A 112370-nucleotide genomic window follows, 5' to 3' on the forward strand; every position below is an offset into this window, starting at 1 on the left:
CGGCCATAGCGAAAGGGAAACACCCGGTCCCATACCGAACCCGGAAGTTAAGCCTTTCAGCGCCGATGGTACTGCAACCGAGAGGTTGTGGGAGAGTAGGACGCCGCCGGACAACAATTGGGCAGAGGCCACCTGGTGACAGGTGGCCTCTGCTGCATTTGGTGGCTGCATCTTGGCGCCATCACCAGTACCGTGTCATCGCACGCCCCATCTGACTTACATCTGCACAGTGAGCTAGCACCCCCGAAAGGTTTCTGTCGTGGCCGAGGAACGTCGTAGCCAGCGTCCACCCGCTCGAGGCGGCTCCAAGCCGCCGGCGCGCGGTGGCACCTCCTCCAGCCGGGGCGGAAAGCCGGACACCCGCGGCGGCAAGCCCGACTCCCGCGGCGGTCGTCCTGACGCGCGTGGCGGCAAGCCGACGTCGCGCGACACCCGTGGCGGTGCCGATCGCAAGCGCGAAGGCGACTGGAAGCGTCCCCGTGAGGAACAGCGTCCACGCACGGTCGACCAGGCTGAGTACGACGGTCCGCCGCTGCCCGAGGAGCTCACCGGGCAAGAGCTCGACCGCGCCGTGATCAACCAGCTGAAGGGCCTGCCCGAGAAGCTGGCCGCGCGCGTCGCGCGGCACCTGGCGGCTGCCGGGATGATGATCGACGACGACGCGGAGACGGCCTACCGGCACACCCTCGCTGCGAGGGCGCGCGCCTCACGCATTGCCATCGTGCGCGAAGCCGTGGGCGAGGCGGCCTACGCCGCCGGTCACTACTCCGTGGCGCTGGCTGAGCTGCGCGCTGCCAAGCGGATGAACGGTGCCACCGCCTACCTGCCGATGATGGCCGACTGCCACCGTGCACTCGGCAACCCCGAGCAGTCGCTCAAGCTCGCCAAGAGCCCCTCGGTCGCCAACTTCGCGCCCGACGCCAAGGCCGAGATGACGCTCGTCGAGGCGGGTGCCCGTCGTGACATGGGTCAGCTGGATGCCGCGCTGCGCACCCTGGAGCTGGCCCCGCTGATGTCGAAGAGCCGCTCGCCGTGGGTGGTGCGCCTTCGTTACGCCTATGCCGACACGCTCGAGGTGGCCGGCCGCGAGGCCGACGCGCTGGCCTGGTTCCACCGGACCAACGCCATCGACAGCGAGCAGCTGACGGACGCGGCCGAGCGGGCCGAGCTGTTGGAGAAGCGGAACGTCTGAGCGGGCGATCTGCCACGATTCGCCCATGCGCGTAGATCCACCCACCCTCGAGGGGACCGCTGCCGTGCGTGGCGGTCGCCAGCTCAGCTTCGCGGAGTACGGCCCGGCGGACGGGCGACCGATCGTGTGGATGCACGGCACACCGGGCGCCCGCCGCCAGATCCCGATCGAGGCCCGCGCGTTCGCGGCCGAGCTCGGAGTCCGCATCATCGGGATCGACCGGCCGGGCATCGGCGGGTCCTCGCCGTACCTCTACAAGGACGTCCTGGAGTGGACCGAGGACCTCCGGCTGCTGCTGGACGCCCTCGGCGTCGAGACGTTCCGTCTGGTCGGCCTGTCCGGCGGCGGTCCCTACGTGCTGGCGGCCGGCGCTGCCATGCCGGATCGGGTGCTCGCGGCCGCGGTGCTCGGCGGGGTCGCTCCGACGCGTGGTGTCGATGCGGCGCCGGGCGGGCTGATCCAGCTCGCGGTGCGCTGCGCGCCGCTGCTCGGTCCGATGCGCCTGCCCGCGGGGTTCGCCATCTCCCAGGGCATCCGCCTCGTGCGCCCCTTGGCGGGCCCCGTTCTCGACCTGTACGGCGCGGTGCAGCCCGCGGGGGACAGGAACCTGCTCGCACGCCCTGAGTTCAAGGCGATGTTCCTCGACGACCTGCTCAACGGCTCCCGCACCCAGATGAGCGCTCCGCTGGCCGACCTGATCCTGTTCACACGCGAGTGGGGCTTCGCCCTGGCCGACGTGCGGGTGCCGGTGCGCTGGTGGCACGGCGACGCCGACCACATCGTGCCCTTCGCCCACGGCCAGCACTGCGTGGGCCGGTTGCCCGATGCCACCATGACGGTGATCGACGGGGAGAGCCACCTCGGCGGGCTGGGCATCACCCGCGACGTGATCACCTCGATCCTGGACGCGTGAGCCGCGCGCGACACGCAGTCGTTCTGGCCTGTCCCATTGGCAAACTCATGCCCCATGGGTCACAATGGGGGTCTAATCACACACGTGTCACTCCCACTCCTTGAAACCGTCGCACAGACCGCTGGGGAAGGCGCATCTCAGCGTCGGAACTTCAAGGAGGTCACGGTGACCACAAGCACTCACGCCCGCCCGGATGTTGCCGGGACCCGGGGCATTCTTTACGTGCACTCAGCGCCCTCTGCTCTCTGCCCTCACATCGAGTGGGCCGTGGGCGGAGTGCTCGGCGTTGCCGTGAGCCTTGACTGGATCCCGCAGCCCGCACAGCCGGGCAGCTACCGCGCTGAGCTGTCGTGGGTGGGCTCGGTGGGCTCCGCGGCCTCCGTCGCCTCCGCGCTGCGTGGCTGGAACCACCTCCGCTTCGAGATCACCGAGGAGCCGAGCAGTGCCAGCGAGGGCACGCGCTTCTCCTACACGCCCGAGCTGGGTGTCTTCCACGCGGTGACCGGCCTGCACGGCGACATCATGATCCCCGAGGACCGGCTCAAGGCCGCGGTCGTGAAGGCCGCCCTCGGCGACACCACGCTGCTCAACGAGATCGACAAGCTGTTGGGCAAGCCGTGGGACGACGAGCTCGAGACCTTCCGGCACGCCGGCGACGGTGCCCCCGTCCGTTGGCTGCACCAGGTCGTCTGAGCATCCGTGGGTCACGGCCACTCGCACTCGCATCGCGCCGTCGACGTGCGCACGTCCGCGCCGGTCACGCGACTGCTGCTGATCCTGCTCGCCCTGACGGCGGTCGCGACGGTGATCGGCCTGGGCGTGCTGTGGCCGAGCGGCGAACGGCCGACCACGCCGTACTCCGCAGCAGGCGTGAGCTATCCCGACGGTGAGGTGCTCCGCGTGGGCGATCCCTGTCCCGTCGTCACCGAGGAGTCCACCGAGTTCCCCGACGTCTGCGACGACGTCGACGTACACCTCGACGACGCCGGTGAGGTGACCGGGCTGCGGGTGCCGCCCGGCGTCGCGGACGCCGTCCGTGTCGGAGACCGTGTCACGCTCGTCGCCATCCCGAAGGAGGGCGCTGACACGCCCGACTACGGCTGGGTGGGCGTGGACCGCAAGCCGCCGCTGGGCTGGCTGGCGCTGGCCTTCCTGCTCGTCGTCGCGGTGATCGCGCGGGTCCGTGGCCTGCTGGCGATCCTCGGCCTGGTCTTCGCCGGGCTGGTCATGGGCTACTTCATGCTCCCTGCGCTGCTGGCGGGGGAGTCCGGCCTGGCCGTCGCCCTCGTCGGCTCGACGGCGATCATGTTCGTCGTCCTCTACCTCGCCCACGGCCCGTCGGTGCGTACGTCGACGGCGCTGGCCGGCACCCTGGTCGGCCTGCTCATCACCGCCGGCATCGGACTGGTGGCCATCAGCACGGCGCGGCTGAGCGGGCTGGGCGACGAGTCGAGCCTGCTGCTGCGCAACCAGGCCGACCAGCTGGACTTCCGTGGGCTGCTCACCTGCGCCGTGATCGTCGCCGGTCTCGGTGTGCTCAACGACGTGACCATCACCCAGAGCTCGTCGGTGTGGGAGCTGCGCGAGGCCGCGCCGCAGCTCACCAGGCGTCAGCTCTTCACGTCCGGCATGCGCATCGGGCGCGACCACATCGCCTCGACGATCTACACGATCGTCTTCGCCTATGCAGGCACGGCCGTGGCCACGATGCTGCTCATCTCGCTCTACGACCGGCCGTTGATCGACATCCTCAGCGACGAGGCCATCGCGGAGGAGGTCGCGCGGACGCTTGCCTCGGCCATCGGCCTGGTGCTGGCCGTGCCGGTGACCACCGCGATCGCAGCCGCGACCGTGGCGCCAGCGGTCAGGGACGACTCAGCCGGAACCGCGTGACCGGGACGTCGACCTGGTTGGCCGTGGACGGGTCGTCGTACCAGTTGAGGACCGAGCGGATGCGGAACGTGCCGGGCACGGTGGCGCCCCGGCACAACCGGTAGGTCAACGTGTCGATGGCGTCGTCGTTGGGGCTGATGACCGCGAACGACGCGACGCTCTTGCCGCGCCGGTCGACGATGGACGACTCGAGGGTCCAGTCATCGGTCGGGACCTCGACGTCGTAGGTGATGGAGTAGGTGTGGCAGCCCCTGCGCAGCTTCTGGTCGCGGGCCGTGATGGTGGCGCGCTCGACGACCTCCCCTGACGCCGGCTGCTCCGCCTGCTCCGTGTCGCCGGTCAGGCCGTGGAGGAGGTCGCTGAGCGGGTCGCTCGTGAGCGCTTGGGCGGGAGTCGAGAACGTCAGCACGATCGCGGCGCTCGCCAGCAGCGAGACGACGTGGACGGCGGGACGGCGGGACATCAGGAGCTCCTTGTCGACGTGACCATGAACACAGGCACAACGCGTGGCTGGCGCCGGCGTTATGCCGCGGAGGACTTCCGCAGCCTCACAGGGGGATGTTGCCGTGCTGGCCGCGGCGCACGCCCGCGGTGTCGATCTCGTGACGGAAGGCCGCGGCGATGGCGCTGCGTGTGCGGGACGGGTCGACGACCTCGTCGACGACGCCGATCTCGACGGCCTTGTCGACGCCACCGGCGATGCGCTCGTGCTCGGCGGCCAGCTCGGCCTCGACGCGCGGGCGGATCTCGGGGGACACCTCGGCGAGCTTGCGCCGGTGCAGGATCCGGATGGCGGCCACCGAGCCCATCACCGCCACCTCCGCACCCGGCCACGCCAGGACGCGGGTGGCTCCGAGCGAGCGCGCGTTCATGGCGATGTAGGCGCCGCCGTACGTCTTGCGCGTCACCAGCGTCACGCGCGGGACCACGCACTCGCCGAACGCGTGCAGCAGCTTCGCGCCGCGGCGTACGACACCGTCCCACTCCTGGCCGACACCCGGGAGGTAGCCCGGGACGTCGACGAGCACGATGAGGGGGATGGCGAACGCGTCGCACATCCGCACGAAGCGGGACGCCTTCTCGGCGGACAGCGAGTCGAGGCAGCCACCCAGCCGGAGCGGGTTGTTGGCGACCACACCGACGGTGCGACCGCCGAACCGGCCCAGCGCCGTGACGATGTTGGGGGCCCAGCGGGCGTGCAGCTCCTGCATGGTGTCGTCGTCGAGCACCGCCTCGACGAGCGGGTGCACGTCGTAGGCGCGCTTCTTGGACTCCGGGAGGATGGCTTCGAGGTCGCGGTCCTCGACCGAGTCCTGGTCGAGGCTGCCCTGCGCGCCCAGCAGCGAGGCGACGATGCGCGCCCGGTCGAGCGCCTCGTGCTCGGACTCGGTGAGGATGTGGACGACGCCGGACCTGCGGCCGTGCGGCTCGGGACCACCGAGACGCAGCATGTCGACGTCCTCGCCGGTGACCGAGCGGACCACGTCGGGGCCGGTGACGAAGATCCGGCCCTCGGGCCCGAGGATCACCACGTCGGTGAGCGCGGGGCCGTAGGCGGCGCCACCGGCGGCCGGGCCGAGCACCACCGAGATCTGCGGGATCTTGCCGGACGCCTGGGTCATCACCTGGAAGATCCGGCCGACGGCGTGCAGGGACAGGACGCCCTCGGCGAGCCGTGCGCCACCGGAGTGCCACAGGCCGATGATGGGGACGCCGTCGGTGATGGCGCGGTGGTAGGCGTCGACCACGACCCGACAGCCGAGGTCACCCATGGCGCCGCCCATGACGGTGGCGTCGCTGCAGAAGGCGACCGCCGTGGTGCCGTGCACCCGGCCGATGGCGGCCAGCATGCCCGAGTCGTCGTCCTCGGTGAGCAGCTCGAGGCTGCCCTCGTCGAAGAGCGCGGTGAGGCGGTGGACCGGGTTGCGCGGGTCCTGGTCGCGGGGCAGCTTGGCGGGCTTGGCTGCGGTGGCGGTCATCAGGCGCTGCCGAACGCCACGGCGACGTTGGCGCCGCCGAAGCCGAAGGAGTTGTTGAGGGCCACGATGTCGCCGTCCGGCAGGGCACGAGCCGAGGTCGGGATGTCGAGGTCGACCTCCGGATCCTTGTCGTCCAGGTTGATGGTCGGCGGGCTCGTGCGGTTCGTGAGCGCGAGCACGGTGGCGACCGCCTCCAGTGCGCCGGCGCCACCGAGGAGGTGACCGGTCATCGACTTGGTGCTCGTGACGACGCACTGCTCGACGTGCTTGCCGAGGACGGTGTGCAGCATCAGGCCCTCGGCGATGTCTCCCTTGGGGGTGGAGGTCGCGTGGGCGTTGACGTGCACCACGGTGGCCGGGTCGACGTCACCCTCGCGCAGCGCCATCTGGATGGCGCGGGTGCCGCCGCGGCCCTCGGGGTCGGGCTGGGCGATGTCGTGGGCGTCGTTGCTGATGCCGGCACCGAGGGCGTAGGCGTAGATGTGGGCGCCGCGGGCGCGGGCGTGCTCCTCGGACTCGAGGACGAGGACGGCACCGCCCTCGCCGAGGACGAACCCGTCGCGGGCCGTGTCCCACGGGCGGGAGACGGTCGTCGGGTCGCCCTCGTTCTTGGAGAGCGCCATCATGTTGGCGAAGGCCGCCATGGGCAGCGGGTGGATCGCGGCCTCGGTGCCACCGGCCAGCACCACGTCGGCGCGGCCCAGGCGGATCAGGTCGATGGCCATCGCGATCGCCTCGTTGCCGGACGCGCAGGCCGAGGTCGGGGCGTGCACGGCGCCGCGTGCGCCGTACTTGAGGCTCACGTTGGCCGCCGGGGCGTTGGGCATGAGCATGGGTACGGCGAGGGGGGAGACGCGACGCGCACCCTTCTCGAGCAGGGTGTCGTAGTTGGTCAGCAGCGTGGTCACGCCACCGATGCCGGAGGCCAAGGACACGGCGAGACGTTCGGGCTCGAGTCCCGAGCCCTCCAGGCCGGCGTCGGCCCAGGCCTGGTCGGCGGCGACCATGGCGAACTGGCTGGCCCGGTCGAGACGGCGCGCCTTGACGCGCTCGAGGACCTCGGACGGCTCGACGGCAACACGGCCACCGATCTTGACCGGGAGCTGCTCGACCCACTCGTCGTCGAGGTGCCGGATGCCGGACCGACCCGCGAGCAGGGCGTCCCAGGTGGAGGTGACGTCACCGCCGACCGGGGAGGTGGCTCCGAGTCCGGTGACGACTACGCGAGTCGAGGTCATGTGGCTGTGTCCGTTCTGGTGGGAGTGCTGGCTGGGGGAAGCAGAGGGGCGGCCGGGCATCGGGTGGGTGCCCGGCCGCCGTGGGCTCAGTCCTGCGAGCGCTCGATGAAGGCGACGGCGTCGCCGACGGTCTTGAGGTTCTTGACCTCGTCGTCGGGGATGGTCACGCCGAACTTCTCCTCGGCGGCCACGACCACCTCGACCATGGAGAGCGAGTCGACGTCGAGGTCGTCCACGAAGGACTTGTCGAGCTGAACGTCGTCGGCATCGATGCCGGCGACCTCGTTGACGATCTCGGCGAGGTCGGCGCGGATCTCTTCAGTGGTGGCCATGGGCCTTCCTTTCAGGAGGGGTGGTGCTGTGGTGGGTGTGAAAAATCGGGGTGGTGCACGGGCTGGAGCGGGTCAGGGGACGGTGACGACCTGGGCGGCGTAGGACAGCCCGGCGCCGAAGGCGATGAGCAGGGCGGTGTCGCCCGACTTGGCGTCACCCTCGGCGATCATCCGGTCGAGCGCCAGCGGCACCGACGCCGCGGAGGTGTTGCCCTGGTCGGCGATGTCGCGGGCGATCCGCACCCGGTCGGGCAGCTTCATCGAGCGGGCCATCGTGTCGATGATGCGCATGTTGGCCTGGTGGGGCACGAAGACGTCGAGCTCGTCGAGAGTGATGCCGGCCTTGTCGAGGGCCTGCTGGCCGACCTTGGCCATGGCAAAGGCTGCCCAGCGGAAGACAGCGCTGCCCTGCATCGTCAGGTGCGGCATCATGCCGCTGCCGGGCTCGTCGACGGTGCCGACGACGTCGCGCCAGTCCTCGCGCTGTCGGATCAGGTCGAACTGCTCGCCGTCCGAGCCCCACACGACCGGCCCGATGCCCGGGGTGTCGCTGGGTCCGACGACCGCAGCTCCCGCACCGTCGGCGAAGATGAACGCCGTGCCGCGGTCGTTGAGGTCGAGGATGTCGGTGAGGCGCTCGACGCCGATGACCAGGACGTGACGGGCGCTGCCGGCGCGGACGAAGTCGGAGGCGAGCGAGATGCCGTGGCAGAAACCGGAGCACGCCGCGGAGATGTCGAAGGCCGCGGCCTGCTCGGTGCCGAGCTCGTGCGCGATCGCGGTGGCCACGGCCGGGGTCTGGAGCAGGTGGCTGACCGTCGCCACGACGACGCAGTCGATCTGCTTGGCATCGAGGCCGGCCCGCTCGATCGCGATCCGGGAGGCGGCGACGGACATCATCTGCACCGACTCCTCGGGCCCGGCCCATCGGCGCGACTTGATGCCGGAGCGCTGCTGGATCCACTCGTCGCTGGAGTCGATCGCCTCGACGACCTCGGCGTTGGGCACCGAGCGCACGGGGCGGTAGGCGCCGATCCCGAGGATCGCGGCGTGCGGAGCGCCGGTGACGGCGGAGAGCGTGCCGGTCATCAGGAGACTCCCTCGGGGTGCAGGCGCAGCAGCGGCTGACCGGGGGAGACGAGGTCGCCGTCCTCGACGAGCCACTCGACGACGCTGCCGCCGTGGCGGGCCGAGACGCGGGTGCTGTCGCGGGTGCTGGCGACCTCTCCGATGGTGCAGCCGGCGGGGAGCACGGCCAGGTCGGCCGCCTCCGCGGAACGGTGGAAGGTGCCCTTGCCCGGGGAGACGACCATCCGCCAGGTCGGCGAGGTCTCGATCATCGACGCCTCACCGTGCTTGTCGGCGAAGGCGCGGGCGTCGTCGAGCTGGTCGGGGGTCTTGAGGGCGAAGGTCTCGACACCCTTCATGGCGCGCTTGGCGATGCCGGTCAGGGTGCCCGCCGGCGGCATCTCCAAGATGCCGGTGACGCCGAGGTCGAGCATGGCCTCCATGCACAGGTCCCAGCGGACGGGGGAGGCGATCTGGCCGACGATGCGTGCCACGACGTCGCGACCGTCGTGCACGACCTGGCCGTCGCGGTTGGAGATCACCGGCGTGCGGGGGTCGTGCGTGGAGACCGAGCGGGCCAGCGCCGCCAGGTGACTGACGGCCGGCTGCATGTGGGAGGTGTGGAACGCACCGGCCACTGAGAGCGGCATCAGGCGAGCCTTCGCGGGCGGCTCGGCGGCGAAGGCCGCCAGCTGCTCGAGCGTGCCGGCTGCCACGATCTGACCCGGACCATTGTCGTTGGCGGCGGTGAGGCCGTGCTCCGCGAGTGCGGCCAGCACCTCCTCGCGGTCACCCCCGAGCACCGCCGTCATGCCGGTCGGGGTCGCGGCGGAGGCAGTCGCCATGGCGGCGCCGCGCTCGCGCACGAGCACCATGGCCTGCTCGGCGGTGATGGCGCGGGCACCGGCTGCGGCGGTCAGCTCGCCGACGCTGTGGCCTGCCACCGCGCCGATCCGGGCGAACGCGTCGGCCGGGTGCGGGAACAGGTCGAGCGCGGCGACCAGACCGGTCGCCACCAGCAACGGCTGGGCGATCCGGGTGTCGCGGATCGTCTCCGCGTCGGCGTTGGCGCCGTAGTCGGCCAGGTCGAGCCCGGCGACGGTCGAGAGCCACTGGAGCCGCGAGGCGAAGACGGGGTCCTCGAGCCACGGAACGAGGAAGCCGGGGGTCTGGGCCCCTTGGCCGGGAGCGACGATGACGAGCACACGCCCAGCCTGCCGCTTGACAGGCACTGTGTTCGCCTCGGACCCGCACGAATCTCGGTGGCAGTTCTTTGTAGGGTTCCTACAAAGAACTGTCGGGGGTGCCACGACCGGACTGCCGCCCCAGCACGAGCGCGATCTGCAAGGTGAAGGCGTCGCGTGCGGAGGTGGGCGCCAGGCCGGTCACCTCGGTGGCCTGGCGGAGGCGGTAGCGGACCGTGTTGGGGTGCACGAAGAGATGGCGAGCCGCGGCCTCGATCGCGCACCCGTGCTCGAAGTAGGCAGCCAGCGTCTCGATCAGGGTGCCGCGCGCACCCAGGAGCGGCAGGTAGACCTGGTCCACGAGGTGGCGGCGCGCGTGACCGTCGCCCGCGAGCGCTCGCTCGGGCAACAGCTCGTCGCTGCGGACCGGTCGCGGAGCCTCCGGCCAGCCCGGCGCCGAGCGGTAGGCCGACATCGCGGCGCGCGCCGAGGCGTGTGCGTGGCCGAGGTCGCCGGTCACCGGTCCCACCACGACCGGGCCGGGACCGAAGTGGTCGACGATGCGGCCCGCGGCCTTGTGCGGGTCGTTGACGCCGCCGAGGACCACGACGAGCCGGTCGCCCTGCGTGGCGCAGAGCGCATCCATCCCGGCTGCCTGCGACGCGCGGCGCACGTGCTCGAAGATGTCCGTCTCCGTGCGCTGGGCAGGCACAGCCCCCAGCACGACTGCCACATCGCCGCGTGCGCCCCAGCCGAGTGCGCTCGCGCGCGAGAGCACGGCCTCGTCGGCCTCCGACCTCAGCACCGCGTCCACGACGAGGGCCTCGAGGCGTGCGTCCCAGGCACCGCGGACCTCGGCGGCGCGGGCGTACACCTCGGCAGTGGCGAAGGCGACCTCGCGGCCGTAGCGCAGGATCGCCTGGTGCACCTCGAAGGCGTCGGCGGGATCGAGGAAGGCGTCGATGTTGGCCTCGACCACCGAGATGCTGAGCCGGACGAGGTCGACCGTCTGCTTGAGGTCGATGACGCCGGTGAGCTCACGTGGTGCGGCGCCGAAGACTGCGGCGGCGAGCGGGGGAGTGTCGCCGGGGTGCAGGCCATCCATCTCGGTGTCGTGACCGAACCAGTCGATGAAGCCCTTGATGCCGCCCTGCACGACGAGTCCGACCCAGGAGCGGTCCTGGGCGCTGAGCTCCTCGAACCACTCGAGGTCGCTGGCCATCCTGGCCATCGCGGCCGTGCTGAGCGCGCCGGTGGAGCGCTGCAGCGCCGCAGCGGCCCGGCGGCGGGAGGGCTCGGGCGTCGACACCCGTCGAATCTAGTCCCAAGGGTCACTTCCGTCACGCAGATGCTGTGCGGAGGTAACAAATCGGTCCAGAAGCGACACTCGACGTGGTCAAAGCTCCCGACATGGAACGTGTTCTGGTTGAATCGCGAAAATCATTCGACCCCCGGGAGTGCTTGTGAGCGACCTGCCTGAGCTTCAGTTCGTGGAGATCCACGGACATCGGCGTGCATTCGTCAAGACCGGCTCCGGCCCCGCCCTGCTCCTGCTCCACGGCCTCGGGTGCGACCACACCACCTGGGCCCCGGTGATCGAGTCGCTGGCCAAGCGCTACACGGTGATCACACCCGACCTCCTCGGTCACGGGGAGTCGGCCAAGCCGCGCGCCGACTACAGCGTCGGCGGCTACGCCAACGGCATGCGCGACCTGCTCACCGTGCTCGGCATCGAGTCGGTCACCGTGGTCGGCCACAGCTTCGGTGGCGGCGTCGCGATGCAGTTCGCCTACCAGTTCCCCGAGCGCTGCGACCGGCTGGTCCTGGTCTCCAGCGGCGGCCTCGGCCCGGAGGTGTCGCCGGCGATCCGGGCGATCACCACCCCGGGCTTCCACCAGGTCATGGGCCTGCTCACGCTGCCCGGCATCCGGCACATCGGCAGGACAGGCCTGCGGGCGCTCGCCGCGACCGGCAGCCGGTCCCTGCGCGACCTGGCCGAGGTGGCCGACATCTACGAGTCGTTCAAGGACCCCCACACCCGCACCGCCATCCGGCACGTCGTGCGGGCCGTCGTGGACTGGAAGGGCCAGATCGTCACCATGGCCGACCGGGCCTACCTCACCGAGAAGATGCCGATGTGCGTCATCTGGGGACGCAACGACCAGCTCATCCCGGTCCGGCACGCCAGCAACGCCGCCGCGCTCGCACCCTCGGCGCGCGTCGAAGTGCTCCCCAACTCGGCGCACTTCCCGCACAAGGATCACCCCCAGCGGTTCGTGCGGATCATCAACGACTTCATCCGCACGACCGAGCCGGCGACGTACGACCGGGAGAACTGGCGTGAGCTGCTGGAGGCCGGACCGCGCATCGTGCCGCTCCAGGCCGAGGCGGCCGAGGCGCCGGTCGCGCCGGTGCACGTCCTGAGCACCGGCGCCTGACCTCGGGCGTCGCAGCCTCAGGCGTCGCCGCCCTCCTGCTTGACGTCGCGGACGGCAGTGGGGTCGTCGATGCGGTACTTCGCGGCTGCCTCGACGGCCTTGTCCATCGGCAGCTCGCCGGCGTCGGCGAGGGCCTGCAGCGCCTGCACGACGACGCTGTGGGCATCGACGTTGAAGAAGCGTCGCGCGGCCGGTCGGGTGTCGGCGAAGCCGAAGCCGTCGGTGCCCAGCACGCGGAAGTCCGCAGGGACCCAGCGCGCGATCTGCAACGGCACCGCACACATGAAGTCGGACACGGCCACCACCGGACCCGCCACGTCGGCGAGCTTGTCGGAGACGTAGGCGGTGTGCTTGGGCTCCCCGGGGTGCAGGAGGTTCCACGACTCGGCGGAGACGGCGTCGCGGGCGAGCTCGTTCCACGAGGTGACCGACCAGGTGTCGGCACGTACGCCCCACTCGTCGGCGAGGATCTGCGCCGCCTCGGTCGCCCAGGGCATCGCCACGCCCGACGCCATCAGCTGCACGCGCGGGCCGTCGCCCTCGGCGACCCCGACCCGGTGGATGCCGCGCAGGATGCCGTCGACGTCGACGTCCTCGGGCTGCGCCGGCATCGAGACGGGCTCGTTGTAGACGGTGATGTAGTAGATGACGTCCTCGGCGTCGGCGCCGTACATCCGCTCGAGCCCCGCCTGCATGATGTGGCTGACCTCGTAGGCGTAGGCCGGGTCGTAGTGCACCACCGCGGGGTTGGTCGCGGCGATCAGCGGCGAGTGGCCGTCGGCGTGCTGCAGTCCCTCACCGGTCAGTGTCGTGCGGCCCGCGGTGGCGCCGATGAGGAAGCCCCGGGCGAGCTGGTCGGCCATCGCCCAGATCGAGTCGGCCGTGCGCTGGAAGCCGAACATCGAGTAGAAGATGTAGAACGGGATCATGTGCTCGCCGTGGGTGGAGTACGTCGATCCGGCGGCCGTGGCAGAGGCGACGGCACCCGCCTCGGAGATGCCCTCGTGCAGCATCTGGCCCTGGGCCGACTCCTTGTAGGCGAGCAGCAGCTTGCGGTCGACGGACTCGTACTGCTGACCGCCGGGGTTGTAGACCTTCGCGCTCGGGAACATCGAGTCCATGCCGAACGTGCGGTACTCGTCGGGCGCGATCGGGACGATGCGGTCGCCGATCTCGGGGTCCTTCATCCAGTCCTTGAGGAGCCGGACGAGGGCCATGGTGGTGGCGATCTTGTTCTTGCCCGAGCCCTGCTTGAGCTCGGCGTACATCTCGTTGCCGGGCAGCTTGAGGTCGGCGGCGCGCTTGACGCGCTTGGGCAGTGAACCGCCCAGGGCCTTGCGGCGCTCCAGCATGTACTCGATCTCGGGGGAGTCGGTGCCGGGGTGGAAGAACGGCGCGCCACCGGTCTTCTCGTAGGACTCCTCGAGCTCGCGGTCGCTGATCGGGAGGTAGAGCCGGTCGCGGTACTTCTTCAGGTCGGCCGGCGTCAGCTTCTTCATCTGGTGGGTCGCGTTCTTGCCCTCGAGGGCGTCGATCGTCCAGCCCTTGATGGTGTGGGCCAGGATCACCGTGGGCTGGCCGGCGTGCTTCGAGGCGGCGTCGAAGGCGGAGTAGACCTTGCGGTAGTCGTGGCCACCGCGCGGCAGCTTCTCGATCTGGCTGTCGGTCATGTGCTCGACCATGGCCTTGAGCCGGGTGTCCCCGCCGAAGAAGTGGTCGCGGACGTAGCCGCCGTCCTCGGTGGAGTAGGTCTGGAACTGGCCGTCGGGCGTGGTGTTCATCTGGTTGACCAGCACGCCGTCGACGTCCTTGGCGAGCAGGGCGTCCCACTCGCGACCCCAGATCACCTTGATGACGTTCCAGCCGGCGCCACGGAAGTTGGCCTCGAGCTCCTGGATGATCTTGCCGTTGCCGGTCACCGGTCCGTCGAGCTGCTGCAGGTTGCAGTTGATGACCCAGGTGAGGTTGTCGAGCTCCTCTCGGGCGGCGATGCGGATCGCGCCCAGCGACTCGGGCTCGGCCATCTCCCCGTCGCCGAGGAAGGCCCAGACGCGCTGGTCGCTGGTGTCCTTGATGCCACGGTTGGACAGGTAGCGGTTGAACCGCGCCTGGTAGATCGAGTTGATGCCGGTGAGGCCCATGGAGACGGTGGGGAACTCCCAGAAGTCCGGCATCAGGCGGGGGTGCGGGTAGGAGGGCAGGCCGGCACCGACGCCGTGCTGGACCTCCTGGCGGAAGCGGTAGAGCTGCTCCTGGGTCAGTCGGCCCTCGAGGAACGCGCGGGCGTAGATGCCCGGCGAGCCGTGGCCCTGGATGTAGATCTGGTCGCCGCCGCCGGGGTGGTCCTTGCCGCGGAAGAAGTGGTTGAAGCCGACCTCGTAGAGGCTCGCTGCGGACTGGTACGTCGCGATGTGCCCGCCGACCTCGAGGCCCTTGCGGTTGGCGCTGGAGACCATGACCGCGGCGTTCCAGCGGATGAAGGCGCGGATGCGCCGCTCGATGTCCTCGTCGCCGGGGAACCACGGCTCGCGCTCGGGCGGGATGGTGTTGATGTAGTCGGTGCTGCGCAGCGCCGGGACGCCGACCTGCTTCTCCCGCGCACGCTCCAGGAGCCGCAGCATGACGTAGCGAGCGCGCTCGCGGCCGCGTCCGTCCAGCATCGCGTCGAACGAGTCGAGCCACTCGAGTGTCTCGTCGGGATCGATGTCGGGCAGCTGGGTGGGCAGGCCCTCGTGGATCACGGCTCGCGCGGTCGGCGCCGGTGCCGGTGTGGGGGTCATTGTGTTGTTCGACTCATCACTCACCCGAGCATCGTGTCACGCCAAATGCCCTCATGAAATCTACTGACGAGTTGCACAAGTGGGGGCCACGTTGCGGGACAGGGTTGCGTCGCTGCGCCAACTCCGGTGGACTACCCCCACTCCGTCGGCCATTTGCCGGCGGAGAACCGAAAGCCGCCAGTACAGGCGGACCTCGACGAACGGAGGCGTGGCGTGAGCTCGACGATGGGTGGCGGAGCTGCCCAGGCAACAGGTGCCGCAGAGCGGCTGGGCATGACGCCCGGCATGGTCATCCAGGAACTCGGCTGGGACAACGACACCGACGACGAGCTCAGGGTCGCGATCGAGGACGCCATCGACGCGGACATGGTCGACGCCGACTACGGCAACGTCGTCGACGCGGTCCTGCTCTGGTGGCGCGAGGAGGACGGCGATCTCGTCGACGGTCTCGTCGACTCGCTGACCGACCTGGTCGGAGGTGGCGTCATCTGGCTGCTCACCCCCAAGGTCGGCCGTCCCAACTCGGTGGATGCCGCAGACATCGCGGAGGCGGCCCCGGTGGCCGGACTCGCGCAGACCACGACGGCCGCAGTCAGCAAGGACTGGCAGGCCACGCGACTGGTCACGCCGAAGACCCCTGCGTGACGCGCCCCCGCGACCGCCGACGACCCCAGGAACTGACTTGAGCAAGCTGACCGACCGCGCAGCCAACGTGTCCACGTCGTTGAAGGTGCTGGGGGGCGCGGGCATCATCCGGCCCTACGGCCCCCGCACCCTGGCGGGTCTGGGCCGGACCGTCATCCGCTGGGGGACCGGTCCCGCGGGTGGCTTCATGACGCTCGCCGTGCGCCACCCGGACCGCGTGGGACTCGTCGACGAGCTCGGTGAGCTCACGTTCGGCGAGATGCACGGGCGCAGCAACGCCCTGGCCCGTGGCCTCGCCGCCCTGGGGGTCAAGGAGGGCGACTCCGTCGCCGTCATGTGTCGCAACCACCGCGGGTTCGTGGACGCCACGATCGCCGTGGCCAAGCTCGGCGCCGACATCCTCTACCTCAACACCGCGTTCGCCGGCCCGCAGCTCGTCGACGTGATCGCACGCGAGAAGCCGGCCGTCGTGGTGCACGACGAGGAGTTCACCGACCTGCTCGCCGGCGCCGACGTCGCCACGCGCGTCGTGGGCTGGAGCGACGGGGCGACCGACTGCGTCGCCACCTTGGAGTCGCTGATCGCCGCCAACGACCACGGCGACCTCACGCCGCCCACCCGGCACGCCCGCATCGTGATCCTCACGTCGGGGACGACCGGCACGCCCAAGGGTGCGCCGCGCAAGGAGGCCGGGATCCCGGCCGCCGTGTCCCTGCTCTCGCGGATGCCGCTGCACTTCGGCTGGCGCACCCACATCGCGGCCCCGCTGTTCCACACGTGGGGCTTCGCCCACTTCGCGCTGTCGATGCTGCTCGGCTCGACCGTCGTGCTGCGCCGGCGCTTCGACCCCGAGGACGTCCTGCGCGTCGTCGAGGACAACGACTGCGAGTCGCTGGTCGTCATCCCCGTCATGCTCCAGCGCATCCTTGGCCTCGACGAGGACGTGCTGTCGCGCTACTCGCTGCCGACCCTGCAGGTCGTCGCGTCGTCGGGCTCCGCGCTGCCGGGCGAGCTCGCGCTGACGTGGATGGACCGCTTCGGCGACAACCTCTACAACATCTACGGTTCGACCGAGGTGGCGTGGGCGACCATCGCGACCCCCGAGGACCTGCGTGCGGCGCCCTCGTCGGCCGGCAAGCCGCCGCACAACACCGTCGTGCGTCTCTTCGACGACGCCGACCGGCCCGTGCCCACCGGCGCCACCGGTCGCATCTTCGTCGGCAACAGCCTCCTCTTCGAGGGCTACACCGGCGGCGGCTCGAAGGCCATGGTCGAGGGCCTGATGTCCAGCGGCGACGTCGGTCGCTTCGACGCCGACGGTCGGTTGTACGTCGAGGGGCGCGATGACGAGATGATCGTCTCGGGCGGCGAGAACGTCTTCCCCAAGGAGGTCGAGGACTGCCTGGTCGGCCACGCGTGCGTGGTGGAGGCGGCGGCCGTCGGCATCGACGACGCGGAGTTCGGAAAGCGCCTGCGCGCCTTCGTCGCGGTCAGCGGCGAGGTCACCGAGGACGAGCTCAAGGACCACGTCAAGGCCAACCTGGCGCGGTTCAAGGTGCCCAAGGAGATCGTGGTCATCCCCGAGCTGCCCCGCAACGCCACCGGCAAGATCCTCAAGCGTGAGCTCGTGTCCTGGGACGAGGAGGCATGACGGGTCTGCAACTGGGAGGCCCGGCGCCCGACTTCACCCTGCGCGACCAGTTCGGGCAGGACGTCACGCTGAGCAGCTATCGCGGCACCAAGGCCGTGGTGATCCTGTTCTACCCATACGCCTTCTCGGGTGTGTGCACCGGCGAGATGGCCGGCATCCGCGAGCGCCTCGACGAGTTCATGACCTTCGACACCGAGGTGCTCGCGATCTCGTGCGACCCGGTCTACTCGCTGCGTGCCTTCGCCGACGCCGAGGGTCTCAACTTCCCGCTGCTCTCCGACTTCTGGCCGCACGGCGAGATCGCGAAGGCCTTCGACGTGTTCGACGACGTCAAGGGCACCCCGCGGCGCTCCTCCTACGTCATCGACCGCGACGGCCAGCTGGCGTGGGCGGTCCACAACGCCAACCCGGAGGGCCGCGACCTCGACGAGCACCTGGCGCAGCTGCAGGCACTGGTCTGAACCAGTTGGAAGAAATTTCAGCCTGTTTTCCGCAAAACGGCTGACAGGTCTTGAACGGCCCCCGTAATCTTCCTCTTGTTGAACCGCTGGTGACCCGAGACGCCAGCGGTTCAGCTCATTTCATAGGGTGTTGCCCTGCGCGTCGGTAGCTCAGCGGTAGAGCACTCGGTTTACACCCGAGCGGTCGGCGGTTCGAAACCGTCCCGACGCACCCAGCTCCATGAGAGTCCTCTCATCGAGACCTCATCGCCTCCTCACGCCTCGCGTCCAAGGTGGATCCACCCACCGGAGCCGATGGCTCCCGACGAGAGGATCCACGATGAAGAACCTTCTCCCGACTGCCCTGCTCGGCGTCGCCGGCGCCACGGCGATCGGCCTGGTCGCCATGCAGGCCCCGGCCGTCAACGCCGACGAGGCCTTGAAGCGCGAGGACGGTGCCGTCGAGCTGGTGCTGGTCGCCGACGACGATGACGACGACACCGCCGACGGCGACACGGACGGCGGCGACGACACGCGCTCGCGGAGCCGTGAGACCAACGACAACACCAACAGCCGCTTCAGCGCGGTCAGCCGCGACCGCGACCTCAGCCGCGGCGACCTGACCCGCGACTGGACCACCGATGGTGCGGGCGACAAGAAGCGCGACTGGTCGGCGAACAGCACCAACGACCGCAGCCGCAACGACACGCGTCGTTGAGCGTCATGACGGAGCTCGCCGAGGCCGTCGGGTCGAGCTGGCGGCTCGCCGACGGGGACGCGATCACCCCCGAGCTGACGGCTGTCCGCAAGCTCGGGGGCGGAGCGGCCTACGAAGCGTGGCTCGCCTTCGACGAGGTGACCTACTCACCGGTCGTGGTCAAGCTGCTGCGCCCTGACCAGCTGGACAGCGCCTCCTCCCGTCGCGGGCTGCGTCGGGAGGTGGCGGCACTGGCCGCGGTCAACCACCCCGTCGTGGTGCGCGGTCTTCGCCACGACCTCGACGGACCCCGTCCGCACGTCGTCCTCGAGCACATCGACGGGCCACGCCTGTCCTCACTCGTACGCCGCTACGGGCCGCTGCAGGAGCAGCAGTACCTCCCGCTGGCGATCGACGTGGCCGCGGCCCTGCACTACCTGGGCCGCATCGGCTGGACCCACCTCGACATCAAGCCGAGCAACATCATCATGGGCGCTCCTGCTCGCCTGATCGACCTGTCGGTCGCCCGACCCCTGCAGGACGCGCGGGAGCTTCGGCACCTGATCGGGACCGACGCCTACATGGCGCCCGAGCAGTGCGACCCCGGCACGGTGCGACCCTGCGGCGCCAGTGACGTGTGGGGCCTGGGAGCGACCCTGTTCGAGGCCGTGGCCGGCCGTCGCGCGTTCGCCGACCCGCAGCCGCGGGCGGAGGCCCTGGAGGAGCGGTTCCCGCAGCTCGGGACGGAGCCCGGGGCGCTGCCGGACGGCGTGCCACGCGAGGTCGTGTCGGTGATCGGGGCCATGCTCGCGCGCGACCCGGAGGCCCGCCCAGCGCCGTACGAGATCGTCGACGCCCTGGCGCCGGTGCTGGCGCGGCTGCCGCGCGGCAACCTCGCCGGCTTCAAGGTCCGTCGCTGATCAGGACGGCTTGAACCGGTAGCCCACCCCGCGCACGGTCTCGACGGCGTCGCTGCCGACCTTCTTGCGCAGGTAGCCGACGTAGACGTCGACGACGTTGGAGCCCGGGTCGAAGTCATAGCCCCAGACGTGGTCGAGCAGCTGTTCGCGGGTCAGCACCTGGCCGGGGTTGAGCATGAAGATCTCGGCCAGGGCGAACTCGCGGGCCGACAGGTCGAGCACCTCCCCGTGCACCGACACCCGACGGGTCCGCCGGTCGAGCACGACGCCGGCCACCTGGAGGATCTCCTCGTGCGGGCGGGCCTCGGTGTTGTCGGCGGTGCGCAGCCGCAGTCGAACCCGGGCCATCAGCTCGGCGAAGCGGAAGGGCTTGGCCATGTAGTCGTCGGCGCCGCTGTCGAGCGCGGTGACCGTGTCGGTGACGGAGTCGCGCGCGGTCAGGATGATCACCGGCATCCGGCTGCCCTGGGAGCGCAGCCGGTCGAGCACCTCGAAGCCGTCGAGGTCGGGGAGCCCGATGTCGAGCACCATCAGGTCGTAGCGGCCGGACAGCGCCTCGTCGAGCCCCGCAGGACCGTCGCCGACCACCGTCGGCTGGTGTCCCTCGGACCGGAGGCCCTTGGCGACGAACGACGCGATGCGCTGCTCGTCCTCGACGATCAGGATCTGGGCCATGGCGTGACCTCCTCGGTCGGCAGGGTGATCTCGAACCGGGCGCCCGTGGGCCGATCCCCGGGCGAGGTGTCGGCGAGCGACACCGTGCCCTGGTGGGCCTCCGCGATCGCGCGGACGATGGAGAGCCCGAGGCCGAAGCCCTCGTCGCCGGGACGGACCTGGCCGCGTCCGAAGCGCTCGAAGATCCGCTCGCGGATCTCCTCGGGAACGGACGGGCCGGTGTCGCGCACCCAGATGGTCGCCGTGGTGTCGGTGAGCGCGGACCCGATGGCGACGGTGTCGCCCGGGTCGGTGTGCTTGACGGCGTTGTCGGTGAGCTGGAGCACCGCTTGGGTGATGCGCTGCTCGTCGACCACGACGCTGCCGTCGGCAGCCGCGTCGAGCACCCACTCGCGGTCGCCCAGGACGCGTGCCTTGGCGAGGAGGTCGGTGGTGAGCTGGCCGAGGTCGACGGGCGCCGTGGTGAGGAAGTCGGGTCGTCGGGTCTTGGCCAGGACGATCAGGTCGCCCACGAGCCGCGACATCCGGTCGACCTCGTCGAGCAGCAGGTCGCGTGTCTCTGCGACCTCCTGCGGGTCGCCGAGGTCGAGGAGCTCGAGGTGGCCGCGCATCACCGTCAAGGGCGTCTTCAGCTCATGGCCGGCGTCGTCGAGGAACCGGCGCTGGTCGGTGAACCCGGCATCGAGCCGTTCCAGCATGAGGTTGATCGTCCGGGTCAGGGCCGTGATGTCGTCGTTTCCCTGCTCCGGGATCCGCCGCGACAGGTCGGTGGTGGTGATGTCGCGCGCGGTCTCCTCCAGGGTGCGCAGGGGAGCGAGCAAGCGGCCCGACTGGAGTCCGGCGATGGCGGTGATCAGCCCCAGCGACATCAACGCGACCAGCGTGTAGGTGCGCAGGGTCCGGTCGAGCTCGGTGTGCTCGTCGGCGAGGAAGTTGACGAGCACCAGGGCGCCGTCGCCCCCGGCGTTGCTGACCGGGACCAGCGTCACCCACACCTCCCCGAACCGCTCGGAGTCGATGACGCTGGTGCCGCCGTCGCGCGACGTCCGGTCGACCGCGGCCTGGTAGGCCGGCTCGTCGAGGATCTCCTGGCCGTACCGGTTCTTGGTACGCAGCGGCTTGGTGCCCTCCACGTAGCCCACCAGCATCTCGTCGTCGTCGGGCACGTTGCGGGTCAGGAAGACGTGCAGCAACCGCCCGACGTCGTCGAAGCGCTCACCGGTGCGGGGGTCGATGCGCAGCTCGCGGAACTCCGCGATCTCCTGGTCGATCTGGTCGTTCACCGCACGCTCGATGCGTGACGACTCGAGCGTGTGCACCAGCAGCCCCGCACCCGACATCGCGAGGGCGGTGAGCAACGCGATGACGACGGTGATGCGGGTGCGGACCGAGACCTGCGCGAGCCGGCGCCCGCGATCAGTCGTCCCGGTCGTCAGCGTCGTCTCCGCCCCTCGAGTCGTCTCCGCCCCTCGAGTCGTCATCGCCCCCATCATCGCCGCTGCCGTCGTCCGCGTCGTCTGCGTCGTCCACGGCGGTCGGCTGCGGGGTGACCACGCGGGCGGTGGCGGGCGGCGGGCTCGTCGGCGCGGGTGACTCCGAGCCCGGTGCGGTCGGTCCGGGGGTACGGCGCGGCCGCCTGCTCGCAGGGGCCGTGGGGGAGGGCGGGTCGTGGATGATGACCGGCCCGCGGTCGGCGGGCTCGCCCGCGCCCGAGGAGGAGAGCGACACGGCGACGTACGCCGTCATCGGCACGACGAGCGCCAGGGCGATCAGCGCCTTCAGCCACGGGGTCATGCCGCGATGATGCACCGGCAGCGTGGCGACGAGGTGAGAAGAGGATGAGAACTCTCTCATCGAAGGGGGCGGACGAGTGGTGCTGCGTGTCACAGTATGCGCATGTTCGTGCCATTCTCCGTGACCGATTTCCTCGACCGCGCCCGCGTCGTCTACGCCGATCGAGTGGGGGTGATCGACGAACCCGACCAGCCTGCATCGCCGCTCGGCGACCTGACCTACGGCCAGGTGGCGGCGCTCGCTCGCCGCCAGGCGGCCAGGCTCGACGAGCTCGGCATCGCGGTCGGCGACCGCGTGGCCGTCGTCTCCCACAACAGCGCCCGCCTGCTGACGTCGTTCTTCGGGGTCTCCGGCTCCGGTCGCGTGCTGGTGCCGATCAACTTCCGCCTGCGCCCCGACGAGGTGTCCTACATCGTCGAGCACTCCGGGGCGCGGGTCCTGTACGTCGACCCCGAGCTCGACGAGGCCCTCGCGGGCGTCACCGCGGAGCACCGCTTCGTGCTCGGCGACGACGAGGCGCTCTACGCCGCCGAGGGCGTGGAGCCGCGCGAGTGGGAGCCTGACGAGTCGGCCACGGCCTGCATCAACTACACGTCCGGGACCACGGCACGGCCCAAGGGCGTGCAGATCACCCACCGCAACATCTGGACCAACGCGGTCACGTTCGGCATGCACGCCGGCGTCACCGATCGTGACGTCTACCTGCACACGCTGCCGATGTTCCACGCCAACGGCTGGGGGATGCCCTTCGCCATGACCGGGCTCGGTGTCCCGCAGGTGGTCATCCGCAAGATCGACGGAGCCGAGATCCTGCGCCGGGTCGAGAAGCACGGCGTCACGGTCATGTGCGCGGCCCCTGCCGTGGTCGCGGCCGTCCTCGAGGCGGCCGCCGACTGGGACGGCGAGATCCCCGGCCGCGACAAGGTGCGGATCATCGTGGCCGGTGCGCCGCCCCCGACGAAGACGATCGTGCGGGTGGAGGAGGAGCTCGGCTGGGAGTTCATCCAGATCTACGGCCTCACCGAGACCTCGCCACTGCTCACGATCAACCGCTCGCGCGCCGAATGGGACGACCTCGCGCCCGAGGAGCGGGCGAGCAGGCTCGTGCGCGCCGGCGCCCCGGCCATCGGCGTACGCCTCGCGACCGATGCGGAGGGCGAGGTGCTCGCGCGATCCAACGTGGTGCTCGAGGGCTACTGGGAGCAGCCCGAGGAGTCCGCGAAGGCGTTGGCCGACGGCTGGTTCCACACCGGCGACGGCGGCGTGATCGGCGACGACGGCTATCTCACGATCAGCGACCGGAAGAAGGACGTGATCATCACCGGTGGTGAGAACGTCTCCTCGATCGAGGTCGAGGACGTGCTGTTCTCCCACCCGGCCGTGGCCGAGGTGGCGGTGATCGGCGTCCCCAGCGAGAAGTGGGGCGAGACGATCAAGGCGCTCGTCGTGCTGGGGCCGGGGGAGCAGGCCGACGAGGCCGAGCTGATCGCGTGGTGCAAGGACAAGGCGGCGGGCTACAAGGCGCCGACCTCGATCGAGTTCCGCGACGAGCTGGCGCGTACGGCGACCGGCAAGCTGCAGAAGTTCAAGCTGCGCCAGCCCTACTGGGACGGGCAGGACCGCCAGGTCAACTGAGGTGGCTGGCTAGATTGACGCCATGCCACTCACCCCGCCCCGGCTCCGCGACGTCGTCGACCTGATCCACGGCTGGTACCCGCCGGCCACGGCCGACTCGTGGGACGCGGTCGGGCTGGTCGCGGGCGACCCCGCGGCCGAGGTCGCCAAGGTGATGTTCGCCGTCGACCCCACCCTGGAGGTCGCGCGGGAGGCGGTCGAGTGGGGTGCCGACCTGCTGGTCGTGCACCACCCGCTCTTCCTGAGCGGGGTGCACAGCGTCGCGGCGACCACGCCGAAGGGGCGCACCCTGCACACGCTGACGCAGGGCGGCTGCGCCCTGCTGACGGCCCACACCAACGCCGACCAGGCGCTCGACGGGGTCTCCGAGGCGCTCGCCAGCGCGCTGGGCCTCAGCGACCTGACCCCGATCCGCCCGGCTCCCGGTGTCGCGTTGGACAAGGTCGTCACGTTCGTCCCGCACGAGCACGCCGAGTCGGTGCGAGCTGCCCTGGCCGCTGCCGGTGCCGGCACGCTCGGCGACTACGACTCCTGCACCTTCTCCACACCGGGCGAGGGGCGCTTCCGCCCGCTCGACGGGGCGGCGCCGGTGATCGGTGAGGTCGGCTCCCTGGAGGTCGTGCCCGAGACGCGGGTGGAGTCGGTGCTGCCGCGCACCCACCGGGCCCGCGTCGTGCGCGCCCTCCTGGCGGCGCATCCCTACGAGGAGCCCGCCTTCGACGTCCTCGAGCTGGCCGACCCCCGCACCGCCGCCACCGGCACCGGCCGGATCGGCACGGTCCCCGAGATGTCGCTGCGCGACTTCGCCGCACAGGTCGCGGCTGCGCTGCCGGCCACCGCCCACGGGGTGCGGGTCGCGGGCGACCCCGACCGGGTCGTACGGCGGGTGGCGGTCTGCGGAGGCGCGGGGGACTTCCTCCTCGACGAGCTGTCCTCGGCCGACGTGGACGCCTACGTCACCAGCGACCTCAGGCACCACCGGGCCGGTGAGTTCCGCGAGCACGCGGGCCCGGCGCTGGTGGACGTCGCGCACTGGGCGGCCGAGTCGACGTGGCTGCCGGTGGTGGAGAGGAAGCTCCGCGCCGCGATGGGCGATACGGTGGGCACTCGCGTCAGCGCCCTGTCCACCGATCCGTGGCAGTTCCGCGTCTGAGCACCCCCATCTGAAGAAGTCCGACCCGAGGAGTCCCCCGTCTTGAAGGCCGACCCGTCCGCGCAGCAGCAGCTCCTCGCCGTACAGGAGCTGGACTCGCGTGCCGACCAGCTCCGTCACCAGCGGGCGAACCTGCCCGAGATCGTCCGCATCACCGAGCTGGAGACCGGCCGTGGTGACGTCGACGACCGCCTGCGCGACGCGCGCATCGTCGTCGACGACCTCACGGTGGAGCAGAAGAAGGCCGACGCCGACGTCGAGCAGGTCAAGACGCGGCGCACCCGCGACCGCGACCGCATGGACCAGGGGCTGATCACCAACCCCAAGGACCTGGAGCGGATGCAGCACGAGCTGGAGTCGCTCGAGCGGCGGATCAACTCGCTGGAGGACTCCGAGCTGGAGATCATGGAGCGGCTCGAGGAGGCGCAGCGCACGGCTGACACCCTCGCCGCGCAGCTGGCCGAGACCGACAGCCAGATCGCCGAGCTGAAGGTCGCCCGCGACGCCCGGTGGGTCGAGATCGACGCGTCGCTCGCGGAGTGCGAGACGGCTCGCGCAGCGACGGTCGAGGGCCTGCCCGAGGACCTGCTGGCGCTCTACGAACGACTGCGCGCCCAGAAGGGTGGCGTCGGCGCGGCTGCGCTGCGCGCGCGCCAGTGCGGCGGCTGCCAGCTCACGATCGACCCCGCCGAGCTCGGTGTGATCCGGGCGAAGGCGGCCGACGAGGTCGTGCGCTGCGAGGAGTGCACCCGGATCCTGGTCCGCACCTCTGAGTCCGGCATCTGACCCGAGGCTCAGACCTCGCGCACGACCACGTCGAGCTGGCTGCCACGCAGCGTCGGCTCGCCCAGCTCGACGTGCCAGCCCAGGTCGGCGATCGCGCTCGCGAGCGCCTTGGGGGTGCGCGGGTTGGCGCCGCTCTCCAGCAGGTCGTGGATGATCCGGCCCTTGGTGGCCTTGTTGAAGTGGCTGACCACCTTGCGGGTCCCGGCGACCTCGTGGAGCACCCGCACGGTCGCCACCCGGATCGGGCTCGTGGTCGGAGGTCGCCAGAACGCGGCGTACATCGTGGACCGCAGGTCCATCAGCAGGCCGGAGCCGACGGCGTCCTCGACGGCCGAGCCCAGCACGTCGCGCCACAGGCCGGCGACCGGGCCGAGGCCGGGGAGCGAGACGTCGCCGGAGAGGCGGTAGGCCGGGATCCGGTCGCCGGGTCGGACCAGGCCGAAGACGGAGCTGGTGATCGCGACCCGGCTGGTGGCGCGTCGCTTCGCGGCGCTGGAGAGGGTGTCGAAGCCGAGTGCGTCGTAGAGGACGCCGGTGTAGACGGCGTCCGCGCGAGCGGTCGGGGCGGTGCGCACCCGCGCGTTCAGCGCGACGAGGTCGGCCTGGGTGCCGCCGAGCCCGAGCACCTCGGCTGCGTCCGGTCGCTCGGCCAGGTCGACCAGGGCGTCGAGGACCTGCTCGCGGGTGGCGGTGAGCGTGGGCGAGGAGAGGGTGCCCGTGTCGAGCGGGCGACCCCGGCGTGGAGCGGACTTGCCCTCGCTGGGCGGCAGCAGGATCAGCACGCGCGCAAGAGTAGGGGGCCGACCCGGCGACCGATGTGGCTAGGGTCTTGGGCATGGCCAGCAACCGTGTGATCACCGTCCGCACCGCCGACTCCGTCGCCGGCGAGACCCTGCGCAGGGGCATCGAGGCGATCCAGGGCGAGATGAAGGTCTCCGCCGAGTTTCCGGCCGCCGTCGAGAAGGCGGCTGCCGAGGCAGCGGCCAACCCGCGGCTGCCCGAGCTCGACCTGACCGACCTGCCCTTCGTGACCATCGACCCGGAGACGGCGATGGACCTCGACCAGGCGATGTTCCTCGAGCGCGCCGGCGACGGCTTCGTCGTGCACTACGCCATCGCCGACCTCTCGGCGTTCATCACGCCCGGTGACCCCGTCGACGTGGAGGCCAACCGGCGCGGCGAGACGCTCTACGGCGCCGACTCGAAGGTGCCGCTGCACCCCAAGGTGATCTCCGAGGACGCCGGCTCGCTGCTGCCCGACCAGGTGCGTCCCGCCCTCGTCTGGCGGATCAACGTCGACGCGAGCGGCGAGGGCACCGACGTCACCGTCGAGCGGGCCCTGGTGAAGTCGCGGGCCAAGCTGTCGTACGCCGACGTGCAGGCCGACCTCGACGCCGGCAAGGCCGACGAGATGTTCACGATCCTGCGCGAGCTCGGCGAGCTGCGACTCGCGAGGGAGGCGGCCAGGGGCGGCATCTCGCTGCCGTTGCCCGAGCAGGAGATCGTCGACGAGGACGGCACCTGGCACCTCGAGTTCCGCCAGATGCTCCCGGTCGAGAACTGGAACGCGCAGATCTCGCTGCTCACCGGCTTCGCCGCTGCCTCGCTGATGGTCTACGCCCGCGTGGGACTGCTCCGCACGCTGCCGCCGGCCGACCCCCGCGACGTACAGCGTCTGCACCGCACGGCCCGCGCGCTGAAGATCGAGTGGCCGGCCGAGGTGCTCTACCCCGACTTCATCCGCTCGCTCGACGTGTCCTTGCCCAACCACGCGGCGATGGTGGTCGCGTGCACCCGGCTGCTCCGCGGCAGCGGCTACGTCGGCTTCAACGGTGAGCTGCCCGAGCAGGCCCAGCACTCGGCCCTGGCCTCGGAGTACGCCCACGTGACGGCGCCGCTGCGACGCCTCGTCGACCGCTACGCCCTCGAGATCTGCGTCGCGCTGTGCGCCGGTGAGGAGGTGCCCGACTGGGTGCTCACCAAGCTCGCGGACCTGCCCGACACCATGCGCGAGTCGGGTCGCCGGGCCAACCAGTACGAGAACTCGGTGCTCAACCTCGTCGAGGCCGCCGTCCTCGCGCCGCGTGTGGGGGAGTCGTTCCAGGGCGTCATCGTCGAGGCCGACGAGAAGGACGACCGCCGCGGAGAGGTCACCGTGCAGGACCCGGCCATCGAGGCCGTCGTCGCGGGATCGGCGTCGCTGCCCGTCGGGCAGGACGTCACCGTGAAGCTGACGACCGCCGACGTGACGACCCGCAAGGTCGAGTTCACCCTGGAGTGAGGCGCGGCCGTCCCGCCCCCGCCGAGCGGTGCTCACGCCCCCTCCGGACGGGCAGTTATCAGCACCGCATGCGCCGCCTAGCGTCGAACCGACGACACGAGGAGGCTTGCGATGGGTCAATGGTTCGAGACAGTCAACGAGGCGCAACGACGGGCGAAGAAGCGGCTGCCGCCGTCGGTCTACTCCGCCCTGCTCGCCGGGTCCGAGCGCGGGATCTCCTACGACGACAACACCCGGGCGTTCGGCCAGCTGGGCCTGGCGCCGCACGTGGCCGGCCTCTCGGCCAAGCGCGAGCTCGCCACCCGGGTGATGGGTCAGGACATCTCGATGCCGGTGATCATCTCGCCGACCGGGGTGCAGGCCGTGCACCCCGACGGTGAGGTGGCCGTGGCGCGTGCCGCCGCGGCGCGGGGTACGGCGATGGGCCTGAGCTCCTTCGCGAGCAAGCCGCTCACCGAGGTGATCGCGGCGAACTCGCAGACCTTCTTCCAGACCTACTGGATGGGCGACCGCGACGCGATGGTCCGCCGGATGGACCGGGCGCGCGAGGCGGGCGCGGTCGGGCTGATCGCCACCCTCGACTGGTCGTTCTCGCACGGCCGCGACTGGGGCAGCCCGCAGATCCCGGAGAAGCTCGATCTCAAGGCGATGGCGAAGTTCGCCCCCGAGGTGCTGCGTCGCCCATGGTGGCTCGCGGACTTCCTGCGCTCCGGAGCCCTGCCCGACCTGAGCGCACCCAACCTGGCCGAGCCGGGTGGGCAGGCGCCGACCTTCTTCGGGGCGTACGGCGAGTGGATGACCACGCCGCCGCCGTCGTGGGAGGACGTGGCCTGGCTCCGCGAGGAGTGGGGTGGCCCGTTCATGCTCAAGGGGATCTGCCGGGTCGACGACGCGCTCCGCGCCCGCGACGCGGGGGTCACCGCGATCTCCGTCTCCAACCACGGCGGCAACAACCTGGACGGCACCCCGGCCCCGATCAGGGTGCTGCCGTCGATCGCGGCCGCCGTCGGTGACGACGTCGAGGTGCTGCTCGACTCCGGCATCCGACGCGGCAGCGACGTCGTGAAGGCGGTGGCCCTCGGTGCCAAGGCCGTGATGATCGGTCGCGCCTACCTCTGGGGGCTCGCCGCCGGCGGCCAGCCGGGCGTCGAGAACGTCCTCGACATCCTGCGCGGCGGCATCGACTCCGCGCTGCTCGGGCTGGGCCACTCGTCGATCCACGACCTCACGCCCGACGACGTGATCGTCCCCGACGGGTTCACCCGCACCCTGGGCGTCCCGCGGTGGTGATTCGGTCATGACACAGCCCCGCGTCGCGCTCGTCACCGGTGCCGCGCGGGGGATCGGCGCCGCCACGGTCCGCGCCCTCGTCGACGACGGCTGCCGCGTCGTCGCTGTCGATGCCTGCCTGGGTGCGGACCACGGACTGCCCGGTGTCGACCACGCCCTGGCGACGCACGACGACCTGGACCGGCTCGGGTCGTACGGCGACGCGATCGTCACGCACGTCGCCGACGTCCGCGACCCGGCTGGACTGAGCGCTGCGGCCGACCTCGCGATCGAACGCTGGGGGAGGCTGGACGTGGCCGTGGCCGGCGCCGCCGTGATGGCCGGAGGTCGGCCCGCGTGGGAGACGACGGCCGCCGAGCTCAAGACGCTGTGGGCGATCGACGTGCTCGGCGTGTGGAACACCGCCTTCGTCGCCGTACCCCACATGCTGGCGGGCCCGGACCCGGCAGGCTGCCGGTTCGTCGCGATCGCCTCCGCCGCGGGCAGCCGGGGGCTGTTCCACCTCACGGGCTACACCGCGGCCAAGCACGCGGTGATCGGGCTGGTGCGAGGTCTGGCGGCCGACCTGGTCGGCACCGGAGCCACCGCGGTGGCCGTCTCACCCGGAGCCACCCGCACCGCCATGCTCGACGCGACGGCTCGGCTCTACGGGCTCGAGGATCCGGCCGAGCTCGCCGACGACCAGCTCACCCGTCGCCTGCACGAGCCGGCCGAGGTGGCCGCAACGATCGCGCACTGCTGCTCCGCGGCGGGCGGACTGCTCAACGGCTCGGTCGTCGACCTCGGCAACTGATCGCGCATCTGGTTGTGCCTGCCCGATCGGGCAGGTCGACCCCCGCACAGTGAGGGGCGGAACCCATCGGGTCGGCCCCTAGGGTGAGGGCGTCCCACGGGTTCCCGGCCTGCTTACGTGGGACTACCGTGGAGCCGAACCGGGTGAGGAGGTCGTGTGGTGTCCGCACTCACCCCCTCACGTCCCCCGGATCCTCCCGCCCTGGCGAAGTTCCATGCGCCGGAGGTGGTGTTCGGCGCCGACTCGCTGGGGGAGGCAGGCTTTGCGGCCATCCGGCTCGGCGCGCGCCGGCCGTTCCTGGTCACGGACCCCGGCATCGTGGAGGCGGGCTGGCTGGCGACGCTGCTCACCCTGCTCAGGGCGGAGGGGCTCACGCCGGTGCTGTGGACCGACGTCACGCCCAATCCCAAGGACCACGAGGTGCGCCGGGCCTACGAGCTGTATGCCGAGAGCGAGTGCGACGTCATCATCGCGCTGGGCGGCGGCTCGGTGATCGATGCGGCCAAGGGCGTAGCGATCCTCTCCGGCAACGGCGGCGACATCCGCGACTACGCCGGCGTCGACCAGGTGACGCGACCCATCCCGCCGCTGCTGATGATCCCCACGACCTCCGGCACCGGCGCCGACGTGTCGCAGTTCTGCATCGTCACCGACACCGACCGGCACGTGAAGCTGACCATCATGGGCCGGGCCCTGGTGCCGGACGTCTCGATCACCGATCCGCGGTTGCTCACGACCATGCCCGAGGACCTCAACGCCGCCACCGGCCTGGACGCCCTCACCCACGGCATCGAGGCCTTCGTGTCGCTGGCGCACAACCCGCTCGCCGACACTCATGCGCTGAACGCCGTCGGCCTCGTCTGCGGCAACCTGCGCACGACGATCACCCAGCCGGCCGAGATGGCGGCGCGGGCGAAGATGGCGCAGGCCAGCCTGCAGGCGGGCCTGGCCTTCACCAACGCGATCCTCGGCGCCACGCACGCCATGAGCCATCAGGTCGGTGGTCTGCTGGACGCGCCGCACGGCGTGGTCAACGGCGTCCTGCTGCCGCACGTGATCCGCTACAACGCCCGTGCCAGCCCCGACCGCTTCATCGACCTGGCCCGGTCGGCGGGCATCGCCGTCTACGGCATGCCCGGCGAGGAGGCCGCCGAGCTCCTCGCCCAGCACGTCCGCCGTCTGGCCGACGACGTGGGCGTCCCGCGCGGGCTGCGAGAGCTCGGGGTGTCCGACACCGACATCGACACGATGGCGCACACCACGCTCGACGACGCGTGCCTGACCACCAACCCGCGCACGGCGTCCGAGGCCGAGATCCAGCAGCTGTTCAGGGACGCCCTGTGATGAGGTGCGCACCGTGACGACGCGGCCGAAGCCGTCTCCACCGGACCTGACCACCCTCACGGGGGTCAGGTCCGGCAAGGGCTCCTACTACCGCGCCTACGTCAACTCCGACGAGCGGATGCAACGCGCCGTACGCGCGATGGACTCGATCTCGCGAGCGCTGGTGCGCACCCATGAGGGGCCTCGCGGGCTGCTGGAGGAAGTGGTGCGGGCCGCGGCCGAGCACCTGCACGCAGAGTGGACGTTGCTGGCCCTGTCCGACGGGCACCTCAGGGGCGCCCGGCCCCGCTTCCTCGTGCTGGGTCCGGCCGACGGGCCGCACGGGCAGCCGACCGCGGACGACTCCGGCCTGCCCCTGATGGTGCAGCGTGAGCTGGGTGCGATCCGGGCCGGTCATGCGGTTCGCAGCCACGACGACGACCGGTGGGTGCGCGTGCCGATGACGCTCGAGGGGCGGCCCATCGGCTGCCTCGTGGGCCTGCACCAGCTTGCTGTGGACCCCGAGCCCGGCGACCTCTCGGTGCTGCGCATCCTCGCCAACCAGGCGGCGGTCTCACTGCACACGTCGGAGCAGTACCAGGCCAGCATGGCCCTGCACCGACGAGCCCAGCTCCTGCACGACGAGGCGCGCGCACACGAGCGCGATCTCGAGGTGCGCACCTCCGAGCTCCGGCTGGCTGAGAACCGGTTGGTGCTGGCGCACCAGCGTGAGCTCATCGACACCGAACGGCAGCGGATCGCTCGTGAGCTGCACGACTCCGTGGCGCAGTACGTCCTCTCGGCCGGCATGGCCGTCGAGGTGGCCCGCGGTGAGGCGGAGTCCCTGGGTGAGTCCGGGGTCGGCATCTCCCATCGACTCGGCACGGCCAAGGACCTGTCCCAGCAGGCGGTCGACCAGCTGCGGCGCGCGATCTATGCCCTGCACCGCACCCCGAGCGACACCGTGGTCGAGCTCCCCGAGCTGCTGCGCGAGGTGGCCGCCCACCACCGGCCCCAGCTCGTCGTTCAGGTCAGGGTCGAGGGCGAGGCCGTCCTGCTCCCCGCCGAGGCGGGGCACGAGGTGGCCAGGGCCGTCGGCGAGGCGATGTTCAACGTCGCCGTACACGCACAGGCGGAGCGGGCCGTGGTGCGTCTGCGCTATCGGCCCGACCAGGTGCTCGTCTCGGTCGCGGACGACGGGCGGGGCGACCCGAAGGAGCTGAGCCGGCTGCTGCGCCTGGAGCGTGGTCGATCCGGCGACGGGTCGCACCGCGGCCTCGCCAACATCGAGAGCCGCGTGGTCGAGCTGGGCGGCAGTGTCGCCTTCCGTCGCGCCCGCATCGGTGGAGTGCGCGTCGAGATGCGCATCCCACTTCCCCTCAAAGCGCCCGACCGGCCGGGCATCATCGACCACCTGGTCGCGACCGGGACGCGGCAGCCGGCCGACCTGACCCACCGAACAGAGGACCTTTCGTGACGACGCTGACACCACCCCAGCACGGCAACGACGTGGAAACGGTGCGGATTATGCTCGTCGACGACCACGCCATCGTTCGCCAGGGCCTGCGCTCGATCCTCGAGCGGGAGCGTGACCTGATCGTGGTCGCCGAGGCATCCACTCCCGACGAGGCGCTCACCGTGATCGGCCGCTCCGCGCCGCACATCGTGCTGCTCGACCTCAAGCTGTCGACCGCGTCGGACACCGAGGGACTCGACCTGTGCGCCGAGCTCACGAGTAGCCACCCCGCGATCGGGGTGCTGGTGCTGACCACCTTCCTCGACGAGCAGCTGGTGCTCAAGGCGATCCGCGCCGGTGCGCGCGGCTATGTCCTCAAGGACGTCGACACGTCCGGCCTCGTCCGGGCGATCCGCGACGTCAGCCGTGGCGAGAGCGCGTTCGACGCGCGGTCAGCGGCCGCGATGGTGCGCGGGCTCAACGCTCCGGACCCCGAGGAGTCCCAGCAGCTCACGGCCCGCGAGCGCGAGGTGCTGCGGCTGCTGGCCCGCGGGCTCTCCAACCGCGACATCGGCGTCAAGCTCTACATCTCCGAGACCACCGCGAAGTTCCACGTCGGCAACATCCTGCGCAAGCTGGGCGTCTCCCGGCGTGCCGAGGCCGTCTACGAAGCGACGAAGCTGGGACTCATCTAGACACAGGCTTGTCGATGACCAGCCAGCCGCCGTGGTGCTCGCTCACCTCGAACGGCAGACCCGTCGCGCGGCCCCACGCGGTGAGGTCGTCAAGGCTGATCGTGCGGACGTGGCCCCAGGTCTCGTCGGCCTCGTCCTCGAGGGGTACGGCGATGACGACCCGGCGTGCGGCCAGCCGCGTCGCCTCGGCGACCACGCGATCGCCGTGCTCGGCGTCGAGGTGCTCGAGCAGGTGGATGGCCAGCACCGTGTCGGCACTCGCGTCCGGTGCCGGGAAGTGCCCGGCGTCGGCCGCGACCGCGGTCAGGGGGATGCCGAGGCGCGGCGCCACGGCGGCGAGCAGCTGGCTGGTGCCGGGGGACAGGTCGCTGGCTGTCGTGCGCCGTCCGCCGGCCGCGATGCGCAGCGAGAGGAAGCCGAAGCAGCAGCCCAGCTCGAGCACGCTGCCGGCGGCGAGCAGCTGTTCGGCCCGGGCATAGATCGGCGCGTAGTCGGCGATGGTGCCGTGTCGGTCGGTGCCGGACTCGGGCCAGCGGCGGCCGTCGATGCGTTGCTCGATGCGCGCCATCGTGTTGCGGTAGAACAGCTCCCAGCTGTCGAGTGCCCCGGAGCGGGACGTGCGCACGGTGCCGGTGAAGATGCGCTCGAAGAGCTCGGGCCCTCGCAGCCAGCCGGGTCCGAAGAGCTCGTCCGCGAGTAGCCCGGCCAGGTCGTCGTCGACGAGCTCGGGCGGCACCCGGTGGCCGACGTGGAGCAGGTCGCCGTCGTTGTGTACGTCGAAGTGCTCGGTGCGGATGGTGTGCAGCGCGCGCCGCGGCGGGACCGGACCCTGCGCGCGGACCTCCACGACCTCGTCGACGTAGGCCCCGTCGACACACGCCTGGAGCGGGTCGATGGGGGCCGAGGTCGTGACCTCGGTCATCAGCCGACCCCTGACATCGACGTGGTGACCTGGTCGAGACCAGTCAGGTTGCGCACCACCTGGACGCGGCTGCAGTACTCCGCATACGCAGGGAGATCGCAGCGACCCAGTCCCCACGAATAGCGTGGTTCGGGCGTGAGCCACACGGTCTCTCGGGCCCGTCGGGTGATCTCCTCGAAGACCGACAGTCGCGGGTCGTTGCCATTGCCACGCCCGTCGCCGAGGACGATGACTGTCGTTCGGCGGGTGACGGCGGAGCCGAACTGCTCCAGGAAGGAATCGAACGCAGAGCCGTAGTCGGAGTCGGCATCGACGTCGAGCACCCCACCGGCCGGCAGCCCGGACATCACGAGCGAGAGCGCCTCCTCGGGATGGTGCTCGGCGAACAGGTCGGTGATCTCGACGAGGTCCTTGACGAACGCGAAGGTGCGCACCGAGGAGGCCAGCGACTGCAGGCTGTGCACGAGTTGCAGGGTGAAGCGCGCGGCCGATCGCACCGAGAGCGAGACGTCGCAGAGCACCAGCAGCTTGGGCCGGTCCTCCACCTTGCTGACGGTGACCGGACGGAACGGGACACCGTCGTACTTCATGTTGGCGCGCATCGTGCGGGCGCCGTCGACGACGCCGCGTGCGGCGGCCTTGCGTCGCGGGCGCGGCGCGCCACGCAGTGACCGGAGCAGGCGGCGCAAGGCCTCCTCGAGCTCGGCCCGCTCGTGCTCGTGGATCCGCTCGGCCTGGGCCGCCTGGATCTCACGTCTCTCGATCTCGTGCTCGACCGCCATCAGCTTCTCGAGGTGTTGCTTGAGGCGCTCGGGCAGCCCGACCAGGAACGGGGCGAGTGCCGCGCGCAGGGCTTCGAGGGTCGCGCCGCGGTCCTCGTCGTCATCAGGCAGCGCATCCTCGAGCCAGCTGAGCAGCGCCATCTCCTGGGCCACGGTGAGCTCGACGTCGAGCTCCATGCCGGGGCTGCGGACCAGGTCGCCGGGGGAGCCCGGGTTGTGCATCCGGTGCGTGGAGATCTGCACCCGGGCGGCCTCGCCGGCGCTGCCCTCGGTGTCGTTGGAGAGCACGATCTCGTCGGTCAGGGCAGCGATGTCGATCTTGTTCGCCTCCTGGTGGAGGTTGTACTGCTGCGCCATGTCCTCCGGCTTGAAGAACTCCTTGATGTCGTCGGGCTTGCCGTGGGAGTGCCCGTCCTCGGGGATGTCGCCGGGCTCGTCGGAGAGCGTGAACTGCTCGAGCTCGCCGTCATCGGTCAGGTCGTCGTGGCTGTGTCCGTGCTCGTCCTCGTCCTCGAAGACCGCTCGCAGCCCGAAGAACACGTCGAAGACGCGGTCGAAGGTGTCCAGGTCGCGGCGGTCCTTGATCAGGCTGACCATCAGCGCGGAGCGAAGTACCTCGCGCTCACCGAGCACGCCGGCCTGAGCGACCGCGTGCATGGCGTCGATCGCCTCCGCCGTACTCACCCGGACCCCGTTGAGGCGGAGGAACCGGATGAAGCGGTGGACTGCCCCCTCCACCGGATCAGACCGGACGCTTGCGAGCGGAGCGCGCGGCGAACGAGCGCTCGCCCTGGCTGGCCGTGACCGTCTTGACCGGGGGCGGCTCGTCGGGCTTCCCGGGACCGCCGTAGTTGTCGCCGTGGCGACCCGGCTTGTCCTTGGCGGCGCGGACCTCCTTGCCGTCCACGTCGGCGCCCCCGTCGCCGTGGCTGTGGTCGCCGTCGGCACCGTGCCCATGTCCGTGCCCGTGACCGTGGCCGTGGTCGTGCCTGCTCGGCACGGTCGCGTTCGGGTCGACGAGGGTGGGGATCGCGGCCAGTGCCTTCTTGAGGTCGCGTTCGTACTTCACGACCACGTTGATGGTCTGCGACAGCACATCGGCACTCAGCTCGCTGACCCCGAGCACGGCGAGCGTGCGGGCCCAGTCGATGGTCTCGGAGATGCTCGGTGCCTTGCGGAGCTCGAGCTCGCGCAGCCCGCGGACGATCTCGATGAGTCGGACGGCGAGCGCCTCGCTGAGCCCGGTGTCCTTGGAGTTGATGATCTCCAGCTCGCGCTGCGCCTCGGGATAGTCGAGGAACAGGTGCAGGCAGCGGCGCTTGAGCGCCGCGGACAGGTCGCGGGTGTTGTTGGAGGTGAGCACGACGTACGGCAGCTGCTTGGCCGTCACTGTGCCAACCTCGGGGATGGAGATCTGGAACTCCGACAACAGCTCGAGCAGCACGGCCTCGAGGGCCTCGTCGGCGCGGTCGACCTCGTCGATCAGCAGCACGACGGGCTCGTCGGAGTCGATCGCCTCCAGCAACGGGCGGGGCGCGAGGAAGCGCTCCGAGAAGAAGACGCTGTCCTGCTTGGCAATCCGCTCCACCGCCTCGCTGAGGTCGGCGGCGTCCTCGACGACCTGGCCGATCTTCTCGCGCAGGATCTGGGTGTAGAGCATCTGCTTGCCGTAGTCCCACTCGTAGAGGGCCTTGGTCTCGTCCTGGCCCTCGTAGCACTGCAGCCGGATCAGCCGCCGGCCGGTGACGGCGGCGAGGCTGGTCGCGAACTGGGTCTTGCCGACGCCGGCCGGGCCCTCGAGCAGGACCGGTTTGCCCAGGCGGGTTTGGAGGAACACCGTCGTGGCGAGCCGGTCGTCCGCGAGGTAGCCGGCTTCGCGGAACCGCTCCAGGGCATGTGCGACGTGGTCGAACTCGCCTTCGCCGGCGGCATTGCGCGGATCCGTGTTCACTGGCGCTCCCTCGAACGTGGTGGGGATGGGGTCCGGACCGGGCAGCACGGCGATCGCTGCCCGGTCCGGCGTACAGGGGTGAACCCGGCCTCAGGAAAGGAGGTCGTCCAGGTCACCGTTCATGCAGTGCTCGATGACGGGGCGAACCGTCTCGAAGGTGCACTCCTTGGCGTTGCCCGGGGTGCAGGCGTCGCCGAGGACGTGGTTGGTGATGCGGTCCACGTCCTCCTTGTCACCGGTGATCACCTTGGCGTTCTCGTAGAACTTCGTCGGGCCCTGGCCCAGCCGGTTCTTCGAGTAGCTGTCGGCGGTGATGTCGGTGAACTTCTCCGGGATGCCCACGTCGCGCAGCAACCGGATCGACGCGGCGAGCGCCGCGTCGGCTGCCTGCGGCTTGGTCATGCCGTGGGTGTCGATGCCCATCGCCTCGGCGATGTCGGCGAAGCGGCCGTAGGCCGCCGACATGTTGAACGCCCACACGCGGGGCAACGCGATGGCGTTGTTCAGCCCGTGGTGGGTGTCGTAGAACGCGCTCACCGCGTGCGACGTCGAGTGGATGATGCCGAGACCGCCGGAGTTGAACGCCTGGGCGGCGATGTACTGCGCGTACATCATGCCCTCGCGTCCTGCGAGGTCCTGGCCGTTCCACACCGCTGCCCGGAGGTGCTCCGACGTCAGCTTGATGGCGTGCAGTGCGTTGCCGAGCGACGGCTGGAAGTTGATCCGGGAGACGTACGGCTCACTGGCGTGCGCGAGCACGTCGAAGCCGCACTGCGCGGTGTAGTCGACCGGGCAGTCGAAGTAGAGCACCGGGTCGTCGATCGCCAGAGAGGTGACCGAGGCGTCGTCGAAGGCGACGTACTTGTGCGGGTTGTCCGGGTCGGTCGTGGTGTCGGTGATGACGTAGGCCCACGAGGTCTCCGAACCGGTTCCGGCCGTGGTGGAGACCGCGATGTGCGGCGGGTTCTTCGGGTTCTCGGACATGTTGAAGCCCTCGAACTCGTTCACGTTGCGACCGTCGTGGGCCACCGAGACACGAGCGCCCTTGCAGGCGTCGTGGGACGAACCGCCACCGATGGAGACGAATGAGTCGCACTCGTTCTCCTGGTACATCGCCACGGAGTCCATGACGTTGTAGTCCTTCGGGTTGGACTCGACCTTGTCGTAGACCACGACCTCGAGGCCGTGGTACTTCATCGACTCGACGATCTTGTGCACGATGTCGGTGCCGCGCAGGCCCGATGTCATGACCAACGTCTTGCGGAAGCCGAGCTTGAGTGCCTCAGGCCCGATCATCTCGTGCGCGCCGGGTCCCATCAGGGCCCGCGGGAACGGGTGGAACTCCTTGATGGGGAACGGTTTGAGCAGTTCGTCGACCTGCATGGATGACCTCCTGGGGCGGGTATCTGATGGCTCCGGACGCTAGGTCCGGCAGGAGGCCGCGGCCAGACGAGGATCCGCATACGGGTCGGTGGGGCAGGGGCCGACCTGACCGTCAGGGCAGGTGCGGCCCACTGGCTGACGGGTGTGCGGAGCCAAGCGCGCTCCTAGCGTGGAAGTCGCTCCACCAACGCCATTCGCCACACCTCGTCACAGGAGGAACGTCATGACCGACCCCACCCAGAACACCGCCGCCGCTCCCACGCTCACGGACACCGAGGCCGACACCGCACCCCTCGCCGAGGGGGAGCTCGTCGAAGAGGTCTCCATCGACGGCATGTGCGGCGTCTACTGATGCTGGCCGGCGACGACTGGCGGCTGAGCCCGTCGGTGTCGTTGCGACCCGAGCCCTTCGGGGCCCTGGTCTATGACTTCTCGACACGGCGGCTCAGCTTCCTCAAGACCCTGCGCCTCCTCGATGTCGTCCGGCGCCTGGACGGCGCGACCGAGGTCGAGGCGGCCATGCGCGCGGCCGGCGTCGACGACGTCGAGTGGCAGGGCTACCTGAGCGCGCTCGACGAGCTCGCTGCAACCGGTGTCCTCTGCAAGGAGGCGTCATGACTGCGACCGCGCTGGCGCCGCCGCCACGCGTGGGCCGGCTGGTCGACCAGTTCGAGCTCGGCCTGGACGCGCCGATCTGCCTCACCTGGGAGCTGACCTACGCCTGCAACCTCGCGTGCCTGCACTGCCTGTCATCGTCGGGCCGGCGCGACCCCGACGAGCTGGACACGGAGGACGCCAAGGCGCTCATCCGCGAGTTCGAGCGGATGCAGATCTTCTACGTCAACATCGGCGGCGGTGAGCCGACGGTGCGCCCCGACTTCTGGGAGCTCCTCGACTACGCGGTCGAGCACCACGTGGGCGTCAAGTTCTCGACCAACGGCTTCCGGATCACCAAGGAGCGGGCCGAGAAGCTGGCAGCGACGGACTACATCGACGTACAGATCTCGCTCGACGGCGCGACTGCCGAGGTCAACGACGCGGTCCGCGGCCAGGGCACCTACGACGCCGCCATGAAGGCACTCGCCAACCTCCAGGCGGCCGGGATGACGGACTTCAAGATCTCGGTGGTGTGCACCCGCCACAACATCGACCAGCTCGACGAGTTCAAGGCGATCGCGGACAGCTACGGCGCCCAGCTGCGGTTGACGCGGCTGCGGCCGTCGGGTCGCGGTGCGGACGTATGGGACGAGCTGCACCCGCTGCCGCACCAGCAGCGCCAGCTCTACGACTGGCTGGTCCTCAACGGCGAGAAGGTGCTCACCGGCGACTCCTTCTTCCACCTTGCGGCGTACGGCGATCCGCTGCCCGGCCTCAACCTGTGCGGCGCCGGCCGCGTGGTCTGCCTGGTGGACCCGGTCGGGGACGTCTACGCGTGCCCGTTCGCGATCCACGACAGGTTCAAGGCCGGCAACATCCGTGACCTCGGCTTCGACCACGTCTGGAAGCACGCGCCGCTCTTCGAGGAGCTGCGCAGCCCGCAGACCGGCGGTGCCTGCGCGAAGTGCTCGGCCTACGACAGCTGTCGCGGTGGTTGCATGGCGGCCAAGTTCTTCACCGGGTTGCCGTTGGACGGCCCCGACCCGGAGTGCGTCAAGGGCAACGCCGAGGAGGCACTGGCGAGCCTGGACCGTGGTCAGCTGCCGGGATCGAGCCAGGACCACTCCCACACCGGCACGGTGCGCAACGCACCCGTCGGGCTCACGCTCGGAGCGACCCGGACGCGCCCGACGAGCGCGTGCGACGAGAGTCCGGTCGCGGGGATGGTCTGAGATGGGTGCGAGCTCGGCCGGCGAGCCCAGTCGACGCCTCGGCCTCGGCGGGGCGCGCTGGCCCACGATCGAGGGCGACCCGCCGCTGGTGCTCGTGCCCATCGGATCGCTCGAGCAGCACGGGCCGCACCTCCCGCTGGCCACGGACTCGATGCTCGCGTGTGCGGCGACCCGCGAGGTCGCCGTACGACTGGATGCTGCGGGTGTGCGCGTGCTGGTCGCGCCTGCTCTGGCCTATGGCGCCAGCGGCGAGCACGAGGACTTCCCCGGGACCATCTCGATCGGCCACGAGGCGCTCTACCTGCTGCTGGTCGAGCTCGGCAGGTCGGCCTGCCGGTGGGCCACGGGCCTGGTGTTCGTCAACGGCCACGGCGGCAACGTGCCCACGGTGGTGAGCGCCGTGAGCACCCTCCGCGACGAGGGTCGGCCAGCCGCCTGGACCGGGTTCGGGGTGCTGGGCGGTGACGCGCACGCCGGCCGCACGGAGACGTCGCTGCTGCGCAACCTGGCCCCGTGGACCGTGCGCATGGACCTCGCGGAGGCGGGGCCCACCGAGCCCATCGACCAGCTGATGCCGCGGTTGCGGAGTGTCGGAGTGCGCACCGTGTCGCCCAATGGAGTCCTGGGCGACCCGGCCGGGAGCTGTCCCGGGGAGGGCCGACGACTCTTCGAGGTGCTGGTCAACCGGCTGTACCGCGAGCTGACGGATCTCGACGTCGGCAGCGACGGCAGGCTGCGACGGCCCGAGCGCAGCAGGGTCGGCTCGTGAACCTGCCGGCCGGCTTCGGCGTCCGCCTCTCGTCGCGGACGAAGGTCTGCGACGGCGGCCGGTCTCTGGTGGGCGGCAGCCGTGGTTCGGTGCTCTACCTCAGCGAGGTGGCCGCCGACCTGCTCCACGGGGGATCGGTCCTGCGGACGCAGACGGGCGACGCCGCCACGCTGGCCAGGTCGCTGTTGGACCGCGGGTTCGCGGACCCGTGGTGGCCGGAGCCGGCCGGGCCCGACAGCGACGCCGTCGACGTCACGGTCGTGGTGCCGGTGCGGGACCTGGCGCACGACCTGACCTCGTTGCTCTCGTCGCTGCCGCCGTCGGTGCCGGTCGTGGTGGTCGACGACGGGTCGCGCGATCCCGAGCCCGTGGCCGAGGTCGCTCGTGCGTACGGCGCCGCGCTGGTCGTCCACGACGTCAACCGCGGCCCCGCGGCCGCCCGCAACTCCGGCCTGCGGCACGTGAGCACGCCATTCGTCGCCTTCTGTGACTCCGACATCGTCCCCGACCCCGGCTGGCTGGCGACCCTGCGCCGACATCTCGACGATCCCGCGCTGGCGATGGTGGCGCCGCGTGTGCTGGGTCCCGAGCGGCGCCCCGGCGACAGCTGGGTCGAGCGCTACGAACAGGCGCGGTCCTCCCTGGATCTCGGCCCGGAGGCGGCAGCCGTGCGCCAGCAGGGCACCGTTGCCTACCTGCCGAGTGCCTGCGTGGTGGCACGCGTCGCCGTGCTCGCCCGGCTCGGGTCCGGCCCCTTCGACGAGGCGTTGCGTTGCGGCGAGGACGTCGACCTGGTGTGGCGGCTGCTCGCCACGGGCGCAGGGGTGCGCTACGAGCCGGCGGCCACCGTGCGGCACCGGCATCGCGTGAGGCTGGGGGAGTGGCTGGGGCGCAAGGCCTTCTACGGCACGTCCGCGGCACCGCTGGCGCAGCGCCACGGGTCGGCGGTCGCCCCCCTCGTGATCTCGCCCTGGTCGGCGGTGTTCGCGGCCGCCCTGCTCGCCCAGCGCCGCTGGTCCGTCCCGGTGGCGCTCGCCTCGGCTGCCGTCGCCACCGCCGGGACCTCGCGACGGCTCGTCCGTAGTGAGCGGCCCGTTCGGGCGGCGGCGATCCTCACGCTGGAGGGCAGTGTCGCCGTGCTGTGGCAGACCGGAGCCGCGCTGACCCGCCACTACTGGCCGCTCGCGGTCCTGGCCGCGACCCGCTCACAGCGCGCCCGGCGCGCCCTGGTCGTGGCCGCGGTGGTCGACGGAGTGGTCGACCGGCGACGGGTCGGGGCGGACCTGGACCCGATCCGCTACGTGGTGGCTCGACGGCTGGACGACCTGGCCTACGGGGCCGGTGTCTGGCTCGGCGCTGCACGGGCGCGTTCCCTGCTCGCGTTGCGCCCCGACGTACGCCTGACTCGTCGCCGATGAGGGCGTTGCAACCACTTCGCAACCTGGGACGCGAGAGAGTGGCGATCGAACTTCGGAGAGGTGACGGATGACCGTGTCCACTGAGCCCATGAGTCGCGACGGCATGCGCGCGGAGGTGGCAGATTCCTGGCACCTGTCTGCCGCGGCGGGGGTGGACGCCGCGAGCGTCCAGGTGCCGATCACGCTCGACGGAGCCGACCTGCGCGACCACCGTGAGGCGCACCCGCTCGCCCAGGTTTTCCCGCTGCTCGACGACGTGCTCGGCCAGGCCGCGCGCGACTGCGGCGCGATCATGGCCGTCTCCGACGCGGCTGGCCAGCTGCTCTGGGTGTGCGGTTCGCCCTCGACCCTGCGCGAGGCCGAGAAGATCGCCTTCGTCGAGGGGTCCAACTGGGACGAACGGCTCGCCGGCACCAACGCTCCCGGTCTCGCGCTGCGGCTGGGCCAGCCGGTCCAGGTGCGCCGGTCCGAGCACTTCCGGCACTCCGTGCAGCAGTGGAGCTGTGCGGCCTCCCCGATCCACGACCCGACGTCCAGCACCCTGCTCGGGGTCCTCGACATCACCGGCAACGACGACATCGCGGTGCCGCAGACGATGGCGATGGTGCGAGCGGCGGCCCGGATGGCCGAGGCGGAGCTCGCCCGTGACCTGCTCACGCGCGCCGCCCGGCCGCTCGAGTCCAAGGCGGGGCCGCACGTCGTGGTCGAGCTGCTCGGACGCCACGAGGCGCTGCTCACGATCGATGCGCGCCACTCGCTGCGGCTCTCCCCGCGCCACAGCGAGATCCTGCTCCTGCTCGCCTCGGCCCCGCACGGGCTCTCCGGCGACGAGCTCGCCGTCCTGGTCTACGAGGACGACGGCGCGTCCTCCACCCTGCGCGCCGAGCTCAACCGGCTGCGCAACCTCCTCGGCGACGACCTGCTCGCCTCCCGCCCCTACCGGCTCGGCGCCCGGGTCGCCGGCGACTGGCTGGCGCTCGAGGCGCAGCTGGCGGCAGGCGACGTACGCCGAGCGCTTCGCGACTATCGCGGCCCGATCCTTCCGCGGTCGACCGCGCCCGGTGTCGTCCGGCTTCGCGACCAGCTCCACCACTCCCTGCGTGCCGCGGTGCTGGCGAGCAAGGAACCCGACCTGATGTCGACGTGGACGCGCTCACGGTGGGGTGCGGACGACTACGACATGTGGGTGGCGCAGCGTGACGCCATGGGCGCCGTGTCGCCGATGCGTTCGCTGGTCGACGGGCAGCTCGCGCGCCTCGACCGCGACCTGGCCTGAGGGTGAGCCTGAGGTTCGCAACGTTCATGCAACGTGCCCGCTCCTAGCGTGACGGTCGTCACACACTCCCTCACTCTCTGGAGCAACACATGACTGTCTACGCCCAGCCCGGAACCGACGGTTCGGACATCGAGGTCAAGAGCCGCTACGGCCACTACATCGGCGGCGAGTGGGTCGACCCGATCAAGGGCGGCTACTTCGAGAACATCTCCCCGGTCAACGGCAAGCCCTTCACCGAGGTCGCCCGCGGCACCGCCGAGGACATCGAGGCTGCCATCGACGCAGCCTGGAACGCCGCCGACGCCTGGGGTCGTACGTCGAGCACCGAGCGCTCCAACGTCCTGCTCAAGATCGCCGACCGGATGGAGGCGAACCTCGAGTCCCTCGCTGTGATCGAGACGTGGGACAACGGCAAGGCCGTGCGCGAGACGCTCAACGCGGACATGCCGCTGGCCATCGACCACTTCCGCTACTTCGCCGGTGCCCTGCGCGCCCAGGAGGGCGGCATCTCCGAGATCGACGAGAACACGATCGCCTACCACTTCCACGAGCCGCTGGGCGTCGTCGGTCAGATCATCCCGTGGAACTTCCCGATCCTGATGGCGGTCTGGAAGCTCGCGCCCGCCCTCGCCGCCGGCAACGCGGTGGTGCTCAAGCCCGCCGAGCAGACGCCGTGGTCGATCCTCAAGCTGATGGAGCTGATCGGCGACCTGCTGCCCGCGGGCGTGCTCAACGTCGTCAACGGCTTCGGCGTCGAGGCCGGCAAGCCGCTGGCCAGCAACAGCCGCATCCGCAAGATCGCCTTCACCGGCGAGACCACGACCGGGCGCCTGATCATGCAGTACGCCTCGGAGAACATCATCCCGGTCACGCTCGAGCTCGGCGGCAAGAGCCCGAACATCTTCTTCGACGACGTCGCGGCCGAGAAGGACGCCTTCTACGACAAGGCGCTCGAAGGCTTCACGATGTTCGCGCTCAACCAGGGCGAGGTCTGCACGTGTCCGTCGCGCGCGCTCGTGCAGCGCTCGATGTACTCCGACTTCGTGCCGGACGCGATCGCGCGGGTCGAGGCCATCACCCAGGGCAACCCGCTCGACGTCAGCACGATGATGGGCGCCCAGGCCTCCAACGACCAGCTCGAGAAGATCCTGTCCTACCTCGACATCGGCAAGCAGGAGGGCGCCAAGGTGCTCACCGGCGGCGAGCGCAACGTCCTCGAGGGCGACCTGGCCGAGGGCTACTACGTCCAGCCGACCGTCTTCGAGGGTGACAACTCGATGCGGATCTTCCAGGAGGAGATCTTCGGCCCGGTCGTCTCGCTGACCAGCTTCGACGACGAGGCCGACGCTCTCAAGATCGCCAACGACACGTTGTACGGCCTCGGTGCCGGCCTGTGGACCCGCGACGGCTCGCGTGCCTTCCGCGCCGGCAAGGCGATCCAGGCCGGGCGTGTCTGGACCAACTGCTACCACGCCTACCCCGCGCACGCGGCGTTCGGCGGATACAAGCAGTCGGGCATCGGCCGCGAGAACCACAAGATGATGCTCGACCACTACCAGCAGACCAAGAACCTCTTGGTCTCCTACAGCCCCGACAAGCTCGGGTTCTTCTGATCGAGGACGCGGAGCGGACTCGATCGTTGGTGGTTGAGCAGCGAGCGCGGCTGAGGCACGAAGCCGCGACCGAGCGTGTCGAAACCCGGTGAGAGGCGAAACATGAGTTCCATCGAGCGCGTAGCGGTCACCGGTGAGGCGGCGGAAATGATCCGCCGCCTCACCGAGGCGCACGGTCCCGTCATGTTCCACCAGTCCGGCGGTTGCTGCGACGGCTCGTCCCCGATGTGCTACCCCGACGGCGAGTTCCGCACCGGCGACTCCGACATCCATCTGGGCGACCTCGATGTCGGCCTCGAGCGCGACGTGCCGATGTGGATGTCGAAGTCGCAGTTCGAGTACTGGAGCCACACCCACCTGACCGTCGACGTGGTCAAGGGGCGCGGGGCCGGCTTCTCCCTCGAGGCTCCCGAAGGGGTGCGGTTCCTGATCAGGTCGCGGCTGATGTCGGACGAGGAGCACGCTGATCTCGAACGGCCGTGACCTGGGGCGCGAATGGGCTGACCTGTAGGCCGGGTTCTGTCCGCACCGGCCGAAACCGGGGCGGGGCGACCATCCATCTACGAGAGCCGTTGCCGACTCCCTCCAGCGATCTACCCGTGCACTCGGGCGGGCCGCCCTCGAACGCACACTGTCTGATCTTGCTCCGGGTGGGGTTTACCTAGCTGTACCGGTCGCCCGGTGCACTGGTGGGCTCTTACCCCACCGTTTCACCCTTACCGCTCGGTGCCGAAGCACCGAGTGGCGGTCTGTTTTCTGTGGCACTGTCCCGCGGGTTGCCCCGGATGGCCGTTAACCATCACCCTGCCCTGTGGAGCCCGGACCTTCCTCGGCCCACCGCACGTTGCCGTGTGGCGGAACGCGGTCGCCCGGCCAGCCCATTCGCGTGGCCAGTGTGTCAGATTTTCACCAGCACCCGCGCGAGCGGGGCGCCGCGCAGTGCTGGGGAGGACGCCGGGTCGCTCCACACGCGCTGCTCCAGGAAGCTCCTGAAGGCCCGGGCGGCTGCCGCGTCCGCGAAGTCGAGGTCGACCACGACGTAGGCCGGGTCCTCCTCGGGCTGGAGGATCCGCTCCGCCAGCACGCCCGCCTGGCGGCGGTGCTCGGCGAAGCGGGAGAAGGCGGCTGACCACGTCGCCAGGTCGCTGATCGGGTGCTCGATGTGCAGGGTCGCTGTCATGCCTCGACGCTAGGGACTGCGCTGCCGCGCCGTCATACCAGGAATCTGGTGATCTCCGGGGGCGCCTGCGAGGGATAGCGTGAGCGCGTGGACCGGGCTCTCGAACGTGCTCTGGACACGGTGGAGCGCGGGACCAGCCTGGGGCGCGAGCGCCGGGTCGCGATCCTCGCTGCGGTACGCCGAGCGGTGCCGTTCGACGCCTATGCGTGGGTCGTCACGGACCCGGCGACCGGTGTCGGGGCGGACCCCCTGGCGGAGGTCCCGGACCCCTCCCGGCTCCCCGCCCTGATCCGGAGCAAGTACCTCAGCCGCTGCAACCACTGGCGGACCATGCCCCGCCCGGTGAGCACGTGGACCGGGTGCGACGACGAGCGGAACGATCCGTGGGTGTCGATGCTGGCGTCGTACGGCGTCACGGACGTCGCCTCGATCGTGCTCGAGGACCGGTACGGCCTCTGGGCGTTCGCCGACCTGTGGCGGACGGGCGGCAGCTTCCGCGAGGAGGAGGTGGGCGCCCTGACCGCGAGCGCGGCCAGGCTGACCCGCATGGCCAGGGAGCTCTCGGCCCAGGGCTTCGTGCCGGGTGCCGGGCCGGGGCCGGAGGGGCCGGCGGTCCTCATCCTCGACCGCTCGCTGGTCGTGCAGCGGACGACGCCCGCGACCGAGGAGTTCCTGGCTCGCCTGCTGCCCGGCGCGGGGCGACCCGTGCCGGCTGCGGCCTACAACGTGGCCGCGCAGCTGCTCGCGCGCGCAGCCGGCGACCTCGCACCCGCTCGTGCCCGGGTGCACCTGGGGGAGGGATGCTGGTTGACCCTCGAGGCGGCGTGGTTCGACACGGGCATCGCCGTCACGATCTCGAGGACCACCCCGGAGGACCGGATCGAGCTCTTCACCAGGAGCCACGGCTTCTCCCAGCAGGAGTCCCGGGTGCTCGACCAGCTGGCGGTGGGCCACGACACCCGGGAGGTCGCGCACGCGTTGTCCATCGCCGAGTCGACGGTGCAGGAGCACCTGAAGTCGATCTTCCTCAAGACCGGCGTCCGCAGCCGCGCCGCACTCGTCGCGCGTGCGGTGGGAACGCCCGTCAGGGGTTCGTGAGCACCTCGGCGCCGTCGGCGGTGACGAGGAGGGTGTGCTCGAACTGCGCGCTCCGCCTCAGGTCACGCGTCACGACGGTCCACTCGTCGTCCCACATCGTCCACTCGTGGGTGCCGAGGTTGAGCATCGGCTCGATCGTGAACGTCATCCCGACCTGGATCTCCTCCGCGTGGTAGTCGGAGTCGAAGTGCGGGATGACCAGGCCGGAGTGGAAGCTGGTGCCGATGCCGTGCCCGGTGAAGTCCCGCACCACGCCGTACCCGAAGCGGGCGGCGTAGGCCTCGATGACGCGACCGATGACGTTGACGCGTCGTCCGGGCTTGACGGCCTTGATCGCGCGGTCGAGGGACTCCTTGGTGCGCTGCACCAGCAACTGCGACTCCTCGTCCACGTCGCCGGCGAGGAAGGTGGCGTTGGTGTCGCCGTGCACGCCGTTGAGGAAGGCGGTGATGTCGATGTTCACGATGTCGCCGTCCTGCACGACCGTGCTGTCCGGGATGCCGTGGCAGATGACCTCGTTGATGCTGGAGCACAGCGACTTGGGGAAGCCGCGGTAGCCGAGGGTCGAGGGATAGGCGCCGTGGTCGCAGAGGAACTCGTGGCCGAGGCGGTCGAGCTCGTCGGTGGTGATCCCGGGCGCCACTGCCGCGCCCACGAGCTCGCGGGCCTGCGCGGCCAGGCGAGAGGCGATCCGCATCTTCTCGATCGTCTCCGCGTCCTTGACCTCCGAACCGGTGAACGGGGCCGGGGCAGGCTTGTCGACGTATTCCGGGCGGACGATGCCCGCCGGCACTGCTCGACGCGGGGAGATGACGGCGGGGGCTACTGGACTCACGTCGGCGAGTGTAGTTTCTCCTGCATGAGTGACAGCGAGTACTGGTTCTGCCTCACCCACCGCGCCGTCGAAGGTGAAGACGGATGCCGCAACCAGGACCGTCTCGGGCCCTACGCGTCGGCTGAAGAAGCCGGCCGTGCCCTGGACAAGGTCGAGGAGCGCAACGAGGAGTGGGACAACGACCCCGCGTGGAACGACGACGGTCCGGGGTCCGGCGACGGCATGACCGACGGGACCCCGGACAACTGACGTCGGTTACTTCTTCGACTTCTTCTTGCTGGACTTGACCTTCTTGGTCTTGGCGCCCGACTTGTCCTTGCCCTTGCCGGTCGCCTTGGCAGCCTGGTCGACGACGGCCTGAGTCGCCGCGGCGGCCTTGCGCGAGTTCTTCTCCACGGTGGCGCTCACGTCGGTGATCGCCTTGCGGACCTCGTCGGCGATCCGGGTCGCGACGTCGCGCGCGACGCGCTCGGCGGTGTCCTGGGCGATCTTCTGCACGGCGACCGCGGAGTCGACTGCCTGAGCGCCGACGGCCGTGGCGCGGCCGACGGGCGTACGCCGCTTGGTGCTCGCCGGGGGAGTGGCGGCTGCGACCTTGGTGGGCGCGGCGGCGGGGGCTGCCTTCTTGGCCGGTGCCTTCTTCGCGGGCGCCTTGGCCGCGGCGCTGGTCTTCTTGGCGGGCGCCTTGGCCGCCGGAGCCGACTTCTTGGCCGGGGCGGACTTCTTCGCGGCGGCGGTCGTGGTCTTGGCGGTGCTGGTCTTCTTGGCGGGCGCCTTCACCGCCGGAGCCGACTTCTTGGCCGGGGCGGACTTCTTCGCGGCGGCGGTCGTGGTCTTCGCGGTGCTCGCCTTCTTCGCGGGGGCCTTCTTGGCCGGTGCCTTCTTGGCCGTCGGAGTGGCCGCCGACGTCTTCGCCGGCGCCTTCGCGACCGGGGCCTTCTCCGCTGCCGGAGACGTGGTCGCCGGGCTGCTGGTGGCGGGGGCCGCCGGGGTCGCCGTCGTGGCGCTGGTGGTGGTCGGGGTCTCACTCATGGGTGCTTCTCCTCAGAACCGTGGATGGCTGAGCCTTGATCCTGCCCGGGTGCCCACACGATGTCACTCGTGTACGGTGCGCCGCGTGTCACACCAGCAGCCGCTCGAGCCGTCCCCCGGGCGTCGTGACGACGCCTCTCCGTGGGCCTTCGCCGGGATGATCGGACTGGCCTCGGCCTTCTTCCTGTTCGCCGCGACGCCCACGGTCGTCAAGGTGCCGTGGTGGGTCGTCGCGCTGCTGATGGTGGTCTGGGCGGTCGCGCTGGTGCAGGGATGTCGCTGGTTCGTCCGCCGCCCCGTGGCCGTGCTCGTGCTGGCTGTCGTGCTCGGGATCGGCTGGTTCGCCGTCGTGATGGCGGGCGCGCGCTGGCTCGGCTGGACCTCTGCCTGAGGTCTCACCGGGGCGACACGCGCAGGATCCGGTCGTTGCTCCCGTTGCTGGTCGTCACCAGCAGGTCGCCGTCGGGCAACGACGTCACGGACCGCAGTCGCCCGTAGCGCCGCATGACCTCGGGCGTGCTCACGTCGACCTGCCTGAGTCCTGCGTCGAAGCGGATGAGCAGCAGCCGCTCGCCGGCGAGCGCGGCGACGGCCAGCGCCTCGCCGTACGCCCCCCAACTCGAGCCTGTGGTCCAGGCCGCTCCGGACGTGGCGATCGTGGGGGTGCCCGAGGTCCAGATGGCCTCGGTCTGCGCGCCGGGCAGGGACTGGTCGGTCATCGGCACGCTCTCGTCGTAGCCCGGACCGGGGTTCCAGCCGAAGTCGGCGCCGGGGGAGAGCGCGTTGACCTCGTCGTCACGGAAGGAGCCGTGCTCGACGCTCACCACCGCGCCGTCGGAGGGCCGCTGGGCCAGGCCCTGCACGTTGCGATGGCCGTAGGTGAACACCAGCCGCTGGCGGCGGTCGGGCGCGTCGGCGTACGGGTTGTCGGCCATCGCCGCACCGGTGCTGCGATGCACCCGCAGCACCTTGCCTCCGAGCGAGGACAGGTTGCGGGGGTTGGCCGGGTCGGCGGCATCACCGGTGCCGACGAAGAGCGCGCGAGAGCCGGTATCTAGGAGCAGCCGGCAGCCACCGTGGCGACCGCTCGTCGTCGGCAGCCCGGTCAGCACGTGCCGGACCAGCCGCGCACGCCGTACGTCGCCATCGAGCCGCCACAGGGAGACCCGGATGTCGTGCCGGCCCCCGGACCGCCAGCCCTGGCACGTCCAGAAGCGGCGGGTCTGCTCGAACCGCGGATCGACCGCCATCGACATGAGGCCCGTCTCGCCCGACACCCACACGCGTCTGCTCGGGAAGCGGACCGTCCGCCGTCTCCCGTCCCGCACGACGCTGAGGCGGGCCCGGTCACGTTCGGTGACCAGCAGGTCGCCGTTGCCGATCGGCTGGACGTCCCACGGGTTCTCGAGCCCGGCGACGACCGTGCGGACCCGTAGCTGCGGGTCAGTGCTGGCGCTGACCCGCAGGCGGTCCGCGGCAGGAGCGGGGGACAGCGCGGTGAGGGCGCCGAGGCCGAGGAGGCCGGACAGCACGAGAGCGGCGTGGCGTGACGACATTGCGACACGCTACGCCGCCCCGAGGTGCGCGTCTCGAGACCTAGAAGGTGTGCTCCGGGCCGGGGAAGGCGCCCGAGCGCACGTCGTCGGCATAGGCCTTGGCACCCTCGAGGAGCACGGTGTGCACGTCGGCGTACTGCTTGACGAACTTGGCCATGCGACCGGTGCGCAGTCCGAAGGCGTCCTGCCAGACGAGCACCTGGCCGTCGCAGCCGTTGCCGGCACCGATCCCGATGGTGGGGATGGTGAGCTCCTTGGAGATGCGCTCGGCGACGTCACCGGGGACCATCTCCATCACGACGGCGAACGCGCCCGCGTCCTGCACGGCGTGCGCGTCGGCGATGATCCGGTCGCTGCTCTCGCCGCGGCCCTGGACGCGGTAGCCGCCGAGGGTGTGCTCGGACTGGGGGGTGAAGCCGATGTGGGCCATGACCGGGATGCCGCCCTGGACGCACTTGGTGATGACGGGCGCCATCTCGGCGCCGCCCTCGAGCTTGACGCAGTGGGCGCCGGCTTCCTTCATGAAGCGCACGGCGGTGAGGTAACCCTGCTCGGGCGAGGCCTGGTAGCTGCCGAAGGGCAGGTCGCCGACGACCATCGCGCGGGTGACGCTGCGGGCCACGGCGCGGGTCAGGGGGAGCAGCTCGTCGACCGTCACCGGCAGGGAGGTCTCGTTGCCGTAGACGTTGTTGGACGCGGAGTCGCCGACCAGGAGGAGCTCGATGCCGGCCTCGTCGAAGGTCTGCGCGGTGTACATGTCGTAGGCCGTGAGCATGGTGATCTTCTCGCCACGCTCCTTCATCTCCCGGAGGTGATGGGTGCGGATCTTCTTGATCGGCGCGGGCGCAGCGGCCTGCGCGTCTGCGGGCTTGCTGCCGGCGCCGTACGGCGCGGTCTCTTCGGTCATGGGTGATCTCTCCTCCGGACATCTCGCGGCTCCCGGTCGGAGTCCACGGACGTGGTCAGGCTAGACCCCGGGATGGTCTGCGCGCTGTGGCCGTGGTCACGGTCGCGCGCTGACGTGGATGGTCTCAGCGGCTCGCATGCTGGGGATCGACGAACGCGAGATAGTCCGCAGGCGGCGCGTTCTCGGCGTAGTCGTCTCCCTCGCTGACGGTGCCGAGGTTGCCCATGCTGATGTTGAGCCCGGTCGCCTCGCCCTTCAGGAGGGAGGCGCCCACCAGGACGACGATCTCGCCCTTGTCGCCCCGGACCCGCCGTTGCTCATCGTCGGTCTCCACGGCGTAGCCGTGGTGCGCGAGCACGGCCGCGGACGCCGCGAGCGAATCAGTCGTCGAGGCAGCCGTGTCGACGATGCCGCCCGACGCGGTGTAGTCCCAGATGCCGAAGCCGCCGCGCTCGTAGTACGTCGCCTGCATCCCGCCGAGCCGCCCCCCGACGGCATCCATGAGGTCGGGCAACAGACGTGCTGCTTCGGTGTCCATCTCCGCCTTGAAGGTCTCGGCCTCGCTCGGCTCGTCGGCGGAGTCCCTGCCGCTGCAGGTTGCCGCCAGTGCGGCAACGAGCACCGCGACCAGCAACCCGACCAGCGGGTTGATCCTGGGGCGCGGCTTCACTTCAGGTAGTCCAGATAGTCCTCGGCGGGGGCGCTCTCTGCGAAGTCGTCGCCCTCGCTGATGGTGGCGGCGCTGCTCATCGACAGGTTGAGCGATGCGACACCCTTGTCGTCACCGGGAAATGCTGAGTCGACGAGGACGCTGATGTTGCCCTTGCTGGCCCGGAGCCGCACCTTCTCCTTGTCGGTCTCCACCGTGAATCCGTGGTCCTCGAGCGCACGCGAACCAGCGGCCAGAGCCTGGTCGTCGGTGCCCGGCAGGGCGTAGACGGTGCCCTTCGCGGTGTAGTCCCAGATGCCGAAGCCGCCGCGCTCGTGGAACGTCGCCTGCATGCCGTTCAGCTGACCGCCGAACGCTGTCATCAGGTCGGGCAACAGGCTCGCCGCCTCCGCGTCCATCTCCTTCTTGAAGGTCTTCGCATCGGGCATGTCGTCTCCGGAGTCCGTCGCACCGGGGCTGGTGCAGGCAGCGGCGAACGCCACGAGGAGGACGACGAGCAGGATCCGAGTCATGCGGCTCACCCTAGGCCGCGGCGTCACGGCCACAGATCCGTGAAGTCGTCGACCCGGTCCTCGACCCAGTCCTTGCCGTCGTTGTAGGTGTCCTTGGCCTCCTGGACGGTGGTGTCGAACTCCTTCTCCACCTGGTGGACGACCTCGTCCTTGGCCCAGTCGAGGGCCATGTCGTTGGCGTCCTGCGTGCGACCGCCGGTCAGGTCCGGCTCGTCGCCCTGCACGATGTCGGTGATGTTCGACAAGCTCTGCGAATGGGGGTCGAAGTAGGACGTGTGGTTCTCGATGCCCTTGTTGAGGCTGTCGGCGTGGAACTCCTCTCCGGGATCGACCGGGAAGACGTTGGCTCCGAAGTCGGCCTGCGTCGGATCCTTGCCCATCCCCAGGTCGCCATCGCGGCCCAGCCAGGAGACGAAGTCGTTGTCGGCAGCACCGGCGTAGACCTTGCCCTGCGGCATGCCGAGGTCGCTCGCGCTGTTGACGCTGTCCCCGCCGGCGCCGGGACTTCCGATGAGGGTCAGCGCGTCGGCATCCAGGCCGTGGTCGTGTGCGGCGTGGGCGGCCGTGGTCGAGCCGTAGCTGTGGCCGATCACGGTCAGGTTGGAGTCCGACGACTCCGGCCGCTGGTCGCTGGCACGCAGGCCGTCGACGAAGTCGGCCAGCAGCGCGCCGCCGGCCTCTGCCTTGCCCTCGTTGATCACGCTGCCCATGTCGAGGCCGTCGCCCGGCCAGTCCAGGGCGTTCTCGGGGTTCCAGCTCGGGGCGTCGTAGCCCATCCACGCGATCGTCGCGGCGGACTCGCCATTGGCGATCGCCTCCTTGTAGAGCGTGTAGGCGTCCTTGCCCTGGCCGGCGATGTTGCTGCCGTCATTCGTGATCCCGGGCACGATGACGGCCGTGTTGTCCGCGGTGTCGGGATCGCCGTAGCTGACGGCGACCGCGCCGTCGCCACCGAAGGCGCCGGGCTGGTAGACGAGGAGGTTGACGTCGACCGCGTCGGGGATCCCGTCCCTGTTCGCGTCCGGCAGGCCTTCCGCCGCCGGCACGTCGAGGGACTCCTGGGCCGCCTTCGCCCGGTCGAGCAGCTTCTGCTCCTCCTTGCTCAGGTCCTCCCCGGCGTCCTGCTTGGCCTGGAGGTCGTCGAGGTCGCGCTCCAGCGAGGTGCGGTTGGCGTCGTCGCGATCACCGGTCGGGATGCCGTTGGTGTTGCCGATCAGGTCGGGGTCGGCGATCTTGAGCGCTTCGCGTTCGGCCGGCGTCAGCTCGTTCCACCAGTCGTTGATCGCCTCGGGGTCGCCGCCCAGCCTCGTCAGCTCGGCCCGCAATGCAGCGATGTCGGTGGTGTCGCGATCGGCGGCATCCTGCCCCTCGGTCACGCTGTCGACCGCCTGGAAGGCGGTGATCAGTGTGTCCTCGGCCGACTCCACGTCGTCCCAGAGCTTCGTGATGTCGTCGACGAGCCGGTCGACCTTGCCCTGCAACGTCTCGGCCTGGCCCTGCAGGCTCGCGATGTCGTCGGCGGTGGACTGCTCGATCTTCGTGGTCAGCGCGTCGATCTCGCCGTTCAGGGTGTTGCGTCGACCGACGAGCTCGACGCGCGTGGCCGTGAGCTCGACGATCCGGGTGACGTACGTGTCGCAGGCGACGGCCACCCGGGTGAAGGCTGCCCGGACGCCATCGGTCTGGGTCGCCATCCGCGTCATGGCGTGATCGGCGGCCTCGGAGGCGTCACCCGTCCAGTCGGCGGGTGCGCCGTGGGCGGTCATCCACTCCGACACGTCGGACATCGAGGTGGCGGTCGAGCGCAGCGAGCTGGTGACGGTCGTGGCGGCCGAGGTCGCCTCGAGCTCGTCGATGGCCGCGACGTGGGCGGGCACCATGATCACGGTCATGACGGGCCAGCCGTCGGAGAGGCGTTGCGGTCGGTCCACGCCATGAGCTGCTGGCTGCGCGCAATGGTGTCCTCGTCTGCCTGGCGGACCAGCATGGCCGCCTCGCGAAGCGCATCGCCGTGATCGGTGGCCTTCGTCTGCAGCGACTTGATCCCCGACAGCCACGTGTCGATGAAGCCTTGGGCTGCGGTCGCGACCCGAGGGCCGAGCAGGCTGGCGTCGATGTCGGCCAAGGACGTGCGCGAGCCACGGATGGTCTCGCCGGTGTCCTCCCAGGCCTGGGCCGACGTGTTCAGGGCGGCGAGATAGACGTAGAGGCTCATGCGTCGACTCGCAGGTCGTCGTAGAGGTCCGCCGGGATGTAGAGCGGCTCGCTGGTGATGTTGATCGAGACGGCGTCACCGACCGCGCTGGCGATCAGCTCGAAGGGACCGGCGACGCCCCTCAGTCGTGGACTGCCGTCGGCCGCGGGCCTCGGCTCCCAGCCGAGTCGCACCAGCAGGTTGCCCAGGGACCTCAGGATCGGGAGAGCCCCGTCGCCCAGGTCGGTGTAGCTCGCTGCGGTTACCCATCGGCGTACCTCCGGATGGCTCTGGCTCCACCAGTAGTCCACCCGCGTCGCCGGCTCGTGCCCGACGTCGCGGCTCAGGGTGGCGAGGACGGTGTCGGCGTGCTGCTGGAGGGCACGGCACTGCGCGGGGGTCGCGCTCGGCCGGTCGAGGATCGGCTCGACCGGGGGGAGCAGCACGATGTTCACATCGGGGTGCCGCTCGCGCAGCGTCCGCATCATCGGATCAGCGGCGACGAGGTCTTCGGGGTCCATGCCAGACAGAGTGCTCCCCAACGGTGTCGGTGAAACCTGTTCGGCGAAAGCCTGTGGACGGGAACTGCACCCAGCGGGCCCCCTAGAGTGGCGCCGTGGACTTCTACTCGGCCTACGCCCAGGGCTTCGTGCGCGTCGCCGCGATCACGTTGCCGGTGGCGATCGGCGATCCCGCCACCAATGCCGCGCGCATCATCGAGCAGGCCAGGGCTGCCGCGGACGAGCACGTCGCGGTCGCGGTCTTCCCGGAGCTCGCGCTGAGCGGCTACTCGATCGACGACCTCTTCCTCCAGGACCCCCTGCTCGACGCGGTGCGTGCGGCACTCGACGAGATCGTGGAGGCGACCGCCGACCTGCTCTCACTCCTGGTCGTCGGGGCGCCGCTCGTCAAGGGCAACCGGGTCTACAACTGTGCCGTCGTGATCCACCGCGGGGAGATCCTCGGCATCGCGCCGAAGGCCTACCTGCCCAACTACCGCGAGTTTTACGAGCGCCGCTGGTTCGCCCCCGGCGACGACCAGCACGGGCAGTTCCTGACCCTGGCCGGCGAGGAGATCCCGTTCGGGCCCGACCTCATCTTCTCGGCCGCCGACGTGGACGGGCTCCTGCTGCACGCGGAGGTCTGCGAGGACATGTGGGTGCCGATCCCGCCGAGCGCGGAGGCCGCGCTGAACGGCGCGACCGTGCTCGTCAACCTCAGCGGCAGCCCGATCACCGTCGCCCGCGCGGAGGACCGTCGCCTGCTCGTGCGCAGTGCGAGCGCACGGTGCAACGCGGCGTACCTCTATGCGGCCGCAGGCCAGGGGGAGTCGACCACCGACCTGAGCTGGGACGGGCAGACGCTCATCTACGAGTGCGGTGACCTGCTCGCCGAGGGCGAACGCTTCGCCGAGGGCGCCGTGCGCACGGTCGTCGACGTCGACCTCGACCGGCTGCGCCAGGAGCGCCTGCGGATGGGCAGCTTCGACGACAACCGGCGCGGTGCGGGCGGCGAGGACGAGTTCCGCGTCATCGAGTTCGCGCTCGACCCGCCCGAGGGCGACATCGGCCTGCGCCGCAAGGTCGACCGTTTCCCGTTCGTGCCCGACGACGCCGAGCGGCTCGCGCTCGACTGCTACGAGGCCTACAACATCCAGGTGTCCGGCCTGGAGCGCCGCCTGGAGGCGATCGGCACGCCGAAGGCGATCATCGGCGTCAGCGGTGGTCTCGACTCGACGCACGCCCTGATCGTGGCGGCCAAGGCCATGGACCGGCTCGGTCGACCGAGGACCGACATCCACGCCTTCACGATGCCCGGCTTCGCGACCGGCGAGAAGACGAAGAGCTATGCCACGCGACTCAGCGAGGCGCTCGGCGTGACCTTCGAGACGCTCGACATCAGGCCCGCCGCCGAGCAGATGCTCAAGGACCTCGACCACCCCTACGCCGACGGCCAGAAGGTCTACGACGTCACCTTCGAGAACGTCCAGGCAGGGCTGCGCTACGACTACCTCTTCCGGCTGGCCAACCACCGCAGCGGAATCGTCGTCGGCACCGGCGACCTGTCCGAGCTCGCGCTCGGCTGGTGCACGTACGGCGTCGGCGACCAGATGTCGCACTACACGGTCAACGCTGGGGTGCCGAAGACGCTGGTCCAGCACCTCATCCGGTGGGTGGTCAGCAACGGCGAGTTCGGCGAGGAGACCAACGAGGTCCTCACCGAGATCCTCGAGCAGGAGATCACCCCCGAGCTGATCCCGATCGAGGAGGGCAAGAAGCCGCAGGCGACCGAGGACTCGGTCGGTCCCTACAACCTCCAGGACTTCTCGCTCTTCCACGTGGTCCGCCGCGGCTACCGCCCGCGCAAGATCGCGTTCCTGGCTTGGCACGCGTGGCGCGACGTCAGCGTGGGGGAGTGGCCGCCCGGCTTCCCCGAGAAGGCCCACGTGGCCTACGACCTGGCCGAGGTCCGCGCCTGGCTCGAGGTCTTCCTCAAGCGCTTCTTCGCCAACCAGTTCAAGCGCAGCGCCCTGCCCAACGGCCCCAAGGTCAGCGCCGGCGGGACGATGAGCCCGCGCGGCGACTGGCGGATGCCGAGCGACGCGACCGCGACAGCGTGGCTGGCCGACCTCGCCGCCGTACCGACGCAATCCCGCGACAACTAACCCGCCGAACCACGCGTCGTACCTGACGACTACCCCTGCAACTGGAAAGGTTTGCCAGTGCTCCGTCTCCCGGTCCGCCCCCTGACCGGCGCGCTTATCAGCGCCCTGGTGATCGCGACGACCTCCCTGCTCGGCAGCGCGCCCGTCAACGCCCTCCCCGCGGGCGACGAGTCGGCTGCCGCGCGCGTCGCGGCCACCTCCATCGAGTTCGACACCGACCTGACCCTCGAGATCGCCAGGTGCGAGGACTGTGTGGTCACGTTGTTCTCCTACGACGGGGTCAACCCCATCGACTCCTACGGTCCCGCCACGGTCACGGACGGCTCGGTGACGATCACGTTGCCCTCGGCGCGCACTGCCGGCATGAGCGTGCGCATCCAGCCCCCGTGGGTCACGGCCGTCGCCACGGACACCAACGTCGCGTGGCGCTACAACGGCACCGAGATCGGCGACCGCATCGGCTTCCGGAAGGCACGCACCAAGCGCCGTGCCAGCGGTTGCTGGGCCGGCACCGTCAACGAGGCCGTCACCCTCACCGTCAAGGTGCGCAAGGTCCCCTACCGGGGTCGCCCCGGGGCGATCGCGTGGGCGCCGGTGACCGAGAGCTATGTGCCGCCGATGGAGACCACTCGTCGCGGTGTGCTGGTCAGCGACGACGTCCTGTCCTGCAACATCCGCCGCTGACGGGCGCGACCGGCTCCCGCGCAGACGCCCCGACGCGCCGGCACGACCGTGCGACATGATGTGTCCATGGGCAAGCAGGAAGACTTCGTACTCCGCGCACTCGAAGAGCGCGACGTCCGCTTCGTGCGGTTGTGGTTCACCGACGTCCTGGGCTTCTTGAAGTCCGTGGCGGTGGCCCCGGCCGAGCTCGAGGGAGCCTTCGACGAGGGCATCGGCTTCGACGGCTCCGCGATCGAGGGCTTCGCCCGGGTCTACGAGTCCGACATGCTGGCCAAGCCCGACCCCGCGACGTTCCAGATCCTCCCGTGGCGCGGTGAGGGCCCCGCCACGGCCCGGATGTTCTGCGACATCGTGATGCCTGACGGCAGTCCGTCGTACGCCGATCCGCGCCACGTCCTCAAGCGCACCCTGTCCGCCGCGGCGGACAAGGGGTTCACGTTCTACACGCACCCCGAGATCGAGTTCTACCTCTTCAAGGACCACCCGGTGGCCGGCGAGGAGCCGCGTCCGGTCGACCGCAGCGGCTACTTCGACCACACCGCGCAGTCGATGGGCTCCGACTTCCGCCGCGAGGCCATCTCGATGCTCGAGGCGATGGGCATCTCCGTGGAGTTCAGCCACCACGAGGGCGGCCCGGGCCAGAACGAGATCGACCTGCGCTACGCCGACGCGCTCTCCACGGCCGACAACATCATGACGTTCCGCACGGTCGTGCGCGAGGTCGCGCTCAGCCAGGGCATCTGGGCCTCCTTCATGCCCAAGCCCTTCACCACCCACCCCGGCTCGGGCATGCACACGCACGTCTCGCTCTTCGAGGGCGACCGCAACGCCTTCTACGAGGCCGGCGCCGAATACCAGCTCTCCACCACTGGTCGTCAGTTCATCGCCGGCGTCCTGCGCCACGCCAGCGAGATCACCTGCGTCACCAACCAGTGGGTCAACTCCTACAAGCGGCTGATCGGCGGCGGCGAGGCCCCCTCCTACGTCTCGTGGGGCCACAACAACCGCAGCGCGATGGTCCGGGTCCCGATGTACAAGCCCAACAAGGGCCAGTCGACCCGCATCGAGCTGCGCACCATCGACGCCGCCTGCAACCCCTACCTCGCGTTCGCCGTCGTCCTGGCCGCCGGGATGAAGGGCATCGAGGAGGAGCTCACGCTGCCGCGCGAGGCCGAGGACGACGTCTGGTCGCTCACCGAGCGCGAGCGCACGGCCCTGGGCATCCAGCCGCTGCCGAAGAGCCTCTCGGAGGCCATCAGCATCGCCGAGGACTCCGAGCTGCTGGCCGAGACCCTGGGCGAGCACGTCTACGACTTCTTCCTGCGCAACAAGCGGGCGGAGTGGGACGAGTACCGCGGCCAGGTCTCCGCCTACGAGCGTGACCGGATGCTCCCGGTCATCTGAGGTGACCCCCACCGCCGGCTCCCTCGTCCGGCTCGGCTTCCTCGACGGTGCCGCCGCTCGCGCGGGCATCGAGCAGCTCGGGGCGGCCGGCCCGCAGCTGATGAGCCCGCTGGCGGCCTCGGCCGATCCGGATGCGGCGATCGAGGCACTGCTGCGGCTCGCCGATGCGGTCGAGGACCGCGAGGCGATGCTGGCCGAGCTCGCCGACGACGAGGGTACGGCGATGCGCCTGTGCTCGGTCCTGGGCGCGAGCGAGGCCCTCGCCGCCCACCTGGCGCGACACCCGGAGCAGTGGCGCGAGCTGAGCGACCCGACCCTCGGCACCACCCGGTCCCCGGCCTTCGCGATGCGGGCCGCGCTGCTCGAGTGCGTCGGCGCCGATCCGCTCGCCGAGCGGCCCGTCGCCACGGTGCCCGACGCGGAGGCGGTCGACGCGTTGCGGGTGCACTACCGGCGGATCCTCCTGCGCCTGGTCGCCCGCGACCTGGCCCACGACCTCGCCATCGACGACGCGGCCGCCGAGATCGCCGACCTCGCGGCCGGCACCCTCGAGGCGGCGCTGGCCGTCGCCCGCGCCCGCGTCGGCGAGACGGCGGCAGCCGCGACCCTGGCCGTGATCGCGATGGGCAAGTGCGGCGGCCACGAGCTCAACTACGTCTCCGACGTCGACGTGATCTTCGTCTTCGAGCCGACGGAGGGAGCCGACGAGGGGGTGGCCCTGCGCGCGGCCACGCAGCTGGCCTCGAACCTCATCCAGGTCTGCTCGGACCACACGGGCGAGGGGACGATCTGGCCGGTCGACGCCAACCTGCGGCCCGAGGGGTCGGCCGGGCCGCTGGTGCGCACGCTCGCCAGCCACCGCGGCTACTACGAGAAGTGGGCGAAGACCTGGGAGTTCCAGGCGCTGCTCAAGGCCAGGCCGGTGGCCGGCGACCTCGAGCTGGGGCGCAGCTACGTCGAGATGATCGAGCCGATGGTGTGGAGCGCGGCCGAGCGGGACGGGTTCGTGCACGACGTGCAGGCGATGCGTCGCCGCGTGCTCGAGCACATCCCCGCCCACGAGGCCGGACGGCAGCTGAAGCTCGGGTCGGGCGGCCTGCGCGACGTCGAGTTCGCCGTACAGCTCCTGCAGCTCGTGCACGGGCGCGCGGACGCCTCGGTGCGCTCCGCGACGACCCTGAGCGCGCTCGCCGAGCTGACGCGGGGCGGGTATGTCGGTCGCGAGGACGGCGAGGCGCTGCACGACGCCTATGCCTTCCTGCGCACGCTCGAGCACCGCATCCAGCTGCACCGGCTGCGGCGCACGCACGTCCTGCCCGAGGACGAGGCGTCGCTGCGCCGGCTGGGGCGGTCGCTGGGGCTCTACTCCGAGCCGATCGCCGAGCTCGACAAGCAGTGGAAGTACCACCGCCGCGAGGTGCGGCGCCTGCACGAGAAGATCTTCTACCGCCCGCTGCTCGCTGCCGTCGCCAAGCTCGCCGGCACCGACGCCCGGCTGTCGCTGGACGCCGCGGAGGCGCGGCTCTCGGCGCTCGGCTACGACGACCCCAAGGGCGCGTTGCGGCATCTCGAGGCGCTGACCGCCGGGGTGTCGCGCACCTCCGACATCCAGCGCACCCTGCTGCCGGTGATGCTGTCGTGGTTCGGCGACTCGCCCGATCCGGACGCCGGGCTCTTCGGCTTCCGTCGGCTCAGCGAGAGCCTGGGTCGCTCGTCGTGGTACCTCAAGATGCTGCGCGACGAGGGCCAGGTCGCCGAGCGGCTCGCCTTCCTGCTCGGCACCTCCCGCTATGCGACCGACCTGCTCGAGCGCGAGCCGCAGGGCGTGCGGATGCTGGGCAACGACCTCACCCCGCTGTCGGCCGAGGCGCTCACCACCGAGATGCGGTCCGTCGCGTCCCGCCAGGGCGACCCCGAGGAGGCGGTGCGGGCGATCCGGGCCGTACGCCGCCGCGAGCTCCTGCGCATCGCCTGCGGCGACCTCGTGGGCGAGACCGACGTGGCGCTGGTCGGCGCGGGCCTGTCGCGGCTCACGGACGCCACCTTGGAGGCGACGCTGGCGGTGGCGATGGACTCGGTGCGCGTGACGCGCGGGCTCGACACCGCGCCCAGCCGGATCGCGATCATCGCGATGGGGAGGTACGGCGGGTTCGAGCTGTCCTACGGCAGTGACGCCGACGTCATGTTCGTGCACGAGCCGACCGACGGTGCGCAGCCACAGGTCGCGGCGGCGTACGCCCAGGCCGTCGTGGGGGAGCTGCGGCGACTGCTGTCGCTGCCCGCCACCGATCCGCCGCTCGTGGTGGACGCCGACCTGAGGCCCGAGGGCAAGCAGGGTCCGATGGTGCGCACGCTGGCCTCCTTCGAGGCCTACTACGCCAAGTGGTCGCACGTGTGGGAGTTCCAGGCGCTGCTGCGCGCCGAGCCTGTCGTCGGCGATCCGGAGCTGCGCGAGCGCTTCACGGCGCTCATCGATCCGCTGCGTTTCCCCGCAGACGGGATCGCGCCGGACGACATCGTCGAGGTGCGGCGGATCAAGGCGCGGGTGGAGGCCGAGCGGCTGCCTCGCGGGGCCGACCCCAACACCCACCTCAAGCTCGGTCGCGGCGGGCTGGCCGACGTCGAGTGGACCGTCCAGCTGCTGCAGATGCGGCACGCGGGTGCGGTGCCGGAGCTGCGCACGACCCAGACGCTCGCGGCGCTCGACGCGGCGGTGGGCGCGGGGCTGATCGAGGCGGAGGACGCCGAGATCCTGACCGAGGCCTGGCGGCTGGTGAGCCGGATGCGCAACGCGGTCACGCTGGTGCGCGGCAAGCCGTCGGACCAGGTGCCGCGCGACGCGACCGAGCGGGCGGCCGTGGCCCAGGTGCTGGGCCACGTCGCGGGCGACTCGGACCGGATGGTCAACGACTACCTCCGCACCACCCGGCGTGCGCACGCGGTGGTGGAGAAGATCTTCTGGCAGGAGTGAAGGGCACAACTTCATTGGAGAATGAATGAAGTGTTACTCTTCTTTCTCGTGAGGTGAAGGCATGACAGCAACCACCGTGATCGGCGACCTGATCGGGTCGCGGGTCTCCGGCGACCGGCGTGCACTGCACGCCCGCTTCGAGCGCGCCCTCGACGAGGTCAACGAGCAGCTGTCCCCGCCCACCCCGATGCGGATCACCGTCGGCGACGAGTACCAAGGCGTGTTCGCCAGCCTCGGCGACGCCCTGACCGCCTCCCTGGCCGTGCGGCTGGCCCTGCTCCCGGAGGGCGACATCCGCCACGGGATCGGCCGCGGCGAGGTCCAGGTGCTCGGCACCTCGCCCCGGGTCGAGGACGGGCCAGGCTGGTGGGCGGCGCGCGCCGCGATCGAGCGGGTGCAGGAGGCCGAGGGCAAGGCCGCGACCCGCACGCTGCGCACGGCCTACGTCGCCGACCTCTCGTCCCAGGGGCCAGGCCCGGGCCCTGCCTCGGACGAGCCGCTCGTCAACGCCAGCCTGCTGCTGCGCGACGAGCTGGTCACCGCGCTGTCGGAGCGGTCGTTGTCGGTGCTGCGTGGTCTGCTGGCCGGACAGACGCAGCGTGACCTGGCCGACGAGCTGGGCATCAGTCCCTCGGCGGTCTCCCAGCGGGTGCGCGCCGACGGGCTGGGGACGATCCTGGCTGCGCACGAGCTGATGGGAGGACTGTCGTGAGCTGGCTCGCTGTGTTGCTGCTGGGTCTGGCGATGGCCGACCTGGCCCACTCGGTGCGGCCGGTGCGGGTCGTCCCGCAGTGCGTGGGTGCCATCGGCGCGGTGCTGGTCGGGCTGGCGGCCGGGCTGACGCAGGCGCGCGACGTCGCGGCCCTGGTGGTCATCGCGGTGGTGGTCGTCGCATGGGGCCAGACCGTGACGAGCGGCTTCGCGGGCCGGCTGCCCGCAGCGGTGCCGCTCGCGGTGCTCGCGGTGTCGGTGCTGCTGGCCATCGGGCTGGGCGGCCTGGCGGGCGAGGCCGACGGGCTGGTGGGCGACTGGCTGCGCTCGACGCCACTGCCCGCGCTGCAGGGCATGGAGGCCGACCGCGCGTTGTTGCTGGCCGGCGCGTTCGCCGTACAGCTCAGCACCGGAAACGTCGTGGTGCGGCTCGTGCTGGCGGCGACCGGCACCGTCAACCCGGCCCGGCACGGCCAGGTCGACGATCCGGAGATGCAGCTCAAGGGTGGCCGGCTGCTCGGGCCGATGGAGCGGGTCTTCATCCTCGGTCTGGCGCTCGCCGGTCAGGTGACAGCCGCCAGCATCGTGGTGGCGGCCAAGGGGCTGCTGCGCTTCCCCGAGCTGTCGTCGAAGCGTGACCAGGAGCGGATCCACCTGCTGACGGAATACTTCCTCGTCGGCAGCTTCGTCTCCTGGCTGGTCGCGCTGAGCTCGCTGGTGCTGCTGCGCCAGTGAAGTGCCGACGAGGCCCCGGAGCGTGTCCGGAGCCTCGTCGAGGATGAGAGCCGATCAGCCGCGCGTCACCTGGACGACGCTCGGGCGGGGGCCGGCGAACTGGCCGGGGCCAGCGGTGCCGGTCGACGGCACGTAGTCGGGGAAGCGCGAGCTCTGCGCCGCCCACGTGCCGTCCTCGCCGGGGTGCTGGACGGCGACGAAGACCGAGCCGTCCTTGTCGTGGATGAGCGGGCCACAGGTCTCGGCGTCGATCGGGACCGCCAGGAACTGCTGCACGCGTCCGCGCTCGGGGCCGGCGACCGGCACCTTGAACAGGCCGTCGTTGAGGCCGATCGAGCCGGGCTGGCCGTCCGTGGAGACCCACAGGTTGCCCACCGAGTCGAAGGCCACGTTGTCGGGACACGAGATCGGCGAGACGGGCCCGGTCCAGCCGCCGAAGTAGGTGCCGGCGGTGGCGGCGTCGCCGCAGATGAGGATGAGGTTCCAGGCGAACGTCGACGCCGTGTGGTCGCCGCCGGTCGGCTGCATCTCCACCACGTGGCCGTTCTTGTTGGCGTTGCGCGGGTTGGGCTCGGTCGCGCCCTCCTTGCCGACCTTGCCGCGGTCGGTGTTGTTGGTGCACGCGACGTAGATGAAGCCGTTGACGTAGTTGGGCTCGACGTCCTCGGGGCGGTCCATCTTGGTGGGCTGCACAACGTCCGCGGCGAGGCGGGTGAAGACCAGCACCTGCTCGGTGGTGAAGCCGGGGACGACGGACTGGCCGTCGACCGTCAGCGGGAGCCACTCGCCGGTGCCGTCGCTGACGCCGTCCTCGAGGCCGTCGCCGATGAAGCGGGCCACGGACAGGTCGCCGTGGGAGAGCAGCGTGAGGTTGTGCTTGCGGTCACTGGCCCTGCCGCCCGGGCGGAAGGTGTCGCGGGAGACGAAGCGGTAGACGTAGTCGAAGCGCTCGTCGTCGCCCATGTAGGCCACGACCTTGCCGTCACCGTTGACGATGACGTTGGCGCCCTCGTGCTTGAAGCGGCCCATCGCGGTGTGCTTGACGGGGGTGGACTTCGGGTCCTCCGGGTCGACCTCGACGATCCAGCCGAAGCGGTGGGGCTCGTTGGGGTTGGCGACCGCATCGAAGCGGGTGTCCAGCCCACGCCAGTTGCGCGAGTCGCCGGTGGCCGACAGCCCGTAGCGCTTCTCCTGGGCGCTGGTGCCCGCGGCGCGGAAGTACTGGTTGAAGTTCTCCTCGCCGGACAGGACGGTGCCCCACGGGGTGGTGCCGCCGGCGCAGTTGTTCAGGGTGCCCAGCACGCGGGTGCCCGACGGGTCGGCGGCGGTCTTGAGCAGGTCCGAGCCGGCGGCCGGCCCGTCGACGGTGAACGCGGTGTCGAGGGTGATCCGGCGGTTGCGAGCGCCGTTGGGGACGTAGGTCCAGGTCGAGCCGGCTGACCTGCGGCGCAGCTCGACGACGCTGAGGCCGTGGGCCGCCCAGGCGGTGCGGATCAGCTCGTCGGAGTCCATGTCCGGCGGGAACATGATGTTCTCGTTGGTGTACTCGTGGTTGGCGACCAGCAGCGCGCGGGTGCCCTTGCGGTCGGTCACGATGACGTCGACGTAGTCGCAGTTGTAGCCGAACTGCAGGGCCTGGGCCGCCGCGGTCTGGTTGGCGGCGTCGAAGACCGGTGCGCCGTCGAAGATCGGGTCACCCCAGCGGATGATCGGGTCCCAGCGGTAGCCCGCGGGCACAGTGACGGTGTCGATGTTGTTCGGCACCGGTGCGATCGGCGTGAACTCGAGGGCGCCCGCCGCCGGCGTGACGGCCTGGCCGGTGGAGATCGGGCTGCGGAACACCGCGGCAGCCGGCTGGCTGCTCAGCGCGACGCCGGCGGTGGTGACGGCGGCGGCACCGAGGACGCTGCGGCGCGAGAGGGCGGTGGCCGCGACGTCGCGGAAGTAGGAGGTCTTCGTGGTGTTCGGGACCTCCTGGAAGCACGCGTCGCCGCACCTGAGGTGACAGGTCACGGGGCTGCGGTTGCTGTGGACGAGATCTGCCATCGGGAGGGCACGACGCTGAGGAGTGAGGGTCATGGGGCGACCCAACCGGCACCGACCGACGCGCAGGTGACGTCGACGTGAACACCGGTTGCGATTCAGATGGGCGGCTGGCGCATGGGAGGATCGACCCGTGCCCGGCCATCCCGACCCGCTGCTGTGGTGGCGCGCCGGACTGGTGTCGGCGATGGCCTTCCTGCTCGGCGCCGTCGGTCACGTCAGCACCGGCGGGCTGCTGCCGTCGTGGTTCGCGCTCGCCGCGATGCTCGGTGTCGGTACGGCGACCAGTGCCGTCGTCCTCGCCCGGCCCGCCTCGGCGCGCCGCATCGTGGCGCTCGTGGTCCTGGGCCAGACGGCCTGCCACGGGCTGTTCAGCCTCACGGCCGGCCACGGTGGCGACGCCGCGCCGGCGGCCGTGGCTGTGTCACCCCGCACCCTGCCCCTGCGCGACGGGGCGCGCGTGGGGTCGTTGCAGGACCACTACGAGGCGACGGTTGCCACCACCTCGGCGGGGTCCGCGCTGACCCTGCCCGACCCGGTCGCCCTGCTCGACCACCTGCCGATGTTCCTGGCGCACACGGCGGTCGCCGTGCTCGTCGGGCTGTGGCTCGCCGCGGGTGAGCGGGCGCTCTGGTCACTGCTGGCGCTCGTGTTCGCCGCCGTGGTCTCGCTCCTCGTGGTCCCGCCAACAGTGCCGCTGGCCGTGCTGCGCCCGGCCCCGCTGCGACGTCGTCCGGCGACCCCGCCGCCACTCGCGCGTGTCGCGCGCACCGTCGTACGCCGCGGTCCACCGGCTCTCCTCGCCGCCTGACCTTCCCTTCCCGCGCGAGCGCGGGCGCCTGCGTCCTTCCTCGGCCGCAGGGCGCCCGCGCGTCCTCGCGCATCTCGTCACGTCGAGGAGAGACATGACCACCGACCTGCATCCTGCGCGCCTGCGCACCCGCACCTCCGCCTCCGGCACGGGCCTGTTCCGCGCCTTCTGGCGCTGGCACTTCTACGCCGCCTTCCTGGTGGCACCGGTGCTGCTGGTCCTGGCCGGCACCGGCCTGATCTACCTGTTCCGCTTCCAGCTCGAACCGCTCCTGCACGCCGACCTCATGGAGGTGTCGGCGCCGTCGGCCGACTCGATCCGGCAGCCCTACGCCAACCAGCTCGCCGCGGTGGAGCGGTCCTTCCCCGACGCCACCGTCCTCTCGATGACCGAACCGCGGTCGGAGGAGCGCAGCACCGTCTTCTCGCTCGCCCTGCCCGACGAGTCGACACGCGACGTGTTCGTCAGTCCGTACGGCGCCGACGTGCTCGGCTCGCTCGACCCCGACACCACGCTGTCCGGGCGTGCCGTGCGGCTGCACAGTGAGCTGATGGCCGGCGTGTGGGGCGAGCGGGTGATCGAGCTCGCGGCCTGCTGGGCGATCGTCATGGCGATCACCGGCTACTACCTGTTCTTCAAGGGCAGGCGCGCCCGGGCGCGCAGGCCGCGGTCGCTGCGCTCACGGCATGCGCGGATCGGGCTGGCGGGCGGCATCGGGCTGCTGTTCCTGCTCGTCTCGGGGCTGCCCTGGACGGGGTTCTGGGGCGAGCAGGCCCAGCGCCTCGCCACGGGGCAGGGGAGCTCGCTGTGGAGCCTGGACCACGGTGCCGTCTCCGATCCGGCCTCGACGCTGGACGAGTCACTGCCGCACAGCCACGCGAGCGACGTCCCGTGGGCGCAGGGCGCGTCGCCGGTGCCGCGCTCGTCACGGCCCTCGGGCGAGCCAGGCGAGAGGTCGATCGCCAACGTCGACACCGCTGTCGCCGTCGCGGCCGAGGCCGGGCTGCGGCACCCGATGACCGTCGCGCTGCCCGTCGCCGGCGACGGGGTGTTCTCGGTGATCGGCTTCGCCTTCGACGCTCCGAGCGACGAGCGGACGGTGCACGTCGACCAGTACGGCGGTGGGGTCGTGTCGACGTACGGCTTCGAGGACTATCCGACCCTGGCGAAGGTCGTGGCCCAGGGGATCGGGTTGCACGAGGGGCGCTCGTTGGGCGCCTGGTCGATGGCCGGCTCGACGCTGCTGTGCCTGCTGGTGATCGCGTCGTGCGTGACCGGCCCGCTGATGTGGTGGCAGCGCCGACCGTCGGGCTCGCTCGCTGCGCCGCGGGGGCGGCTGCCGCTGCGCGGGAGCCCGGCGTTGCTGGCGGGGCTGGTCGCCCTGGGCGTCCTGCTGCCGTTCTTCGGGCTGTCCGTGCTGGTGGTGCTGCTGCTCGACCTGCTCGTCGTCCGCCGGGTGCCGTGGCTCGCCGCGCGCCTCAACGCGTCCTGAGCCGAGCCTGCCGAAATGCAACGGACGGCGTGACCCCGCGAGGGGGTCACGCCGTCCGGCGCGTGGTGCGTGGGTCAGCCCTTGTTGACGGCCGACTTGAAAGCGGCGCCGGCCTTGAAGGCGGGGGCGGTGCTCGCGGCGATCTCGAGGGTCTCGCCGGTCTGCGGGTTGCGGCCCGTGCGGGCGTTGCGCTGACGCGCCTCGAACGTGCCGAAGCCGGGCAGCGTGACCTTGTCGCCACCGGCGACGGCGCTGGTGATCGACGACAGGACGGCCTCGATGGCCTTGTCGGCCTGGGCGTTGGTCAGCTCGGCGTGCTGCGCGACGGCGTCGCGGAGGTCGGACTTGTTCACTGGTTCTCCTCAACAGTTCGTGGTTGTTACAGCCGCTACCCAACACCACGGGACCGACAATGCCCAAGGCGGCCCCGGCGTGTTGCGGGGGACTAGACCAGCGTCAACCCGACCACGAGCATCACTGCGAGGACCACGAGGAGCACGATCACGAACGTGCTGACCATCGCGGGGCGTCCGTCGTGCTCGGGGTCGAGGTGTCCTGGACCGTGGTCGTGCATGCCACCGCGCTCGTCACGGGGAGCGTCTCCGGGGACCGGGCGATCATCGTCGGGGTACATGCCGGTCCCGTACCCAGACGGTGCCGGCTCCATGCCCCCGGCTTTCACTCGTCGCCGGGCGAGCTCGTTGCAGGCCCCAGAGGGGTCGCGCCTCCTTCGGCGGTCCACTCGCTGTTGCCGGCGTCGAGCGCCGGGTCGGACTCGGTGTCGTCCTGCGTGGCCGGCTCGCCTGCCTCGCGGTCCTCGTCCGCGCGCGCGTCGGCGGCGGTCTCGTCCTGTGGTCGCTCGTGCTGCGTCATGTCAGCTCCAATCCCGGACTCGGGTGTCGACACCCGGGGGAGTACCCATCGAGCACCCGGCCATGCGGCGCCATGGTCTAGATTCCGCACCGTGAGTGCTCAGGCCCCTTCTGCTGTCATCTTGATCCGCGCCGAACGGTTCACCCCCAACCCCGCGACCGCTGCCGACAACGCCTTCCAGGCCGAGCCCCCACCGGGGCAGTCGGACCTCGACACCTCCGTCAAGGCGCTGGCCGAGATGGATGCGCTCGCCGACGCCCTGCGTGACGCGGGCGTGCGGGTGCACGTGTTCGCCGACGAGGACCACACCCGCCCCGACAGCGTCTTCCCCAACAACTGGCTCTCCACGCACGCGGGCGGCTCGGTCGCGGTCTACCCGATGTATGCCTCCAACCGCCGTCACGAGCGCCGACACGACGTGCTGGAGATGCTCAAGTCGAGCTATCGGGTGCAGTCGATCATCGACTACTCCGGCCTCGAGCCCGACGGCATCTTCCTCGAGGGCACCGGCGCGATGGTGCTCGACCACGTCTCGCGGGTGGCCTACACCGCCCGCAGCCACCGGGCCGACTCTGCGGTGCTGGAGCGCTTCTGCACCGACTTCAACTACGAGCCGATGGCCTTTGACGCGGTCGACGCCCACGGCGTGCCGGTCTACCACACCAACGTCATCGCCTGCGTCGGCACGGACGTCGCGCTGATCGCCCTGGAGATGATCCCCGACGAGGTCCGGCGTGAACAGGTCCGCGAGCGGCTCTCCGTCAACGGCCGCACCGTCGTCGAGATCACCGAGGAGCAGGTCCGCGAGTTCGCCGGCAACGCCGTCGAGCTCTGTGGTCGTACGGCGGAGGGCCGGCGCCGCTACATCATGGCGATGTCCGCCCGGGCGCGCCGCAGCCTGCGGCCCGACCAGGTGGCGGCGATTGAGGAGTCCTGCGAGATCGTCGCGGTCGACATCCCGACGATCGAGCTGGCCGGTGGGTCCGTGCGCTGCATGATCGCCGGCGTCCACCTCGATCGCCGTCCGGGCGTCGAGCCCGAGCTGACCGAGGCCGTCGAGGCGATCAACGAGGACGCCCCGGCGACCGCCGACGGGCGCGACGTCGTCCTGGCTGACGCCTGAGTCAGCGGCGACCGCTCGACCGCGACAACGTGGCGTAGGCGAAGTCGACGAGGTAGTCGTTCAGCGCGTGGGACGCGGCCTCGGCCCCGTCGACGTCGCCGGACACGATCGACACCAGCAGCGTCGAGTGCAGCGTGGCGCCGGCCTTGATCTCGGCGTCCTCCGCGACGACGTGGGTGAACCAGAACCGGCGCGAGAGACCCTGCAGGGGAGCCATGGCGTCGGCGAGGTAGTCGTTGTGGGACCCGGCTGCGATCAGCTCGTGGGTGCCGCGGACGGTCTCGGCGTACTCACGCAGCGTGAAGGTGCCGTGGTCGAGCCGGCCCGCCATGACCTCCATCGCGGCGCGCTCGTCGGCCGTGGCGCGCTCGCACGCCAGCCGCACGGCCAGCGCCTCGAGGACGCGGCGCAGCTCGAGCATCCGGAGCTGGGCCTCGACCGAGGTGGGCGGGATCAGCACGCCCTTGTTGGGGTGGATCTCCACCATGCGGTTGCGCGACAGCTGCTGGAGGGCCTCGCGCACGGGCGTGCGACCGAGGCCGGTGCGCTCCATCAGGAGTGCCTCGGACACCAGTGAGCCCGGCTCGAGCTCCTGGAAGACGATCATCCGCTCGAGGTCGTGATAGGCCTGTGCTGCCTTGCCCGGCGTGGTCATCGAGCCCCCTCTCTTCGTGCTGATCCTAGGCGTCGCGCCGGTCCGGGGGACCGGCGGTGCCGACGGTCTCCAGAAAAGTTTTCCCGCCGAACCCTTGATATGTAACCAATATATTGGTTGTATACGGGAAGTCCACCCCCGAGACCTGGGTCACATGTCGCGAGTCGGCATCGCCCTCCGAGCGAAAGGGATGTCATGAGCAAGACATCCGTCATCGAGCAGCGTTCGATCGACTTCATCCCCGCCGAGGAGCGGCACGGCAGCGCACGCAGCCTGCTGTTCGTCTGGTTCGCGGCCAACACCTCGATCACCGCGGTGGTCACCGGCGCCCTGTTCGTCATCCTGGGCAACTCCGCGCTGTGGTCGATCCCGGCGATCGTGATCGGCAACATCGCGGGCGGCTTCTTCACGTCCCTGCACTCCGCGCAGGGCCCGCGGCTGGGCGTCCCGCAGATGATCCAGAGCCGCGCGCAGTTCGGCTACTTCGGCGCGATCCTGCCGCTGGTGCTGGCCCTGATGATCTTCCTCGGCTTCTACGCCACTGGCCTGGTGCTCGGCGGGCAGGCGATCGCGGACCTCCTGCACGTCTCGCAGCAGGTCGGCTCGGTCGTCTTCGCACTGATGTCGACGACGCTGGCGATCTTCGGCTACCGCCACATCCACCGCTTCTCGCACTTCGCAGCGGTGCTCAGCGGCCTGGTCTTCCTCGGGCTGTTCTTCAAGATCCTCGGCGACCCCGCGCTGGGCGACGTGCTGGACAACGGCGCCTTCGCGCTCGCTCCCTTCATCCTGGGCATCTCGCTGGCCGCGTCGTGGCAGCTGACGTTCGGTCCCTACATCGCCGACTACTCGCGCTACCTGCCCGCGGACACGCCCAAGTCGGCCACCATCGGCTGGACGTTCCTCGGCAGCGTCGTCGGTGCGTCGCTCGCGATGACGCTCGGCGCCTTCGTCGCCGCCCTCGGCGGAGACGCGTTCCTCGCCAACCAGGTGGGTTATCTCGCTGACTTCGGCGGGGTCCTCGGACCCGTGGTCCTGCTCGCCGTCATCGCCGGCAAGCTGACGGGCAACACCTTGAGCTCGTACGGCGGCTACATGTCGGTCGCCACCATCGTGACCAGCCTGACGCGCCAGTCCCGGATCGAGCCGCGCCACCGCGCGATCTACGTCGGCGTGATCTCGGCCGTCGCCCTGGCCATCGCGCTGGCCGCGACCGACAACTTCCTCGGCTCCTTCACCGACTTCCTGCTCTTCCTCCTCTACTTCATGACCCCGTGGTCGGCGGTCAACCTCGTCGACTACTACTGGGTGCGACGCGAGAAGTACGACGTCGCCGCGCTCTTCGACGCGGACGGCATCTACGGGAAGTTCAACAAGGGTGCTTTCGTCGCCTACGCCACTGGCGTGCTGATCCAGATCCCCTTCATGCACAGCCCGCTCTACACAGGTCCGATCTCCAACTGGCTCGGTGGCGCCGAGGTCGCCTGGGTCATCGGCCTGGTCGTCTCCGGCGGCCTCTACTACCTGTTCGCCACCCGGTCGCACACGACCATGCGCGACCAGCGCCGCATCCACGCCCACCGCTGATCGCCCAGACCCAGGACTCGAGGACCAGCCATGAAGTACGACCCCGCCTCCGAGAAGAGCCCGCTGCCCTTCTCCCCGTTCAAGAGCTGCACGGTGCCCCGCCCGATCGGTTGGCTCTCGAGCGTCAGCCCGGACGGCGTCGAGAACCTGGCGCCGTACAGCCAGTGGCAGAACCTCACCTTCGACCCGCCGATGGTGATGTTCTCCGCCAACCAGTATCCCGACGGGCGCCGCAAGGACACCGTGCTCAACGCCGAGCAGTCGGGCTGGTTCGTCTGGAACATGGCGACCTGGGACCTGCGCGAGGCCGTCAACATCAGTGCGATGGCCTTGCCTCCGGAGGAGAGCGAGTTCGACCGCGCCGGCGTGACCAAGCGCTATGCCGACCTCGCGCCGGTGCCGATGGTGGCGGAGAGCCCTGTGCACTTCGAGTGCCGCTATCTCTCCACGCACCGCATGGTCGGCGACTCCAACGTCGGGACCATCGACATCGTCTTCGCCAAGGTCGAGCGCATCCACATCGACGAGAGCGTCATCACGCCGGAGGGCAAGCTCGACATCCCGAAGATCCGCCCGATCGCGCGGATGGGCTACTACGACTACGCCGTGGTGAGCGACACCTTCGAGATGCGCATCCCCGGCGCATCCGAGGACGAGGCGCTCGGGTTGGCCGGCCAGGCCGGCTGACGCACCACGATCCACCCGCTGTGCCCCACCTGTTCCCCCGCAGGACAGCGGGTCAGGCCCGGCCGTCCCTCCCCGGACGGCCGGGCCGCCTTCTTTGGCCGATCACCCGTGCGGGGGTGGACGTCGGCGGACGGGTGGTGGAGTCTCGGGTCGGAGGGAGTTGTTGCTGTGCGCGCCCTGGGAGAGGCATTCACGACACGACCGGTGCTCGCTCTCGCCCTCGCGGCGAGGGCGGCGCTGGCGGCGGTGCTGGCGTGGGTGATCGTCGCGCCCTTCGACGGCGTCGCCGACCAGTACGCCTATTACGCACCGTTCGGGGCAGTGGTCGTCGTGTCGACGACGGTGATGGGCTCGCTGCGCACGTCCGCGGAGGTCTTCCTGGCCCTGACCGTCGGCGCGTCCCTCGGCCTGGTCGTCCAGGCGCTGTCGCTCCCGAGCCCACTGGCGGTGGGCCTCGTCGTCGGCATCGGCACCCTGCTGTCCCCGCTGCGCTGGCTGGGCGCCATGGGGTCCTGGGCGCCGATCTCGGCCCTGTTCGTGCTGATCCTCGGCGCAGGCCAGCCGGAGAACTTCGTGGCCGGCTACCTCGGGCTGACGTCGCTGGGGGCCATGGTCGGCACGGCCGTCAACCTGCTCATGCCGCCGCTGCACTTCGTGGCCACCGAGCGCGCGCAGGAGTCCCTGCGGGAGGCGCTGGTCACCCAGCTGGACGTGCTCGCCGAGAGGCTTGACGAGCAGTCGCCGGCGGACGACGCCACGGTGCTCGAGACGCCGGAACGGCTCCGACGCCGCGGTCTCGCCGTCGAGGACCTGGCGGCGCAGGCCCTCGGTGGACCGCGGGTCAACTGGCGGCTGCTGCGCCGGCAGGAGCGCGCGAACCGGGTCCAGGAGCGCGGCAGCGCCCTCGCGGCGCTCGCCCTGGCTGTCGGCGGGATCGTCGACACCCTCGACCGGCAGGCCGGACCCCACGAGGTGCGTGCGCCCTGGCGCTCACCGCTGGGGGAGCCAACTGCCCGGGCGCTGCGGGCGACCGCGGAGGTGCTGCGTGCCGTCGACCAGCCGGAGGGCAGGCAGCGCTACGACGAGGCGCGCGACCTCGTCGACGCGCTGGCGAGGGCCGTGCCCGCCGTACCGGCCGCAGAGCTGGAGGACCGGTTCACGGCGGGCTCGCTGGTCCTGGGCCTGCGTCGCACCCTGGACGCCGTCGAGCCCACCGCCGGCTGAGCCGGCCTCAGCGACCGGCGGCGAGCATCTCGTCGCGCGTGGGGACCTTGACCCGGATCCGGCCCGCGGGCTCGCCGAGCGAGATCTCGTGCTGGTCGAGCTTGACCCAGTTCGTGTGGTCGAACACCTCGACGCCGCGCTCGGCGAAGTAGGTGTCGACAGCCTCGGGGGAGCGCTGCGGAGCGGTCTCGGTCGTGGTCGCGAGCAGGTGGGCCACCGTCTGGGCGGCGTCGCTCTTGGTGTGGCCGATGAGGCCGACCGGGCCACGCTTGATCCAGCCGGTCACGAAGGTGCCGGGGATCGGGTTGCCGTCGAGGTCGAGGACCTTGCCCTCGTCGTTGGGGATCACGGCGTTGCGCTGGTCCCACGGGAGGCCGGGCAGTGCCTCGCTGCGGTAGCCGATGGCGCGGTAGACCTGCTGCACCTCCCAGTCGGTGAACTCGCCGGTGCCCTCGACGTTGCCGTCCTCGAGGGGCGAGTGCGTGCGCTCGGTGCGGAAGGCGGTGACCTTGCCGTCCACGCCGAGGATCTCGGTCGGCGCCTCGCAGAAGTGCAGGTGGATGCGGTGGGGCTTGCCGACCTCGTCGCGTCCGACCCAGTTGGCGAGTGTGTCGAGCACCATCTTCTGGGCCTTGTGCTTGCCGATGTGCTCCATGGCGTGGGCGTCGACGTCGAAGCCCTCGGGGTGGACGATCACCTCGACGTTGGGCGAGTGGTTGAGCTCGCGGAGCTCGAGCGGCGAGAACTTCGCGTAGGCGGGGCCACGCCGGGCGAAGACGTGCACGTCGGTGATCTTCTTGGCAGCGAGACCCTGGTAGACCTGCGCCGGGATGTCGGTCACCAGCATCTCGTCCGCGGTCTTGGCCAGCACCCGGGCCACGTCGAGGGCCACGTTGCCGACACCGACGACGGCGACCGAAGTGGCGTCCTCGAAGTCCCACGTCGGGGCGTCGTCGGGGTGGGCGTCATACCAGGAGACGAAGTCGGCGGCACCGAGCGACAGCTCCTCGCCGGCGATGCCGAGGTCGCGGTCGGCCTTCGCGCCGGTCGAGAAGATGACGGCGTCGTAGTACGCGTGGAGATCCTCGAGCTTGACGTCCGAGCCGAAGTCGATGTTGCCGAGGAAACGGATCTCGTCCTTGGCCAGGACCCGGTCCAGCGCCTTGATGATCTCCTTGATTCGCGGGTGGTCGGGAGCGACGCCGTAGCGGACCAGGCCGAAGGGCGCGGGCAGCCGCTCGAGGATGTCGACCGAGACGTCGACGTCGGACTTGGTGAGGATGTCCGCGGCGTAGATGCCGGCCGGGCCGCCGCCGACGATGGCTACACGAAGAGTCATGGTGGGAATTCTCGCTGATGCCCGAGCGGTCACAGAACGAAGTTGTGGTTGTGAGACCACAAGAGTGACTTGTGGCACGGTACTCTCGCGATCGTGCTGGGACCCCATGTGCCGGAGCTGCGTGCTCTGGAGCTGCTCGTGGAGGTCGCACGCTCCGGCAGCCTGAGCTCGGCCGCCGAGCTCCTGGGCATCACCCAGCAGGCCGCGTCGTCGCGGATCCGCACCATGGAGTCCCTCGTGGGCGCGTCCCTGCTGGTCCGGACCCGCCGTGGCTCGGCCCTCACTCCGACCGGCGACCTCGTGGTCCAGTGGGCCGGCCGGGTGCTGGAGGAGGCGGCCCAGCTCGACGCCGGGATCGCGGCGCTCCGCTCGGACCGGCGCGGCCACCTGCGCATCGCGGCCAGCCTGACGATCGCCGAGCACCTCCTGCCGGGCTGGCTGGTCGCCGTACGCGCCGATCAGGTGCGCGCGGGTCACGAGCCCACCGACTTCACGATGACCGCGACCAACAGCGAGCGGGTCGTCGCGCTCGTGACGGCCGGCGAGGTCGACCTCGGGTTCGTCGAGGGCCCGGACGCCCCGTCCGGGCTGCACCACCGGCTGGTGGGGCGCGACGAGCTGGTGGTCGTCGTCGCGAAGGACCACGAGTGGGCCCGGCGAGCACGGCGCCGGGTCGCGGCCAGCACGCTGGCGGCGACGCCGCTGGTCGTGCGCGAGGCCGGCTCCGGCACCCGCACCGTGCTCGAGCGGGCGCTCGCAGGGCTCCCGGTCGCAGCACCGGTCCTCGAGCTGTCGAGCACGGCGGCCGTCCGCGCCGCCGTGGCCGCCGGCGCCGGACCGGCGGTGCTCGGGGCGCACGCGGTGCGCGACGACCTGGCGACCGGTCGGCTCGTCGCGATCACTGTGGCCGGTCTCGACCTGACCCGGAGGCTGAACGCCGTGTGGCGCGACAGCGCCCAGCCCCCGGCCGGCCCGGCACGCGAGCTCGTCGCGAGGGCCGTGCGGTCCCACCAGGGCCGCTGACCCGGCCCGTGCGGCAGGGCCGTCGGTGGCTTCTGGGATGCTGACGCCCGATCAGGGCACGAGCTGGAGCAGCGACACCGGGAGGACGGTCGAGATGAGCGAGATCGCCGGCGAGCTGGCGCGGGTGCGCTCTGCCTTCGCGCAGCCGACCCTCACGCTGCTCCACCAGCGCCAGGCACCCGTCGTCATCACCATCTTCCGCGCCGCGTTCGGCCGCAACAACAAGCCGATCGCGACGGCCCGGCTGCACACCCAGGTCGAGGAGCACCTCGCCCAGATCCGGCTGGCGGGGGAGACCGAGGTCCCCAACGGCACCGGGCGCGAGATCTGCCACCGATGGATGCGCGGGCAGTGGCTGGTCCGCTCGCTCGACGAGTCCGGCCGCGAGGTCTACTCGCTCACCTCCCACGCGCAGCAGGCGCTCGAGCTGGTGAAGAACCTCGCGCGCGATCGCGCCACCCTCAGCGAGCACCGCATCGCCACCATCCTCGGCACCATCCGCCGGTTCAACGCCGAGGCCAATCCCGACCGCACCGCCCGCGTCACCATCCTCAACACCGAGATCGCGCGGCTGCAGGCCGAGCGCGACCGGCTGGTCGAGGGCGCCGAGATCGTGAGTGCGACCGAGGACTTCATGCTCGAGGGGTTCACCGAGCTGCTCTCGCTGATCTCCGCGCTGCCGAGCGACTTCGCCCGCGTGGAGGAGCGCTTCGCCACCATCCGGGCCGAGATCTTGGCCGCGTTCCGCGCCGAGGACCGACCGGCCGGTGAGGTGATCGACGACTACCTCGCCCGGGCCGACGCCCTGATGACGGCGACCCACGAGGGACGCGCCTTCGAGGGCGCCTTCGCGCTGCTGCGCGACGACGCCCTGGTGACCCAGCTGCGGGAGGACCTCACCGCCCTGCTGGAGCACCCGCTCTCCGACGCCATCCTGGGCGAGGCCGACCGCGCGGAGCTCCGCGGGACGGTGCGGCTGGTGCGCGACGGCCTGGACCGCGTCCTCGCCCAGCGCTCCCGGGTCACCGCGACCCTGAAGGAATACATCGTCTCCCACGACGACGTCCGCGACCGGGAGCTGGAGCAGACCCTGCGCCAGGTGGAGTCCGAGCTGATGACGTGGATGGCGACGACCGGGCCGCGCGCGACCCACGACGTGCCGTTGCTGCCCGCCCGCACCACCGTCGACCACCTCCGCGAGCGTTTCCACGACCCGGCCGACGACGTGCTGCCCGACCGGATCACCGTCGCCGACCCCGACGCGGCGCCGGCCGTCTCGCTCGCGTCGCTGATGGCCCAGGGCGGGCCGCGGCTGACGTCGCTGCGCGAGCGCCTCGAGCAGGTGCTGGGCGACCTGCTGCCGGTGGCGACGCTCGGCGAGCTCTTCGAGGGCCTCGAGCCGTCGATGCGTCGCCCGGTCGAGATCTTCGGGCTGCTGCACCTCGCGGCCGACCGCGGCTGGGAGGCCGAGGAGGCCCTCGAGTCCTACTCCGCGGTCCGTCACGACGGCTCGCGCCGCACCTTCGCACTGCCCCGCATGCCCCTGCCCGACCCCGACCTCGGGCACGACAACCAGCAGGAGACCCCAGCATGAGCGAGCACAGCGACATCGAGGCACCCGACGGCGAGGACTTCGACCTCGACCTCGACGACGCGTCCGTGTCCCTGTGGGAGGGCGACGAGGGTGGCCTCGAGCACGCCCAGCGACTCGCCCTGGTCACGCTGCTCAAGCAGCGCTTCATCAGCGCCCGCACCCACCCGCGCGACTGGCGGGTGTTGGTCGAGCACGAGCGGGTACTGCGCTCGCGGCTCAACGACCTCTTCCTCGACCTCCAGATCGACCGCGGCCGCGAGGTCGCCTGGAAGCGGCAGGCGGTCTCCGAGACCGGCAGCCGCTTCCCGACCTTGTTGTACGACGCCGCGTGGTCGCGCGAGGAGACGCTGGTGCTCGTCCACCTGCGCGACCGGCTGCGCGCCGGCCAGGCCGGCGGTGACGCACGGGTCTTCATCGACCGGGAGGACATCGTTGAATACGTCGCGAGCTTCCGCCCGCCCCACGCCACCGACGAGGCGGGCGACGAGAAGCGCGCCCGCAACGCCGTGCTCAGCGTGGCGAAGGCCGGGCTGCTGATCGCGACCGCCAGCGAGGAGCGCTTCGAGATCTGCGAGGCCGTCGAGCCGCTGCTCCCGCTCGAGCTGCTCCAGGAGCTGCTCGAGGCCCTCCAGCGTGCCAACGGGGTCCCGCTCGAGCCGGAGGACGACAGCCTGTTCGACGACGACGAGCCCGAGCTCCACGACCACACCGAGGGGGAGTGACGATGTCCATCGACGAGATCGAGCAGATCGAGGACGACGGGACCGTCGAGGGGCTCTTCGACCGCGGCGTGGTCGCGACCCCCGCCGACGACACCGTGCAGTGGCGTGCCGCGCTCCTGCAGCTGGTCAACTGGGGCGGCTTCGGCGGCCTGACGACGGTCCCGCTCCGGGGCGAGGCCACGATGATCTCCGGCGGCTCCGGGGTCGGCAAGAGCACGATCCTGGACGCCTACACCGCGCTGATGATGCCGTCGGACACCAAGTTCAACGGCGCCTCCAACGACGCGGTGGCCGGTCGCGCCCGTGGAGTCGGCCAGCGCAACCTGCTGTCCTACCTGCGCGGTGCGGTCGACGTCATCGACGACCCCCGCACCGGTCGACCGGTGGAAAAGCTGCTGCGCGGCAAGGGCACCGACACCTGGGGCGCGGTGGCGATGACCTTCGTCAACGACCAGGGCGGCAGGTTCACGGCCCTGCGCACCTACTACGTCCCGCGCCGTGCGGTCCGGTCCGGCGACGTGCAGATGCAGCTCGCCACGCACGAGGGGTCGCTCAGCCTCGAGACGCTCGAGGTCGCCGTACCCGAGCGCTTCCACGCCAGCACCCTCAAGAAGCTGTTCCCGGGCGTCCGGGTGCACCGCACCTACGCTGAATACTCCGCCGTCCTGCACGCCCGGTTGGGCATCGGCGCCAACGGCGACGGTGCGAAGGCGCTGCGGCTGCTCTCGCGCATCCAGGCCGGCAACCAGGTGCGCAGCGTCGACGAGCTCTACAAGGAGATGGTGCTCGAGCGTCCCTCGACCTATGCCGCCGCCGATCGCGCCATCGAGCACTTCGACGACCTCGACGCCGCCCACTCCGCGATGCGCACCGAGGAGCAGAAGCTCGAGCTGCTCGAGCCGATCACCGCGCTGCACGAGCGTCGCGACACCGCCCGACGGCGCCAGGCCGAGCTCGACTCCTACGGCGTCACCCTGACCGGCGACACCCCGCTGCGGCTGTGGCTGCTGCGCACCCACCTGCGCCTGCTCGAGGCGGCGGTGGCCGCCAACCGCGATGCGCGTACGGCGACCGGCGACGAGCTCGCCGCGACGACCTCCGCGGAGGTGGCGCGCCACAAGGACCTCGAGGACGCCAAGGAGGCACACCGCGCCGCCGGCGGCTCGACCCTCCAGGCCCTCGGGCTGTCGCTGGAGCAGGAACAGGTCGTGCGCGAGGACCGGCTCGGCCGGCGATCGGTCCTGCAGGAGCGGCTGCTCCCGCTGATCGACGCGTCGGACGCCCAGGCTCCCGGCGTCGATGGCGCCCTGTCCTCGGCAGCGGCGTTCGCGACGCTCCAGGAGCACGCCCGCCAGTGGCTGAGCGGGCGCGAGTCCGACCACGAGCGCCTGAAGCGGGAGCGCGACGCCGTGCTGCGCCGCGGCTATCCGCTGCAGCAGCGGCAGAGCGAGCTGCGCACCGAGCGCGCCTCGCTGGAGGGGCGCGCGAGCCGGGTGCCCGGGCCCCTGCACGAGATGCGCGCCGAGGTCGCCGCGGCGAGCGGGCTGGGCATCGACGAGCTGCCGTTCGTGGCCGAGCTGGTCGACGTCGCACCCGAGGAGGCACGCTGGCGCACCGCGATCGAGACCGTGCTCGGCGGCACCGCCCGGGTGCTGCTGGTCCCGCTCGACCGGCTCGAGGACTTCTCCGCAGCCATCGACGGCCTCCACCTGCGCGGTCGCCTGACCTTCGAGGGCGTGCCCCTCGACCTGCCCGACCTCGGCCCCGCCGATCCCGAGTGCATCGCCGGCAAGCTGGTGTTCAAGGACTCGGCCTTCGCCGGCTGGGTCCAGGCCCACGTGTGTGAGCCGTCGCGCAACGCCCTGTGCGTCGAGACCACCGCCGGGCTGACGGGCAGCGGCCTGCGGGTCACGTTGGCCGGCCAGACGCGCAGCGGACGGCGCGGTGCCCACGGCCGCAGCAGCGCCCGCAGCATCATCGGCTTCTCCAACGAGGACGCCCTCGCCGAGATCGACCAGGAGCTGGCCTCGATCGTCGACCAGCTGGGTGAGGTCGACGGACAGGTTGCCGAGCTGGACCGGCAGCTGCGGGTCTCCGAGCGGCAGCGCACCGCCTACGACGCGGTCGCGGCCGCACGCTTCGACGACCTCGACGTGGAGGGCAGCGACCAGCGCATCGCCGAGCTCGAACGGAGACGGGTCGAGATCCTCGGCTCCGACGACCAGCTCCAGGTGCTGCAGGGCCAGATCGAGCAGCTCGGGCTCGAGCTGGAGGAGGCGCGCAAGAAGCGCTTCGGCCTGGAGCAGCGCCAGCGTGAGCTCAACAACGCCCACGGTGAGCTGGTCGACTCCGAGGACCTCGTCAAGGACCGGCTGGACGCCATGGAGCGCGCCGGGACGGCGGCCCCGTCCGTGGAGCAGCACGCGGCGCTGGGCGCGGAGTTCGCCGCGGCGGCCGCACCGGCCGATCCCGAGGAGCTCGACCGCTTCAGCGAGAACTCCCAGCGGTTGGAGGAGCGCCTGCGCGCCGCGGTCGGCGACGCGGAGGCCGAGATGAGGCGCGTCGAGGAGGAGCTCGCCGGGATCTTCCGGCTCTACAAGCTCCAGTGGGACTCGCCCAACCTGGGCGTGACGGTCGACTCGTACGCCGACTACGCCCGCATCCTCGACGAGATCCGCGGCAAGGGGCTGGCGCAGCGGCGTTCGGAGTGGCGGCGTCGCCTGACCGAGTGGAGCGGTCAGGACCTCGTCCCGCTGGTGGGCGCGATGGCGGCCTCGATCGAGGACATCGAGGACCGGCTCGAGCCGATCAACGCGATCCTGCGGCGCCTCACCTTCGGCGCCTCCGGCGACCGGCTGCGGATCCGGTTGCGTCGGCTCGCGCCGGCGCACGTGCAGGTGTTCATGAAGGACCTGCGCGCCCTGTCGGCCGGCGCGACCAGCGAGCTGGGCGAGGACGACCTGGACAAGCGGTTCACCGACCTGAGCCGTTTCATGACCCAGCTCCGCAAGCCGTCCCACGTCGGCGAGGGCACGACCGATCGCGACCGGCTCCTCGACGTACGCCGTCATGTGGAGATCAGCGCCGAGCGCTACGACCACCTCACGGGGGAGCTGCGCGCGACCTATCGCACGCTCGGCGAGAAGAGCGGTGGCGAGAGCCAGGAGCTGGTCGCCTTCATCGTCGGATCGGCCCTGCGGTTCCGGCTCGGTGACGAGCTGCGCTCACGGCCGCGTTTCGCCCCGGTCTTCCTCGACGAGGGCTTCGTCAAGGCCGACTCGGAGTTCGCCGGGCGCGCGGTGCAGGCGTGGCGGGGACTGGGCTTCCAGCTCATCATCGGCGTCCCGCTCGACAAGGTGACCGGTCTCGAACCGCACATGGACGAGCTGCTCGCGATCACCAAGAACAGCGCGACCCACCAGTCCTGGATCACGCCGATCACCGACGTGGCGACGGACCGGTAGCCGCAGGCGGTGGGACTCAGTCGTCCCACCGCAGCAGCGCCGAGACGCCGCCCCCACGGGCCATGGCGCTGGGCAGCAGCGTGAGCTCGGCGCCGGTGAGCGCCGCGGCAGCGACGAGCACGCGGTCGGCGGGCTGCTCGTCGGCGGCCGCGGCCGCCGGCACGGGCAACCCCTCGTGCTGGGCCGGTGTGATGCTCTTGTCGTGGACGGCATCGAGGTCGACGACCAGCCGATCGACCTGGGACTTGGCGAGGGCTTCGAGAACCTCGTCGATCCCGGTGGCGGCAGCCTCACCACGACCTCGCGCCTCCTCCACCCGCGCCTGGACGTCGGCGTCGAGCTCGGCGGAGACTTCCCGGAGGTGGGTGTCGACCTCCTGCCAGAGGGCCTCGACCGACGCCCCGGCAGCCCGCCCACCTGACTCGACCTGCACCAGCCGTCCCAGCTCCTCGGTCCCTGACGACTCCAGCGCCCTCGTCACTTCGGCGCGGGCCCGGACCTCGCCGGCGACCAGCACCACGCGCGGGCGGTGCGAGCGGGCCAGGCTGCGGATCGCGTCGGCGACCAGCTCGGCGTTGTGCTGCCAGGTGTTCTCGGCCGTCTGCTGGAACTTCTTCTGCGCCCAGTCCCCGGGTGCGACCTTGGTGATGTAGAACGTCTCGCCGGTGACGGTCTCGCTCTCGTCCGGGGGCCGGCTGATCGCCGTGAAGGCGTCGATGTCGGCACCCTCGCGATCGACGACCGCCAGCACGAAGGGGATTGCCAGGTCCTCGCTCGACAACCAACCCGACAGGTCGGGCAGCGCCGAGTGCTCGATCACCTCGGGCCGCGGGTTGTGCCCCACCTGCACGTCGTCGAGCAGGACACGTTCGCTGTCGGTGACGATCGTGCGCCGCACCTCACCGGGCAGGTGGGTGTTCTCCAGGACCCGGCGGCCGATGTCCTCGAGCAGCGCGGTGTCGATGCCCGCGTCCTCGAGCTCGCGCCTGGTCGTGGTCCAGCGCGCCTCGCGCTGGGACAGGGCGTCCTCGCTGGCGCCGCCGACCTCCAGGTGCAGGGACACGAAGGGTCCGGGACTCTCGAACACGGGACGAAGTCGGGTCAAGTGCATGGCTGGCCTCCTGACTGGGTGATCACGCCGGATGTCACGTTCCTGGTCCGGTACCCGGCGGACTCGACTGCATGCCCGCCGTACGGCGAATGCACCCAGCCGCCGTGGGTACAGCCGCTGGAACACCCCGAGCGAGCGAAGGAGCACCGAGATGAGCGAGAACCCCGGGACCGATCCGACCAGCGACACCCAGGCCGGCGAGTCCTACCACGGCTACTCCGTGGACGACGAGGACCAGCCGCAGGGCGAGGGAGACAGCCTCACCGACAACCGGGGGCTCGCGGAACCGCTCGACGAGGGCTACTCGCCGCCCGAGAAGTGGTCGGCTGGCCAGGGCTGGGGCGCCACGCCCCTGGAGGAGGAGCTCGGCGAGACCATCGACCAGCGCCTGCCGCAGGAGGTGCCGGAGCCCGACCCCTATGCCCAGGCGGAGAACGAGCCACTGCGCGGCGAGCAGGGCGACATCATCGACGACCAGCCGGACGGTGAGGTCGGTGACGAGCGCTCGGGCCGGTTGGTGGCCCAGGACGAAGGCGTGCGCGAGGACACCGAGAAGGACCTGGCCGCCGAGGACATCGGCATCGACGGCGCCGGGGCCAGCGCCGAGGAGGGGGCCGTGCACATCGTCGACCAGGACGAGATCACCTGAGCGGAGAACGGCTCCACAGACGCGCGTAACCAAGGGAAGCGGACGCAGTTACCAGTCACGTAGTGCTCGGGGGAGCGTCCATCAGTTGCAGCCACGTTCTCCGCGATCCGGAGGGCGGGCTCATGTCCCGAAGGAACATCACATGCAACAGCGTCTGGGAGTCCTGCTCACCGTCCTCCTCGTCAGCGTCTTCGGCTGGGCGGGAGTCGGCGCGATCAGCACCGCCTCAGCCAGCCCGGGTGACGACTACGTCGGGCCCTACTTCGGTGACGGGAACTTCCCGCCGGGGTGCATCCGCGACCGGAGCGCGGACAATCCGGCCAACCAGTGCTTCCACGGCAAGGGCGGGCTCAACGCCCTGGACTCCCCGAAGATCGACGTCGCCGTCCTGGTGCCCGCCTCGCCGACGGCCGAGCGGGACCTGCGGATCATGCGCCAGGCCGCCGAGGCCTGGGAGGGCGGGATCGACTACCTCTCCGACGAGATGGGGTTCGACTGGCTGCGTGACGGCGTCGACTTCCACATCACGCCCGACGTCGTCGGCCTCACCGAGGGCGACGAGGTCAGCACCTTCCCGCTCTACGACCCCGAGATCGTCATCGTGGCCACCAACCCGGTCGGCGGCATCGGCATCGGGGTGGACCCGGTCTACCTCACCGACGAGCTGGGCATCTTCGACGAGAACGGCGTCCCCTGCCACAACATCGAGAACCCGTTCTCCATGGAGACCTGGGAAGGCATGCCCGGCTACGACGGCCACCACGGTGACGGCGGTGGCGTGTTCGTCGAGGACTGCGGCGGCGCCGGCGGCAACGTCTGCTTCTCGGTCAACGGTGCCATCGACCCGGTCCCGGGCACGACCGACACCTTCTCCCTCTTCGACCTGGTCCTGCACGAGACCGGACACTGCCTGACGCTGGGCCACGTGGGCGACGGCGCCGAGGGCGCCTGGGGCAAGGTCCCGACCACCGACATCATGGCCTACAGCGCCGACCCGCCCGGCCTGAACAAGTGCGTCTCGACCCTCAACGTCGAGGTCTTCGCCACCCGGATGAGCCACTACCTCGACGTCAACGCCGATGGCGCGGTCACCGAGGCCGACCACCTGGACCCCAACGACGTGGCCGGCGACGGCAGCAACTTCTTCCAGGTCCAGCACCCCGACGACCACCAGCACGCCTCCTCCACCGGCGCGGTCGAGGACTGCCCCCAGCCCGACCTCGGGACGGTTCCCGGCACCCCGACCGACTGGACCCCGGAGCCGGTGGACACCACCGACCCGGTGCTGAGCATCAGCACCCCGGCCCACGGCGCCGAGACCGCTGACGGCCACGTGCATGTCGCCGGCACGGTCGAGCGTCGCCCGAAGGATGCCGCGCCCACCTCGCCGACGGCCTCGCACGACGACCCCGACAGTGACTCGCTCACTCCGCTGACCGACATCACCAACGTCCAGGTCGAGGTGACCCCGCTCGACGTCGTGACCACCGTCAAGGTGAGCCGGCTGTGGCCCGACGACATGGTCAGCCTGCCGAAGTACGGCGTCAGCATCGGCGGGCGCGAGATCGAGTCCTTCGTCACCGAGCCGGACTCCTCGGAGGTCGTCACCCGCGACCACTCCAGCGAGACGACCCTGCCCAGCGAGTGGTCCCAGTGGGACACTGTGGCCAACACCGTCACGTTCCGCATCCCGCGCAGCTACCTCGCGCAGCAGCGGGTCGAGGCGCCGTACGACGTCTTCGCACTGACGAGCTATCGCGCGCCCACGCGGCTGTGGACGGTCGTGGCCGACGACCGCGCACCCGACGCGGGTGCGATCGGCGTCGCGGCTCCGGCCGGCGAGACGCCCGCGGGCACCTCGACGTCGGGCTCGTCGTCGACCGGCAGCTCGAACGGCGACTCGACCGTCGCCGGCCTCCTGGACCCCGTGCTGCTCGAGCAGCCCGGCGGGAACACGTTCACGGTCACCGACAGCACGCTCGGTGTCACCGGCGGAGCCGGGCACACGTTCAAGCTGGCGGTGCCCGAGACCAGCACCGTCGAGCTGCTGCTGTCCTGGCCGGACGGCAGTGACCTCGACATGGACGTCACCGGCGCCGCTGCCGGGTCGGCAGCGACCACCAGCCAGCCGGAGCACCTCGTCCTGACCGACGTCCAGGGGACCCTGGACATCGCGATCGACCCCTACCTCGTGGTGGGCGTGCCCTCGACGACCTACACCCTGCAGGCGACCGTGGTCCCCACGAGCACCGGGGGCGGCGACCTCACCGACACCGACGGTGACGGCGTCGTCGACGACGCCGATGCCTGCCCGGCCGTGGCGGGCGTCGGCAGCACGGGTTGCCCCGTGCCCTCCGACGAGAAGGTGACCGTGCACGTCGACGGCACGCCCGTCGCGAGCGAGGACGTCGAGTCCAGCCATGGCGCCGATGCCTTCGCGATCGACGTGACGGTGCCGACCGGCACCCACGAGGTGCGCACGGTGTGGACCCAGGACGGCGAGGTCCTCGCGACCGACGTCCGCACGGTCGTGCACACGGCCGCCGGCGTCGACCGGGACGGCGACGGTGTCGCGGACGCCCGCGACAACTGCGTGCGCCAGGCCAACGCCGACCAGGCCGACCTGGACCGCGACGGACTGGGTGATGCCTGTGACTCCGACATCGACGGCGACGGGCACGCCAACTCCAAGGAGCGGGCGCAGGGCACCGATCCCTACGACGCCTCGTCCTACCCCGGGCGGAAGAAGACCGGGGCGCTCCTCTAGCGGTCAGCCCCGCGTGCTCACGGAGGCAGGAGCCCCCGTGAGCACGCGGACCGCGAGGTCCGTGGTGGCCTCGACGTTGAGGTAGCCCACCACGCGGCTGACCCGATCGATGTCGAGCGGCAGCAGGCCGGGGCTGCCGGGGACGTCGGGCGTGAGCCCGAGGTCGAGGTCGTCGCAGCCCGACATCATGGCCACGTTGAAGTCGTAGCGCTCCCGCGCGCCGGCGGCGCTCAGGCGGCGGACGACGGTGGCGCCGAGCCGGCGGGCGCCGACCTCGGCGGCCCAGCCGTCGAGCGCCTGGACCAGCGACCGGCCGTCGTCGTGGTCGAGGTCGGCCCACACGGCGTCCATCGAGCCGGCGACGTCGAGCAGGATCGCGGCAGTCTTCTCGCCGATGCCGGTGACGCCGGGCAGGTTGTCGCTCGCGTCGCCCCGCAGGGCGGCATAGGCCAGGTAGTTCTCCGCGGCGACGCCGTACATCGCGTGCAGGCGCCGGGGGTTGAGCAGCGGCGAGCCGTTGATGCCGCCGTCGATCAACCGCAGCACCTGCGTGTGGTCGCTGATGTGGGCGAAGGCGTCGCGGTCGGAGGTGATGATGACGCAGTTCCAGCCGTTGGCAGCTGCCCACGTCGCGCCGGTCGCGTTGACGTCGTCTGCCTCGAGCCCCGGGGGAGTCAGCGTCGCCAGCCCGAGCGCGTCGAGCAGCGCGCCCGCCCGCTCGAGCTGGTCGATCAGCTCGGGGTGCTTCTCCGCGCGCCCGGCCTTGTAGTCGGGGTAGCGCTCCCGGCGGATCGAGGAGGTGCGGTCGTCGAGCCCGAAGATGACCGCGTCGGGCGCGAACCCGTCGATCGACTCGATGATCTGGCGCAGCATCCCGTGCAGCGCCCACACCGGTCGCCCGGCCCGGTCCATGATCCGCGTGTGCGCCCGCGCGTGGTGGTTGCGGTGCAGCAGCGAGGGGGCGTCGACGACGAGGAGGAGCTTGCGCGCGCTCGGGTCGGAGGAGGGTGGGGGCATCGCGGAGATCGTACGGCGCGGTGCGGGCGTGACGCCGCTATCGCTGGCGAACCGCCCGGACCACCGCGTCGACGCCCGATCCGAGGACGGCGCGCGGTCGCTCCTCGGCGACCTGGATCTCCCACTCCTGCGGGTCCAGCACCTCGAGCGCCTCCTCGACCGAGACCTGCACCTGGCTGGCCGCCGGGGTCGGCTCACCCGTCGCCGGGTCCACGGGACGATGGCCGACCAGTAGCAGCGTGCCGTCGGGGGCGACGCCGGCGGCGAGGCGCGAGACCATCTCGCCGACCGAGCCGAGCGGCCCGGCGACGTGGACGTAGAGGCAGCTCACGAGGTCGAAGTAGCCCTCGTCCGGGGTCCACGCCCCGAGGTCGCCCTCCACCCAGGCGATGCGGGCGGCGACGTCCGGGTCGAAGCCCTGGGCGGTCGCCTGGCCGTGCTCGAGGGCTGCGCGTGAGAAGTCGACCGCGGTGACCGTCCAGCCGGCCGCGGCCAGCCAGATCGCCTCGGCGCCGTGCCCGCAGCCGGCGTCGAGGGCGCGGCCCGGCCGCAGCTCGCGTGCGACGTCGACGAGCAGGTCGCTGGGAGGGCGGCTCACCAGCTTGTCCGGATGGTCGCGCAGCACCTGCTCCCAGCGCTGCTCCCAGGCGTCCCGGTCGTGGGCGTCACTCGTCATGGGCCAACTCTGCCACGGGCCCTCGCCGCTCAGATGATGCTGCCGACGTCCTCGGCGACGATGCGCTCCAGCGCCCGCTCGGCGACGGCAGCGATGGTCATCGAGGGGTTGCAGGCCGCGGTGGTGCCGGGGATGAGCGCGCCGTCGAGCACGTAGAGCCCGCGGGCGCCGTGGACCCGCCCCTCGAGGTCGCACACCGAGCCCATGGGGGCGCCGCCCAAGGGGTGCCAAGTGCTGGGTGCGATGAGGTGGCTGTCGGTCAGCACCCCGGTCGAGCCGACCACGGCGCGCATCCGCGCGCCGATCTCGTCGTGCACCGCCCGGTCGCCGTCCGCCGGCCAGTGCAGGCCGACGGTGTCGGTGGCGCCGTCGTAGGCGAAGTGCCCGCGGTCCGGGCTGGCCCCGAAGCCGACCAGCATCGTGGTCCGCAGGTTGAGGCCGACGGGGGGCATCGAGGCCTGGATGATCGTGTTGGCGGTGGCGGGATCGGCCCAGTCCTTGCTGCCGAACACGACCGGTCCGCCCTGGGTTCCGAAGTCGGTCTGCAGGTTGGTCCAGGCATAGATCCGGTCGCCGTTGGTGCCCCAGCCGCGGCCGAGGCCGTCGGGCAGGTCCGCGATGACGCCGGTGGCGCCGGCCCGCACGAGCAGCTTGGTGGTGTTGACGCTTCCGGCGGCCAGCACCAGCGCCCGGGTCCGGATGACCTTGTGCTCCAGGACCTTGCCGGTGTCGTCGGTGCGGTTGACCCGGACCAGCCACCGGCCGTTCGGCCGCTGCTCGATCGAGGTGACGTCGTGGTGGGTCCGCACCCGGACCCGGCCGGTCGCCTCGGCGGCGCGCAGGTAGGTCACGTCCACCGAGTGCTTGCCGCCGTTGTTGACGCCCATCGCGGCGTCGCCGTTGGTGTAGGACGGCTTCATCTCCCCGCGCAGCTCAGCCTCGGCGTAGGACCAGTCGATCGGCATCGGGATCTTCTCGACCGCGAAGCCGGCGAGCTCGGCGCGCGACTTGAAGGTCCGGGCGGCGAGGTAGTTGGGGGTGTCGACGAGCGTGTCCGGCGCCGTTGCCAGCCTGAGCATCCTCGCGACCCGGGGATAGTGCACGCGGTCCATCAGGTCGTAGTCGAGGCCGCTGGGCAGGGAGCTCTCGAACACCTCGCGAGACGGCTGCAGGGTCATGCCCTGGTAGACCAGCGACCCGCCGCCGACACCGGCCGGGCACATCACCAGCATGTTGCGTCCCTGCACAGGCTCGACCAGCCCGACGTAGGGACCGAAGTCCAGGGGAGCGCCCAGCAGCTGCTGCGCGGGGTGCAGTGCGCTGGGCGTCGTGCCGTGCCACAGCAGCCGCTTGTCGGGGCGCGCCACGTGCGGGAAGGTCTCGGCGTTCGGCCCGGTCCGCCAGCGCCGCCCGCGCTCGAGCACCGTCACCCGGACCCCGGCCCGCGCCAGCCGCAGCGCCGTCACACCACCGCCGAAGCCGGAGCCGATGACCACGACCCGGTGCTCCTCCCGGGTCAGCGGGATGCGGGCCCGCGCCGGTGTCGGCAGCGCCAGCCCGACGGCCCCAGCAGCGGCGACGGACAGGACGGAACGACGGGTGTGCACACGGGCCTCCGAGTAGAACATGTTGCAGTTGGTCGGCGTGATCCTGTCAGAGGGCGGGACGGGCACGGTCCGGCGTCCCACGGCTCCTAGGATCGACACCATGAGCGACTACCTCGAACTCCTGCCCGCGGTGGACATCAAGGGCGGCCAGGCCGTCCAGCTCGTCCAGGGGGTCGACGGCTCGGAGAAGCGCTTCGGCGACCCGATCGAGGCCGCCCTGCGCTGGCAGGAGGCGGGGGCGGAGTGGATCCACCTCGTCGACCTCGACGCCGCCTTCGGTCACGGCCACAACCGCGAGCTGCAGGCCAAGATCGTCGGCACGCTGGACATCAAGGTCGAGATAAGCGGCGGCATCCGCGACGACGAGTCGCTCAAGGCCGCCATGGACGCCGGGTGTCGCCGGGTCAACATCGGCACCGCCGCGCTCGAGAACCCCGAGTGGTGCGCCCGCGCCATCGCTGAGTACGGCGACCGCGTGGCCGTCGGCCTCGACGTGCGTGGTCGCACGCTGGCCGCGCGTGGCTGGACCCGCGAGGGCGGCGACCTCTACGACGTGCTCACCCGCCTCGACTCCGAGGGCTGTGCGCGCTACGTCGTCACCGACGTCAACAAGGACGGCATGCTGCAGGGCCCCAACCTCCAGCTCCTGCGCGACGTCTGCGCGGTGACGGACAAGCCGGTCGTGGCCAGCGGCGGCGTCACCACGCTGGCCGACATCGAGGCCCTGATGGGACTCGTGGCCGAGGGCGTCGAGGGCGCGATCGCCGGCACGGCGCTCTACGAGGGTCGCTTCACGCTCGAGGACGCGCTGGCCCTGACCCTGCCGAAGCCGGTCTCGTGAGCCTCGCCGTACGCGTCATCCCCTGCCTCGACGTCGACGGCGGGCGCGTCGTCAAGGGCATCAACTTCAAGGAGCTCCGCGACGCCGGGGACCCGGTCGAGCTGGCCAAGACCTATGACGCGGAGGGCGCCGACGAGCTCACCTTCCTCGACATCTCCGCCTCCCACGAGGGCCGCGCGACGACGATGGAGGTCGTGTCGCGCTGCGCGGAGGAGGTCTTCATCCCGCTGACCGTGGGCGGGGGAGTGAGCAGCGTCGCGGACGTCGACCGCCTGCTGCGCGCCGGCGCCGACAAGGTCGCGATGAACACCGCCGCCATCCACCGCCCCGAGCTGATCGCCGAGGTCGCCGACCGGTTCGGCAACCAGGTGCTCGTGCTCTCGGTCGACGCGCGTCGGGTCTCCGAGGGCCGCTTCGAGGTCACCACCCACGGCGGCCGCAAGAGCGCCGGCCTCGACGCCGTCGAGTGGGCCGCACGAGCAGCCCAGCTGGGCGCCGGCGAGATCCTGCTCAACGCGATGGACGCCGACGGCACGCAGGACGGCTTCGACCTCGAGCTGATCCGCGCCGTACGCCGCGAGGTCACCATCCCCGTCATCGCCAGCGGGGGAGCGGGTGCCGTGGAGCACTTCGCGCCCGCCGTCGACGCCGGTGCCGACGCGGTGCTCGCCGCCACGGTGTTCCACTTCGGGACGCTGCGGATCGGTGAGGTAAAGGACGGGTTGTCGGCGGCCGGTCACCCGGTCCGCTGAGATCGGTCCTACGATTCGGGGCATGCGCACGATCTTCCGCACCTTCGCCGCCACCGCTCCGCTCGCCGTGCTCCTGGCCCTGACCGCCTGCGGTGCGCCGCGCGACGAGGCCGGGGACACAGCGACCGACACCTCCACCGAGACGGCCGCGGAGGAGTGCACGCCCGACAGCCTGGAGACGCTGACCGCCGGCACCCTGACGATCGGCACCGACTCCCCGGCCTACGAGCCGTGGTTCGTCGGCGACGACCCGACCAACGGCCAGGGCTACGAGTCCGCGGTGGCCTACGCCGTCGCCGAGGAGCTGGGCTACTCGACCGACGAGGTCGAGTGGGTCACCGTGCCGTTCAACGCCGTGGTCAGCCCGGGCGAGAAGAAGTTCGACTTCGACGTCAACCAGGTCTCCATCACCGAGCAGCGCCGCAAGGCCGTCGACTTCTCCAGCGGCTACTACGACGTGCGCCAGACCGTCATCACCAACAAGGGCAGCGCCATCGACGGTGCGACGTCGATCGCCGACCTCGCCGACGCCCGCCTCGGCGCCCAGGTCGGCACCACGAGCTACACCGCGATCACCGAGACGATCGGCACCTCCGAGCAGCCGGCCGCGTTCGACACCAACGACCAGGCCGTCCAGTCGCTGAAGAACGGCCAGATCGACGGCATCGTGGTCGACCTGCCGACGGCCTACTACATGACGGCCGTCCAGCTCGACGACGGCATGATCGTCGGCCAGCTGCCGCTGCCCGAGGGCGACGTCGAGCAGTTCGGCGCCGTGCTCGACAAGGACAGCCCGCTCACCGACTGCGTCAGCCAGGCCGTCGACGCACTGCGTGAGGACGGCACCCTCGACCAGATCGCCTCCGAGTGGCTGGAGCAGCAGGGCGCTCCCGAGCTCTCCTGATGCGACCTGCCGTCACGGACTGGCAGCCCTCCGCGATCCAGCTCGAGCGCGAGAGCTATCGCCGCCGCCAGGCCGCACGCAGCACGGCCATCGCCGCGGCCAGCACGGCGCTGGTGCTCGGCGTCGTCGGCGTGCTGGTCGTCAGCTCACCCGGGTGGGAGCGGGTCCACGAGACCTACTTCGACTGGGACAAGGCGGTCGATTCGTTCCCGGCGGTGCTCGCCGGCCTCTGGATGAACGTCAAGATCATGGTGGTCTCGGCGATCGCCATCGTGGTCGTCAGCCTCACCATCGCGGTCATGCGCACCACACGAGGCCCGATCGCGTTCCCGCTGCGGCTGCTCGGCACGGTGTACGTCGACGTGTTCCGTGGCCTCCCGCTGCTGCTCGTCATCTTCCTGCTCGGGTTCGGCGGGCCGGCCCTCGACCTGTCGGGGCTGCCGCGCAGCGCCCTGTTCTGGGGCTGCGCGTCCCTGGTGCTGTCCTACTCGGCGTACGTCGCAGAGGTCTTCCGGGCGGGCATCGAGTCGGTGCACCAGTCGCAGCGCCTCGCCGGCCGCGCGCTCGGGCTGACCTATGCGCAGACGCTGCGCCACGTCGTGCTCCCGCAGGCCTGGCGCCGCGTGCTGCCCGCGCTGATGAACGACCTCGTCTCGCTGCAGAAGGACTCCGGGCTGATCGCCGTGCTGGGCACGGTCATCGACGCGATCCGGGCGGCGCAGATCGAGACGGCGAAGGACTTCAACTACACGCCGTACGTCGTCGCGGGTTTCCTCTTCATCTGCCTGACCGTGCCGATGGCGCGACTGACTGACTGGTATGCCCGCAAGCAGGGCTTCGCCGGCGCGGGGAGCCTGATGTGAGCGTTCTCGAGATGAGCGGCGTCCGGAAGGCGTTCGGGTCCAACGTGGTGCTCGACGGCGTCGACTTCACGGTCAACCGCGGCGAGTGCGTCGTGCTGATCGGGGCTTCCGGGTCGGGCAAGTCGACGCTGCTGCGGTGCGCCAACCTGCTCGAGACCGTGGACGACGGGGTGATCACGTTCGAGGGCGAGGACATCACCGACCCGCGGGTCAACGGCGACGAGGTTCGCTCCCGGATGGGGCTGGTCTTCCAGTCCTACAACCTGTTCCCGCACCTCACCGTGCTCGGCAACGTGACGCTCGCGCTGCGCAAGGTGCACGGCGTCGCGGCGGCCGAGGCCGAGCAGCGCGGGCTCGCGATGCTCGACCGGGTGGGGCTCGCGGAGAAGGCGAGGGCCCGGCCCGACGACCTCTCCGGCGGCCAGCAGCAGCGCGTCGCGATCGCCCGTGCCCTCGTCACCAACCCACGGCTGATGCTGCTCGACGAGGTCACCTCCGCGCTCGACCCCGAGCTGGTGGGCGAGGTGCTCGACCTCCTCTCCGACCTCAAGTCCGAGGGCGTGACGATGGTGCTGAACACGCACGAGATGGGCTTCGCCCGCGACGTTGCCGACACGGTCTGCTTCCTGCACGACGGCGTCATCCACGAGTCCGGCACCCCGGCGCAGGTGATCGGCGACCCGCAGCAGGAGCGCACCCGGGCGTTCCTGTCGCGGATCCGCGCCTGACGTCGGGCGTCATGGGGCCACAGGTAGCCTGCGGTGGTGAGTGACGAGGGGGCAACACTGCAGGGAACGACGACCCGTGAGGGCTTCGCTGTGCTGGGTCACGCGATCCGGCGCGAGCCCGGGATCTTCGTGCTCTCGACCCTGGGGTCGGTGCTCTTCGCCGTGCTCACCGTCGCCGATGCGTGGGTCCTCGGCTGGTCCACGGACAACGTCGTCATCCCCGCCTTCGAGACCGGCGAGATCGGCACCGGCCTGCTCTGGACGGTGCTGGCGCTGTTCCTCGGCGTAGCGATCCTGCGCGCCGTCGGCATCGTCGCGCGCCGGCTCGGGGCCGGCATCATGCAGTACCGCATGCAGGCGCACACCCGCCGCGCGGTGACCAGGCAGTACCTCACGCTGCCGATGGAGTGGCACCAGCGGCACCCGACCGGCCAGCTCCTCTCCAACGCCTACTCCGACGTCGAGGCCGCGTGGGGACCGATCGCGCCGCTGCCGATGGCGCTCGGCACCGTCGTGATGATGGTGATCGCAGTCATCCAGATGCTGCTCGCGGACGTCGTGCTGGCCGTCGTCGGGTTGCTCGTCTTCCCGGCCGTCGTGATCGCCAACCTCGCCTACCAGCGGCTCGCCTCGCCGCTGATGACCCACGCCCAGGGACTGCGCGCGGAGGTCAGCGAGATCGCGCACGAGTCCTTCGACGGCGCGATGGTGGTCAAGACGCTGGGCCGCGAGAGCGAGGAGACGGCCCGCTTCGCGCACAAGGCCGAGATGCTGCGCGACGTCAACATCCGCGCCGGTCGCATCCGCGCCGCCTTCGACCCGACCCTGGCCTCCCTGCCCAACGTCGGCGTCCTCGTCGTGCTCGCGGTCGGTGTCTCGCGGGTGACGAGCGGCGCGACCGACGCCGGCGACGTGGTGACGGTCGCCTACCTCCTGACCATCGTGTCCTTTCCGATCCGCGCGATCGGCTGGCTGCTGGGGGAGTTCCCGCGCAGCGTGGTCGGCTTCCGCCGCACCCAGGCCGTCCTCGCGGCGACCGGTTCCATGGAGTACGGCGCCGCGCGCATCCCCGCACTCGAGAGCGGTGCGCACCTGGCGGTCGAGGGCCTGCACTACGCCTACGACCCTGCTGCGCCCCTGTTGAAGGGAGTTTCCTTCGACGTCGCGCCGGGCCGCACCGTCGCGCTCGTCGGTGCCACCGCCTCGGGCAAGAGCACGCTGACCAGCCTGCTGACCCGGCTCGTCGACCCCGACGCCGGGCGGATCGCCATCGACGGCGCCGACCTGCGCGACCTCGAGCGGGGAGCGCTCGCCGGCTCGGTCGCGCTGGTGCCGCAGACCGCCTTCCTCTTCGACGACACCGTCCGCGGCAACGTCACCCTCGGCGCCGACATCCCCGACGAGGAGGTGTGGGCCGCGCTGCGCGCCGCGCAGGCCGACGGCTTCGTCGCCGCGTTGGGTGACGGCCTGAGCACGCGGCTGGGGGAGCGCGGCACGTCGCTGTCCGGTGGCCAGCGACAACGCATCTCCCTGGCCCGGGCGCTCGTACGGCGTCCGCGGCTGCTGATCCTCGACGACGCGACCTCCGCGGTCGACCCGGAGGTCGAGGCCCGGATCCTGGCCAGCCTGCGCGCCGGCTCCACCGACACGACCCTGGTCGTGGTCGCCTACCGCAAGGCCACGATCGGCCTCGCCGACGAGGTCATCCACCTCGAGAACGGCGCCGTCGCCGACCGCGGCACCCACACCGAGCTGCTGGGCCGCAGCCGGGCCTACGCACGGCTCGTCAACGCCTACGAGCAGGCCGCCCACGAGGAGTCGCTGTGAGCACGACCGCAACCACCCGGTCCACCAGTGCCGCGACCGCGATGGACTCCGGCGCCGACATCGGCGCCATGGACACGATCCGGCGCGGTGTCGCGATCTCGCCCGAGCTGCGCGAGGGACTGGGCGTCACTCTCCTGCTCGCCGTCGTGGCTTCCTGTGGTCAGGTCGTCGTGCCCATCGCCGTACAACAGACGCTGGACAAGGGACTGAACGGTCCCGACGGGCCGCGGTTGTCGTACGTCGTGTGGCTCGGCATCGCTGCTGCGCTGGCGATCGTGGTGACCAGCCTCGCGTCCTACTTCATGACCAAGCGGCTCTTCACGACGTCGGAGCGCGGGCTCGCGACGCTGCGGATCAAGGCCTTCCGGCACGTGCACGACCTGCCACTGCTGACGCAGAACACCGAGCGCCGCGGCGCGCTCGTCTCCCGCGTGACCAGCGACGTCGACCAGGTCAGTCAGTTCCTGGTGTTCGGCGGGCTGATCTTCGTGGTCAGCGTCGGGCAGATCCTCGTGGCGACCGTGATCATGGTGATCTACAGCTGGGAGCTCGCGCTCGTCGTGTGGCTGTGCTTCGCGCCCCTGTTCATGTCGATCCGCTACTTCCAGCGCAAGCTGTCCGAGGCCTACGGCGTGGTCCGCCACCAGGTCGGCGTGCTGCTCGGGGCGATCAGCGAGCCCGTCGTGGGCGCGGCGGTCGTCCGTTCGTACGCCGTCGAGGACCGCACCCAACACCGCATCGACACCGCGATCACCGACTTCCAGGGTGCGAGCGTCCGGGCGCAGAAGTTCACCGTGGTGTCGTTCTCGCTGGGCGGCATCTCGGCCGGGCTGGCCAACGCCGGCGTGCTGATCGTGGGGGTGCTGCTCGGCTTCACGACCGACATGACCGCCGGCAAGGTGCTGGCCTTCGCGTTCCTGGTGACGCTGTTCGTCGGGCCGGTGCAGATGGGCACGCAGATCCTCACCGACGCGCAGAACGCCATCGTGAGCTGGCGCCGCGTCATCGGCATCCTGGAGACGCCGGCCGACCTCGTCGACCCCGGGCCTGACGGGCAGGAGCTGCCGCGAGGTCCGCTGGACGTCACCTTCGACGACGTGACCTTCGCCTATCCCGACGGGCCCGACGTGCTCTCCGACGTGTCGATGCACATCGATGCCGGGACGCGGGTGGCGATCGTGGGGGAGACCGGATCGGGCAAGTCGACCTTCGCCAAGCTGCTGACGCGGTTGATGGACCCGGGGTCCGGCGCCGTGCTGCTCGACGGCATCGACGTACGCCAGATCGCGCAGCACTCGCTGCGCACCAGCGTCGTGCTGGTGCCGCAGGAGGGCTTCCTGTTCGACGACACGATCACGGCCAACGTGCGCTACGGCAAGCTCGACGCGACGGAGGCGGAGATCCTGGCCTCGGCCGACGAGCTCGGCCTGCGCGACTGGATCGACGCGCTGCCGAACGGCTTGGAGACCAGGGTCGGCCAGCGTGGGGAGTCACTCTCAGCAGGGGAGCGCCAGCTGGTGGCACTGCTGCGAGCGCACCTGGCCGACCCCGATCTCCTGGTGCTCGACGAGGCGACCAGTGCCGTGGATCCGCAGCTCGAGATGAGGATCGGACGGGCCCTGGAGCGCCTGATGCAGTCGCGCACGTCGGTGACGATCGCCCACCGGCTCTCGACGGCCGAGAACGCCGACGAGGTGGTGGTGGTCGATCGGGGGAGGGTGGTGCAGCGTGGACCGCACTCCGAGCTGGTCACCCAGTCGGGGAGCGTCTACGCGGGTCTGCACAACTCGTGGATCGCCCAGCACACAGGCTGAGCGGCGAGTCGCTCAGACGCTGAGGATCTGCGAGATCAGGTCGTCGAGGTCGAGGTGCGGGCTCTCGGTGCCGCTGGGCACGAGGGCGAGCGTGCGGTCGAGGAAGTCGGTGACCTCGTCGGTGGGCGCCTCGAGGAGCAGGTGCCCGTCCGGGGAGCTCAGCATGATCAGGATGATCGCTCGGCCCGCGTCGTTGCTCGACGGGGAGATGTGGACGTCGCCCTCGCCGGCCGATGCCGCCACGCCCTGCACCAGCAGCTCACGCGCGAAGGTCCACGTCAGCGGCTCGTCGGCGGTCAGGAAGGTCATCGTGACGGCGTAGGGATCCGGTCGCGTGTAGCCGAGCACCGTGTCGATGCGGTGGCTGCGACCGCTGTCGTCGAGGCATTCCAGCGTGACGTCCAACGCCACGTCCGCGACAACCGGCTGCTGACTCATGGGGGCTCCTTCGGGGGCCGCCGGTCGGGGGGAACCGGCGTGGTGCTGGTCTGTACATCAGCAGGGACGCCCCTGCTCGGGGGCCATGACGCGATTCCGGTGCCTTTTTTCGGAGGCGGCCGTCAGGGCCCACCGGATACGCTCGTCGGGTGATCACCACGGGGACCCGACGGGCCTGTCGAGATGCGGTGCAGGCCTGATGGGAGTGCCCGGAGGCAGTGCCGCCAAGCGTGTCGTGCTGGAGACCCTCGGCTGGGTGCTCCTGGTCGCCGGAGTGGCCGCGATCTTCCTGCCCGGACCGGGCCTGCTCGGCATCTTTGCCGGGCTGGCGCTGCTCTCCCAGCAGTACGACTGGGCCGAGCGGCGGGTCGAGCCGGTCCGCCTCCGCGCCCTGCGCGGCGCGGCCGAGGGCGTCGAGACCTGGCCCCGGATCGTGGCCTCGGTCCTCGGTGCACTGATCCTCGCTGCGTGCGGGGTGCTGTGGATCATGTCGCCCCCCGCGCCGTCCTGGTGGCAGTTCCCGGAGGTCCTCTGGTTGCCCGGTGGGCTGTGGACCGGCATCACCCAGATCGCCTCAGCGGTGATCGCGCTGGCGCTGATCGCCTACTCCTACAAGCGCTTCCACGGCCACCCCGAGGCGGTCGAGGAGCTGACGGAGGCGATCGAGAATATCGATGACGAGGCACCGGTTTCGTGAGTGAGCGCGAGGGCCTGTAGAGTTCCCGCCGCACCACACGGGCGATTGGCGCAGTGGTAGCGCGCTTCGTTCACACCGAAGAGGTCACTGGTTCGAACCCAGTATCGCCCACCCACGTTCGTGCACATCAGAGGCCGTTTCCCGTCGGGGAGGCGGCCTGAACCGCCCCGGAGTTTCCGGAGACTGTTTTTGTGGGCTCAGCCGGTCGGCATGAGGTCGTTCTTGGCAGCGTAGTGAAGTTCTTCGGCTGCCATCGGGGTTAGGTCGGCAAGGGCCTGGTGGGGGCGCTCGTTGTTGAAGAAGTCGACCCAGTTCAGGGTCTCCAGTTCGACGTGCTCGACACCGCGCCAGGGGCCTTCGGGTCGGATCAGCTCGGCTTTGTAGAGCCCGATCTGGGACTCCGCCAGCGCGTTGTCGTAGGCATCACCGACCGACCCGACGGACGGGTCGACGCCGGCTTCGACGAGCCGCTCGGTGAACGCGAAGCTGACGTATTGGGACCCTGCATCGGTGTGGTGGACCAGCCCGGTCAGGTCGGTGACACCTGCCTGCTGCCTGGTCCAGATTGCGTGCTCGAGGGTGTCGAGCACCAGGTCGGTCGTCATCCGGGTGGCGGCCCGCCAGCCGACGATGCGCCGGGAGAAGACGTCGAAGACGAACGCGACGTAGACCATCCCCGACCAGGTCGGGACGTAGGTGAAGTCCGCGACCCACAACTGGTTTGGGCGCGCTGCCCAGAACTCACGGTCCACCAAGTCCACCGGTCGCGGCGAACCGTCGGACGGATGCGGCTTGAAGTGCCGCTGCCGCAGCGCCCCGACCCAGCCCTGCTGCCGGTAGATCCGCTCGATCGTGCACCGGGCGACGTCGTGGCCCTGGCCGCGCAAGTGAAGCCACATCTTCCGTGCCCCGAAGCGGCGGATGAACTTCTGCCGCTCCCGCTCGGCCTCGATCAACGCCACCAACTCGGCGTCACGGACCTGACGGCGCGACGGACGCCGCGACCTCACCTCATAGAAAGTCGACGGGGCGATCTTGGCGCCGTGCTCGCTGAGCACCCGGCAGATCGGCTCGACCCCGAACTCGTCCTTGTGGTTCTCGATGAAGTCGATCAGTACCGGTTGGGGCGGTCGAGCTCCGCCGCGAAGAAAGCCGAGGCCGCCTTCAAGATCTCGTTCGCCCGCCGTAGCTCGGTGACTTCCTTGCGCAGCGCCTTGATCTCGGCGATCTCCTCGGTGGTCTTGCCTTGGCGGACACCACCGTCGATCTCAGCGCGCCGGACCCACTTGCGCAGCGACTCCAGTGACGTGATGCCCAGCTTGGCGGCCACTGATCGCATCGCTGCTGTTTCGTTCTCGTAGTCCTGACGGGACTCGATCACCATCCGCACCGCGCGCTCACGCAGCTCGGTCGGGTACTTCGAGGGACGTGCCATGAGAGAGATCCTTCCAACGAATCAACTCTCCGGACATCCCGGGGCGGTTCAGCCTCTCGTGCATCTGGCGAGCCCCGTTCGGCTCGAGTGACTTCGTGTCTGGGGGCGCCCCCGCGACCGCATGGGCAGCGGCCATGTCGAAGCGCCTGCATCTCGCAAACTGGGCGGTAACCCGGTGCTTGGCGTGATCCGCCTCACCTACCCGCGGGTAGTCATGGAAGTGTCCGTAACTTGCGGCCTTGATGCAGGTTGAGAACGCTGTAAACCCGCATCCGGGCTGCTCCACCCCTCCCAGGTAAGTCGGCTCGGCGCCCAGCCCGGCCCGCCCGGGCTGGGCGCAACAGCCCATCTGTCGCCGAATCAACCGCCCACGTGGCAGACCAGCACACGACCAACTCTTGGGAGAAACATGTCGCCGAGCTCCGATCAAGACCTACGCCCGGTCCAGACGCCGATCGCGGCCCAGGAGACCCCAACGAGTGCCGTTGAGCGGATGCTCGAGCTGGCTGGCCTCACCGCCGACCGGCTCGTCATCGACGCGGGGACGGAGGCCGAATCGCTGGTGAGCGCCGCACAGGCCAAGGCTGACGCGATCCTGGAGGCCAGTCGCAACGAGGCGGATCGGGTCGCAGCCGAACTGGCCAGCCGCAAGTCGGAGCAGGCCGCCGCGCTCGACCGCGAGCGCGTCACGGCACTGGCCGATCTGAGCGATGAGAAGACAACCCTTGAGACACAGATCGCCACGCTGCGTGAGATGGACAGGCGCCATCGCAGCCAGATGCGACACCTCCTCACCGAGCAGCTCTCAGTGCTTGATGAAACCGCTCACGAGCCATCCGCTGGCTGACGGAGAGACCGTCTCGTTGGGCCGAAAGCTCACTGCGATGACCGCGCCCATGGGCCCGGTTGCACGCGACGTACTGCTTCGCGGTCTCAGCGAAGGCGCGGCCGACCTGCGCGGTCTTCTTGACATGCGCAACGCTCTGCCCTGTGTCGAGAGCGGCGTCCTCCATTAGCTCCGATAGCGCCCTCGCCGAACAGATGCCGCACCGCTCGAAGGGCTAGAGGGGGACCGGCCGGCGCTGCCGACTCACGAGCGGACTGAGCGCGACCAGGAGCACGACGCCGCGAGCGGGAGCAGATCGAGTTCCACGATGATCAGCACGAACCCGACGAGCGCGAGCCAGGCGCTGGAGCGCGGCGCGACCCCGGATCGACCGGCGAGATGGAGCGTGGCGACGAAGCCCAGGACGAACGCGGGCGGGCCGATCAACTTCAGGACGTCCGGCATGCTCGCCCAGTCCTTGAAGTCGGGCGACAGGTCGCCGACGATGACCCAGACGAAGAGAGCGGCACCGAGCACGGTCGTGGCCGTGGTCATCAAGGCGATCCTCGTCGCGACGGTGCGACCGATCGCGACGGTCAGAGTCGCGAACGCGATGAACGCGATGAGGAACGCAGAGTGGCCGAGGTCCCAGGCCAGGCCGGGGCCGTGGTGTCCGTCGCGGCCGTCGAGCCAGCGCAGGACGCTGTAGACCAACAGTCCCGAGGGGGCGATCAGCGCGGCAAGGCGGGTCGTCATGGTCATCTGCTGACTCTCTGCCCTGCTGGCGGAACGGCGCATCGGGGAACGCCCCCGGCTGCCCCTCCTCCTGGTGGCCGGACCCTTAGGGGCTCGCCACACGTCCGGGAAGCACCCGCCGCAGCCGGTCGTGCGCGAGCGCGGCCCGGGCGGCGTTGTCCCCGCAGGCGCCGTGGACCCCTCCGCCCGGATGGGCGGAGGCGGAGCCGAGGAAGAGACCCCGCACCGGCGTCTCGGCCCGTCCGAGCCCCGGCAGTGGCCGCAGCACCAGCTGCTGGTGGAGCTGGGCGCTGCCGCCGTTGAGGGAGCCGCCCACCAGGTTGGCGTTGCGCGCCTCCAGCTCCCGCGGACCCAGGATCCGTCGCGCGAGCGCAGCGTCGCCGAAGCCGGGCGCCAGCCGTTCGAGCCGGGCCTGCATGCGATCGGCGAAGCGCTCGCAGTCATCGCGGTCCCACACCCCACGGATCCCGCCGTCCCCGGCGTCGCTGCGGGTGTGCTGCGGGACGTGCGCGTAGGCCCAGAAGGACTCGGTCCCGGCGGGGGAGCGGGTGGCGTCGGCGGTGGTCATCTGGCCGGAGAGCATGAACGGAGAGGCGGGTACGGCGCCTGCCTGCACCTGCGACATGGCGAGCGCCATGTCGGCCACCGAGTCGGCGACGTGCACGGTGCCGCACGCCGTGTCCGGCGCCACCTGCCACGGGACCGGGCGGGCCAGCGCCCAGTCGACCTTCACCGTCCCGGGGTCGAGCTCGAACGTCTCGAGGGACCTGAAGACCCGTTCCGGCACGTCGGAGCGCTCCAGCAGGCGCGTGTAGAGCGTGGGCGCGAGCACGTCGGCGATGACGGCTCGCCCAGCGGCGTACCGCTCCCCACCGATCGTGCGGACCGCGACGGCGCGACCGCGCGTGACCTCGACGTGCTCGACCTCGGCGTCGGTGCGGATCTCACCGCCACCGGCCAGGAACCGTCGGGCCAGCGACCGCGAGAGCCCGCCGGCACCGCCCTCGGGGACGGGGAAGCCGACCGTCTGCCCGAGCATCGCCAGCAGCAGCCCCATCAGGCCGGAGCCCGGCGAGTCGAGGGGGATGTCCGCATGCGCGGAGTTGCCGGCGAGCAGCAGGCGCGCGCCCTCGCCACCGAAGCGCTGCCGGACCAGGGTCGTGGCCGGGGTGAGCAGGGTCTTGACGAAGTCGAGGCCGCCGACGTGCCGGAGCGCGGCCAGCAGCCCGACCCCGTGGCGCACGGGTGGGAAGGGCGTGAGCAGGGCGCCGATGAGGTGCGGACCGACGCGGTCCCACTGCTCGCAGAGCTCCAGCCACGCCCGGCCGTCGCCGGGGTGGAGGTCGTCGAGCCCCGCCGCCGTGAGCTCGCGGTCGCGGTGCAGCACCGCCCAGCTGCCGTCCTCGAAGGGGTGGCCGAGCACGGCGGGCGCGTGCTGCCACACCAGCCCGTGGTCCTCCAGGTCGAAGGACGCGATGGTGGGGGAGATGGCGGCGAGCGGGTAGAACGCGCTGAACGTGTCGTGCACGAAGCCCGGGTGCACCTCCCGGTCGCTGCGCACGGCACCGCCGACCTCGGGCTGGGCCTCCAGCAGGAGCACCGACCACCCGGCATCGAGCAGCCTGTTGGCTGCGACCAGGCCGTTGGGCCCGGCCCCGACCACCACCGCGTCCCAGGTCATCGACGTCCTTCGGCGACGAACGCCAGGCGCCGGAGGGTCTCGGTGTTGCGCCACTTCAGGCCCAGCGAGCGCGCGGGCCGCGGCACGAGCACGCCCGGCCCGGAGACGGGGTCCTCGACGATGCTGACCTCGGTCTCCGCGCCGACCGGGCTCAGCGAGATGACCACCCGGGCCTCGCCCATCGGCCAGGCGCGAGCGCGCAACGTCAGGCTGTGGTGCGCCCGGCACTCGACGACCTCCGTGTAGTCGTTGATCAGCGCGGGCCAGACACCGACGGAGTGGTGCAGCCTGCTGCCGGCGGCGGGCCAGTCGTCGTCCACCTCCCGCATCCGCGAGGCGCCCACCACCCACACGGGGAAGAGCCAGCCGTCGCTCAGGGTCTCCCACATCTGCTCGGGGGTGGCGTGCATGCGTCGGGTGTTCTCGGCCATCACAGCTCCTTGGAGGTCCGGGGTCGGGGTGTCCTTGCGATGGCCGGTACCCGACAAAGCGGTGACCAGTCGCCCGAGGTCACGCCTGATCTGTCGATTTCGGGGTACAACTTCATCCATGTATCTCCCCAAGCCACGCGGAAGCCTCAGTGAAGCGGCGTTCGACCTCTTGCGCTCCTTGCCCGACGACCAGGCTTCCGAGACAGGAGTGGGCGTCCAGCCGGACAGCACCGAGGACGCCGACCTCACGCTCTGGGCGGTGCACGAGCTGTCGTACGGCGGGTTCGAGGACGTCCACGAGCAGGCCGAGACCAGCCCGCCCGTGCTGTTGCTGCGCGCGCGGCTCGAGACCGACCTGGAGGCCCGGCTCCGCGGCCGCTGGACCGGCGCCCAGCCGGCGCCGGCCGACGTCCCTGCGGAGCTCGTGCGCCTGGTCGCGGAGCACGACGGTCCGTCCCTCGCCGAGCACGTCCACCGGCGCGCAGACCTCGACCAGGTGATGGAGCTGCTGCGGCAGCGCTCCGTCTACCACCTCAAGGAGGCGGACCAGTCCGCCTGGGTGGTGCCCCGGCTCCCGGTCCGGGCCAAGACAGCCCTCGTGGAGCTGCTCTTCGACGAGTACGGCGACGGCGACCCCAACCGCCTGCACGCCCACCTGTTCGCCCAGGGGCTGGAGGCGGTCGGCCTGCGGTCCGACTACGGCGCGTACGTCGACGACGCGCTGCCCGAGGTGTTCGAGATGAACAACGCCGCGAGCATGTTCGGCATGCAGCGCCGGCTCCGGGGCGCTGCCATGGGACACCTCGCCGCCTTCGAGGCGACCAGCTCCCTGCCGTCCCGCCGCATGGTGCAGGGATTCGCCCGGCTGGGGCTGCCGAAGGAGATGGTGCGCTACTACGACGAGCACGTGGAGGCGGACGCGATCCACGAGCAGACGGCCCTCCGCGACATCTGCGGCACCCTGGCCGAGGAGCAGCCGGAGCAGGCGGGCGACATCCTGTTCGGCGCCTTCACCTGCCTGGACCTCGAGGCGCGGTTCGCCACGGCGATGCTCGACCGCTGGGGAGTCGCGTCATGAGTCCCCAGGCGTTCGAGCACTCCGAGGTGGTCCTCGTCCCGGACGGGCCGATGCTGGTCCGGGGAGTGCGCAGCGTCGAGGACGCCGACGGTCGCGTCCACGCCGTCGAGCGACCGGTCGTCGCGCTGTGCCGCTGCGAGAAGTCGAGCCGGTTGCCGTGGTGCGACGGCACGCACAAGGTGATCGCCCGCAGGGGCGACTGAGCCGCTACTCCGCGCTGGCGGCGTCCCGGTCGATCCGCACCAGCACCCCGCGCTCCTGCTGACGCACCTCGCTCAGCGTCAGTGCGTCGGCGAGGTGCAGCTCCTCGTCCGCGAGCACGTCGGCCTGCTCCGTGGTGCCGAGCTGGAGCAACGCCGAACCGCCGGGCGCGAGGTGCCGGCGAATCACCTGGAGGCAGGCGCGCGCGACGTCGAGGCCGTCAGGACCGCCGTCGATCGCCGACAGCGGGTCCTCGGGAAAGCGTCCGGTGTCGAGACGCGGCACCCACGGCGGGTCCGCGATGACGAGCGCGAACACCTCGGTCGGACCCACGGCGCTCTCCAGCGGAGCGTGGCGCACGTCGACCTGCTCGGCCAACCCGGCCGCGAGCGCGTTCGTGCGGGCGAACTCGCAGGCCACGTCGCTCGCGTCCACGCAGACCAGCGGACGCCCGGAGCCGGCGACGGCCAGCAACCCGATCTGCCCGGCCCCCGAGCACAGCTCGAGCACCGGTCCGTCCGGCGCCGTACGCAGGATCTGGGCAGCCCACTCGGACTGCGCCACCGTCCACTCGCGCGGGCGCAGGACCCGGTGGTCGAACGCGATCGCCAGCGATCCGAAGGCCAGGCTCTCGGTCGTCACCTGAAGATGCTGTAGCCACCCGGGCCGACGAGCAGGCCTACGACGATGAGCACGGCTCCCATCACCAGTTGTCCGCGCACCAGGGAGACGATTCCGGCGATGACCAGGATCGCGGCGATGATGAAGAGAAGTGTTGTCATGACGCACCTTCTATCTGTGGGGAGTTGTGCGCCGCGGATGGCGCAGGTGGCTGCTGCCACTTGCCGTACCCACCACGCGGCGCTGCATACCGTCGAGCCTACGGTTGCTGCCGCCCAACCCCGACGTTTTGATGGAGGACCGCGTGTCCCAGGCAGTCACCCATGACGCCGACCAGCCCCTGCGCGCGCTCTGGAAGCGCTATCGCGCCTACCGCGGCCGCTTCATCGGCGCCGTCGTCGCCTCGACGGTCAACAAGGTCGCCGACGTCATGCCCGAGCTGCTCATCGGCGCAGCGGTCGACGTCGTCGTACGCGGCGACGCCTCCTTCATCGGCGACCTGCTCGGCGTCGAGTCGCGCTACGCGCAGCTGGGCTGGCTGGCGGTCATCAACGTCGTCGTCTGGGTCATCGAGTCCGCCACGCAGTACGTCGCCGACGTGCTGTGGCGAGGTCTCGCCCAGGGTGTCGAGCACGACCTGCGGGTCGAGGCCTACGACCACGTGCAGCACCTCGACCTCGGCTGGCACGAGTCACGCCCGGCCGGCTCGACGCTGGCGACGCTGAACGACGACGTCAACCAGCTCGAGCGCTTCCTCGACATCGGTGCGCCCGCGATCCTCCAGACCGCGCTCAACATCCTGCTCGTCGGCGGCGTCTTCGCCGTCGCGTCCGGCCAGCTGCTGGTGCTGGCGTTCTTGCCGATCCCCGTCATCGTGCTGGGCTCGCTGGTGTTCCAGCGACGCCTCGAGCCGCTCTACGTCCGGGTGCGGTCCGCCGTGGCCGACCTGTCTGGGACGCTCAGCGCCAACCTCGCGGGCATCGCCACGATCAAGGCGTTCACGGCCGAGGACCGCGAGCGCGACCGGGTGGCAGCCGTGTCCATGGCCTACCGCGACGCCAACACCGTTGCCATCCGCTCGTCCGCTGCGTTCGTCCCGCTCGTCCGGATGGCGATCCTCGCCGGCTTCACCTGCACCCTCCTGCTCGGGGGCTGGGCGGCGCTGCGCGGTGACCTCGAGGTCGGCCTCTACTCCGTGCTGGTGTTCATGACCCAGCGCCTGCTGTGGCCGCTCACGGGCGTGGCCGAGGTGCTCGACCTCTACCAGCGCGGCCGGGCCTCGGCCAGCCGCATCCTCGGCCTGCTCGAGGAGCCCGTGACCGTGCCCGCGGGCGCGACCGCCCTCGCGCGACCTGTGGCGGGGCGGATCGAGCTGCGCGGCGTGCATTCGGGGTACGGCGACGGGCCGGACGTGCTGCACGACATCGACCTCGTCGTCCCCGCCGGCGAGACCCACGCGATCGTCGGCGCGACGGGCTCGGGCAAGTCGTCGCTGCTGCGCCTCGTGCTCCGCTTCGACGACGCGCGCTCGGGCCAGGTGCTCCTCGACGGCCAGGACGTCCGCGAGCTCGACTGGGACTCGCTGCGCGGATCGATGGGCTATGTCGCGCAGGACGTGTTCATGTTCGCCGGCTCGATCGCCGACAACATCGCCTACGGCCGGCCTGACGCGACGCGCGAGCAGATCCGCGCGGCCGCCGAGGCAGCCGCCGCGCTCGACTTCATCGAGGCACTGCCCGGCGGGCTCGACGCGTGGGTGGGGGAGCGTGGCGTCACCCTCTCCGGCGGCCAGCGCCAACGCCTCGCCCTGGCGCGGGCCCTGCTGCGCGACCCGGCCGTGCTGGTGCTGGACGAGGCGACCAGTGCGGTCGACAACGAGACCGAGGCCGCGATCCAGCGCTCGCTGCGCCGCGCGACGGCCCAGTGCACCGCGATCGTCGTGGCCCACCGGCTCTCGACCGTCCGGCACGCGCACCGCATCTGGGTGCTCGACGCCGGCCGGGTCATCGAGGGCGGAACCCACGACGAGCTGCTCGCGCTCGACGGTGCCTACGCCGCCCTGTGGCGGGTGCAGACGGGCGAGCTCGCCGCCCGCTGAGCTGTCGGACGTCCGCCGGGACGTCCGACGAGGTGGCTGCCGGGGCGACCGGATCGTCGGACGTTGGGATCAACGTCCGACGATCCGGTGGCGGTTTGCAGCCGGTGGTCCAGCTCGATCAGCCGATGACCGCGCGCACCAGCGGGGCGTAGCCGTTGGCGTAGCCGCTGCGCGACGGGTGGTAGGCGTCGCCCAGGTTCCAGGCCTTGCCGTTGACCCAGGGGTCGCTGGCGCAGATGTCGTGCCCGCCGAACGGGGAGATCGCCGACTTGTAGGTGAACCCGGCGGCGGCGACCCGGTTCGAGATCTTCGACTCCAGGTTGGTCACCACGGAGCTGATCGAGGTGCGGTTGGCGGTGCTGATGCCGTCCGCGGCCAGGCACGAGAGGTTGGTGCCCAGCGGGTTGGGGTAGCCCAGGACCACGACGGTGGCGGTGGGGGACGCAGCCTTGATCCGGGCGTAGGTGCCGTCGAGGGCGGCTCCCAGCTGGTTGGCGATCTTGCCGTTCGCGGTGTCCGCCGCCGCCTGGCACTGGGCGTCGTCGTTGTAGGCCCAGCAGCTCGTCAGCAGGTTGACGAAGCCGATGTCGTTGCCACCGATCGTGATCGTGACGAACTTCGTCGTCGAGGTCAGCGCGCTGATCTGGTTGTTGTTGACGTCGGTGGTGGTGGCACCGCCGCACGCGACGAACGTCAGGGCCGTGTTGGGGCGCTGCTGGGCCACGAGGTAGGGGTAGGCGTAGGTGTTGCGGTTGCAGAAGAAGTCGAGGTTGGTCGAGTTGGCGCCGTTGCCGGAGGAGTAGGAGTCGCCGAGGGCGACGTAGCCGTCGGGGGTTGCCGCCTTGGCAGCCTGGGCGCCGGGGGTGGCGAGCGCGACGAGTGCCGTGGCACCCGCCACGAGGAGTGCAAGGGTGTTGCGCAGGGGAGTGTGACGCATCGGGGGTGTGTCTCCTAGCGATAGTTGGTGCGCGTGAGCATGGTGGTGCGCGTCACACCGTGTCGAGGGCTCCTGCGCGTTTTGAGACGTCGTCGGCCCCAGCGGCAAACTGGGGTGAGTCGGGACGAGACCGGCCGATAGCATCGGCACCGTCCGTTTCTCGCACCACTCAAGGAGCACCACGTGTCCGACATCAAGGTCGTCCGCATCCACGCTGGCCAGCGTCAGGAGCACTCGACCACGACGGGCACCAAGGCCTGGGAGCTCTTCAAGGACGACGCCGACGTCATCGCCGCCCGGGTGGGGGGAGACCTCAAGGACCTCGCCTACGAGCTCCGGGACGGTGACGAGGTCGAGGGCGTCGACATCGCCAGCAACGACGGCCGCGACATCCTGCGCCACTCGACCGCCCACGTGATGGCCCAGGCCGTCCAGCAGCTCTGGCCCGAGGCCAAGCTCGGCATCGGGCCGCCGGTGGAGAACGGCTTCTACTACGACTTCGACGTCGAGACCCCGTTCGTGCCGGAGGACGTCACCAAGATCGAGTCCGCGATGCGCAAGATCATCAAGGAGAACCAGCGCTTCGAGCGCCGGGTCACCACCGACGCCGACGCGATCAACGAACTCCAGGACGAGCCCTACAAGCTCGAGCTGATCGGGCTCAAGGGCGGCGCCGGGGCCGACGACACCGAGGGTGCGAGCGTCGAGGTGGACAGCGGTGAAGGTGCCGAGCTGACGATCTACGACAACATCGGTCGCAACGGCGAGGCCAAGTGGTCCGACCTGTGCCGCGGTCCGCACCTCCCGACCACCAAGCGGATCCCCGCCTTCAAGCTGATGCGGACCGCAGCGGCGTACTGGCGCGGCGACGAGAAGAACAAGATGCTCCAGCGCATCTACGGCACCGCCTGGGAGACGAAGGAGGCACTCGACGAGCACCTCCACCGCATCGAGGAGGCCGAGCGCCGCGACCACCGCAAGCTCGGGCGCGACCTCGACCTGTTCAGCTTCCCCGACGAGATCGGCTCCGGCCTCGCGGTGTTCCACCCCAAGGGCGGCGTCATCAAGCGGGTGATGGAGGACTACGTCCGCCAGCGCCACATCGAGGAGGGCTTCGACTACGTCGGCACCCCCCACATCAGCAAGGAGGGGCTGTTCCACACCTCCGGACACCTGCCCTACTACAAGGACACGATGTTCCCGCCGATGGAGTTCGAGGGGTCGGACTACTACCTCAAGGCGATGAACTGCCCGATGCACAACCTGATCTTCCGCTCGCGCGGACGGTCCTACCGCGAGCTGCCGCTGCGGCTGTTCGAGTTCGGCTCGGTCTACCGCTACGAGAAGTCCGGCGTCGTGCACGGCCTCACCCGCGTCCGGGGGCTGACCCAGGACGACAGCCACTCCTACGTCACCCCTGAGCAGGCGCCCGCCGAGGTCAAGCACCTCCTGGAGTTCGTCCTCGGCCTGCTGCGCGACTTCGGCATCGACGACTTCTACCTCGAGCTCTCGACGCGCGACGACGCCAAGCCCGACAAGTTCGTCGGCACCGAGGAGGAGTGGGCGGTGGCCACCAAGGTGCTCGAGGACGTCGCGATCGACTCCGGCCTGGAGCTCGTGCCCGACCCGGGTGGCGCGGCGTTCTACGGTCCCAAGATCTCCGTGCAGGCACGCGACGCCATCGGCCGCACCTGGCAGATGTCGACGATCCAGTACGACTTCAACCAGCCCAAGGGCTTCGAGCTCGAGTACAACGGCGCCGACGGCGCCAAGCACCAGCCGGTGATGATCCACTCGGCGAAGTTCGGCTCGCTCGAGCGCTTCTTCGGCGTCCTGGTCGAGCACTACGCCGGAGCGTTCCCGCCCTGGCTCGCGCCGGTCCAGGTGCAGGCGATCCCGATCGCGGACAAGCACAACGACTACCTCCACGACGTCGCGCGGCAGATGAAGGTGGCCGGGCTGCGGGTCGAGGTCGACGACTCCGACGACCGGATGCAGAAGAAGATCCGCAACGCCCAGCTGCAGAAGGTGCCGTTCATGATGATCGCCGGCGACGACGACATCGAGAAGGGCGCTGTGAGCTTCCGCTACCGCGACGGCCGCCAGGACAACGGCGTGCCCCTCGAGGAGGCCATCGCCAGGGTCGCGAGCGCCGTGGCGAGCCGCGAGCAGGTCTGAGCCCGAAATATATGTGACGTCGTGTCGCGTGTATCCATTTACACCGACACGACGTCACGCTAACTTCGGGGTATGACCACGAAGCAGGAGTTCCACGACAGCCTTCGCACGCTCTCGCAAGCCTCGGTCGAGCAGCACTTCGACGCCTTCGTCGACATCGACTGGGACCACCCGGACTTCGCGGTCGACCCGGCAGACCCACGCTGGAAGCTGCCGCGCGAGCACGTGCTCGGGTCGCACGAGTGGTACCTCGGGCTGCCCGAGGAGGAGCAGGTCCGAGTCGGTCTCTACCTCCAGGCCAACGTCACCAAGGTCGGCCTGCAGTTCGAGCAGGTCCTGATCGCCGGCATCATGAACTACCTGCACCGCCTGCCCAACGGCTCCCCGGAGTTCCGCTACGCCACCCACGAGGCGACCGAGGAGTGCCACCACACCCAGATGTTCCAGGAGTT

General features: G+C 70.8%; 106 protein-coding genes, 2 tRNA genes, 1 rRNA gene, 1 other RNA gene and 1 other annotated feature (1 of these 111 running past the window's edge). Of the genes, 65 read left to right on the forward strand and 45 right to left on the reverse strand.

Annotated elements, in window-relative coordinates; genetic code table 11:
• The 5 genes from rrf to C9J87_RS14315 all read left to right on the forward strand — a co-directional run.
• Positions 1-112 (forward strand): 5S ribosomal RNA (rrf, locus tag C9J87_RS14295); the annotation flags it as partial.
• A 147-nt stretch (positions 113-259) separates the two neighbouring features.
• Entirely contained in the window at positions 260-1192 is a 933-nt protein-coding gene (locus tag C9J87_RS14300; RefSeq protein ID WP_107705848.1) for a tetratricopeptide repeat protein, read from the forward strand.
• 25 nt (positions 1193-1217) lie between these two features.
• Positions 1218-2105 (forward strand): alpha/beta fold hydrolase, encoded by an 888-nt coding sequence (locus tag C9J87_RS14305; RefSeq protein WP_107705849.1) that lies wholly within the window; start codon positions 1218-1220, stop codon positions 2103-2105.
• Between the two features lie 222 nt (positions 2106-2327).
• Positions 2328-2798, forward strand: coding sequence for a DUF3145 family protein (locus C9J87_RS14310; RefSeq protein ID WP_036490318.1), 471 nt, complete (start codon positions 2328-2330; stop codon positions 2796-2798).
• A 6-nt stretch (positions 2799-2804) separates the two neighbouring features.
• A complete protein-coding gene (locus tag C9J87_RS14315; RefSeq protein WP_232820059.1) occupies positions 2805-3998 on the forward strand; it encodes a YibE/F family protein in 1194 nt (397 codons plus the stop codon).
• Here the strand turns inward: C9J87_RS14315 and C9J87_RS14320 are convergent.
• The 7 genes from C9J87_RS14320 to C9J87_RS14350 form a co-directional block, all read right to left on the reverse strand.
• On the reverse strand, positions 3970-4461 hold the full coding sequence (locus C9J87_RS14320; RefSeq protein ID WP_107705850.1) for a hypothetical protein: 492 nt from the start codon (positions 4459-4461) through the stop codon (positions 3970-3972). The genes C9J87_RS14315 and C9J87_RS14320 overlap by 29 nt on opposite strands.
• An 85-nt stretch (positions 4462-4546) precedes the next feature.
• Entirely contained in the window at positions 4547-5977 is a 1431-nt protein-coding gene (locus tag C9J87_RS14325) for an acyl-CoA carboxylase subunit beta (protein WP_107705851.1), read from the reverse strand.
• Positions 5977-7215: a beta-ketoacyl-ACP synthase II gene (gene fabF / locus C9J87_RS14330; RefSeq protein ID WP_107705852.1), complete on the reverse strand. Its 1239-nt coding sequence runs from the start codon at positions 7213-7215 to the stop codon at positions 5977-5979. The genes C9J87_RS14325 and fabF overlap by 1 nt, the downstream gene beginning before the upstream one ends.
• Before the next feature lie 86 nt (positions 7216-7301).
• Positions 7302-7547: an acyl carrier protein gene (locus C9J87_RS14335; protein ID WP_010832136.1), complete on the reverse strand. Its 246-nt coding sequence runs from the start codon at positions 7545-7547 to the stop codon at positions 7302-7304.
• A 72-nt stretch (positions 7548-7619) separates the two neighbouring features.
• Complete coding sequence (locus tag C9J87_RS14340) at positions 7620-8636, reverse strand: beta-ketoacyl-ACP synthase III (protein WP_010832137.1); 1017 nt, start codon at positions 8634-8636, stop codon at positions 7620-7622.
• Positions 8636-9820: an acyltransferase domain-containing protein gene (locus C9J87_RS14345; RefSeq protein ID WP_010832138.1), complete on the reverse strand. Its 1185-nt coding sequence runs from the start codon at positions 9818-9820 to the stop codon at positions 8636-8638. The genes C9J87_RS14340 and C9J87_RS14345 overlap by 1 nt, the downstream gene beginning before the upstream one ends.
• 79 nt (positions 9821-9899) lie before the next feature.
• Positions 9900-11108, reverse strand: a complete 1209-nt coding sequence (locus C9J87_RS14350) for a PucR family transcriptional regulator (RefSeq protein WP_010832139.1) — start codon at positions 11106-11108, stop codon at positions 9900-9902.
• A 154-nt stretch (positions 11109-11262) separates the two neighbouring features.
• Here C9J87_RS14350 and C9J87_RS14355 point away from each other — a divergent pair, with 154 nt between their 5' ends.
• Positions 11263-12237, forward strand: a complete 975-nt coding sequence (locus C9J87_RS14355; RefSeq protein WP_232820060.1) for an alpha/beta fold hydrolase — start codon at positions 11263-11265, stop codon at positions 12235-12237.
• Between the two features lie 17 nt (positions 12238-12254).
• Here C9J87_RS14355 and aceE read toward each other — a convergent pair whose 3' ends face one another.
• Positions 12255-15017, reverse strand: a complete 2763-nt coding sequence (gene aceE, locus C9J87_RS14360; RefSeq protein ID WP_051204121.1) for a pyruvate dehydrogenase (acetyl-transferring), homodimeric type — start codon at positions 15015-15017, stop codon at positions 12255-12257.
• 225 nt (positions 15018-15242) lie between these two features.
• Between aceE and C9J87_RS14365 the strand changes: the two genes are divergently transcribed.
• The 6 genes from C9J87_RS14365 to C9J87_RS14390 all read left to right on the forward strand — a co-directional run bounded on the left by C9J87_RS14365 (position 15243) and on the right by C9J87_RS14390 (position 19370).
• Complete coding sequence (locus C9J87_RS14365; RefSeq protein WP_036492281.1) at positions 15243-15662, forward strand: DUF3052 domain-containing protein; 420 nt, start codon at positions 15243-15245, stop codon at positions 15660-15662.
• Between the two features lie 37 nt (positions 15663-15699).
• Positions 15700-17313, forward strand: a complete 1614-nt coding sequence (locus tag C9J87_RS14370) for an AMP-binding protein (protein ID WP_232820061.1) — start codon at positions 15700-15702, stop codon at positions 17311-17313.
• Entirely contained in the window at positions 17310-17774 is a 465-nt protein-coding gene (locus C9J87_RS14375; protein ID WP_010832144.1) for a peroxiredoxin, read from the forward strand. The genes C9J87_RS14370 and C9J87_RS14375 overlap by 4 nt, the downstream gene beginning before the upstream one ends.
• Before the next feature lie 139 nt (positions 17775-17913).
• Positions 17914-17985, forward strand: a tRNA-Val gene (locus C9J87_RS14380).
• A 108-nt stretch (positions 17986-18093) separates the two neighbouring features.
• On the forward strand, positions 18094-18471 hold the full coding sequence (locus tag C9J87_RS14385) for a hypothetical protein (RefSeq protein ID WP_010832145.1): 378 nt from the start codon (positions 18094-18096) through the stop codon (positions 18469-18471).
• 5 nt (positions 18472-18476) lie between these two features.
• The gene (locus tag C9J87_RS14390; RefSeq protein WP_010832146.1) at positions 18477-19370 is read left to right on the forward strand and encodes a serine/threonine-protein kinase; all 894 of its coding nucleotides are present in this window, start codon (positions 18477-18479) and stop codon (positions 19368-19370) included.
• Here the strand turns inward: C9J87_RS14390 and C9J87_RS14395 are convergent, their stop codons facing one another.
• Genes C9J87_RS14395 through C9J87_RS19730 form a run of 3 tightly spaced genes read right to left on the reverse strand, consistent with a single transcriptional unit; the run spans position 19371 to position 21839 of the window.
• The gene (locus C9J87_RS14395) at positions 19371-20045 is read right to left on the reverse strand and encodes a response regulator transcription factor (RefSeq protein WP_010832147.1); all 675 of its coding nucleotides are present in this window, start codon (positions 20043-20045) and stop codon (positions 19371-19373) included.
• On the reverse strand, positions 20030-21526 hold the full coding sequence (locus C9J87_RS14400; protein WP_232820062.1) for a sensor histidine kinase: 1497 nt from the start codon (positions 21524-21526) through the stop codon (positions 20030-20032). Before C9J87_RS14400 ends, C9J87_RS14395 begins: the two co-directional genes overlap by 16 nt.
• On the reverse strand, positions 21462-21839 hold the full coding sequence (locus C9J87_RS19730) for a hypothetical protein (protein WP_036490323.1): 378 nt from the start codon (positions 21837-21839) through the stop codon (positions 21462-21464). Before C9J87_RS19730 ends, C9J87_RS14400 begins: the two co-directional genes overlap by 65 nt.
• Positions 21840-21941: 102 nt before the next feature.
• Between C9J87_RS19730 and C9J87_RS14410 the strand changes: the two genes are divergently transcribed.
• Genes C9J87_RS14410 through C9J87_RS14420 form a run of 3 tightly spaced genes read left to right on the forward strand, consistent with a single transcriptional unit; the run spans position 21942 to position 25413 of the window.
• Positions 21942-23474 carry an AMP-binding protein gene (locus C9J87_RS14410; RefSeq protein WP_107705856.1) on the forward strand — a complete coding sequence of 511 codons (1533 nt, stop codon included), beginning with the start codon at positions 21942-21944 and terminating at the stop codon, positions 23472-23474.
• Between the two features lie 22 nt (positions 23475-23496).
• Complete coding sequence (locus C9J87_RS14415) at positions 23497-24627, forward strand: Nif3-like dinuclear metal center hexameric protein (RefSeq protein ID WP_010832151.1); 1131 nt, start codon at positions 23497-23499, stop codon at positions 24625-24627.
• A gap of 42 nt (positions 24628-24669) precedes the next feature.
• Positions 24670-25413 (forward strand): zinc ribbon domain-containing protein, encoded by a 744-nt coding sequence (locus C9J87_RS14420; RefSeq protein WP_010832152.1) that lies wholly within the window; start codon positions 24670-24672, stop codon positions 25411-25413.
• An 8-nt stretch (positions 25414-25421) separates the two neighbouring features.
• On the opposite strand, the gene yaaA is transcribed toward C9J87_RS14420, so the two are convergent.
• The gene (gene yaaA, locus C9J87_RS14425) at positions 25422-26195 is read right to left on the reverse strand and encodes a peroxide stress protein YaaA (protein ID WP_107705857.1); all 774 of its coding nucleotides are present in this window, start codon (positions 26193-26195) and stop codon (positions 25422-25424) included.
• 53 nt (positions 26196-26248) lie between these two features.
• On the opposite strand from yaaA, the gene C9J87_RS14430 reads away from it, so the two are divergent.
• The 6 genes from C9J87_RS14430 (at position 26249) to C9J87_RS14455 (ending at position 33251) form a co-directional block, all read left to right on the forward strand.
• Complete coding sequence (locus tag C9J87_RS14430; protein ID WP_036490326.1) at positions 26249-27694, forward strand: RNB domain-containing ribonuclease; 1446 nt, start codon at positions 26249-26251, stop codon at positions 27692-27694.
• Positions 27695-27805: 111 nt separating this feature from the next.
• Entirely contained in the window at positions 27806-28984 is a 1179-nt protein-coding gene (mftD, locus tag C9J87_RS14435) for a pre-mycofactocin synthase MftD (RefSeq protein WP_107705858.1), read from the forward strand.
• A 7-nt stretch (positions 28985-28991) separates the two neighbouring features.
• The gene (locus tag C9J87_RS14440) at positions 28992-29777 is read left to right on the forward strand and encodes a mycofactocin-coupled SDR family oxidoreductase (protein ID WP_107705859.1); all 786 of its coding nucleotides are present in this window, start codon (positions 28992-28994) and stop codon (positions 29775-29777) included.
• Positions 29778-29936: 159 nt separating this feature from the next.
• A complete protein-coding gene (locus C9J87_RS14445; protein WP_232820063.1) occupies positions 29937-31121 on the forward strand; it encodes an iron-containing alcohol dehydrogenase in 1185 nt (394 codons plus the stop codon).
• Positions 31122-31134: 13 nt separating this feature from the next.
• Positions 31135-32577 (forward strand): MadS family sensor histidine kinase, encoded by a 1443-nt coding sequence (locus C9J87_RS14450; RefSeq protein ID WP_232820064.1) that lies wholly within the window; start codon positions 31135-31137, stop codon positions 32575-32577.
• Positions 32574-33251 carry a MadR family response regulator transcription factor gene (locus tag C9J87_RS14455; protein WP_269801744.1) on the forward strand — a complete coding sequence of 226 codons (678 nt, stop codon included), beginning with the start codon at positions 32574-32576 and terminating at the stop codon, positions 33249-33251. The genes C9J87_RS14450 and C9J87_RS14455 overlap by 4 nt, the downstream gene beginning before the upstream one ends.
• Here the strand turns inward: C9J87_RS14455 and mftM are convergent.
• The 4 genes from mftM to mdo form a co-directional block, all read right to left on the reverse strand.
• The gene (mftM, locus tag C9J87_RS14460) at positions 33244-34173 is read right to left on the reverse strand and encodes a mycofactocin oligosaccharide methyltransferase MftM (RefSeq protein WP_107705862.1); all 930 of its coding nucleotides are present in this window, start codon (positions 34171-34173) and stop codon (positions 33244-33246) included. The genes C9J87_RS14455 and mftM overlap by 8 nt on opposite strands.
• A complete protein-coding gene (locus C9J87_RS14465; RefSeq protein ID WP_107705863.1) occupies positions 34173-35693 on the reverse strand; it encodes a VWA domain-containing protein in 1521 nt (506 codons plus the stop codon). Before C9J87_RS14465 ends, mftM begins: the two co-directional genes overlap by 1 nt.
• Positions 35694-35697: 4 nt before the next feature.
• Positions 35698-36906, reverse strand: coding sequence for an AAA family ATPase (locus C9J87_RS14470; protein WP_232820065.1), 1209 nt, complete (start codon positions 36904-36906; stop codon positions 35698-35700).
• 90 nt (positions 36907-36996) lie between these two features.
• Positions 36997-38289, reverse strand: coding sequence for an NDMA-dependent methanol dehydrogenase (gene mdo / locus C9J87_RS14475; protein ID WP_107705864.1), 1293 nt, complete (start codon positions 38287-38289; stop codon positions 36997-36999).
• A gap of 223 nt (positions 38290-38512) precedes the next feature.
• Here mdo and mftA point away from each other — a divergent pair, with 223 nt between their 5' ends.
• From mftA to C9J87_RS14515, 8 genes are all read left to right on the forward strand, one after another.
• Entirely contained in the window at positions 38513-38641 is a 129-nt protein-coding gene (gene mftA / locus C9J87_RS14480; protein WP_107705865.1) for a mycofactocin precursor MftA, read from the forward strand.
• Entirely contained in the window at positions 38641-38907 is a 267-nt protein-coding gene (mftB, locus tag C9J87_RS14485) for a mycofactocin biosynthesis chaperone MftB (RefSeq protein ID WP_107705866.1), read from the forward strand. Before mftA ends, mftB begins: the two co-directional genes overlap by 1 nt.
• Entirely contained in the window at positions 38904-40118 is a 1215-nt protein-coding gene (mftC, locus tag C9J87_RS14490) for a mycofactocin radical SAM maturase (protein WP_107705867.1), read from the forward strand. The genes mftB and mftC overlap by 4 nt, the downstream gene beginning before the upstream one ends.
• Position 40119: 1 nt before the next feature.
• Positions 40120-40887, forward strand: a complete 768-nt coding sequence (gene mftE, locus C9J87_RS14495; protein ID WP_107705868.1) for a mycofactocin biosynthesis peptidyl-dipeptidase MftE — start codon at positions 40120-40122, stop codon at positions 40885-40887.
• A complete protein-coding gene (gene mftF, locus C9J87_RS14500) occupies positions 40884-42305 on the forward strand; it encodes a mycofactocin biosynthesis glycosyltransferase MftF (RefSeq protein WP_107705869.1) in 1422 nt (473 codons plus the stop codon). Before mftE ends, mftF begins: the two co-directional genes overlap by 4 nt.
• 88 nt (positions 42306-42393) lie before the next feature.
• Positions 42394-43581, forward strand: coding sequence for a GAF domain-containing protein (locus C9J87_RS14505; RefSeq protein ID WP_107705936.1), 1188 nt, complete (start codon positions 42394-42396; stop codon positions 43579-43581).
• A gap of 89 nt (positions 43582-43670) precedes the next feature.
• Entirely contained in the window at positions 43671-45194 is a 1524-nt protein-coding gene (gene exaC / locus C9J87_RS14510) for an acetaldehyde dehydrogenase ExaC (protein ID WP_107705870.1), read from the forward strand.
• Positions 45195-45296: 102 nt separating this feature from the next.
• A complete protein-coding gene (locus C9J87_RS14515; RefSeq protein WP_107705871.1) occupies positions 45297-45677 on the forward strand; it encodes a DUF779 domain-containing protein in 381 nt (126 codons plus the stop codon).
• A gap of 9 nt (positions 45678-45686) precedes the next feature.
• Here the strand turns inward: C9J87_RS14515 and rnpB are convergent.
• Together rnpB and C9J87_RS14525 are read right to left on the reverse strand one after the other, a co-directional pair.
• Positions 45687-46075, reverse strand: an RNA gene (gene rnpB, locus C9J87_RS14520) — RNase P RNA component class A.
• A 17-nt stretch (positions 46076-46092) separates the two neighbouring features.
• Complete coding sequence (locus C9J87_RS14525; RefSeq protein WP_107705872.1) at positions 46093-46374, reverse strand: hypothetical protein; 282 nt, start codon at positions 46372-46374, stop codon at positions 46093-46095.
• A gap of 87 nt (positions 46375-46461) precedes the next feature.
• On the opposite strand from C9J87_RS14525, the gene C9J87_RS14530 reads away from it, so the two are divergent.
• Positions 46462-47472, forward strand: a complete 1011-nt coding sequence (locus C9J87_RS14530) for a helix-turn-helix transcriptional regulator (RefSeq protein WP_198652369.1) — start codon at positions 46462-46464, stop codon at positions 47470-47472.
• Here C9J87_RS14530 and map read toward each other — a convergent pair.
• Positions 47459-48307: a type I methionyl aminopeptidase gene (map, locus tag C9J87_RS14535; RefSeq protein ID WP_107705873.1), complete on the reverse strand. Its 849-nt coding sequence runs from the start codon at positions 48305-48307 to the stop codon at positions 47459-47461. The genes C9J87_RS14530 and map overlap by 14 nt on opposite strands.
• Positions 48308-48331: 24 nt before the next feature.
• On the opposite strand from map, the gene C9J87_RS14540 reads away from it, so the two are divergent.
• Positions 48332-48556: a hypothetical protein gene (locus C9J87_RS14540; protein ID WP_036490334.1), complete on the forward strand. Its 225-nt coding sequence runs from the start codon at positions 48332-48334 to the stop codon at positions 48554-48556.
• A gap of 6 nt (positions 48557-48562) precedes the next feature.
• Here C9J87_RS14540 and C9J87_RS20030 read toward each other — a convergent pair whose 3' ends face one another.
• Positions 48563-49339, reverse strand: a complete 777-nt coding sequence (locus C9J87_RS20030) for a hypothetical protein (RefSeq protein ID WP_198652370.1) — start codon at positions 49337-49339, stop codon at positions 48563-48565.
• Positions 49340-49424: 85 nt separating this feature from the next.
• Between C9J87_RS20030 and C9J87_RS14550 the strand changes: the two genes are divergently transcribed.
• Complete coding sequence (locus C9J87_RS14550) at positions 49425-49730, forward strand: hypothetical protein (protein WP_107705874.1); 306 nt, start codon at positions 49425-49427, stop codon at positions 49728-49730.
• Between the two features lie 4 nt (positions 49731-49734).
• Here the strand turns inward: C9J87_RS14550 and C9J87_RS14555 are convergent, their stop codons facing one another.
• The 7 genes from C9J87_RS14555 to C9J87_RS14590 form a co-directional block, all read right to left on the reverse strand.
• A complete protein-coding gene (locus C9J87_RS14555) occupies positions 49735-50895 on the reverse strand; it encodes a PQQ-dependent sugar dehydrogenase (protein WP_107705875.1) in 1161 nt (386 codons plus the stop codon).
• 40 nt (positions 50896-50935) lie between these two features.
• On the reverse strand, positions 50936-51802 hold the full coding sequence (panB, locus tag C9J87_RS14560; protein ID WP_107705876.1) for a 3-methyl-2-oxobutanoate hydroxymethyltransferase: 867 nt from the start codon (positions 51800-51802) through the stop codon (positions 50936-50938).
• A gap of 124 nt (positions 51803-51926) precedes the next feature.
• A complete protein-coding gene (locus tag C9J87_RS14565; RefSeq protein WP_107705877.1) occupies positions 51927-52472 on the reverse strand; it encodes a hypothetical protein in 546 nt (181 codons plus the stop codon).
• The gene (locus C9J87_RS20035) at positions 52469-52984 is read right to left on the reverse strand and encodes a hypothetical protein (RefSeq protein WP_198652371.1); all 516 of its coding nucleotides are present in this window, start codon (positions 52982-52984) and stop codon (positions 52469-52471) included. Before C9J87_RS20035 ends, C9J87_RS14565 begins: the two co-directional genes overlap by 4 nt.
• 23 nt (positions 52985-53007) lie before the next feature.
• Positions 53008-54915, reverse strand: coding sequence for an alpha/beta hydrolase (locus tag C9J87_RS14580; RefSeq protein WP_107705880.1), 1908 nt, complete (start codon positions 54913-54915; stop codon positions 53008-53010).
• Positions 54873-55199 carry a hypothetical protein gene (locus tag C9J87_RS14585; RefSeq protein WP_107705881.1) on the reverse strand — a complete coding sequence of 109 codons (327 nt, stop codon included), beginning with the start codon at positions 55197-55199 and terminating at the stop codon, positions 54873-54875. Before C9J87_RS14585 ends, C9J87_RS14580 begins: the two co-directional genes overlap by 43 nt.
• Entirely contained in the window at positions 55196-55699 is a 504-nt protein-coding gene (locus C9J87_RS14590; protein ID WP_107705882.1) for a hypothetical protein, read from the reverse strand. The genes C9J87_RS14585 and C9J87_RS14590 overlap by 4 nt, the downstream gene beginning before the upstream one ends.
• 95 nt (positions 55700-55794) lie before the next feature.
• Here C9J87_RS14590 and C9J87_RS14595 point away from each other — a divergent pair, with 95 nt between their 5' ends.
• From C9J87_RS14595 to C9J87_RS14620, 6 genes are all read left to right on the forward strand, one after another.
• Complete coding sequence (locus C9J87_RS14595; protein ID WP_010832592.1) at positions 55795-57843, forward strand: NAD(+) synthase; 2049 nt, start codon at positions 55795-55797, stop codon at positions 57841-57843.
• Between the two features lie 57 nt (positions 57844-57900).
• Complete coding sequence (locus C9J87_RS14600) at positions 57901-58527, forward strand: hypothetical protein (RefSeq protein ID WP_036490502.1); 627 nt, start codon at positions 57901-57903, stop codon at positions 58525-58527.
• Between the two features lie 66 nt (positions 58528-58593).
• On the forward strand, positions 58594-59931 hold the full coding sequence (gene glnA, locus C9J87_RS14605; RefSeq protein WP_010832594.1) for a type I glutamate--ammonia ligase: 1338 nt from the start codon (positions 58594-58596) through the stop codon (positions 59929-59931).
• 1 nt (position 59932) lies between these two features.
• Positions 59933-62902: a bifunctional [glutamine synthetase] adenylyltransferase/[glutamine synthetase]-adenylyl-L-tyrosine phosphorylase gene (locus C9J87_RS14610; RefSeq protein ID WP_198652372.1), complete on the forward strand. Its 2970-nt coding sequence runs from the start codon at positions 59933-59935 to the stop codon at positions 62900-62902.
• A 61-nt stretch (positions 62903-62963) separates the two neighbouring features.
• Entirely contained in the window at positions 62964-63614 is a 651-nt protein-coding gene (locus tag C9J87_RS14615) for a SatD family protein (RefSeq protein WP_010832597.1), read from the forward strand.
• Positions 63611-64348, forward strand: a complete 738-nt coding sequence (locus tag C9J87_RS14620) for a hypothetical protein (protein WP_036490508.1) — start codon at positions 63611-63613, stop codon at positions 64346-64348. Before C9J87_RS14615 ends, C9J87_RS14620 begins: the two co-directional genes overlap by 4 nt.
• A 54-nt stretch (positions 64349-64402) precedes the next feature.
• Here C9J87_RS14620 and C9J87_RS14625 read toward each other — a convergent pair whose 3' ends face one another.
• A complete protein-coding gene (locus C9J87_RS14625) occupies positions 64403-66427 on the reverse strand; it encodes a PhoX family protein (protein WP_036490510.1) in 2025 nt (674 codons plus the stop codon).
• A 97-nt stretch (positions 66428-66524) separates the two neighbouring features.
• Between C9J87_RS14625 and C9J87_RS14630 the strand changes: the two genes are divergently transcribed.
• Both C9J87_RS14630 and C9J87_RS14635 read left to right on the forward strand, forming a co-directional pair.
• On the forward strand, positions 66525-67202 hold the full coding sequence (locus tag C9J87_RS14630) for a hypothetical protein (protein WP_107705884.1): 678 nt from the start codon (positions 66525-66527) through the stop codon (positions 67200-67202).
• Positions 67203-67296: 94 nt separating this feature from the next.
• Complete coding sequence (locus C9J87_RS14635; RefSeq protein ID WP_107705885.1) at positions 67297-68694, forward strand: PepSY-associated TM helix domain-containing protein; 1398 nt, start codon at positions 67297-67299, stop codon at positions 68692-68694.
• A 74-nt stretch (positions 68695-68768) separates the two neighbouring features.
• Here C9J87_RS14635 and C9J87_RS14640 read toward each other — a convergent pair whose 3' ends face one another.
• The 3 genes from C9J87_RS14640 to C9J87_RS14650 form a co-directional block, all read right to left on the reverse strand.
• The gene (locus C9J87_RS14640) at positions 68769-69047 is read right to left on the reverse strand and encodes an HU family DNA-binding protein (protein ID WP_010832601.1); all 279 of its coding nucleotides are present in this window, start codon (positions 69045-69047) and stop codon (positions 68769-68771) included.
• A gap of 92 nt (positions 69048-69139) precedes the next feature.
• Complete coding sequence (locus C9J87_RS14645) at positions 69140-69328, reverse strand: hypothetical protein (protein ID WP_107705886.1); 189 nt, start codon at positions 69326-69328, stop codon at positions 69140-69142.
• A 44-nt stretch (positions 69329-69372) separates the two neighbouring features.
• Positions 69373-69567, reverse strand: a complete 195-nt coding sequence (locus tag C9J87_RS14650; RefSeq protein WP_107705887.1) for a hypothetical protein — start codon at positions 69565-69567, stop codon at positions 69373-69375.
• A gap of 91 nt (positions 69568-69658) precedes the next feature.
• Here C9J87_RS14650 and ctlX point away from each other — a divergent pair, with 91 nt between their 5' ends.
• The gene (ctlX, locus tag C9J87_RS14655; RefSeq protein ID WP_107705888.1) at positions 69659-70690 is read left to right on the forward strand and encodes a citrulline utilization hydrolase CtlX; all 1032 of its coding nucleotides are present in this window, start codon (positions 69659-69661) and stop codon (positions 70688-70690) included.
• Between the two features lies 1 nt (position 70691).
• On the opposite strand, the gene C9J87_RS14660 is transcribed toward ctlX, so the two are convergent.
• Positions 70692-71345, reverse strand: coding sequence for a GntR family transcriptional regulator (locus tag C9J87_RS14660; RefSeq protein ID WP_107705889.1), 654 nt, complete (start codon positions 71343-71345; stop codon positions 70692-70694).
• A gap of 195 nt (positions 71346-71540) precedes the next feature.
• Between C9J87_RS14660 and C9J87_RS14665 the strand changes: the two genes are divergently transcribed.
• The 3 genes from C9J87_RS14665 to C9J87_RS14675 all read left to right on the forward strand — a co-directional run bounded on the left by C9J87_RS14665 (position 71541) and on the right by C9J87_RS14675 (position 74843).
• Positions 71541-72932 carry a purine-cytosine permease family protein gene (locus C9J87_RS14665; protein WP_107705890.1) on the forward strand — a complete coding sequence of 464 codons (1392 nt, stop codon included), beginning with the start codon at positions 71541-71543 and terminating at the stop codon, positions 72930-72932.
• A gap of 30 nt (positions 72933-72962) precedes the next feature.
• Positions 72963-73619, forward strand: a complete 657-nt coding sequence (locus C9J87_RS14670) for a flavin reductase family protein (RefSeq protein WP_107705891.1) — start codon at positions 72963-72965, stop codon at positions 73617-73619.
• 168 nt (positions 73620-73787) lie between these two features.
• Positions 73788-74843: an FUSC family protein gene (locus tag C9J87_RS14675; protein ID WP_157953215.1), complete on the forward strand. Its 1056-nt coding sequence runs from the start codon at positions 73788-73790 to the stop codon at positions 74841-74843.
• A gap of 7 nt (positions 74844-74850) precedes the next feature.
• Here C9J87_RS14675 and C9J87_RS14680 read toward each other — a convergent pair whose 3' ends face one another.
• Positions 74851-76182, reverse strand: a complete 1332-nt coding sequence (locus C9J87_RS14680; protein ID WP_107705893.1) for an FAD-dependent oxidoreductase — start codon at positions 76180-76182, stop codon at positions 74851-74853.
• A gap of 93 nt (positions 76183-76275) precedes the next feature.
• On the opposite strand from C9J87_RS14680, the gene C9J87_RS14685 reads away from it, so the two are divergent.
• From C9J87_RS14685 to C9J87_RS14700, 4 genes are read left to right on the forward strand one after another with little or no spacing between them, the layout of a single operon-like run.
• Positions 76276-77205, forward strand: a complete 930-nt coding sequence (locus tag C9J87_RS14685) for a LysR family transcriptional regulator (protein ID WP_198652374.1) — start codon at positions 76276-76278, stop codon at positions 77203-77205.
• Positions 77206-77242: 37 nt separating this feature from the next.
• On the forward strand, positions 77243-78799 hold the full coding sequence (locus C9J87_RS14690; RefSeq protein WP_232820066.1) for a DUF3375 domain-containing protein: 1557 nt from the start codon (positions 77243-77245) through the stop codon (positions 78797-78799).
• A complete protein-coding gene (locus C9J87_RS14695) occupies positions 78796-79521 on the forward strand; it encodes a DUF4194 domain-containing protein (protein WP_107705894.1) in 726 nt (241 codons plus the stop codon). The genes C9J87_RS14690 and C9J87_RS14695 overlap by 4 nt, the downstream gene beginning before the upstream one ends.
• 2 nt (positions 79522-79523) lie before the next feature.
• A complete protein-coding gene (locus C9J87_RS14700; RefSeq protein ID WP_107705895.1) occupies positions 79524-82985 on the forward strand; it encodes an ATP-binding protein in 3462 nt (1153 codons plus the stop codon).
• Positions 82986-83001: 16 nt separating this feature from the next.
• On the opposite strand, the gene C9J87_RS14705 is transcribed toward C9J87_RS14700, so the two are convergent.
• Positions 83002-84096, reverse strand: a complete 1095-nt coding sequence (locus C9J87_RS14705; RefSeq protein ID WP_157953216.1) for a baeRF2 domain-containing protein — start codon at positions 84094-84096, stop codon at positions 83002-83004.
• A 151-nt stretch (positions 84097-84247) separates the two neighbouring features.
• Here C9J87_RS14705 and C9J87_RS14710 point away from each other — a divergent pair, with 151 nt between their 5' ends.
• Both C9J87_RS14710 and C9J87_RS14715 read left to right on the forward strand, forming a co-directional pair.
• Complete coding sequence (locus C9J87_RS14710) at positions 84248-84745, forward strand: DUF5709 domain-containing protein (RefSeq protein ID WP_107705897.1); 498 nt, start codon at positions 84248-84250, stop codon at positions 84743-84745.
• Positions 84746-84887: 142 nt separating this feature from the next.
• Positions 84888-87512, forward strand: a complete 2625-nt coding sequence (locus C9J87_RS14715) for a thrombospondin type 3 repeat-containing protein (RefSeq protein WP_107705898.1) — start codon at positions 84888-84890, stop codon at positions 87510-87512.
• 3 nt (positions 87513-87515) lie between these two features.
• Here the strand turns inward: C9J87_RS14715 and C9J87_RS14720 are convergent, their stop codons facing one another.
• Genes C9J87_RS14720 through C9J87_RS14730 form a run of 3 tightly spaced genes read right to left on the reverse strand, consistent with a single transcriptional unit; the run spans position 87516 to position 90893 of the window.
• A complete protein-coding gene (locus C9J87_RS14720; RefSeq protein ID WP_010833449.1) occupies positions 87516-88529 on the reverse strand; it encodes a 5'-3' exonuclease in 1014 nt (337 codons plus the stop codon).
• 37 nt (positions 88530-88566) lie between these two features.
• The gene (locus tag C9J87_RS14725) at positions 88567-89205 is read right to left on the reverse strand and encodes a class I SAM-dependent methyltransferase (RefSeq protein ID WP_107705899.1); all 639 of its coding nucleotides are present in this window, start codon (positions 89203-89205) and stop codon (positions 88567-88569) included.
• A 29-nt stretch (positions 89206-89234) separates the two neighbouring features.
• Positions 89235-90893: an FAD-dependent oxidoreductase gene (locus tag C9J87_RS14730; protein ID WP_232820067.1), complete on the reverse strand. Its 1659-nt coding sequence runs from the start codon at positions 90891-90893 to the stop codon at positions 89235-89237.
• Between the two features lie 19 nt (positions 90894-90912).
• Between C9J87_RS14730 and priA the strand changes: the two genes are divergently transcribed.
• The 7 genes from priA to C9J87_RS14765 are packed head-to-tail and all read left to right on the forward strand — an operon-like array spanning position 90913 to position 98541.
• The gene (gene priA, locus C9J87_RS14735) at positions 90913-91653 is read left to right on the forward strand and encodes a bifunctional 1-(5-phosphoribosyl)-5-((5-phosphoribosylamino)methylideneamino)imidazole-4-carboxamide isomerase/phosphoribosylanthranilate isomerase PriA (RefSeq protein WP_107705901.1); all 741 of its coding nucleotides are present in this window, start codon (positions 90913-90915) and stop codon (positions 91651-91653) included.
• Positions 91650-92405 carry an imidazole glycerol phosphate synthase subunit HisF gene (hisF, locus tag C9J87_RS14740; RefSeq protein ID WP_010833444.1) on the forward strand — a complete coding sequence of 252 codons (756 nt, stop codon included), beginning with the start codon at positions 91650-91652 and terminating at the stop codon, positions 92403-92405. The genes priA and hisF overlap by 4 nt, the downstream gene beginning before the upstream one ends.
• A gap of 22 nt (positions 92406-92427) precedes the next feature.
• On the forward strand, positions 92428-93309 hold the full coding sequence (locus C9J87_RS14745) for an ABC transporter substrate-binding protein (protein ID WP_107705902.1): 882 nt from the start codon (positions 92428-92430) through the stop codon (positions 93307-93309).
• Entirely contained in the window at positions 93309-94172 is an 864-nt protein-coding gene (locus tag C9J87_RS14750) for an amino acid ABC transporter permease (protein ID WP_107705903.1), read from the forward strand. Before C9J87_RS14745 ends, C9J87_RS14750 begins: the two co-directional genes overlap by 1 nt.
• Positions 94173-94183: 11 nt before the next feature.
• Positions 94184-94900 (forward strand): amino acid ABC transporter ATP-binding protein, encoded by a 717-nt coding sequence (locus C9J87_RS14755; RefSeq protein ID WP_084623101.1) that lies wholly within the window; start codon positions 94184-94186, stop codon positions 94898-94900.
• A 36-nt stretch (positions 94901-94936) separates the two neighbouring features.
• A complete protein-coding gene (locus tag C9J87_RS14760; protein ID WP_107705940.1) occupies positions 94937-96727 on the forward strand; it encodes an ABC transporter ATP-binding protein in 1791 nt (596 codons plus the stop codon).
• Positions 96724-98541 (forward strand): ABC transporter ATP-binding protein, encoded by a 1818-nt coding sequence (locus tag C9J87_RS14765; protein WP_332871076.1) that lies wholly within the window; start codon positions 96724-96726, stop codon positions 98539-98541. Before C9J87_RS14760 ends, C9J87_RS14765 begins: the two co-directional genes overlap by 4 nt.
• A 12-nt stretch (positions 98542-98553) precedes the next feature.
• Here C9J87_RS14765 and C9J87_RS14770 read toward each other — a convergent pair whose 3' ends face one another.
• Complete coding sequence (locus C9J87_RS14770) at positions 98554-98979, reverse strand: SsgA family sporulation/cell division regulator (protein WP_107705904.1); 426 nt, start codon at positions 98977-98979, stop codon at positions 98554-98556.
• 199 nt (positions 98980-99178) lie between these two features.
• Between C9J87_RS14770 and C9J87_RS14775 the strand changes: the two genes are divergently transcribed.
• Together C9J87_RS14775 and C9J87_RS14780 are read left to right on the forward strand one after the other, a co-directional pair.
• On the forward strand, positions 99179-99676 hold the full coding sequence (locus tag C9J87_RS14775; RefSeq protein ID WP_107705905.1) for a PGPGW domain-containing protein: 498 nt from the start codon (positions 99179-99181) through the stop codon (positions 99674-99676).
• 39 nt (positions 99677-99715) lie between these two features.
• Positions 99716-99787, forward strand: a tRNA-Val gene (locus C9J87_RS14780).
• 86 nt (positions 99788-99873) lie between these two features.
• Here the strand turns inward: C9J87_RS14780 and C9J87_RS14785 are convergent.
• Positions 99874-101111, reverse strand: a protein-coding gene (locus C9J87_RS14785) for an IS3 family transposase (RefSeq protein WP_107705906.1) whose coding sequence is annotated in 2 segments (ribosomal slippage) — positions 99874-100829 and positions 100829-101111 — 1239 coding nt in all. Because the reading frame shifts where the segments join, the coding sequence is not laid out codon by codon here.
• Positions 100702-100830 (reverse strand) — a sequence feature (AL1L pseudoknot). Its footprint overlaps the gene before it by 129 nt.
• A gap of 493 nt (positions 101112-101604) precedes the next feature.
• Between C9J87_RS14785 and C9J87_RS14790 the strand changes: the two genes are divergently transcribed.
• Positions 101605-101958, forward strand: coding sequence for a hypothetical protein (locus C9J87_RS14790; RefSeq protein WP_157953217.1), 354 nt, complete (start codon positions 101605-101607; stop codon positions 101956-101958).
• A 243-nt stretch (positions 101959-102201) separates the two neighbouring features.
• Here the strand turns inward: C9J87_RS14790 and C9J87_RS14795 are convergent, their stop codons facing one another.
• From C9J87_RS14795 to C9J87_RS14805, 3 genes are all read right to left on the reverse strand, one after another.
• Complete coding sequence (locus tag C9J87_RS14795; RefSeq protein ID WP_010832776.1) at positions 102202-102699, reverse strand: hypothetical protein; 498 nt, start codon at positions 102697-102699, stop codon at positions 102202-102204.
• Positions 102700-102778: 79 nt separating this feature from the next.
• Positions 102779-104374 (reverse strand): phytoene desaturase family protein, encoded by a 1596-nt coding sequence (locus C9J87_RS14800; RefSeq protein ID WP_107705908.1) that lies wholly within the window; start codon positions 104372-104374, stop codon positions 102779-102781.
• On the reverse strand, positions 104371-104805 hold the full coding sequence (locus C9J87_RS14805; RefSeq protein WP_107705909.1) for an SRPBCC family protein: 435 nt from the start codon (positions 104803-104805) through the stop codon (positions 104371-104373). The genes C9J87_RS14800 and C9J87_RS14805 overlap by 4 nt, the downstream gene beginning before the upstream one ends.
• A 118-nt stretch (positions 104806-104923) precedes the next feature.
• Between C9J87_RS14805 and C9J87_RS14810 the strand changes: the two genes are divergently transcribed.
• Entirely contained in the window at positions 104924-105883 is a 960-nt protein-coding gene (locus tag C9J87_RS14810; RefSeq protein ID WP_107705910.1) for an iron-containing redox enzyme family protein, read from the forward strand.
• Entirely contained in the window at positions 105880-106086 is a 207-nt protein-coding gene (locus tag C9J87_RS14815; protein WP_107705911.1) for a CDGSH iron-sulfur domain-containing protein, read from the forward strand. Before C9J87_RS14810 ends, C9J87_RS14815 begins: the two co-directional genes overlap by 4 nt.
• Before the next feature lie 4 nt (positions 106087-106090).
• On the opposite strand, the gene C9J87_RS14820 is transcribed toward C9J87_RS14815, so the two are convergent.
• Both C9J87_RS14820 and C9J87_RS20040 read right to left on the reverse strand, forming a co-directional pair.
• Positions 106091-106726 (reverse strand): methyltransferase, encoded by a 636-nt coding sequence (locus C9J87_RS14820; protein WP_010832780.1) that lies wholly within the window; start codon positions 106724-106726, stop codon positions 106091-106093.
• A complete protein-coding gene (locus C9J87_RS20040; protein ID WP_198016985.1) occupies positions 106723-106866 on the reverse strand; it encodes a GPGG-motif small membrane protein in 144 nt (47 codons plus the stop codon). The genes C9J87_RS14820 and C9J87_RS20040 overlap by 4 nt, the downstream gene beginning before the upstream one ends.
• Before the next feature lie 143 nt (positions 106867-107009).
• Between C9J87_RS20040 and C9J87_RS14825 the strand changes: the two genes are divergently transcribed.
• The gene (locus C9J87_RS14825; RefSeq protein WP_232820068.1) at positions 107010-108803 is read left to right on the forward strand and encodes an ABC transporter ATP-binding protein; all 1794 of its coding nucleotides are present in this window, start codon (positions 107010-107012) and stop codon (positions 108801-108803) included.
• 118 nt (positions 108804-108921) lie between these two features.
• Here the strand turns inward: C9J87_RS14825 and C9J87_RS14830 are convergent, their stop codons facing one another.
• Positions 108922-109740: an SGNH/GDSL hydrolase family protein gene (locus C9J87_RS14830; RefSeq protein WP_157953218.1), complete on the reverse strand. Its 819-nt coding sequence runs from the start codon at positions 109738-109740 to the stop codon at positions 108922-108924.
• A gap of 183 nt (positions 109741-109923) precedes the next feature.
• On the opposite strand from C9J87_RS14830, the gene thrS reads away from it, so the two are divergent.
• Both thrS and C9J87_RS14840 read left to right on the forward strand, forming a co-directional pair.
• Positions 109924-111918, forward strand: coding sequence for a threonine--tRNA ligase (gene thrS / locus C9J87_RS14835; RefSeq protein WP_107705914.1), 1995 nt, complete (start codon positions 109924-109926; stop codon positions 111916-111918).
• A 72-nt stretch (positions 111919-111990) separates the two neighbouring features.
• Positions 111991-112370: the start of an AurF N-oxygenase family protein gene (locus tag C9J87_RS14840; protein ID WP_107705915.1), read on the forward strand. Its footprint extends 580 nt past the window's final position; only the first 380 of its 960 coding nucleotides appear in the window; the start codon lies at positions 111991-111993; its stop codon lies beyond the right edge, outside the window.

This window comes from Nocardioides allogilvus (assembly GCF_003047285.1).
GTDB classification, from domain to species: domain Bacteria; phylum Actinomycetota; class Actinomycetes; order Propionibacteriales; family Nocardioidaceae; genus Nocardioides; species Nocardioides allogilvus.

Coding starts and splice junctions, on each gene's coding strand:
- C9J87_RS14305 (WP_107705849.1), top strand. CDS start 1,218: ATGCGCGTAGATCCACCCACCCTCGAGGGGACCGCTGCCGTGCGTGGC.
- C9J87_RS14320 (WP_107705850.1), bottom strand. CDS start 4,461: ATGTCCCGCCGTCCCGCCGTCCACGTCGTCTCGCTGCTGGCGAGCGCC.
- C9J87_RS14325 (WP_107705851.1), bottom strand. CDS start 5,977: ATGACCGCCACCGCAGCCAAGCCCGCCAAGCTGCCCCGCGACCAGGAC.
- fabF (WP_107705852.1), bottom strand. CDS start 7,215: ATGACCTCGACTCGCGTAGTCGTCACCGGACTCGGAGCCACCTCCCCG.
- C9J87_RS14335 (WP_010832136.1), bottom strand. CDS start 7,547: ATGGCCACCACTGAAGAGATCCGCGCCGACCTCGCCGAGATCGTCAAC.
- C9J87_RS14340 (WP_010832137.1), bottom strand. CDS start 8,636: ATGACCGGCACGCTCTCCGCCGTCACCGGCGCTCCGCACGCCGCGATC.
- aceE (WP_051204121.1), bottom strand. CDS start 15,017: ATGACCCCCACACCGGCACCGGCGCCGACCGCGCGAGCCGTGATCCAC.
- C9J87_RS14365 (WP_036492281.1), top strand. CDS start 15,243: ATGGGTGGCGGAGCTGCCCAGGCAACAGGTGCCGCAGAGCGGCTGGGC.
- C9J87_RS14375 (WP_010832144.1), top strand. CDS start 17,310: ATGACGGGTCTGCAACTGGGAGGCCCGGCGCCCGACTTCACCCTGCGC.
- C9J87_RS14385 (WP_010832145.1), top strand. CDS start 18,094: ATGAAGAACCTTCTCCCGACTGCCCTGCTCGGCGTCGCCGGCGCCACG.
- C9J87_RS14390 (WP_010832146.1), top strand. CDS start 18,477: ATGACGGAGCTCGCCGAGGCCGTCGGGTCGAGCTGGCGGCTCGCCGAC.
- C9J87_RS14395 (WP_010832147.1), bottom strand. CDS start 20,045: ATGGCCCAGATCCTGATCGTCGAGGACGAGCAGCGCATCGCGTCGTTC.
- C9J87_RS14400 (WP_232820062.1), bottom strand. CDS start 21,526: ATGACGACTCGAGGGGCGGAGACGACTCGAGGGGCGGAGACGACGCTG.
- C9J87_RS19730 (WP_036490323.1), bottom strand. CDS start 21,839: ATGACCCCGTGGCTGAAGGCGCTGATCGCCCTGGCGCTCGTCGTGCCG.
- C9J87_RS14410 (WP_107705856.1), top strand. CDS start 21,942: ATGTTCGTGCCATTCTCCGTGACCGATTTCCTCGACCGCGCCCGCGTC.
- C9J87_RS14415 (WP_010832151.1), top strand. CDS start 23,497: ATGCCACTCACCCCGCCCCGGCTCCGCGACGTCGTCGACCTGATCCAC.
- C9J87_RS14430 (WP_036490326.1), top strand. CDS start 26,249: ATGGCCAGCAACCGTGTGATCACCGTCCGCACCGCCGACTCCGTCGCC.
- mftD (WP_107705858.1), top strand. CDS start 27,806: ATGGGTCAATGGTTCGAGACAGTCAACGAGGCGCAACGACGGGCGAAG.
- C9J87_RS14440 (WP_107705859.1), top strand. CDS start 28,992: ATGACACAGCCCCGCGTCGCGCTCGTCACCGGTGCCGCGCGGGGGATC.
- mftM (WP_107705862.1), bottom strand. CDS start 34,173: ATGACCGAGGTCACGACCTCGGCCCCCATCGACCCGCTCCAGGCGTGT.
- mdo (WP_107705864.1), bottom strand. CDS start 38,289: ATGCAGGTCGACGAACTGCTCAAACCGTTCCCCATCAAGGAGTTCCAC.
- mftA (WP_107705865.1), top strand. CDS start 38,513: ATGACCGACCCCACCCAGAACACCGCCGCCGCTCCCACGCTCACGGAC.
- mftB (WP_107705866.1), top strand. CDS start 38,641: ATGCTGGCCGGCGACGACTGGCGGCTGAGCCCGTCGGTGTCGTTGCGA.
- mftC (WP_107705867.1), top strand. CDS start 38,904: ATGACTGCGACCGCGCTGGCGCCGCCGCCACGCGTGGGCCGGCTGGTC.
- mftE (WP_107705868.1), top strand. CDS start 40,120: ATGGGTGCGAGCTCGGCCGGCGAGCCCAGTCGACGCCTCGGCCTCGGC.
- C9J87_RS14505 (WP_107705936.1), top strand. CDS start 42,394: ATGAGTCGCGACGGCATGCGCGCGGAGGTGGCAGATTCCTGGCACCTG.
- exaC (WP_107705870.1), top strand. CDS start 43,671: ATGACTGTCTACGCCCAGCCCGGAACCGACGGTTCGGACATCGAGGTC.
- C9J87_RS14515 (WP_107705871.1), top strand. CDS start 45,297: ATGAGTTCCATCGAGCGCGTAGCGGTCACCGGTGAGGCGGCGGAAATG.
- C9J87_RS14525 (WP_107705872.1), bottom strand. CDS start 46,374: ATGACAGCGACCCTGCACATCGAGCACCCGATCAGCGACCTGGCGACG.
- C9J87_RS14540 (WP_036490334.1), top strand. CDS start 48,332: ATGAGTGACAGCGAGTACTGGTTCTGCCTCACCCACCGCGCCGTCGAA.
- C9J87_RS20030 (WP_198652370.1), bottom strand. CDS start 49,339: ATGAGTGAGACCCCGACCACCACCAGCGCCACGACGGCGACCCCGGCG.
- C9J87_RS14555 (WP_107705875.1), bottom strand. CDS start 50,895: ATGTCGTCACGCCACGCCGCTCTCGTGCTGTCCGGCCTCCTCGGCCTC.
- panB (WP_107705876.1), bottom strand. CDS start 51,802: ATGACCGAAGAGACCGCGCCGTACGGCGCCGGCAGCAAGCCCGCAGAC.
- C9J87_RS20035 (WP_198652371.1), bottom strand. CDS start 52,984: ATGACTCGGATCCTGCTCGTCGTCCTCCTCGTGGCGTTCGCCGCTGCC.
- C9J87_RS14585 (WP_107705881.1), bottom strand. CDS start 55,199: ATGAGCCTCTACGTCTATCTCGCCGCCCTGAACACGTCGGCCCAGGCC.
- C9J87_RS14590 (WP_107705882.1), bottom strand. CDS start 55,699: ATGGACCCCGAAGACCTCGTCGCCGCTGATCCGATGATGCGGACGCTG.
- glnA (WP_010832594.1), top strand. CDS start 58,594: ATGGGCAAGCAGGAAGACTTCGTACTCCGCGCACTCGAAGAGCGCGAC.
- C9J87_RS14615 (WP_010832597.1), top strand. CDS start 62,964: ATGACAGCAACCACCGTGATCGGCGACCTGATCGGGTCGCGGGTCTCC.
- C9J87_RS14625 (WP_036490510.1), bottom strand. CDS start 66,427: ATGACCCTCACTCCTCAGCGTCGTGCCCTCCCGATGGCAGATCTCGTC.
- C9J87_RS14635 (WP_107705885.1), top strand. CDS start 67,297: ATGACCACCGACCTGCATCCTGCGCGCCTGCGCACCCGCACCTCCGCC.
- C9J87_RS14645 (WP_107705886.1), bottom strand. CDS start 69,328: ATGTACCCCGACGATGATCGCCCGGTCCCCGGAGACGCTCCCCGTGAC.
- C9J87_RS14650 (WP_107705887.1), bottom strand. CDS start 69,567: ATGACGCAGCACGAGCGACCACAGGACGAGACCGCCGCCGACGCGCGC.
- C9J87_RS14660 (WP_107705889.1), bottom strand. CDS start 71,345: ATGACCACGCCGGGCAAGGCAGCACAGGCCTATCACGACCTCGAGCGG.
- C9J87_RS14665 (WP_107705890.1), top strand. CDS start 71,541: ATGAGCAAGACATCCGTCATCGAGCAGCGTTCGATCGACTTCATCCCC.
- C9J87_RS14670 (WP_107705891.1), top strand. CDS start 72,963: ATGAAGTACGACCCCGCCTCCGAGAAGAGCCCGCTGCCCTTCTCCCCG.
- C9J87_RS14680 (WP_107705893.1), bottom strand. CDS start 76,182: ATGACTCTTCGTGTAGCCATCGTCGGCGGCGGCCCGGCCGGCATCTAC.
- C9J87_RS14690 (WP_232820066.1), top strand. CDS start 77,243: ATGCTGACGCCCGATCAGGGCACGAGCTGGAGCAGCGACACCGGGAGG.
- C9J87_RS14695 (WP_107705894.1), top strand. CDS start 78,796: ATGAGCGAGCACAGCGACATCGAGGCACCCGACGGCGAGGACTTCGAC.
- C9J87_RS14700 (WP_107705895.1), top strand. CDS start 79,524: ATGTCCATCGACGAGATCGAGCAGATCGAGGACGACGGGACCGTCGAG.
- C9J87_RS14705 (WP_157953216.1), bottom strand. CDS start 84,096: ATGCACTTGACCCGACTTCGTCCCGTGTTCGAGAGTCCCGGACCCTTC.
- C9J87_RS14710 (WP_107705897.1), top strand. CDS start 84,248: ATGAGCGAGAACCCCGGGACCGATCCGACCAGCGACACCCAGGCCGGC.
- C9J87_RS14715 (WP_107705898.1), top strand. CDS start 84,888: ATGCAACAGCGTCTGGGAGTCCTGCTCACCGTCCTCCTCGTCAGCGTC.
- C9J87_RS14720 (WP_010833449.1), bottom strand. CDS start 88,529: ATGCCCCCACCCTCCTCCGACCCGAGCGCGCGCAAGCTCCTCCTCGTC.
- C9J87_RS14725 (WP_107705899.1), bottom strand. CDS start 89,205: ATGACGAGTGACGCCCACGACCGGGACGCCTGGGAGCAGCGCTGGGAG.
- priA (WP_107705901.1), top strand. CDS start 90,913: ATGAGCGACTACCTCGAACTCCTGCCCGCGGTGGACATCAAGGGCGGC.
- C9J87_RS14745 (WP_107705902.1), top strand. CDS start 92,428: ATGCGCACGATCTTCCGCACCTTCGCCGCCACCGCTCCGCTCGCCGTG.
- C9J87_RS14750 (WP_107705903.1), top strand. CDS start 93,309: ATGCGACCTGCCGTCACGGACTGGCAGCCCTCCGCGATCCAGCTCGAG.
- C9J87_RS14755 (WP_084623101.1), top strand. CDS start 94,184: ATGAGCGGCGTCCGGAAGGCGTTCGGGTCCAACGTGGTGCTCGACGGC.
- C9J87_RS14770 (WP_107705904.1), bottom strand. CDS start 98,979: ATGAGTCAGCAGCCGGTTGTCGCGGACGTGGCGTTGGACGTCACGCTG.
- C9J87_RS14775 (WP_107705905.1), top strand. CDS start 99,179: ATGGGAGTGCCCGGAGGCAGTGCCGCCAAGCGTGTCGTGCTGGAGACC.
- C9J87_RS14790 (WP_157953217.1), top strand. CDS start 101,605: ATGCTCGAGCTGGCTGGCCTCACCGCCGACCGGCTCGTCATCGACGCG.
- C9J87_RS14795 (WP_010832776.1), bottom strand. CDS start 102,699: ATGACCATGACGACCCGCCTTGCCGCGCTGATCGCCCCCTCGGGACTG.
- C9J87_RS14800 (WP_107705908.1), bottom strand. CDS start 104,374: ATGACCTGGGACGCGGTGGTGGTCGGGGCCGGGCCCAACGGCCTGGTC.
- C9J87_RS14805 (WP_107705909.1), bottom strand. CDS start 104,805: ATGGCCGAGAACACCCGACGCATGCACGCCACCCCCGAGCAGATGTGG.
- C9J87_RS14810 (WP_107705910.1), top strand. CDS start 104,924: ATGTATCTCCCCAAGCCACGCGGAAGCCTCAGTGAAGCGGCGTTCGAC.
- C9J87_RS14815 (WP_107705911.1), top strand. CDS start 105,880: ATGAGTCCCCAGGCGTTCGAGCACTCCGAGGTGGTCCTCGTCCCGGAC.
- C9J87_RS20040 (WP_198016985.1), bottom strand. CDS start 106,866: ATGACAACACTTCTCTTCATCATCGCCGCGATCCTGGTCATCGCCGGA.
- C9J87_RS14830 (WP_157953218.1), bottom strand. CDS start 109,740: ATGCGTCACACTCCCCTGCGCAACACCCTTGCACTCCTCGTGGCGGGT.